General features: G+C 69.9%; 89 protein-coding genes and 2 pseudogenes (1 of these 91 running past the window's edge). 46 read left to right on the top strand and 45 right to left on the bottom strand.

Going from position 1 to position 115,343, the window contains the following annotated elements:
• The 3 genes from ACWER9_RS01225 to ACWER9_RS01235 all read right to left on the bottom strand — a co-directional run.
• Window positions 1–923, bottom strand: a 923-nt coding sequence (locus ACWER9_RS01225) for a non-reducing end alpha-L-arabinofuranosidase family hydrolase (protein WP_452299873.1), incomplete at its 3' end; no start/stop codon positions are given.
• Between the two features lie 181 nt (window positions 924–1,104).
• Window positions 1,105–2,190, bottom strand: a complete 1,086-nt coding sequence (locus ACWER9_RS01230; protein WP_452299874.1) for a hypothetical protein — start codon at window positions 2,188–2,190, stop codon at window positions 1,105–1,107.
• 57 nt (window positions 2,191–2,247) lie between these two features.
• A complete protein-coding gene (locus ACWER9_RS01235) occupies window positions 2,248–2,691 on the bottom strand; it encodes an OsmC family protein (protein ID WP_452299875.1) in 444 nt (147 codons plus the stop codon).
• Window positions 2,692–2,898: 207 nt separating this feature from the next.
• Between ACWER9_RS01235 and ACWER9_RS01240 the strand changes: the two genes are divergently transcribed.
• Window positions 2,899–3,612, top strand: coding sequence for a hypothetical protein (locus tag ACWER9_RS01240; protein ID WP_452299876.1), 714 nt, complete (start codon window positions 2,899–2,901; stop codon window positions 3,610–3,612).
• A 544-nt stretch (window positions 3,613–4,156) separates the two neighbouring features.
• Here the strand turns inward: ACWER9_RS01240 and ACWER9_RS01245 are convergent.
• Window positions 4,157–7,156, bottom strand: coding sequence for a glycoside hydrolase family 95 protein (locus tag ACWER9_RS01245; RefSeq protein WP_452299877.1), 3,000 nt, complete (start codon window positions 7,154–7,156; stop codon window positions 4,157–4,159).
• A 473-nt stretch (window positions 7,157–7,629) separates the two neighbouring features.
• Between ACWER9_RS01245 and ACWER9_RS01250 the strand changes: the two genes are divergently transcribed.
• The 3 genes from ACWER9_RS01250 to ACWER9_RS01260 all read left to right on the top strand — a co-directional run bounded on the left by ACWER9_RS01250 (window position 7,630) and on the right by ACWER9_RS01260 (window position 10,133).
• Window positions 7,630–8,655: a DUF3800 domain-containing protein gene (locus ACWER9_RS01250; RefSeq protein ID WP_452299878.1), complete on the top strand. Its 1,026-nt coding sequence runs from the start codon at window positions 7,630–7,632 to the stop codon at window positions 8,653–8,655.
• A 97-nt stretch (window positions 8,656–8,752) separates the two neighbouring features.
• Window positions 8,753–9,628, top strand: a complete 876-nt coding sequence (locus tag ACWER9_RS01255; protein WP_452299879.1) for an alpha/beta fold hydrolase — start codon at window positions 8,753–8,755, stop codon at window positions 9,626–9,628.
• A 109-nt stretch (window positions 9,629–9,737) separates the two neighbouring features.
• Window positions 9,738–10,133, top strand: coding sequence for a hypothetical protein (locus ACWER9_RS01260; protein ID WP_452299880.1), 396 nt, complete (start codon window positions 9,738–9,740; stop codon window positions 10,131–10,133).
• A 239-nt stretch (window positions 10,134–10,372) separates the two neighbouring features.
• On the opposite strand, the gene ACWER9_RS01265 is transcribed toward ACWER9_RS01260, so the two are convergent.
• The gene (locus ACWER9_RS01265) at window positions 10,373–12,916 is read right to left on the bottom strand and encodes a hypothetical protein (protein ID WP_452299881.1); all 2,544 of its coding nucleotides are present in this window, start codon (window positions 12,914–12,916) and stop codon (window positions 10,373–10,375) included.
• Window positions 12,916–14,241 carry an SWIM zinc finger family protein gene (locus ACWER9_RS01270; RefSeq protein ID WP_452299882.1) on the bottom strand — a complete coding sequence of 442 codons (1,326 nt, stop codon included), beginning with the start codon at window positions 14,239–14,241 and terminating at the stop codon, window positions 12,916–12,918. Before ACWER9_RS01270 ends, ACWER9_RS01265 begins: the two co-directional genes overlap by 1 nt.
• A gap of 47 nt (window positions 14,242–14,288) precedes the next feature.
• Here ACWER9_RS01270 and ACWER9_RS01275 point away from each other — a divergent pair, with 47 nt between their 5' ends.
• Complete coding sequence (locus tag ACWER9_RS01275; protein WP_452299883.1) at window positions 14,289–14,540, top strand: hypothetical protein; 252 nt, start codon at window positions 14,289–14,291, stop codon at window positions 14,538–14,540.
• On the top strand, window positions 14,537–15,583 hold the full coding sequence (locus ACWER9_RS01280; protein ID WP_452299884.1) for an SMP-30/gluconolactonase/LRE family protein: 1,047 nt from the start codon (window positions 14,537–14,539) through the stop codon (window positions 15,581–15,583). The genes ACWER9_RS01275 and ACWER9_RS01280 overlap by 4 nt, the downstream gene beginning before the upstream one ends.
• Window positions 15,584–15,657: 74 nt before the next feature.
• On the opposite strand, the gene ACWER9_RS01285 is transcribed toward ACWER9_RS01280, so the two are convergent.
• Both ACWER9_RS01285 and ACWER9_RS01290 read right to left on the bottom strand, forming a co-directional pair.
• Window positions 15,658–18,483, bottom strand: coding sequence for a M48 family metalloprotease (locus ACWER9_RS01285; protein ID WP_452299885.1), 2,826 nt, complete (start codon window positions 18,481–18,483; stop codon window positions 15,658–15,660).
• Window positions 18,480–18,995, bottom strand: a complete 516-nt coding sequence (locus ACWER9_RS01290) for a hypothetical protein (RefSeq protein ID WP_452299886.1) — start codon at window positions 18,993–18,995, stop codon at window positions 18,480–18,482. The genes ACWER9_RS01285 and ACWER9_RS01290 overlap by 4 nt, the downstream gene beginning before the upstream one ends.
• Before the next feature lie 249 nt (window positions 18,996–19,244).
• Between ACWER9_RS01290 and ACWER9_RS01295 the strand changes: the two genes are divergently transcribed.
• The 5 genes from ACWER9_RS01295 to ACWER9_RS01315 all read left to right on the top strand — a co-directional run bounded on the left by ACWER9_RS01295 (window position 19,245) and on the right by ACWER9_RS01315 (window position 23,515).
• The gene (locus ACWER9_RS01295) at window positions 19,245–19,949 is read left to right on the top strand and encodes a haloacid dehalogenase-like hydrolase (protein ID WP_452299887.1); all 705 of its coding nucleotides are present in this window, start codon (window positions 19,245–19,247) and stop codon (window positions 19,947–19,949) included.
• 381 nt (window positions 19,950–20,330) lie between these two features.
• On the top strand, window positions 20,331–20,849 hold the full coding sequence (locus tag ACWER9_RS01300) for a hypothetical protein (RefSeq protein WP_452299888.1): 519 nt from the start codon (window positions 20,331–20,333) through the stop codon (window positions 20,847–20,849).
• Between the two features lie 2 nt (window positions 20,850–20,851).
• A complete protein-coding gene (locus tag ACWER9_RS01305; RefSeq protein WP_452299889.1) occupies window positions 20,852–21,424 on the top strand; it encodes a hypothetical protein in 573 nt (190 codons plus the stop codon).
• Window positions 21,425–21,431: 7 nt separating this feature from the next.
• On the top strand, window positions 21,432–22,670 hold the full coding sequence (locus ACWER9_RS01310; RefSeq protein ID WP_452299890.1) for an MAB_1171c family putative transporter: 1,239 nt from the start codon (window positions 21,432–21,434) through the stop codon (window positions 22,668–22,670).
• Window positions 22,667–23,515: an oxygenase MpaB family protein gene (locus ACWER9_RS01315; protein ID WP_452299891.1), complete on the top strand. Its 849-nt coding sequence runs from the start codon at window positions 22,667–22,669 to the stop codon at window positions 23,513–23,515. The genes ACWER9_RS01310 and ACWER9_RS01315 overlap by 4 nt, the downstream gene beginning before the upstream one ends.
• A gap of 60 nt (window positions 23,516–23,575) precedes the next feature.
• Here the strand turns inward: ACWER9_RS01315 and ACWER9_RS01320 are convergent, their stop codons facing one another.
• The 4 genes from ACWER9_RS01320 to ACWER9_RS01335 all read right to left on the bottom strand — a co-directional run bounded on the left by ACWER9_RS01320 (window position 23,576) and on the right by ACWER9_RS01335 (window position 29,104).
• Window positions 23,576–25,786, bottom strand: coding sequence for a beta-xylosidase/alpha-l-arabinosidase (locus tag ACWER9_RS01320; protein ID WP_452299892.1), 2,211 nt, complete (start codon window positions 25,784–25,786; stop codon window positions 23,576–23,578).
• A 152-nt stretch (window positions 25,787–25,938) separates the two neighbouring features.
• Window positions 25,939–26,799 (bottom strand): carbohydrate ABC transporter permease, encoded by an 861-nt coding sequence (locus tag ACWER9_RS01325; RefSeq protein ID WP_452299893.1) that lies wholly within the window; start codon window positions 26,797–26,799, stop codon window positions 25,939–25,941.
• A gap of 2 nt (window positions 26,800–26,801) precedes the next feature.
• Window positions 26,802–27,800 (bottom strand): carbohydrate ABC transporter permease, encoded by a 999-nt coding sequence (locus tag ACWER9_RS01330; RefSeq protein ID WP_452299894.1) that lies wholly within the window; start codon window positions 27,798–27,800, stop codon window positions 26,802–26,804.
• Window positions 27,797–29,104 (bottom strand): ABC transporter substrate-binding protein, encoded by a 1,308-nt coding sequence (locus tag ACWER9_RS01335; protein WP_452299895.1) that lies wholly within the window; start codon window positions 29,102–29,104, stop codon window positions 27,797–27,799. Before ACWER9_RS01335 ends, ACWER9_RS01330 begins: the two co-directional genes overlap by 4 nt.
• Window positions 29,105–29,242: 138 nt before the next feature.
• Here ACWER9_RS01335 and ACWER9_RS01340 point away from each other — a divergent pair, with 138 nt between their 5' ends.
• From ACWER9_RS01340 to ACWER9_RS01360, 5 genes are all read left to right on the top strand, one after another.
• Window positions 29,243–30,247, top strand: a complete 1,005-nt coding sequence (locus ACWER9_RS01340) for a LacI family DNA-binding transcriptional regulator (RefSeq protein WP_452299896.1) — start codon at window positions 29,243–29,245, stop codon at window positions 30,245–30,247.
• 167 nt (window positions 30,248–30,414) lie between these two features.
• Window positions 30,415–32,262 (top strand): glycoside hydrolase family 15 protein, encoded by a 1,848-nt coding sequence (locus ACWER9_RS01345; RefSeq protein ID WP_452299897.1) that lies wholly within the window; start codon window positions 30,415–30,417, stop codon window positions 32,260–32,262.
• Window positions 32,263–32,380: 118 nt separating this feature from the next.
• On the top strand, window positions 32,381–32,650 hold the full coding sequence (locus tag ACWER9_RS01350; protein ID WP_452299898.1) for a GlsB/YeaQ/YmgE family stress response membrane protein: 270 nt from the start codon (window positions 32,381–32,383) through the stop codon (window positions 32,648–32,650).
• Between the two features lie 145 nt (window positions 32,651–32,795).
• A complete protein-coding gene (locus ACWER9_RS01355; RefSeq protein ID WP_452299899.1) occupies window positions 32,796–33,350 on the top strand; it encodes a hypothetical protein in 555 nt (184 codons plus the stop codon).
• A 313-nt stretch (window positions 33,351–33,663) separates the two neighbouring features.
• A complete protein-coding gene (locus tag ACWER9_RS01360) occupies window positions 33,664–35,904 on the top strand; it encodes a HelD family protein (RefSeq protein WP_452299900.1) in 2,241 nt (746 codons plus the stop codon).
• A 529-nt stretch (window positions 35,905–36,433) separates the two neighbouring features.
• Here the strand turns inward: ACWER9_RS01360 and ACWER9_RS01365 are convergent.
• Window positions 36,434–37,672: a low temperature requirement protein A gene (locus tag ACWER9_RS01365; RefSeq protein WP_452299901.1), complete on the bottom strand. Its 1,239-nt coding sequence runs from the start codon at window positions 37,670–37,672 to the stop codon at window positions 36,434–36,436.
• 165 nt (window positions 37,673–37,837) lie between these two features.
• Between ACWER9_RS01365 and ACWER9_RS01370 the strand changes: the two genes are divergently transcribed.
• On the top strand, window positions 37,838–39,082 hold the full coding sequence (locus tag ACWER9_RS01370) for a PQQ-dependent sugar dehydrogenase (protein WP_452299902.1): 1,245 nt from the start codon (window positions 37,838–37,840) through the stop codon (window positions 39,080–39,082).
• Between the two features lie 143 nt (window positions 39,083–39,225).
• On the opposite strand, the gene ACWER9_RS01375 is transcribed toward ACWER9_RS01370, so the two are convergent.
• The 5 genes from ACWER9_RS01375 to ACWER9_RS01395 all read right to left on the bottom strand — a co-directional run bounded on the left by ACWER9_RS01375 (window position 39,226) and on the right by ACWER9_RS01395 (window position 45,477).
• Window positions 39,226–41,121, bottom strand: coding sequence for a CocE/NonD family hydrolase (locus tag ACWER9_RS01375; RefSeq protein WP_452299903.1), 1,896 nt, complete (start codon window positions 41,119–41,121; stop codon window positions 39,226–39,228).
• Between the two features lie 122 nt (window positions 41,122–41,243).
• The gene (locus tag ACWER9_RS01380) at window positions 41,244–41,822 is read right to left on the bottom strand and encodes a TlpA family protein disulfide reductase (RefSeq protein ID WP_452299904.1); all 579 of its coding nucleotides are present in this window, start codon (window positions 41,820–41,822) and stop codon (window positions 41,244–41,246) included.
• Window positions 41,819–42,253, bottom strand: a complete 435-nt coding sequence (locus ACWER9_RS01385; protein WP_452299905.1) for a hypothetical protein — start codon at window positions 42,251–42,253, stop codon at window positions 41,819–41,821. The genes ACWER9_RS01380 and ACWER9_RS01385 overlap by 4 nt, the downstream gene beginning before the upstream one ends.
• A gap of 84 nt (window positions 42,254–42,337) precedes the next feature.
• Window positions 42,338–44,380 (bottom strand): M6 family metalloprotease domain-containing protein, encoded by a 2,043-nt coding sequence (locus tag ACWER9_RS01390; RefSeq protein WP_452299906.1) that lies wholly within the window; start codon window positions 44,378–44,380, stop codon window positions 42,338–42,340.
• A gap of 179 nt (window positions 44,381–44,559) precedes the next feature.
• Window positions 44,560–45,477, bottom strand: coding sequence for a dihydrodipicolinate synthase family protein (locus ACWER9_RS01395; protein ID WP_452299907.1), 918 nt, complete (start codon window positions 45,475–45,477; stop codon window positions 44,560–44,562).
• Window positions 45,478–45,723: 246 nt separating this feature from the next.
• On the opposite strand from ACWER9_RS01395, the gene ACWER9_RS01400 reads away from it, so the two are divergent.
• Window positions 45,724–46,953, top strand: coding sequence for a PucR family transcriptional regulator (locus ACWER9_RS01400; protein ID WP_452299908.1), 1,230 nt, complete (start codon window positions 45,724–45,726; stop codon window positions 46,951–46,953).
• A gap of 51 nt (window positions 46,954–47,004) precedes the next feature.
• Here ACWER9_RS01400 and ACWER9_RS01405 read toward each other — a convergent pair whose 3' ends face one another.
• A complete protein-coding gene (locus ACWER9_RS01405) occupies window positions 47,005–48,090 on the bottom strand; it encodes a branched-chain amino acid aminotransferase (RefSeq protein ID WP_452299909.1) in 1,086 nt (361 codons plus the stop codon).
• A gap of 151 nt (window positions 48,091–48,241) precedes the next feature.
• Here ACWER9_RS01405 and acpS point away from each other — a divergent pair, with 151 nt between their 5' ends.
• The 16 genes from acpS to ACWER9_RS01485 all read left to right on the top strand — a co-directional run bounded on the left by acpS (window position 48,242) and on the right by ACWER9_RS01485 (window position 64,307).
• Complete coding sequence (gene acpS, locus ACWER9_RS01410; protein ID WP_452299910.1) at window positions 48,242–48,688, top strand: holo-ACP synthase; 447 nt, start codon at window positions 48,242–48,244, stop codon at window positions 48,686–48,688.
• 343 nt (window positions 48,689–49,031) lie between these two features.
• A complete protein-coding gene (locus tag ACWER9_RS01415; protein WP_452299911.1) occupies window positions 49,032–50,237 on the top strand; it encodes a DUF6421 family protein in 1,206 nt (401 codons plus the stop codon).
• Complete coding sequence (locus tag ACWER9_RS01420) at window positions 50,230–51,348, top strand: branched-chain amino acid aminotransferase (protein WP_452299912.1); 1,119 nt, start codon at window positions 50,230–50,232, stop codon at window positions 51,346–51,348. The genes ACWER9_RS01415 and ACWER9_RS01420 overlap by 8 nt, the downstream gene beginning before the upstream one ends.
• Before the next feature lie 12 nt (window positions 51,349–51,360).
• Window positions 51,361–51,936 carry a hypothetical protein gene (locus tag ACWER9_RS01425; protein WP_452299913.1) on the top strand — a complete coding sequence of 192 codons (576 nt, stop codon included), beginning with the start codon at window positions 51,361–51,363 and terminating at the stop codon, window positions 51,934–51,936.
• Complete coding sequence (locus tag ACWER9_RS01430; RefSeq protein WP_452299914.1) at window positions 51,930–53,153, top strand: ATP-grasp domain-containing protein; 1,224 nt, start codon at window positions 51,930–51,932, stop codon at window positions 53,151–53,153. Before ACWER9_RS01425 ends, ACWER9_RS01430 begins: the two co-directional genes overlap by 7 nt.
• Window positions 53,150–54,244 (top strand): aminotransferase class IV, encoded by a 1,095-nt coding sequence (locus ACWER9_RS01435; protein ID WP_452299915.1) that lies wholly within the window; start codon window positions 53,150–53,152, stop codon window positions 54,242–54,244. Before ACWER9_RS01430 ends, ACWER9_RS01435 begins: the two co-directional genes overlap by 4 nt.
• A gap of 33 nt (window positions 54,245–54,277) precedes the next feature.
• On the top strand, window positions 54,278–54,568 hold the full coding sequence (locus ACWER9_RS01440; protein ID WP_452299916.1) for a 4Fe-4S dicluster domain-containing protein: 291 nt from the start codon (window positions 54,278–54,280) through the stop codon (window positions 54,566–54,568).
• 18 nt (window positions 54,569–54,586) lie between these two features.
• Window positions 54,587–56,107, top strand: a complete 1,521-nt coding sequence (locus ACWER9_RS01445) for a coproporphyrinogen-III oxidase family protein (RefSeq protein ID WP_452299917.1) — start codon at window positions 54,587–54,589, stop codon at window positions 56,105–56,107.
• 3 nt (window positions 56,108–56,110) lie between these two features.
• Window positions 56,111–56,395 (top strand): acyl carrier protein, encoded by a 285-nt coding sequence (locus ACWER9_RS01450; RefSeq protein ID WP_452299918.1) that lies wholly within the window; start codon window positions 56,111–56,113, stop codon window positions 56,393–56,395.
• Entirely contained in the window at window positions 56,388–56,960 is a 573-nt protein-coding gene (locus ACWER9_RS01455) for an RBBP9/YdeN family alpha/beta hydrolase (protein WP_452299919.1), read from the top strand. Before ACWER9_RS01450 ends, ACWER9_RS01455 begins: the two co-directional genes overlap by 8 nt.
• Window positions 56,930–58,498 carry an amino acid adenylation domain-containing protein gene (locus tag ACWER9_RS01460; RefSeq protein WP_452299920.1) on the top strand — a complete coding sequence of 523 codons (1,569 nt, stop codon included), beginning with the start codon at window positions 56,930–56,932 and terminating at the stop codon, window positions 58,496–58,498. The genes ACWER9_RS01455 and ACWER9_RS01460 overlap by 31 nt, the downstream gene beginning before the upstream one ends.
• The gene (locus ACWER9_RS01465) at window positions 58,488–59,912 is read left to right on the top strand and encodes a S8 family serine peptidase (RefSeq protein WP_452299921.1); all 1,425 of its coding nucleotides are present in this window, start codon (window positions 58,488–58,490) and stop codon (window positions 59,910–59,912) included. The genes ACWER9_RS01460 and ACWER9_RS01465 overlap by 11 nt, the downstream gene beginning before the upstream one ends.
• A complete protein-coding gene (locus ACWER9_RS01470; RefSeq protein ID WP_452299922.1) occupies window positions 59,909–61,192 on the top strand; it encodes an MFS transporter in 1,284 nt (427 codons plus the stop codon). Before ACWER9_RS01465 ends, ACWER9_RS01470 begins: the two co-directional genes overlap by 4 nt.
• Window positions 61,158–62,381, top strand: coding sequence for an ATP-grasp domain-containing protein (locus tag ACWER9_RS01475; protein WP_452299923.1), 1,224 nt, complete (start codon window positions 61,158–61,160; stop codon window positions 62,379–62,381). The genes ACWER9_RS01470 and ACWER9_RS01475 overlap by 35 nt, the downstream gene beginning before the upstream one ends.
• A complete protein-coding gene (locus ACWER9_RS01480) occupies window positions 62,374–63,561 on the top strand; it encodes an ATP-grasp domain-containing protein (protein WP_452299924.1) in 1,188 nt (395 codons plus the stop codon). The genes ACWER9_RS01475 and ACWER9_RS01480 overlap by 8 nt, the downstream gene beginning before the upstream one ends.
• A complete protein-coding gene (locus ACWER9_RS01485) occupies window positions 63,561–64,307 on the top strand; it encodes a hypothetical protein (protein WP_452299925.1) in 747 nt (248 codons plus the stop codon). The genes ACWER9_RS01480 and ACWER9_RS01485 overlap by 1 nt, the downstream gene beginning before the upstream one ends.
• 216 nt (window positions 64,308–64,523) lie before the next feature.
• Here the strand turns inward: ACWER9_RS01485 and ACWER9_RS01490 are convergent, their stop codons facing one another.
• On the bottom strand, window positions 64,524–65,069 hold the full coding sequence (locus tag ACWER9_RS01490) for a GNAT family N-acetyltransferase (protein ID WP_452299926.1): 546 nt from the start codon (window positions 65,067–65,069) through the stop codon (window positions 64,524–64,526).
• 417 nt (window positions 65,070–65,486) lie between these two features.
• Between ACWER9_RS01490 and zwf the strand changes: the two genes are divergently transcribed.
• From zwf to ACWER9_RS01505, 3 genes are all read left to right on the top strand, one after another.
• Window positions 65,487–66,980 carry a glucose-6-phosphate dehydrogenase gene (gene zwf, locus ACWER9_RS01495; RefSeq protein ID WP_452299927.1) on the top strand — a complete coding sequence of 498 codons (1,494 nt, stop codon included), beginning with the start codon at window positions 65,487–65,489 and terminating at the stop codon, window positions 66,978–66,980.
• Between the two features lie 249 nt (window positions 66,981–67,229).
• Window positions 67,230–70,061 carry an immunoglobulin-like domain-containing protein gene (locus ACWER9_RS01500; protein WP_452299928.1) on the top strand — a complete coding sequence of 944 codons (2,832 nt, stop codon included), beginning with the start codon at window positions 67,230–67,232 and terminating at the stop codon, window positions 70,059–70,061.
• Between the two features lie 102 nt (window positions 70,062–70,163).
• Window positions 70,164–70,412 (top strand): sigma factor, encoded by a 249-nt coding sequence (locus tag ACWER9_RS01505; protein WP_452300026.1) that lies wholly within the window; start codon window positions 70,164–70,166, stop codon window positions 70,410–70,412.
• Between the two features lie 889 nt (window positions 70,413–71,301).
• Here the strand turns inward: ACWER9_RS01505 and ACWER9_RS01510 are convergent.
• From ACWER9_RS01510 to ACWER9_RS01520, 3 genes are all read right to left on the bottom strand, one after another.
• The gene (locus tag ACWER9_RS01510) at window positions 71,302–72,351 is read right to left on the bottom strand and encodes an enediyne biosynthesis protein (protein WP_452299929.1); all 1,050 of its coding nucleotides are present in this window, start codon (window positions 72,349–72,351) and stop codon (window positions 71,302–71,304) included.
• On the bottom strand, window positions 72,348–74,300 hold the full coding sequence (locus tag ACWER9_RS01515) for a CRTAC1 family protein (protein ID WP_452300027.1): 1,953 nt from the start codon (window positions 74,298–74,300) through the stop codon (window positions 72,348–72,350). The genes ACWER9_RS01510 and ACWER9_RS01515 overlap by 4 nt, the downstream gene beginning before the upstream one ends.
• A 548-nt stretch (window positions 74,301–74,848) precedes the next feature.
• Window positions 74,849–75,496, bottom strand: coding sequence for a MerR family transcriptional regulator (locus ACWER9_RS01520; RefSeq protein ID WP_452299930.1), 648 nt, complete (start codon window positions 75,494–75,496; stop codon window positions 74,849–74,851).
• Window positions 75,497–75,951: 455 nt separating this feature from the next.
• Between ACWER9_RS01520 and ACWER9_RS01525 the strand changes: the two genes are divergently transcribed.
• On the top strand, window positions 75,952–76,710 hold the full coding sequence (locus tag ACWER9_RS01525) for a helix-turn-helix domain-containing protein (RefSeq protein WP_452300028.1): 759 nt from the start codon (window positions 75,952–75,954) through the stop codon (window positions 76,708–76,710).
• A 9-nt stretch (window positions 76,711–76,719) separates the two neighbouring features.
• On the opposite strand, the gene ACWER9_RS01530 is transcribed toward ACWER9_RS01525, so the two are convergent.
• The 9 genes from ACWER9_RS01530 to ACWER9_RS01570 form a co-directional block, all read right to left on the bottom strand.
• Entirely contained in the window at window positions 76,720–77,664 is a 945-nt protein-coding gene (locus tag ACWER9_RS01530) for a hypothetical protein (protein WP_452299931.1), read from the bottom strand.
• Window positions 77,665–77,763: 99 nt separating this feature from the next.
• Window positions 77,764–79,122, bottom strand: a complete 1,359-nt coding sequence (locus tag ACWER9_RS01535) for a cytochrome P450 (RefSeq protein ID WP_452299932.1) — start codon at window positions 79,120–79,122, stop codon at window positions 77,764–77,766.
• Entirely contained in the window at window positions 79,119–79,619 is a 501-nt protein-coding gene (locus ACWER9_RS01540) for a flavin reductase family protein (protein ID WP_452299933.1), read from the bottom strand. Before ACWER9_RS01540 ends, ACWER9_RS01535 begins: the two co-directional genes overlap by 4 nt.
• A 46-nt stretch (window positions 79,620–79,665) precedes the next feature.
• Entirely contained in the window at window positions 79,666–80,106 is a 441-nt protein-coding gene (locus tag ACWER9_RS01545) for an acyl-CoA thioesterase (RefSeq protein ID WP_452299934.1), read from the bottom strand.
• A 4-nt stretch (window positions 80,107–80,110) separates the two neighbouring features.
• Entirely contained in the window at window positions 80,111–85,927 is a 5,817-nt protein-coding gene (locus ACWER9_RS01550; RefSeq protein ID WP_452299935.1) for a type I polyketide synthase, read from the bottom strand.
• Between the two features lie 152 nt (window positions 85,928–86,079).
• The gene (locus ACWER9_RS01555) at window positions 86,080–87,048 is read right to left on the bottom strand and encodes a DUF1702 family protein (RefSeq protein WP_452299936.1); all 969 of its coding nucleotides are present in this window, start codon (window positions 87,046–87,048) and stop codon (window positions 86,080–86,082) included.
• A gap of 63 nt (window positions 87,049–87,111) precedes the next feature.
• Entirely contained in the window at window positions 87,112–88,113 is a 1,002-nt protein-coding gene (locus ACWER9_RS01560; protein WP_452299937.1) for a DUF1702 family protein, read from the bottom strand.
• A gap of 128 nt (window positions 88,114–88,241) precedes the next feature.
• A complete protein-coding gene (locus ACWER9_RS01565) occupies window positions 88,242–88,841 on the bottom strand; it encodes a copper resistance CopC family protein (RefSeq protein WP_452299938.1) in 600 nt (199 codons plus the stop codon).
• Window positions 88,838–89,401: a hypothetical protein gene (locus tag ACWER9_RS01570; RefSeq protein ID WP_452300029.1), complete on the bottom strand. Its 564-nt coding sequence runs from the start codon at window positions 89,399–89,401 to the stop codon at window positions 88,838–88,840. Before ACWER9_RS01570 ends, ACWER9_RS01565 begins: the two co-directional genes overlap by 4 nt.
• A gap of 441 nt (window positions 89,402–89,842) precedes the next feature.
• On the opposite strand from ACWER9_RS01570, the gene ACWER9_RS01575 reads away from it, so the two are divergent.
• The 4 genes from ACWER9_RS01575 (at window position 89,843) to ACWER9_RS01590 (ending at window position 93,999) form a co-directional block, all read left to right on the top strand.
• Window positions 89,843–90,373 carry a DUF5987 family protein gene (locus ACWER9_RS01575; RefSeq protein WP_452300030.1) on the top strand — a complete coding sequence of 177 codons (531 nt, stop codon included), beginning with the start codon at window positions 89,843–89,845 and terminating at the stop codon, window positions 90,371–90,373.
• Entirely contained in the window at window positions 90,370–92,010 is a 1,641-nt protein-coding gene (locus tag ACWER9_RS01580) for a GMC family oxidoreductase N-terminal domain-containing protein (RefSeq protein WP_452299939.1), read from the top strand. The genes ACWER9_RS01575 and ACWER9_RS01580 overlap by 4 nt, the downstream gene beginning before the upstream one ends.
• An 82-nt stretch (window positions 92,011–92,092) precedes the next feature.
• Window positions 92,093–93,163, top strand: a complete 1,071-nt coding sequence (locus tag ACWER9_RS01585; protein WP_452299940.1) for a carboxymuconolactone decarboxylase family protein — start codon at window positions 92,093–92,095, stop codon at window positions 93,161–93,163.
• A 32-nt stretch (window positions 93,164–93,195) separates the two neighbouring features.
• Entirely contained in the window at window positions 93,196–93,999 is an 804-nt protein-coding gene (locus tag ACWER9_RS01590) for a TIGR03084 family metal-binding protein (protein WP_452299941.1), read from the top strand.
• 172 nt (window positions 94,000–94,171) lie between these two features.
• Here ACWER9_RS01590 and ACWER9_RS01595 read toward each other — a convergent pair whose 3' ends face one another.
• From ACWER9_RS01595 to ACWER9_RS01630, 8 genes and pseudogenes are all read right to left on the bottom strand, one after another.
• Window positions 94,172–94,594: an SgcJ/EcaC family oxidoreductase gene (locus ACWER9_RS01595; RefSeq protein WP_452299942.1), complete on the bottom strand. Its 423-nt coding sequence runs from the start codon at window positions 94,592–94,594 to the stop codon at window positions 94,172–94,174.
• Between the two features lie 58 nt (window positions 94,595–94,652).
• On the bottom strand, window positions 94,653–95,831 hold the full coding sequence (locus tag ACWER9_RS01600; RefSeq protein ID WP_452300031.1) for an acyl-CoA dehydrogenase family protein: 1,179 nt from the start codon (window positions 95,829–95,831) through the stop codon (window positions 94,653–94,655).
• A gap of 224 nt (window positions 95,832–96,055) precedes the next feature.
• On the bottom strand, window positions 96,056–97,207 hold the full coding sequence (locus tag ACWER9_RS01605; RefSeq protein WP_452299943.1) for an epoxide hydrolase family protein: 1,152 nt from the start codon (window positions 97,205–97,207) through the stop codon (window positions 96,056–96,058).
• Between the two features lie 311 nt (window positions 97,208–97,518).
• Window positions 97,519–98,817: pseudogene (locus ACWER9_RS01610) on the bottom strand (FAD-dependent oxidoreductase); the annotation flags it as partial.
• A gap of 384 nt (window positions 98,818–99,201) precedes the next feature.
• Window positions 99,202–100,179 (bottom strand): annotated as a pseudogene (locus ACWER9_RS01615) (FAD-dependent oxidoreductase); the annotation flags it as partial.
• A 166-nt stretch (window positions 100,180–100,345) separates the two neighbouring features.
• Entirely contained in the window at window positions 100,346–101,983 is a 1,638-nt protein-coding gene (locus ACWER9_RS01620) for a GMC family oxidoreductase (protein WP_452299944.1), read from the bottom strand.
• A 130-nt stretch (window positions 101,984–102,113) separates the two neighbouring features.
• Entirely contained in the window at window positions 102,114–103,310 is a 1,197-nt protein-coding gene (locus tag ACWER9_RS01625; RefSeq protein WP_452300032.1) for an epoxide hydrolase family protein, read from the bottom strand.
• Window positions 103,311–103,330: 20 nt separating this feature from the next.
• Window positions 103,331–104,713: an aminotransferase family protein gene (locus ACWER9_RS01630; RefSeq protein WP_452299945.1), complete on the bottom strand. Its 1,383-nt coding sequence runs from the start codon at window positions 104,711–104,713 to the stop codon at window positions 103,331–103,333.
• Between the two features lie 351 nt (window positions 104,714–105,064).
• Between ACWER9_RS01630 and ACWER9_RS01635 the strand changes: the two genes are divergently transcribed.
• Complete coding sequence (locus ACWER9_RS01635) at window positions 105,065–105,964, top strand: glycosyltransferase (protein WP_452299946.1); 900 nt, start codon at window positions 105,065–105,067, stop codon at window positions 105,962–105,964.
• Between the two features lie 70 nt (window positions 105,965–106,034).
• On the opposite strand, the gene ACWER9_RS01640 is transcribed toward ACWER9_RS01635, so the two are convergent.
• On the bottom strand, window positions 106,035–106,505 hold the full coding sequence (locus tag ACWER9_RS01640) for a hypothetical protein (protein WP_452299947.1): 471 nt from the start codon (window positions 106,503–106,505) through the stop codon (window positions 106,035–106,037).
• A gap of 94 nt (window positions 106,506–106,599) precedes the next feature.
• Between ACWER9_RS01640 and ACWER9_RS01645 the strand changes: the two genes are divergently transcribed.
• Window positions 106,600–106,995, top strand: coding sequence for a galactosyltransferase-related protein (locus ACWER9_RS01645; protein WP_452299948.1), 396 nt, complete (start codon window positions 106,600–106,602; stop codon window positions 106,993–106,995).
• A gap of 58 nt (window positions 106,996–107,053) precedes the next feature.
• Here ACWER9_RS01645 and ACWER9_RS01650 read toward each other — a convergent pair whose 3' ends face one another.
• From ACWER9_RS01650 to ACWER9_RS01665, 4 genes are all read right to left on the bottom strand, one after another.
• On the bottom strand, window positions 107,054–108,568 hold the full coding sequence (locus ACWER9_RS01650) for an alpha/beta fold hydrolase (protein WP_452299949.1): 1,515 nt from the start codon (window positions 108,566–108,568) through the stop codon (window positions 107,054–107,056).
• 88 nt (window positions 108,569–108,656) lie between these two features.
• Window positions 108,657–110,432, bottom strand: coding sequence for an ABC transporter ATP-binding protein (locus ACWER9_RS01655; protein WP_452299950.1), 1,776 nt, complete (start codon window positions 110,430–110,432; stop codon window positions 108,657–108,659).
• Window positions 110,429–112,357: an ABC transporter ATP-binding protein gene (locus ACWER9_RS01660; protein WP_452299951.1), complete on the bottom strand. Its 1,929-nt coding sequence runs from the start codon at window positions 112,355–112,357 to the stop codon at window positions 110,429–110,431. The genes ACWER9_RS01655 and ACWER9_RS01660 overlap by 4 nt, the downstream gene beginning before the upstream one ends.
• 270 nt (window positions 112,358–112,627) lie before the next feature.
• Window positions 112,628–113,404 (bottom strand): phosphotransferase, encoded by a 777-nt coding sequence (locus ACWER9_RS01665; RefSeq protein WP_452299952.1) that lies wholly within the window; start codon window positions 113,402–113,404, stop codon window positions 112,628–112,630.
• A gap of 167 nt (window positions 113,405–113,571) precedes the next feature.
• Here ACWER9_RS01665 and ACWER9_RS01670 point away from each other — a divergent pair, with 167 nt between their 5' ends.
• Together ACWER9_RS01670 and ACWER9_RS01675 are read left to right on the top strand one after the other, a co-directional pair.
• Window positions 113,572–114,528 carry a class I SAM-dependent methyltransferase gene (locus ACWER9_RS01670; protein WP_452299953.1) on the top strand — a complete coding sequence of 319 codons (957 nt, stop codon included), beginning with the start codon at window positions 113,572–113,574 and terminating at the stop codon, window positions 114,526–114,528.
• Window positions 114,506–115,343: the 5' portion of a hypothetical protein gene (locus ACWER9_RS01675; protein ID WP_452299954.1), read on the top strand. It continues 65 nt past the right edge of the window; the window shows 838 of its 903 coding nt (coding positions 1–838); it begins with the start codon at window positions 114,506–114,508; the stop codon falls past the right edge of the window. The genes ACWER9_RS01670 and ACWER9_RS01675 overlap by 23 nt, the downstream gene beginning before the upstream one ends.

The raw sequence follows: 115,343 nt of genomic DNA on the forward strand, positions 1-115,343 counted from the left end.
TCACCGATGACCGCCTGGTCGATCGGGCCGGTGCCCGAGCCGGTGATGCTTCCGCTGAACAACGTCTGCGGCGACGACCAGCCGTTCGGGTTGGTAGGGTCGGACGAGGTCCGGTACGAGAACGCCGGCCCACCCCACTGATAGGCGAGCACCCAGATGTTGCGCGGGGCGAAGTAGAACAACGACGGCGCGACCGTCGCGTTGTTCATCGCGTTCTGGCTGGCCGAGGCCATCTGCGAGTAGTTGGTGAAGAGGCTGAAGTTCATCGAACCCCACCTGGTCCCGGTGTCGTGGGTGGTGGCGTAGACCAACTGCTGGCCGTTGTACGGGGCGACGGTGAAGTCCTTCAACGACACCCAACCCGACCGCGGCTGCGCCAACACCCCCGTGGAGGACCAGCGGTACGTCGACGGGAGGTCACACGTCTGGGTCGGCGGCGGAGTCGTGGGCGGCGGGTCGGTCGGTGGCGGGGTGGTGGGCGGCGGAGTCGTGGGCGGGTTCGTCGTGCCGCCGGTGCACGTCACACCGTTCAGGGCGAAGCTCGTCGGCGCCGGGTTGCTGCCGGTCCAGGACCCGTTGAACCCGAACGACACCGTGCCGTTGGTCGGGATCGAACCGTTGTAAGCCACGTTCTTCGCCGTCACCGCGGACCCGCTCTGGGTCAGCGACGTGTTCCATGCCTGCGTCACCGTCTGCCCGGCGCCGTATGACCAGGTCAACGTCCAGCTGCTCAACGGGTCGCCCAGGTTCGTGATCGCCACGTTGGCACCGAAGCCGCCCTGCCACTGCGACGACACGGCGTAGCTCACCGAACAACCCTCAGCCGCAGCGCCGGCCGGCAGCGCCGCGACAACTGTCGACGACAGCAGTAGGCCGACGCCGGCCGCAACCACACCGACATTCGTGGCTCTGGATCTGCCCATATAGCACCCTCCTCGCGGGACGGCGGCCCTGACATTGGTGGTGGTCGTCGCTCAGTGACTGATTGTGAGCGTTAACAGGCCGCGACAGGTATGTTACGGGAGCGCTCCCACACCATCAACATGCATCGATTCCCTGCTTGCGGTTTCGGCTACCTCCCCCGATGTGGCGGAGCGACACAGCTCAGGCGATCGTGAGGGTGATGGCACCGAACTGGTCGCCCCGCTCCACGTAGTGCGGCAGGTAGAACTTCCAGGTCACCGTCAGCTCGCGCCCGGCACGCATCGAGGCCGGCACCTCGGCGACCATCTCGAACACCGCGCTGCCGCCGGCGGGTAGCCGCGTGAGCGGTCGACAGTTCAACCGGTACAGCTGGGCCGAGTTCACCGCGTCGTTGGTGGCGTCGCCGAGCGAGAACAGCTCCACCAGATAACCCGGGCAGGGGTCGAGCGCGAGAGGACCGTCGGTCGGGTTGCCGAGCGTCACCCGGTAGGTGAGCCGCGAACCGGCGGCGGCGGTCGACGGCCCCCGGACGGCGACGGTGAGCTGGTCCAACGGCGAGGACGGAGGCCTCGACAGCACCGCCGGCTCGGTGAATCCGCTCGCGGAGAGCGTCGCCCGGGCGCGGGGGTTCACCCCCTCCCCCTGCGGGCAGGTCGGACGATCGTCGGCGGTGACCGGCGCGCGCAGGGTGCCGCCGTCGTGCGGCAACTCGATCGCGAGCTCCAACGGCCCGACGGTCGGCCGACAGAACGGTCCGGACCAGTCCAGGCGCAGGCTGGCGTTGCCACCGGCCGGCACGGCGACCACCCGGCTGCGGCCCTCTTCGTCGATGTCGTGGGTGTAGAGCATCGGGATCTCGCGGCCACCGGCGAGCATGGTGGTGGGCACCTCGCCCCGCAGGGTGCACTCCACCGTCGACACGTTCCGTACGTCAACTGCGCCGATGAGCTTGCCGAGGGCGGCGTCCGCACCGCGAGGCTCCTCGCCGCCGTTGCCCGGCCGCGTCCAGCGGGTGAGCCGGCCGGAGAGCTGCTCCGCACGGCACGGCTGACTGCCGGTGGCCGGCTTCCTCGGCGCGGCCGGCGGGCCGTTGAGGTCCTCGTCCGTGATCTTCAGGTCGGCCCACGGGACGCTGCCGTCGGCGAGCAGTTCGGTGGGCGCCGGCTGCGCGACCGTCGGGTTCGGGCGAGTCGGCTGAGTGTTCGGCTCGGCGCACGCCACCGCCACGGCGAGGACGGCCAGCAGTGGCACCAGTAGTCGACGCATGCCGTCATCCTCACCCGACGGGCCGCACGGAACCTGAGTAGCCGTGCTCAGCAACGATCAGTCTTCGCCGGACCCGGACGCCTCGACCATCGCGACGGGAGTGCCGAGCTCGACGGTACGGGAGACGGTGCACAACCGATCGTGCGACTGCTGCAGCGACCGGGGAAGCGCCGCACGGGCCTGGTCGCCGTCCGCGCCGTCGGGGAACGTCACGGTGAACTCGACCCGCAGGTTGCGCATGCGGTTCCCGCCGGCCTCGTCCCGGGTCTTGTCGCCGGTGACGGCGACGGTGAACCCGGTCGGCTCGGCACGGCGGCTGGTGATGTGGTCCACGTCCACCGCGGTGCAGCCGCCGATGGCCGCCAGCAGCAACTCCACCGGCGTGAAACTGCCGTCCTCACCCGTGCCCAACGACACCGAGCCGCCACGGACGTTCCGCACGACGTAGTTGCCCAGGCTGGTGCGCTCGATCTCCACCGAGCGGAAGGTGTCCTCAGTCATGACAGAAAAGTACCGGCACCAGCGATCACGAGTACATCAGATGCAGTGTCATCCCGGCGTCGGCGTGCGCCAGGTTGTGGCAGTGGTTGGCCATCGGTGACCGCCGGCCGCGAGTGCGGATTGGATCGACCCCCCTTGGGAACATGAGCGAGGGCCGACGCACTAGCATTGCCGCCGTCCGCGACGGCTCTGCTGAATCGAGGCGACATGCGTTGGCTCCGTCGGTTGCTGGGCGGGAGGCGGGTCCAGCTCGACCCGGGACGCCAGCAGGCGCTACTGCATGACGTCCAGTCCCGCTACGGTCCGCACGCGCGGGTCCGGTTCAACGACCAGGTCGACGCGCTCACCGGTTCACTCGATAGCGACGACGGCCTGGTGGTGGCGACCCGGATCGTGAGTCAGGTCGCCGACGAGGCTCACGTGGACCTTCAGGCCCAGGCTCAGGAGATCCACCGACGGACCGGCCGACGACTGCTGGTGCACCGCCGCAACTACCGGCCGCTGTGGAAGGAGGCGGGCCCGGCCCTGCGCTGGCCGCTGTTCGCGTTGCCCTGCGGCTTCCACCCGTACGCGCAGGTGGCCGCCGCTGTCACGGTGGTCGGCGCCCGGGCCCCTCGGCTCGACAAGGTGACCGACCCGAACCCCCTGCTGACCCGCGTGTTCGAGGTGCTCGACCTCACCACCGCGGGCTGGGAGTACGGCCGGGTGCGGGTGGACACCGACGCCGCAACCCTGGCCGATCGACTGATCATCAGCGCCGGGCAGGTCCTCGTGGCCATGGACGACCCGCCGCGACTGCCGCCCGCCGTCCGCGAGCTGATGCGTCGCAACAACACCGTCGCCGTGCACGATCCGGCCGGCCCCCGGGCTGTCGGTGGAATCAACCTGGGCGCGCGGATGCGGGAAGAGTTCCTGGTCTGACCGTGGCCGCTGGCGCTACTGACCATCGAGCGATCGACCCATGCGGGGGATGCCCGCCGATACGACTTGAGCCGTCACGCGAGAACCGGACCGCCTCGGTTGCACACCCACCGGATCGGACCGCCCGCAACAGGCACGGCGAAGGCTGCCGCCACCCACGGACTTACGGCAAGGGCCGACTCAAGATTCGTGAGCCCCACGATGCACGTCTCCTCGCGCCAGACCGAGCGAGGCACGCAGGATTCAGCTCGGCCAATGATCAGAGCCAAAGGCTGAGGTCCTGCACCGACTGACCAAGATCGGGTACAGCTACACGGCCTACTACTCCAGCGACGGGAGCGTCTACCGCTACCTCGGCTCGCAGACGCTGACCGCCGACGTCACGAAGGCCGGGTTGCTGGTGAACGAGGGCTCGCGGCTGCCCTGACCGCCGACGTGCTGTGGCCGGCCAGGCCGGGAGGCACCCGGCACCGACAACCGCGACCGGGCCCGTCCCCAGGTAGGACGGGCCCGGTCGTGCTCCCCCGAGCAGGATCGGTTGTCGTCAGCCCCCGATCGCCATGGCGAAGATGTGCATGGTCGGCACGTTCGTCGCCGGCCGGGCACTGATGTTGGGCAGCACGACCGACGTGACCGCCTTGCTCTGCAACCCGACACCGACGTAGTAGATGCAGGCGGCGGTGGCCTGGCGGCCGTTGTTGGGCCGGTTCTGGTACGCGGACACGATCGCCGCGGTCCCCCCGGAGTGCGGCCCGCCGTACCAGTCGGGGCTGCTCAGCGTGAACGTCTGCCGGGTGCCGTCGGCGTAGACCACCGTGCCGGTGCCGGACACCGCGCCGTACGTGCCGGTCAGCAGGAAGCCAAGCGTGCTGCCGGTGCCGGTGATGCCGATGGTCTGGCCGGAGGCGATGGCGTTGTCGGCGACCCCGGAGCTGACGTTGGGCCACCGGAAGGTCACCCCGTTGCGGCTGATCGTGGCGCCCGGGCTGGCGCCGGCCGACGTCAGGGCCTGCGCGGAGAGGGTGGCCCCGTTGCCGTCGAAGTTCCCGACGTTGGTGTTGCTGTCGTTGGTGATGCCGACGTTGGTGAAGCTCTGGTCCAACGTCGGTGTGGTGGCACCGGAACTGGTGACCCGGTAGGTGCGCCCGGCCTGCACGGTGACCTCGATCAGGTCGGACTCGATCCGGGTGACCCGGGCCGCCGTACCGTCGGCGGTGTCGACCACGGTGACGGTGCCGGTCAGGATCCGGGAACGCAGGCGGACGGTGCCGGCCCGGTCCGGTCGGACGAGGATCTCGGTGGCCACACCGCTCGCCCAGGTGATGCTTACCGTGTGCCCACCACGACCACGGAGGCCGGTCACCCGCCCGCTCGGCCAGGCCGGCGGCAGCGCGGGTAGGACGTGCAGCTCACCGATGTGGCTCTGCAACAGCATCTCGGCGATGCCGGCGGTGGCACCGAAGTTGCCGTCGATCTGGAACGGTGGGTGCAGGTCGAACATGTTGGGCGCGAGTCGCGCGGTGGTGGCAAGGTAACGGATCAGGTCGTGCGCCCGCTTGCCCTCCTCCATCCGCGCCCAGAAGTTGATTTTCCAGGCCAGCGACCAGCCCGTGCCGTCGTCGCCGCGCAGCGCCAGGGTCCGCCGGGCCGCCTCGAACAACTGCGGGGTGCCGCGCTTGGTGATCTGGTTGCTGGGCGCCAGCCCGTACAGGTGCGAGATGTGCCGGTGGTACTGCTCGGTCTCCGTCCAGTCGTAGAGCCACTCCATGATGTTGCCGCGCGAGCCGACCTTCATCGGGGGGAGTCGGTCCCGGGTGGCCCGCACCTGGGCCCGGAAGGTGCTGTCCACGTTGAGGATCTCGCTGGCCCGGGCGACGCCGTCGAACAGGTCCCGCAGGATCTGGTTGTCCATCGTGGGGCCGGCGCACACGCTGGCGTTCGAGTGGTGGCTCAGCTCTGGCGAGTTCGACGGGTTGGTCACCAGGTAACCGAGGGTCGGCTCGGTCACCAGGGTGTTGAGGAAGAACTGGGCCGCACCCTTCATGGCCGGGTAGTTCGTCCGCAGGAACTCGATGTCGCCGTTGAACAGGTAGTGGTCCCAGATCAACGTGGACAGCCAGGCGCCGCCGGTCTGCCACATCCCCCAGAACGCGCCGTCCACCACGGCGGTGGCCCGCCATGCGTCGGTGTTGTGGTGGGTGACCCAGCCACTGGCGGAGCCGTACTGCACCTGGGCGGTCCGCGCCCCGGCGACGGCGAGGTCTCGGACCATGTCGAAGACCGGGTTGTGGCACTCGGCCAGGTTCGTCGTGTTGGCCGGCCAGTAGTTCATCGGCAGGTTGGCGTTGATCGTGTACTTCGAGTCCCACGCCGGAGCCAGCGAGTCGTTCCAGATGCCCTGGAGGTTGGCCGGTTGGGTGCCGGGCCGCGAGGACGAGATCAGCAGGTAGCGGCCGTACTGGAACAGCAGCGTGGAGAACTGCGGGTCGTTCACGCTGTTGTGCTGGGCGATCCGGACGTCCGTCGTCTGGTCGGCTGCCGACGTGCGGCCCAGGTCGAGAGTGACCCGACCGAACAGCGCCTGGTAGTCGGCGACGTGCCGGCTGCGCAACTGGTCGTAGCTGCTGGCCCGGGCGGCGGTGAGGCGCTGTCGGGCGATGCCCTGGTAGTCGCCGCCGACGTTGCGGTAGTTGACGTAGCTCGACCCGATGGAGATCAGCAGGACCACGCTGTTGGCGTTGGTCACCCGCAGGGTGCCGCCGGAGCTGGACACGCTGCCGCCGCTGACGGTGGCGTTGGCCAGGGCGAGGAAACGCACCTGGCCGTTGACGCCCTCCATGTTGCCGGAGATGCCGTCCAGGCCGATCGTGCTGCCGTCCGGGCTGGACACCGACGTGCGCTGCGGGCTGTCGAACGTGCCGGTGAAGCTGATCGCGCCGGAACGGTCAGCGGTCAGCCGCACCGCGATGACCTGGTCCGGTGCGCTGGCGAACACCTCCCGCTGGTACCGCACACCGTTGAGCACGTACGACGTCGTGACGGTGGCGGTGGTCAGGTCGAGGGTCCGGTCGTACTGCGAGGCGCCGCTTGCGGAGCCGAAGGCGAGCCGGAGGTTGCCGACGGTCTGGTAGGCGAGCTGACCGCCGGGATTGCCCATCATGGTCTGGTTGATCAGATCCTGGGCCTGGGTCCACTGGTTCGCGTTGACGAGCCGCCGGATCTCCGGCAACGCCGCCGCGCCCCGGGTGTTGCTGGGGTCGTGCGGGCCGCCGGCCCAGACGGTGTCCTCGTTGAGCTGGAGTCGCTCGGTGTCGACGTTGCCGAAGACCATGGCGCCGAGCCGGCCGTTGCCGATCGGAAGCGCCCGCAGCCAGTCGGTGCCGGCCCCCTCGTCGTACCAGAGGGCGAGGTCCCCGGCGGCCAACACCTGCGGCGGCGCCGCCGCGTCCGCCTTGGCCACGGCCGTCCAGGGCACCGGCAGGAGAGCGCCACCCGCACCGGCTGCGCCGATCTTGAGGGCTTGCCGACGGGTCAGGTCTGACATCGATCCTCCAAACGGTGACCAGTCCGGCCACCCCGAAGCGGGACAACTATGGGACTCGACATGGGGATCCGCTTGGCGGGGCCAACCGGGACCCTGCCGGAGCAGGCCGACGCCGGGCCTTGACGCGCCAGACATCTGATGTGTTTCGGGAAGGTTACTCCGGGCCCACAGAATAGGCAACGGTCGATCGACAGGTGCACGTCACGCCCCTCTGGCCGGTCAGCAAGATGAATGGGCGGTTGGGCAGCGGTGGGCTGGCGCTCCTCCGCAGGGCGATCCGGCAGAACGACGCCGGCAACGACCACACCGGGTGGACATACATCAGATGTACGGCCACAGGCAGCCGACCTCCCCGTGCATCAGCTCCGCGTGCGCCCTCAAGGCCATCGGAAGCAAGCACAGCTCCCGTACGCAATCGGGTTGTCCTCTGCCGACACACGGGTGACCATGGGCGGCATGGCGGGAGCCCGGCGGTGAGGTCACCTCTTCAGGGTGGGCTGCCGCCGGGCGGCGCGGTGGTCGTCGGGGCCGTCGTCGAGATCGCCTGCGACGAGTCGGGGTTCTCCGGCACGAACCTGCTGCACTCGACCGCCCCGGTGATCACGCACGCGAGCGTCGACCTGGCCCCCGACGAGGCGGTAGCGCTCATCACCGCCCTGCGGTCCGGGTTCCGGTTCGCACCGCACGAGCTGAAGTCGGGGCGGTTCCTGCGCGGCTCCGGTGCCGACCAGGCGCTGGAGTGGTTCCTGGCGGCGCTGTCCGGCCGGGCACACGTCCACCTCATCGACAAGGAGTTCTTCCTCGTCACCCGGATCGTCGACTTCCTGCTGACCGAGCCGTCGTACGCGGCGGGCACCCGCCTCGCCCGCGAGCACCATCCGGCCGCTCTCGCCCTGCACGACGCCGGACGCCCGGCCGGAGGTGACTGGGCCGCCTTCCTGTCGGCGTTCGTCGACCTGGTCCGGATGAAGCGGCGGCAGCCGGTCGACCAGACCGTGCGCCGGTTCTTCCAGGCCCGGGACGCGCTGCGCCGACACGGGCTCGGCGCGGCGGCCGACGCCGTCCTCGACGGGCTCAGCCCGAGCCACGTGCGAGCCGTGGTGGCCCGGCTCGACGCCGACGACCGCACGGTCCCTCCCCCGCTGGAACCGCTGCTGCCGGCGCTTGCCGAGACGGTCCTGTCCTGGAGCCGAGGTCGGCGGCAGGTGCTGGTGACGCACGACGAGCAGAGCGCCCTGACGGCCGACCGGCTGACCCGCCTGCAACGGGCGTTGGCCGACAACGGCGACGCTTCGGCGACCGGCGTCGACCGGGCCGGGGCGCTGCCGAACGGGGTGTCACCACTGGCCGGGCTGGTGATGGTCGACTCCCGCGACGATCCACGGGTGCAGGTCGCGGATCTGCTCGCGGGGGTGGCCCGGCGGATGCCCGGCATCATCGGCGACGCGCTCCGTCAGCCGCCGCCCGTCCCCCGGGGTGACGGGCAGCCGCGCCACTGATCCCGCCATGGTCGGCACAGAGACGCCGTGTCGAAGAATCGTGGCTCGCCGCTGTCGGGACACCCCGACACCGGCCAGCCGGTCGTAGTCTCGTCCGATGCAGGACATCCAGACGCACACCCTGGTCATACCCGGCGTCGAGCTGGTCTACGACGTCCGCGGCCCGCTACCTCCCGTCGGCGCCCACCGTGCGCTGCTCATGATCGGCCAGCCGATGGCGGCGGAGGGCTTCAGGGCGCTCGCCCCGCTCTTCACGGACCGCACGGTCCTCACCTACGACCCCCGGGGTCTGGGCCGCAGCGTCCGCACGGACGGTCGGTCCGACCACACGCCACAGCAGCAGGCCGCCGACCTGCACACGCTCATCGAGACGCTCGACGTCGGCCCGGTCGACCTGTTCGCGAGCAGCGGCGGTGCGGTCACCGCGCTCGAACTGGTCGCCACCCACCCCGGCGACGTCGCCACCCTGGTGGCGCACGAACCGCCGATCAACGCCGTGCTCCCCGACGCCACGGCCGCCGAGCGTGCCCGGGCCGGCTTCTACGAGGCGTACCAGGCGAAGGGCGCGGGTGCGGGGATGGCCGCGTTCATCGCGATGACGTCCTGGCAGGGCGAGTTCACTGACGCCTACTTCGCCCAGCCAACCCCCGACCCGGCGATGTTCGGCATGCCCGCCGACGACGACGGCAGCCGCGACGATCCGCTGCTGTCGAAGAACTCGTGGGCGGTCACCGACTACCGCCCCGACGCGGGTGTGCTGACCGCCGCGCCCACCCGCATCGTGGTCGCGGTCGGCGAGGAGTCGGCCGGCACGTACACCGCCCGCACCGCGCTGGGTCTCGCGGCGCTGCTCGGCCAGGAGGCCGTGGTGTTCCCGAGCCACCACGGCGGGTTCCTCGGCGGTGAGTTCGGCTACGCGGGCAAGCCCGAGGAGTTCGCCGCGCGGCTGCGGGAGGTGCTGGACGCCGACTGAGACCTGCCTGGCCAGTTGTGCTGGAGGACGAGCCGTATCGTGGGACGCGGAGACGGCGATCCGCCGTCTTCGATCGAACGCCTTGGCCCGGCCGTCGAGGAGGGCATGTATGACCGGTCTGGCGACCGTCGGCGCAAGCGTGGGCGTCCTGCTCGTCGGTCTCGTGATCCTGCTCCGCAAGCCGCCCGACACCCGGTCGGTGCTCAGATGGTCGGCCCTGGCGATCACCGTGCTGGTGGCCGCCGCGCTGATCCCCTTCACTGTGGCGGACTCGGGCGCCGCAGCCGGCTACCTGCTCGGTGTTCCCGTCGTCGCCGCGTCGCTGCCCGTCCTCGCACAGCGGGCCGGTCGGCTGACCCTGGTCGCCGATCTGGCGGCCGCCCTCGTCCTCACCGGATGGGGTTTGCTGCTCGGGCTGGGCATCGGTGTCGCCTTCCTACCGGCGGTCATACTCCTGATCGCCAGCGCCGTGGGCACCAGGGCGCCGCGACCGTCGACCACGTGAGCCGGTGACCCTCAGCCGTCCGGGGTGAACGGCCCCTGCACGCCGACGACGAACGCGATGAGGCCGAAGGTCGCGAGCAACAGCCGGACGCCGGTGGCAGAGTCCGGCCGCTCGGCACGCGGCGCCGGCCGACCGGTCAGTCGGCCCCACAGCAGGGCGTACCCACGGATCAGGTTCGTTGAAACGATCCGGACGGCACGCTCCCGGCAACCCCGCTGCGGTACGGATGACCCGGCGGGTCAGGTGGCCAGTGCGGTGGCGAGTCTGCGCGCTTCGGTCGCCAACCGGCTTGTGCCGCCGCGTGCCACCACGTCCGCCAGCCCCGGCACCTCGATGCGCACGCCGGTGGCCCGGGCCGTCTCGGCGCCCAGAGCCAGCAGGTCAGGCGTGCCGCGAGGCGGGTTCGGCGCGGCCAGCATCGGTGGCAGCGCGGCGGCGAGCAACCGCCAGACGGTCAGCCGGGCACCGGCGGCGATCGCGTCGCGAAGCGGGGTGACCACCCGGGTCGGTGTCACCTGCCCGTCGGCGGCCAGCGCGCCCAACTGGCCGCCGACGCCCTGCGGATCGAGGTCGCCCGCGGCCGCCAGCATCAGCAGCGCGTCGAGGGTGGCGACTCGGTCCACCTCGTGCCGGGCGCACAGCCCGTACGCCAGCGCGAGGTCGAGCGCCGGGCCGCCCGCTCCGGCGCACTCGGCCACTGCCGGCAGAATAGTGGCGGCGTCCTTGGCGTTCTCCTGCGCGGCGCTTGCGAACTCGGACAACAGGTGGGCGGCGACCAATCCCCGGTGCCCCGGCAGCAGCGCCGGCCACAGGTTGCTCGAGTCGCTCAGCCCTCGGCCGATCGGGTGCGCCGGCACGGTGAGCAGCCCGAGCGGGTCCGCCACACCCTCGGGAGGGGTACCGGTGACGAGGGTGCGCCGAGCAGGGAGCCCTTCGTAGCCGAAGTCGTACGTGTGTCTGCGCTCGCGTCGGCCGACAGTGACCACCTGCTGGACCGTTGCCGGTAGGGTGTCGCCGCGCAGCCAGCGCGCCAGTTCGTCACCGGCCATGCTGCCCAGCGCGGCGGCGCGATCGGCAAGCGCCTCGTCCACACCGGCGGGCAGGCGCAGCAGGGCCTGGGTCAGGTCCCAGCGCCACACCGGGCGGTCGCCGAGCGCGGCCAGCCGTTCGTAGAGGGCGATCGGGTCGAGGGCCCCGGTGGCGCCTGTCGGTGCGGCCAGCAGCCCCGGGTCGTCTCGGCCGTCGAGGCGCTGCCCGATCTCCGCGAGCCGGCCGCAGTAGACGAGTGTGAGCGCGGACTGGTGCGGCGGCTTGACGGCCGATCGACCCCGAAACGGGCGTAGCGTTCGGGTCAGTAACTGGCTGAGGATGCTTGACCACTGGTCGCGGCGGCTGGCCGCCTCGGGCTGCGCGGCGGCCAGCAGGACGCCGTTGAGTTGAACCTGCACGTTGAACTGGGACCACATGTGGTCCCAGGCACCGACCTCACCCCGCCGCAGCACCGGCAGCAGGGCGGTAGCCAGCCGGTCCCGGTCGGTGGTGGCCAGCCGGACCAGCCCGTCGAGGACCCGCTCCAGGGTTGCCGCGGGCCGGCGCGGAGTGAGGAGCCCGAAGACCTCTTCGACCAGCTCGTCCACCTCGGTGATCGGCGACGCCGCGGGCGCGGGTGACACCGGCGGGGGCAGTTCGTCGCCGGCCACCGCCACGGTGACCGTGGCCGCCAGCCGGTGATGACCGTGGCGCTGCGCCAAGGCCGCCGCGCGGTCGCGCAGGTCGGCGGCCGGGTGTTCGGTGCCCGACGCGAGGACCTCGGCGATTTCGGCGCGGCGCTCGGGGCGGTGCCGGGCCACCCGGTCCAACCAGGACAGCTGTGCGCGCACCAGCGCCTTCTCCGGTCGACCCAACACGATCCGGGCGGTGTCCAGCAGCGAGTCGACATCCACCTGACTGGCCGCGTCGCGCAGCGCCCGCTGTGCGACGCCCGCCACCGGCCCCGGCCCGTCGGCGAGCAACCGCAGGTACCCGCTCACCCGCGTGGCCACCTCGTCCGGGCCGGGACGGAGCTGTTCGTGCAGGGCGAGGAACGGACGTAGCGCGCCCGGTCGGTCGCCGCGCAGCAACCGGCCGAGGACCCCGTCCAGGAGCACGGCGCGGTCGAGGCGCCCCTCCGTCGCCAGCGCGGCCAACGCTGCGGGCACCGGCTGCCCGGCACCGCTGAACCCCAGGTCGACGCCGATCCCGTCGACCTCGAACAGGCGCGGCACCAGCACGTCCAGGAACGGGTCGGCGCGTAGCTCATCGAGCAGCGGCGCCCGGCGGTGCCCGTCGGAGGACCGCTGCCACCACAGTGACTGCGCCCAGCCGGCGACGAACGCGTCCCCGGTCGGCGGCGGCACCTTCTCCGCGAGCAGGAGCGCGGCGATGAAGTGCCAACCGTCCCACGTGCGGCGGCGGGGCAGCCGCTCGGCCAGCCGGTACGCCACGTCGGCGAGCCAGGGCACGCCCCGCTGCCGCGCCGCGGCGACCACCGGCTCGGGATCGACATCCGTCAACAGGACCAACCTCCGGCCGAGCAGGGCGGCGACCTTCGTCGCGGTGCTCAGTGTGCCCACGGCGGCCACCGCCAGCGCGGTCGTTCTGCGGCCCAGCCAGATGTCGTCCTCCTGCCGGACGTGGACGACCAGGTCGTCCCCGAGGGCTCGTCGTGCCGGCTCGTCCAGGGCGTGCAGTGCCGACCCGACGGTCGTCACCTCACCGCGATCGAGTGCCTCGAAGAGGTCCATCACGCCGTCACCTGGGCGACCATGGACACCGCGAGGGCATGCCGGCACGGGCCGCGCTGACCCCGGTACTTTCCCCACCAACGGCAGGTGCAGGTGAGGTTGCCGTCCGGGAGCCGGCGGACCCGGTACTCGTCGTCGCCGCTGCGTACCGTGGCATGATCGCCGTCGCGGCGGACAGCGCCCTGCTCGACAAGCGTGCGGGCGCCGACCAGCCGGGGGTTGTCCCGCTCGGCCCGGCCGGCGTCGTGCGGCATCACCCGGTGGAAGTACCCGGCGTCGGCGACGTCGTAGCCGACCCGTCCGGCGGTGCCGAGCTGGGCCAGGGCCGCGCGGACCCGGTCGTCGGACAGGCCGGCGGCGTCGGCGAGCGCGGCGACGTCGATCGTCGGGTCCCAGGAGAGCAGGGCGCCGACCAGCTCCGCGTCGTCGATCACCTCGTCTCCGGCGAGCGCGAGCAGCGCCGCGCCCTCGCCGGAGAAGCCCCGGTACGGTTCGGGCGACAGGGTCAGCGACAGCCGCAGCGAGCCGGTGTCCAGTTCCCACGTGCTCGGCACGGCCGGTGAGCCGGCGCGCACCGCCGGGCCGTACACCCGCAGGGTGCGGGCGTGCCGGAGCAGCCCGCGCAGGGCCGCGAGCCGCCCCGCGCCGGCCAGACAGACCGCCCCCGGCGTCGGGCGGGAGGTCAGCCGGAGGGTACGCCCGGCCGGCACCGCCCAGAGCACCGAGCGGTCGCTGGCTCCGGGGAGCCGGCGCAGGAACGCCGTGGCCTCCGCGGCGGGGATCTCGGCGCGTGGCTCGAAGCCGGCGGTGAGGACGTGCACCTCGGCGAAGCCCCGCATCCACCGTGCCGGCAGCGGGACCTTCCGCTCGACCACCGCTCCCTCCACAGTAGAGACGGTGAGGTCGTCCGGGCCGACGGCCAGGTGCAGCGGGTCGATGCCACCCACCCGGGCGAGGGCCTCACGCAGCGGCGGGTTGACGTCGACGTTCGTGGTGCCGTGCCCGGCGATCTCACCATCGAAGCCGGCGGGGACCACGTCCATCCGGGCGTAGACCCCGCAGCAGCCGGAGAAGGACTCGAATCGGAGCCGCTCCCTGCTGCCGGTCACCACCGGATCAAGGCTCGCTGGGCTGACCGGCTGGTGGTAGCGGGTGCGGGCCACCTCGGCCACGGCGAGCAGCCCGGCCGCCGCGGCCGCGGGGGTGGTGAGGAAGCCGGAGAAGAAGCGCGGGTTGGCCGCCGGGCCGCCGCTGGTCTGGAGGTCGAGACCGTCGGCACGCAGAGCGGACGGCGCAAGGTATCGGTACGTCTGGACGGCGTTCACCGGCACACCGTAGAGCGGACGACCGACATCCGTGTCGGTCTCAGTCGATGGCGCTGGCGGAGCTGGTCGAGGGTGAGCTGGCGGAGGTAGGACCGAAAACGTTTCGGGACATTTCTTCGGCATTGACCAGCGTCTTTGTCGATTGTTCCGGAAACAGCGCCGAAAACCCGCTGCGGCTCGCCGGTTCGTCACTTAGGCTCCCGGATACCCACATCGACGGCCCGCCCTCACGCCGTGCCAGCCACCGACCTCGCACGCCGGCCATCGCCACCCTCGACGCCGATTGGAGTATTCGATGACCTGGCGTCCCACGATTGCCGCACTGGCCGGCCTGTGCCTCGCGGTCAGCGCCGCCACACCACCCGCCGGTGCCGCCCCCAACGCCGCGCACGTCAGCGCTCGCGTCGCGCTCGCCGGCCCGCCCGGCGCCCCTCCCAGGGTCTGCCCGACAGGGGTCAGCTACGGGCAACCGCTGCCGGCCAGCACCCCGACCGCCTCGCGCATCCAGGGCGGGTTCACCTTCCTCGAGGGGCCGGTCTGGGTCGCCGACGGCGGCTACCTGCTCTTTTCCGACATGACCGCAGGCACCGGACCGTACAACGTCCAGCCGTCGACGATCCGCCGGTTCACCCCTCCGGCGACCTTCGACACGTTCATCGCCAACGCCGGCAGCAACGGCCTGGCACTCAGCGCCGACGCGCAGCAGCTCGTCGCGGCCACCCACGACCAGCGGAACGTGTCCTCGTACCGACTCAGCGACCGGGCGCGCACCACCGTCGCAGCGAACTACCAGGGCCGGGCGTTCAACTCGCCCAACGACGTGGCGGTCCGCTCGGACGGCGTCGTCTACTTCACCGACCCGAACTTCCAGCGCGGCAACCGCCCGGACCAGATGAGCGGGCGGACCAGCGTCTTCCGCGTCGCCAACGGGCAGGTGTCGCTCGTCGACGACCAGTTGCGCCAACCCAACGGCATCTCGCTCTCGCCGGACGGGACGGCACTGTACGTGGGCGCCTACTCCGAAAACAAGATCTACAAGTACGCCGTCCAGCCCGACGGCAGCATCGGCGCCCGCAGCGTCTTCGTGAACTACATCGCCGGCCCGGACGGCGGCACGATCGACTGCGCCGGCAACGTCTACTGGACCTCGGGCGGGGACTCCCTGGTCCACGTCTACTCCCCTACCGGCACCCAGCTCGGCACGATCCGGTCCGGCAACTCCGGCACGACGAATGTGGCGTTCGGCGGCACCGACCGGCAGACCCTCTTCGTCACCTCGGGTCGATGGGGCGACTCCGGGCTCTACAGCGTGCGACTCAACATCCCCGGCTACCCGTACTGACCGACGGCCAGATGGCGCGCCGCCTCCGTCGCAGCCCGACGTGGCGGCGCGCTATGTTGCGACGCACGGCCGGTTCAGTCGGCGACGGCGATCCGGTGCAGGGTGACGAGGTGTCCGGGCGCGGCGGTCGTCAGGGTGTCCCCGGTGCAGGTGTACCCCGAGGGCAGGGCGTAGTCACCGACGTTGTCGACGTCCAGCGCGATGGTGTTACGCCGCACGCCGCCGATGCTGCCGCTCAGGGTGGCGGCGACCCGGTCGGCGGTGAAGGTGAGCCGACCGTTGGTCGCGGCATAACGCCACTGGATGGTGCCGGCACTGTGATAGGCGATGTGCTGCTGCGGCGCGGTCTCGGATCGGGCCGTGTTGTCGCCGAGATGCAGCGTCGCGGTGCCCTGCCGAGTGAACGACCAGACCGCACCGGAGCTGCCGAAAGCGGCGACGTCGGTGGTGCTGATCGGCTGTAGCTGCCGCCGGGACCGTTCCACCCAGTAGCCCGGTAGGCATTCGTCGGTGACAGGTGGACTCCTGCCGTCTGGGGCCGCCGGCAGGAGCAGACCGGTGAGCCTGGGTAGCTCGGTCGCCGCGAAGACGACACCGACGACAAGTACGACCACCACCGGCACGAGCCGGCGGGCACGGGCAGCGGTGCTCTGCTGCCCGGCGGCGGGTGGCGCCGCTCTCGGTGCCGGTGGTCGGGGCCGACGCGCCCGCCACACTGCGCCGGCCGCCGCGGCGAGCAGCGCGACCGGCACCGCCACGATCGCGGCCCAGGCCAGCACGGTGTCCAGGAACAGGGTGTGCTCCTTGACCGGGGCACCGCTCACACCGCACGCCAGGCCGTCGGCGTAGATGTCCAGGCAGCGAGCAGCGGTCTTGAGCAGGTAGAGACCCGGTGCCGCGACGGTCACCGTGACGAGCGCGGTCAGCGTGACGAGGGCGGGCCGCATCCGTTCGGCGCGGAAGGCCACCGTCGCTGTCGCCAGCAGCACCGCTGCGGCGGTGGCCAGGCCGTAGCTGGAGATCAGGACAAAGGTGAACGGGGGTGCCCCGCCGAGTCGGAAGCTCTCGGCGGGGTGCCGGACAGCCTCGGGCAGCGACCACTGCGCGGCGAACGGAAGCGCCACGGCGACCAGCAGCGCTCCCGCTCCCGCGGCGACTCCGGCGGTGAGGGCGGGTCGCAGCCGCTCCTGGGCGACCCGTGCGGCCAGCAACGGCGCACCCGCGAGGGCGACGACGGCGAGACCGAGGGGCAGATTGCTGAGGGTGACCACGGGCAGGTAGGTCGTCGAGACCACTCGGGCCAGGTCGCGGTACCAGGCTATGTCCGCCCCGTAGCGGGGCGGCGGGCCAAGCCGAGCGGCTGTCAACTGGTCGCTGCTCACCAGCCAGAAGAAGAGGAACACCGCGCCGACCAGCACGAAGAGCACGGTCAGGACGGGTGTCGACCGGGTGGGCCGGTCCGGTCGCCACGCAGCCCGGTGGGCAGACGTGAACCAGACGTGCAACAGACACGCGCCCAGGCACAACAGGGCGACAGCGGTGAGGGACCCGTCCACGTCGGCCATCCCCGCCCCGCCGGTGAAAGCGGACAGCGCGGAGACCGCGGATCCGGCGCTCACGCTGAGCCCGAGCAGGACCGGCACACCCCAGAGCTGCCCACCTGTGGAATTCGCCGGGTACGCGCGCGCGACGGCCCGACGCGCACAGGCCGCGAGGAACAGGGCCAGGGCGGCAGCCACCAGAGCGCACACGAGTACGGAGCCAAGCGTCGCACCCACCGCGGCGGGCACGGAGTACAGGAGGTTGGTCAGCGCGACGCCGACGGCGAGACCGAAGACCACCACGTCGGTGCCGCTGGTCCGCACCAACCGCCACGGATCGTCGACGGCGGCCCGCCGCAGCCCCGGGGCCGGGTGCGTGCCGTACCAGAAGAACTGGCGGGGCCGAGACGGCAGCGCGTCGATCGCCACCAGCATGGCCGGACGGCTCCCGGCAGCGGCGGCAGCCACGTCGGCATAGTGCTCCCGGGTTCGCAACACGGAGTTGCGGGCCAGGAAGACCATCACGGTCAGCAGGGCGACGGACGCGAGGACAGCGACCAGTTGCCACCTGCTGTTCAGCCTCGTGCCGATGCCCGTTCCGGGCAGCAGGGGCGCGAGCATGACCAGCAGGAGGGCCGGCAGGGCCGTGCCGACGAAGACCAACCACACGGCGATGGTCAGGTAAGTGATACCGACGTCGCGGTTGCGCAGGTGCGCCAGTTCGTGCAGGACGACGGCGCGGAAGCGCGGCCGATCGGTCGCCAGGAGCAGCCGCAGCCCGACATCGAGCTTGATCCGAGGGCGCCACGGTAGGCCGTACGCCTGCCCGCTCTGCCCGTACGAGTAGGGCGCCAGCAGCCACTGTGGCCGCCGCCGCAGCGGGATCCGGGCGAGGAGGTCGGCCAGTTCGTCGCGGAGCACCGGATCGGCGTCCGCGTCGAGCCGTTCCAGCCGGCCCCGACGCCGCACCCACCAGGGGTGCAGCCCGTAGACCGCCAGGACGAGCCCGACCTGTGCCGCCAGCGCCCAGCCCACCCAGGTCGTCTGGGCCAGGGTGGCGGGTGCGGTGCACTCGACGAACGCCTCGATTGTCGCGGTGTCCCGGTCCAGGTTGTCCACAAGCGTCGGCGGCGGCGCGCCGGCCGGGCCGCGTAGGACTGGCTCGCACTGACCGAACACGGTGCGGTGCGCCTGCAGGTGCGGTGGGATCGACAGGTAGACAATCGCGAGAATGACCGCGCTGGTTGTCAGTGCGGCGGTAATGAGCAGCAGGAACCGCAGGTGCGTCCCGGACGGTGCGGCGAGGACCTTGTCGGAGTCGTCGTGGCGGTGCTGGGGCGGATCGAGGGTGGTGGTCACGCCGGTGGTCCGTCGCCGAGTCGGCCCCGGCCCACGACCGCGTCCGCCAGCAGGGCCGCCCGGCCGGCCGGGATCTTGCCAGGGCCGGTCAGCACCTGCGTGACGAGGTGGTGCACGTGGTTCCACTGCTCGGCTGTCAGCGCCGACGGTGTCGATCCACCGGGCTGCTCCGCATCCGGCGACGCCGACTGGTCGCCGAACACCTGGCGCGCCGCCGCGCCCGACCAGATGATCCCCCGCCGAACGGCGTCCTCGACGAGGTACGCCCACACCACCCGGGCCGTTTCGAGCATGATGGGGGTCAACAGCATGACCGCCTCGGCCGCCCCGAACTCGAGTGCGCCGGTCGAACGCGTGCCGGTGAGCGCCCGGTGCCGATCTCGGAAGAAGGCGGCGGTCAGCACCGGGAACAGCGCCCTCTCGGCGTCGATCGTGGGATCGACCGCAGTGGCGCGCTCCATCATCAGCCGAGCGATGTCGGTGACGGCTCGTTCGTCGTCGGCAGAGCGCACCGATCCCCCAACTCGTCCGGGCGTCATCGACATCGGCGGCATGCCATTCGCAACTCGCCGGCTACCGTGCTGATTATCGCGCCGCGGGCCCGATCTGGAAGTGTCAGGTTGTCGGCTCGGCGCGGAAACAGCGGCGAAACAATTGATGCGGGCGACGGGTTCCGCTTTGTCGCGGGTAATCAGAGCAACTCGGCCGCCAGTACACTCGGCTCATGGCGAGCTGCCAGTGGCACCGGGTTCGGTGAGCCGATGAGGGCGTCGGGCGCACAGGCCGTGATCTTCGATTTTGACGGTGTCCTGGTGCGCGGGGACGCATTCGGGCTGTTCCTGCGTCGCACCGCATTCGTGGGTGCACGGCTGCCGCTCGCCGTCGTCGCGCTCGTTCTCCTTGCGCCCATCGCCACCATTCCTGCCCTTCGGCCGTGGGTGGCGCGGTGGGTGAGCCGGATCGGCCTGTGGGGTCGCAACGCGGACCAGTTGCGGGCGGAGCTGGAACGCTTCGGTGCGGACCTCGCCGCGGAGCCAGGACGGGTCATCGGGCCCGGCCTGCGGATGATCCTCGACCACCTGGCCGCTGGTGACCGGGTCATCGTGGTGACCGCGTGCGAGCACACCCTGGCACGGGCGGTGCTCGACGCGCTCGGCCTCACCGGGGTCGAGCTCGTGGCATCGCACATTCACGGGCCGAGGTTGATCGTGCACAACCAGGGCCCGACCAAGGTGGCGCAGCTCGCCGCCGAGGGGGTGACGTCACCCTGGCGGGTGGCGTACAGCGACTCACTGTCGGATCTACCGGTCCTGCGGGCCGCCGAGCAGCCGGTGCTTGTCAACGCCAACGCGCGTCAGGTCTCCCGGGCGCGGCGGTCACTTGGCACCCGGCTGACCACCGTCACCTGGCTGGGCGGCCCCGGCCCGGGGGAACAGTCAGCCCCCGTGAGCCGCCGACCGCTGTGACGTCCGGGCCCACCGCCGCTGGGCCGCTGGCAGACGACGACCCTCTGCCGGAGCGGCCCAGCGACCCCCCACCAACAAGCGGCGACCGGGCAGCGGCGGTCTGCCGCCACCGACCAACGCGCCAGCCAATACCGCGGAAGGAACCCCCCCGTTCTGCCCCCTGCGGAGCTGACTCCTCCCGCCGATGGCTCCCCCGGTTCGGCCGGCCGGACCGCACGCTCGTCCGGCGCGCAACGTGTGTTGAGCCGATCGAGCTGACACTCAACACACGTTGCTCCAAACAGGAGCGAGCATACGCTCACGTTCCGTGCACGTGTCAACATCTGTTTTGCCGTCCCGGGCATCTGCGACACTGTCGTTTAGGCGGCTGGAGGGTGAAGAATGACTGTTGACGATCGGCACGCAGAGCAGGAGCTGCCGCCCCTCGACACGCTTGCCGCCAGGTTGGAGTACCTCTTCGACAAGATCCGCCCGACGGCCGAGGAGCTGAGCGACTCCGACGAGTCGGGGCGCAGGTACACCAACAGAGAGATCGCCGACAAGATCAACGAGATGTCGGCCGAGACGGGGGTAACGATCAGCGCCGCCTACATCGGAGAACTACGCCGCGGCGTGGCAAGCGATCCCCGTACCTCACACGTCCGCGCCCTGGCCACCGCCTTCGGAATCAACTCGGGCTACTTCGTCGACGACGCGGCGGCCCGACGGATCGAGGGTCAGCTCACGCTCCTCAACGAGCTGCGCCGGATGGATGTCAAGCGGGTGGCATTGCGCCAGGTCCTGGCCGACAACGGGCTCTCCGCGACGGACACACGGCTCGTCGAGCAGATGGTGGCCCGACTGCGAGCCGTCGCGGAGGGCAGCGGCACGACCGGTTCCGTGCCGACCAACCGCGACTAGCCGTGCAGATCCTTCGGTGGCAGTACACCGACGAGCGGGAGATCGTTGACGTGAAGTTGCACCGACTACGCAGGCGCTGCGAGCAGCTCGTTGCCGAGCTTGAGGTGCCCGAGCCGTTCGACATCCAGAAGCTGTGCAATGCGCTCGCCGAACGACGGGGCCGTCCGATCCATCTGGTACCGATCAAGCTGCCGGCACACACCGTGTGCGGCATGTGCGTCCCGACCGGCGACTTCGACGCCATCTTCTTCGAGCAGGACACCTCGCCACTGCACCAATTGTTGATCATCGGTCACGAGCTGGGTCACCTGCTCGCCGGCCACCAGGCGACCGAAGTACTCGACGCGGACGCCTCCCGCCTGTTGCTACCGGACCTCGACCCGCAACTCGTCCAGCGCAGTCTCGGCCGCAGCACCTACGCCGCGACCGAGGAACGCGAAGCCGAAATGATCGGTTCACTGCTCCTTCGACGCGTTCGCGGCAACCGCAGCGACGTCGACGACGTGCCGCTGAACGGCGCGGACGTCGAGCTGTACGGCCGGCTGCGGCACTCACTCGAACACCCCCACTGGTAACGCCGGAATGGACACCGTCCTCTACGCCGTCTGCGCCGTAGCCGGTTGGATCGCTCTCGGCTACATGGTGCGGTTGCAGCGCCGGCACCCGAGCCACGCCCGCCGGGCGATCTGCGGCGGTCTCGGAGCGTTCGCCGCCGGAATCACCGTCGCCATCCCGCCCATCGCGACCGCGATCGACCAGACGTCGGGGCTACCCAACCTGGCCAAGGTGATGGCCCACGCCGGCGCGCTGACCATCTCGGCGAACGCCGAGATCATGCTCCTGCACTTCGCGCTCCCTGCGGCGACGGCCGCCGCCCGCGCCCGCCGATGGATCTGGGTCACCGCGTGCGCGTTCCTCGTCATGGTCGGCCTGTTCGCCTACACCCTCACCTACGACGACCCGGTGCTCCTGACCGTCGAGTACGCCACCGACCCCGTCGTGACCGCCTACCTGCTGATCTTCCTGTTGCTCGGTTTCTTCGCCTACTGCTTCGACATCACCCGGCTGTGCTGGAGCTTCGCGAAGATCTGCGGACGGCCCTGGCTGCGCCGAGGGCTGCGCATCACCGCGGTCGGTGCCGCCTTCGCCCTGCTCTACAGCACCAACAAGATCGGGTATCTCGTCGCCTACTGGGCCGGCTACCAACCGGCCGGCGAGCGACAGATCGCCGCCGTCCTGGTGACCATCGGCGCTCTGCTCATCACGATCGGCCTCACCATGCCGGCGTGGGGGCCCACCCTCAGGATCACCCGGCGGTGGGAGGACTACCACTCCTACCGCCGGCTCGCACCACTCTGGCGTGACCTCATCGCGGCCCTCCCCGACCTGGAACTCGACCCCACCCTGCGTCGACGCTGGGCAGCCGTGCGGGACACCGACTACGCACTGACCCGCCGGGTGGCGGAGATCCGCGACGGCCGTCTGGCCCTGCGCCCGTACCTGGACATCGGTGTGACGGCGCTGGCCGCGCACTTCGCCGAGCAGGCCGGGCTGACCGCCGAGGAGCGCGAGGCGACGATCGAGGCCGCCCACCTGGCCTGCGCTCTGCGTCGCCATCACGCCGGTCTGGTGGCCGCGGTCCCGCAGCCCGCCGACGAGCTGCACCGCCCGGACGGCGGCTACGCCGGTGAGGTCGCCTGGCTGACCCTGGTCACCGAGTTCTACGCCTCCTCGCCGGTGGTGGCGCAGACTGTCGCCGCGACCCGAGACCTGACCGCCCCGGGCACCCCGCATCCGACAGTTGGAGACGCCCGCCGATGAGAGACCGCTACGCCAACCTCGCCCGCATCCGTGCCCTCGACCCGGAGCGCGACTACCTCGACATCTACCAGACCATGCTGCGTTACGAGTTTCCGTGGGACCTGAAGCTCGGCCTCAACCTCGCCTTCAACCGGTCCTTCTCCATCCCCGCCATCGCCGCCGTGCACACCGCCACGGGCGAGCTGACCGAACGCACCCAGAAGCGGCTCGACGACACCGGCCTGCTGATGTACGAGATGGTGCTCAACGGTTTCGATCAGCCTCGGGGCCGCGACGCGTTGCGGCGCGTGAACCAGATCCACCGCCGGTACGACATCGGCAACGACGACTTCCGCTACGTCCTCGGCTGCCTGGTCGTGATCCCCACCCGGTGGTTGCAGGAGTACGGCTGGCGCCGACCCTGCTGCCACGAGCGGCACGCCACGTACCTGTTCTACCGGGAACTCGGCCGCCGGATGGGCATCACCGACATCCCCGGGTCGTACGCCGAGTTCGAGACCTGGTTCGACGCGCACGACGCGGCGCACCTGCGGCCCAACGACGACGCGGCGGCCATCGAACGCGCCACCCGCATGCTGATGCTCACCCGGATCCCCCGGGTGTTCGCGCCGCTGGGAAACGCACTTGTCAGCGCCCTGTACGACGCGCCGCTGCGGCGCGCCATGCGGGTCGACACGCCGGCCTGGCCGGTCCGGGCGGGGTTGCACCTGGCCTTGACGACGCGCTCGCGGTTGCAGCGGTGGTTCGGAGCACCACCGACGACGGCGTTGTTCGCCGACGGGATCAAGACCAAGAGCTACCCCGACGGGTACGAGATCAGCCGCCTCGGCCCGGACCAGGAGTAGCACTCGGCCCTGCTGAGGCCGGTCCGCCGTCGCCCGTTGGGGACGACGGCGGACCGACTGTCAACGGACGTCGATGGTGGTCCAGCGTGGGGAGGCGGTGGTGACCGCGACGGTGTCACCGACCAGCTCGGTCGTCGCCTGGGTGTCCCGCCGCACGCTGGTGCCGACCCAGAGTTCGACCTCACCCGGCTCCACGACGCGGGTGTACGTGCGGTCGGAGAAGGCCAGGCGGCTGGTGGGCACGGTCAGCTCGACCGTCACGGACCGGCCCGGTTCCAGGTGCACCCGCCGATAGCCGAGCAGCTGCGCCACCGGCCGGGTGACCGAGGCCACCAGGTCGCGACCGTAGAGCTGGACCACGTCGTCGCCGGCGACCGTGCCGGTGTTCGTCACCCGCACGGTCACCGCCACCGCCCCGTCGGTGGCGACAGTGGTGGGCACGACGATGTCGCTGTACGCGAACGTCGTGTAGGACAGGCCGTGGCCGAACGGCGCCACGGGCGTCGTTGACAGGTTCGTCACCTCGTTGCCCTCGCCCAGGGTGGGGTGCAGGTAGGAGTACGGCTGCGCGCCGGCCGACCCGGGCAGGGTGACCGGCAGCCGGCCCGACGGGTTGACCCGACCGGAGAGCACCCCGGCGATCGCCCCGGCGCCCTCCTCCCCGGGGAAGAACGCCTGCACCACGGCGGCGCAGCGCGCAAGCGCCCAGCCGACCCCGTACGGCCGGCCGGTCAGCAGCACGAGGACGACGGGCGTGCCCGTCTCCAGCACCGCCTCGACCAGTTCGCGTTGGACGCCGGGCAGCTCCAGGTCGTCCCGGTCGCAGCCTTCGCCGACCGTGCCGCGCCCGAAGAGGCCGGCGTGGTCGCCGACGACCAGGACGGCGACGTCCGCGTCGGAGGCCGTGCCGACAGCCTCGTCGAAGCCGGACCGGTCGTCGGTGTCCACGTCACAGCCGCGCGCCCAGGTCACGAGGTCGCTGCCGAACTCGGCCCGTGCGGCGTCGAGCACGGTCGGCACCTCGATGCCGGTCTCCACACCGGGGTGTTGGACGAGGACGTGGTTGAGGAACGAGTAGCACCCGAAGAGCGCGCCCTGCCGGTCGGCGTTCGGGCCGATGAGGGCCACCCGTCGCCCCGCCGGCAGCGGCAGCACGTCCTGGTTGGCGACCAGCACGATCGACTCCTCGGCGAGCCGGCGGGCGATCGACCGGTGCTCGGGTGAGTCGAGGTCGATCGCCTGGGGCGGCTCGTCGCTGAACGTCGCGTCGAGCAGGCCCAGGTCCTGCTTCTGACGCAGCACCCGCAGCACCGCGCGGTCGACGAGCGCCTCGTCGAGCGTGCCCGCCCGCACCGACTCCCGCAGGGTCAGGTAGGCGTCGCCGGTCGGCAGCTCGACGTCGACACCGGCCGTCAACGCCTGCCGGGCCGCGTCCGCGTGGTCTCCCGCCACGTGGTGCAGCAGGTTCAGGAACGCGACCCCGTAGTAGTCGGCCACCACGGTGCCGTCGAAACCCCACTGGTCACGCAGGATGCCGGTCAGCATCGTCGGGTCGGCGGCGACGGGAACCCCGTCGATCTCGGTGTACGAGTGCATGACGCTGCGGGCGTCGCCGTCGAGGATCGCCATCTCGAACGGGAGGAGCAGCACGTCGGCCAGTTCCCGGCGGCCGACGTGCACCGGGGCGAAGTTACGCCCGGCGCGCGAAGCGGAGTAGCCGGCGAAGTGCTTGAGGGTGGCGTGCACCCCCTGCGACTGCAGACCCCGCACGTACGACGTGCCGATGGTGCCGACCAGGTACGGGTCTTCCGCGATGCACTCGTCCACCCGACCCCAGCGGGGGTCCCGGATCACGTCGAGCACAGGCGAGAGCCCCTGGTGGATGCCGAGGGCCCGCATCGAGGCGCCGATCGCCGTGGCCATCTCGGTGACCAGATCGGGGTCGAACGCCGCACCCCAGGCCAGCGGGGTGGGAAACGTCGCCGCCTTCCACGCGGACAGCCCGGTGAGGCACTCCTCGTGGACGATCGCGGGGATGCCGAGCCGGGTCCCGGAGACGAGGTCCCGTTGGAACTTCCAGAGCCAGGACGCGCGTTCCGCCGCGTCCAGGGGGCGGGTGCCGTAGGCGCGGGTGAGGTGACCGAGCCCGTGCCGGGAGAAGTCCTCGAGCTTGACGACGTCGCCGAACTCCCCCTGCAACGGCGCGACCGCCTCGCCGTCCTCCTTCTCCCAGAAGCCGACGAGCTGGGCGATCTTCTCATCGATCGTCATGCGGCCGAGAAGATCGCGTAGCCGGGCCTCGCCGTCGTGCCCGTCCGGTCGGCCGTGCCCCGGACCTCTCTGAGCCGGCGTCGGCCCGTCCACCACCGCGTGGACCTCTGTCATGCTGTGCCTTTCTCTGGTTGTGCTCGTACCGCTGCCGCTCAGCCCTTGACCGCACCCTGCAGGCCGCCGACGATCTGCTTCTCCGCGAGCGTGAAGAAGAGCAGCGCCGGCAGCATCGCCAGCGAGGTGAAGGCGAGTACGCCTGCCGTGTCGGTGGTGTACTGGCTGGAGAAGTTCTGCACGCCCAGCGGCAGGGTGTGCAGGTTGACGTCGCTGAGGACGAGCAGTGGCAGCAGGAACGAGTTCCAGCTCGCCACGAACGCCAGGACGCCGACGGTGACGAGCGCGGGCCGCGACAGCGGCATCGCGACGCGCCACAGGAAGCCGAGCCGACTCGCGCCATCGATGGCGGCGGCGTCCTCCAGCTCTCTCGGGATGGCGGACAGGAAGGGACGCAGGATCACGATCGTCAGTGGTAGTGAGAAGGCAACCTGCGGGAGGATCACCGCGTAGTAGGAGTTGATCAGGTTCAGGTCGCGCAGCATGAGGTAGAGGGGCAGGATCGCCGCCCCGGCCGGAAACAGCAGGCCGAGGGTGAAGAACGTGTAGAGCCCCTCCCGCCCGCGGAAGCTGTAGCGGGCGAGGACGAACGCGGCGGCCATCCCGAGCACGACCACGGCGAGCGTGGTGCCGAGCGCGATGACGGCGCTGTTGAACGCCTGCTGCCAGAAGTTGCTCTGGGTCAGCACCCTGGAGTAGTTGTCCCAGACGAACGGGTCGGGCAGGCCGGCCGGGTCCGCGACGATCTGCGGGGTGGTGCGGAAACCGCCGATGACCACGTAGATGACCGGGGCGATCGACACGGCCGCGATCGCGAGGGCGAGCGCGTAGGTGAGCGGGGTGCCCCAGGAGACCTGACGGCGCCCGGGGGACGGCGGGACTACGGAGTTCACGGCCATCGTCACTTCGCCCTTCCGGTGATGGCGCCCTGGATGTCGCGGCGGAGCAGGAACCGCTGGAACAGCAGCGCCGCCACGAAGGAGATGACGAACAGGATCACCGCCACGGCGTTGCCGTAACCCCACAGCCGGGCGAAGAACCCGTTGTCCACCATGTAGGTCGCCATCGTGGCCGACGCACCGAGGGACCGCACCGCGGGCACCGAGGTCACCCAGATCATGTCGAAGATCTGCAGTGAGCCGATCATGGACAGGAACATCCAGATGCGGATCGTCGGGCCGAGCAGCGGGATCGTGACGTGTCGTTGGATCTGCCACCAACTCGCGCCGTCGATGGCCGCAGCCTCGGTCAGCTCGTCGGGCACATTGGACAGCCCGGCGAGGAGCAGGATGATCGCGAAGCCGACGTACTTCCAGGTGAGGACGGCCAGCAGGGTCCAGATGACCACATCCAGGTCGGCGAGCCAGGCCTGCACCAGGCCGCCCATTCCCAGTGCCCGCAGCAGCGCGTCGACAGTGCCGTCGCCGGTCAGGAGCAGCTTCCACATGATGCCGACGGTGACCTCGGCCAGCACGTAGGGCACGAACACCAGCAGGCGGAACACCGCCCGCCCACGGAAGCGGCGGTTGAGCAGCAGGGCGACGCCCAGGGCGATCGGACCCTGAATCAGCAGCGACCCGAACACGATGATGGCGTTGTTGCGCAGCGCGTCCAGGAAGATCGGGTCCTGGAAGGCGAGGGTGTAGTTGCGCAGGCCGACGAACTCGGTGGGGGGCCCGACCCCGCGCCACCGGAACAGGCTGTAGTAGACCGCGAAGCCCATCGGCACCAGTACGAACATCACGTAGATGACGATGGCCGGCGTGGTGAGCCCGATGATCTCGTACCACTTGCGGCGGTTGTCGGCTCGGCGCGCGGACGCGCGCTCGGCCCGGTCGGGGCCCGCCGGCGACGCGGAAGCGCCGCCGGCGGGCATACGGATCTGGTTGGCGGAGGTCACTTGCTTGCGGCCGCCTTCATTGCCGAGACGACCTTCTCAGGCGTCCCGTTGCCGGCGAAGATGGTGACGATCGCGTCGTTCATCGCGGTGCCGATGGTGCTGCCGTAGGCCGTGTCCAGCCAGAGCTGGACGTAGCTCGCCCCGGAGGTGGCCTCCAGGATGGACTTCAGCGCGGGGTCCTTGACGGCGTCCGCCGCACCCTTGGCCACCGGCAGGCCGGTGCCGGTCTCGGCGTAGCCCTTCTGCACCTCGGGGCTCACGATGTACTTGAGGAACTCGACGCACTCGGCCGGGGCGTTCTTGGCGCAGGAGAACCCGTCACCACCGCCGAGGGCCGCCTTCGGGTCACCCGGGGAGCCGCTGATCGCCGGCACCGGGAACCAGCCGAGGAACGACGCGAGCTTCGTCTTGTCCGTGGCGACGGTGTCCAGCGTGCCGCGGTTCCAGTCACCCATCAGCTCCATCGCGGCCTTGCCGTTGGCGAGCATGCCGTTGGCGCTGGTCGGGTCGTTCTGGCCCGGCGTGGCGATGAAGTTGGGCTGGAACGGCTTGGTGTCGATGAACGTCTTCAGGTCCTGGCCGGCCTTCACGAAGCACGGATCGTCGAAGGTCTTCTCCGTGGACGCCTTCTTGAGGGTGTCGACCGAGCAGGCGCGCAGCGCCATGTTGTACCACCAGTGCGCGGCCGGCCACTTGTCACCGGCACCCACGGCGATCGGAATGACGTTCGTCGCCTTGAGCTTGGTGACCGCGGCGTTGAGCTCCTCGAAGTTGGTCGGGGGCGCCGCGATGCCCGCCGCGGCGAACATGTCCTTGTTGTACCAGATGCCCTCGATGCCCATCCGGAACGGCAGGCCGTACTGCTTGCCCTTGACCTGCCAGATCTCCGAGGCACTGCCGATGTCGCCAACCTCGGTCTTGACCTGGTCGGTGATCTCCTTGAGGTAGTCGGCCTCCACCTGCTCGGCCATCTCGCCGCCACCCCAGGCCTGGAAGATGTCCGGCGGGTCGCTGCTCAGCAGCGCGGCGGGGAGCCGGGTGCGCTGGAGCTGATTCGTCTCGATCGCCTCGATCTCGACCTTGACGGTGGGGTGGAGTGCGGAGAAGTCCTTGGCGACCTTCTCCCAGTAGGTCTTGCCGGGCCCATCCTGTGACGCGTTGTGCCACCAGGTCAGGGTCACCGGGTTCTTGTACAGCTCGCCCTCGGGGGCCGCCTCTTCGCCGCCGCCGCTGCATCCGGCGGCAACGAGAACACTTGTCGTCAACAGTGCCAGGACGGCACTCATACGGCGCTTAGTTGCCATCGATTCTCCTCGACTAGTCAGTCGCGGTACTCGGCCTGCGGCGAAGTTTTACAGTCACGTAACTTGATGTCAATCGGTATCGATAACGTTTTCGAATCGCCGACGACGCACCCCCCTCGGGGCCCTATCATCATCGGCGTGGTGTTTCAGCAGCGCGTCAAGATGTCGGATGTGGCACGTACTGCCGGCGTCTCCGTCGCGACCGTGTCGAAGGTTGTCAATGGCCGTTACGGCGTGGCCCAGGCCACGGTCGAGCGCGTCCAGCAGGTCATCCACGAGCTCGGCTACGAGGCCAGCCTCGGCGCGCAGAGCCTGCGCAGCCATCGCACCAACGTGCTCGGCATCCTGGTCGCCGAGTTCGAGCCGTTCTCGACCGAACTGCTCAAGGGGGCGTCCCAGGAGGTCGCCGGCAGCGGATACCAACTGCTCGCCTACTCCAGCGGGGACGGCGAGGGTGCCGCCGTCGGGTGGGAGCGGCGCTCGCTGGCCCGCCTCTCCGGCACCCTCATCGACGGCGCGGTGATCGTCACGCCCACCGTGGTCGAGACCGAACACAGCTTCCACGTGGTGGCCGTCGACCCGCACACCGGGCCGTCCGACCTGCCCACCGTCGACTCGGACAACTTCGCCGGCGGCGTACTCGCCACCAACTACCTACTGTCCCTCGGCCACACGCGCATCGGGCACATCAGCGGGCGCACCGACCTGATGTCGGCGCAGCTGCGCGAGGCCGGCTTCCGCAGTGCGATGGCCGACGCCGGCGTGCCGGTGGACGAGCGGCTCGTCCGCGTCGGCGGGTTCCGGGTCGAGAGCGCTGCCGGCACCGCCGCGGAGCTCCTCTCCCTCACCGACCGGCCGAGCGCGATCTTCGCGGGTAACGACCTCTCCGCGATCTCCACGATGACCGTGGCCCGGGACATGGGCCTGTCGGTGCCCGATGACCTGTCGGTGATCGGCTTCGACAACGTGCCGGAGTCGGCGCTGGTCAACCCGCCGTTGACGACCATCATGCAGCCGCTGCAACGGATGGGCGCCGAGGCGCTGCGCCTGCTCGTCGACCTGATCGCCGGCGTGGAGCGGGACACCCACATCCGGCTCCCGACCGAGCTGGTCATCCGCTCCTCCTGCCGCCCGCTCCACTGACCCACCGGCCGGGTGGCGCCGGGCCCCGGCCCGACCTACGGGGTGCGTGCGGCCGGCACCGCGACACGTGGGGGCACGCGACAGGGTGGCGAAACGTGAATCTCACCTAAGTCCACAAATCTCCCCCTAGGTTCGATGCGCAGGACGTAGCCGAACCGGGGAGAGACGTGGACAGCTATCCGGCGATCGAAGACCACGGACTCATCGGCGACCTGCAGACCGCCGCGCTGGTCACGTGCGACGGGACGGTCGACTGGTTCTGCGCGCCGCGGTTCGACTCGCCGAGCATCTTCGCCGCGCTGCTGGACAAGGACAAGGGCGGCTACTTCCAGATCGCCCCGCACGACGTCCGGTACGTGACCAAACAGCTCTACCTCCCGGGCACACCCATCCTGATCACCCGGTTCATCAGCGCCGACGGGGTGGCCGAGGTGATGGACTTCATGCCGGTCACCGGCGAGCGGGCCACCGACACGCACCGGCTGGTCCGCACCGTCACCATGGTCCGGGGCAGCATGCGCTTCCGGGTGGAGTGCCGACCGCGGTTCGACTACGCCCGCGAGGAGCACCAGCTCGAGCGCCACCACAACGGTTACGTCTTCCGCAGCAGGTCGGCGACGCTGACATTCAACCCGGTCGACCCCGTGCGCCGGTTGATCTCCGAACAGGGCGACGTCCACATCGAGGGTGGCGACCTGATCGCGTACGGCACGCTGAACGAGGGCGACACCGGCGGAGTGGTCCTGGAGACGGGCGGCAGCGAGCCACGCATCATCGGGCCGGAAGAGATCCAGGGCATGTTCGAGTGGACCCGGGACTACTGGCGGCGCTGGGTCGAGCGGTCCCGCTACACCGGCCGCTGGCGGGAGATGGTCGAGCGCTCCGCCATCACGCTCAAACTCATGACGTACGCTCCGACCGGTGCGATGATCGCCGCCCCGACCACCGCGCTGCCGGAACTGGTCGGCGGAACCCGCAACTGGGACTACCGCTACACCTGGGTACGCGACACGTCGTTCTCGGTGCACGCGCTGCTCGGCCTCGGCTTCACCGAGGAGGTCAGCCGGTACATGAACTGGCTTGACGAGCGGATCCGCGAGGCCGGCGACCACCAGGACCCCCTGAAGATCATGTATCGGGTGGACGGCTCCTCCGACCTGCACGAGGAGGTGCTGGAGCACCTGGAGGGCTACCGCGGCTCCCGGCCCGTGCGGATCGGCAACGGCGCCGCCGACCAACTCCAGCTCGACATCCACGGCGAGGCGCTCTACGCCATGCACCTCGCCGACGAGCAGGGCATCCGCGTCTCGCACCAGGTGTGGAAGAGCACCGTCCGGCTTGTCGACTGGCTCTGCCACAACTGGGACAAGGCCGACGCCGGCATCTGGGAGAGCCGCCACCACCCTCGCAACTACACCTTCGGCCGGGTGATGTCCTGGGTCGCGCTGGACCGGGCCATCCGGCTGGCCACCCGTACCGGTCGCCCCGGGGACATGACCTGCTGGACCGAGCAACGCAACCGCATCTACGACCAGGTCATGGCCCGCGGGTACGACCGGATCCGCGGCACGTTCGTGCAGGCGTACGACGAGACCGTGCTGGACGCGGCGCTGCTCGCCATGCCGGCGGTCGGTTTCGTGACGCCGAGCGACCCGCTGTGGCAGTCCACCCTGCACGCGATCGAGCGGGAACTGGTCTCCGACAGCCTGGTTCACCGCTACGATCCGGTCCACTCCCCCGACGGCCTCCCCGGCCACGAGGGCACCTTCAACATGTGCACCTTCTGGTACGTCGAGGCGCTGGCCCGTTCCGGTCGGCTCGACGACGCCCGGCTCACCTTCGAGAAGATGTTCACCTTCAGCAACCACCTCGGTCTCTACGCCGAGGAGATCGCGGCGACCGGGGAGCAGATCGGCAACTATCCCCAGGCGTTCAGCCACCTGTCACTGATCAACTCCGCGCTGACGCTCAACGACCTACTCGATGCCGAGGCCGATGCCCATCGCCGTCGGTAGCGCGTGCGCGCCACGGCCAGCCGCCGCCGCTGCGGACCACACGGTCGCCTCGGGTTTGCCGGCGTCCGGGCCGGGGCAGTGATCATCCCGACGGAAGGTCGACGGGAGGACGGAACTCATGGAAATCGCTGGCTTCTTCAGCGCGATCATCATCGGTCTGGTCATTGGTGCGCTGGGGCGACTGATCCTGCCGGGCAAGCAGAACCTGTCGTTCGTGGTGACTCTCGCCGTCGGCGTCGTCGCCGCGATCCTCGGCACTCTGCTCGCCGGCGCCCTCGGCGTCGACGACACCAGCGGCCCCGACTGGATCGAGCTGGGCCTGCAGCTCGCCTTCGCCGTGGCCGGCGTCGCCATCCTCGACCGCACCTACGGCCGCCGCCGGCACTGACCGGCGCCCCGTGCGGGTCTGCCCCGGCTCCCACCGCTGCCGAGCCGGGGCCGACCGACGGCGAGAAGTGCTTGACGGGCCCCAGTCCATCACGCATCGTCGATATGCATCGACCATTGTGAATGCATAGACGCGGGGAGAACTGATGAGGGCCTTTGTCACCACCGCCTCGGCTGCCGCCCTGCTGCTCCTGGGCACGGGCAGCGCATCCCACGGCCAGCAGGCGGCCGACCCACCATGCAGCGGGCAGATCCACGCGAATCCGGGGTTCGAGCGCGGCACGACCGACTGGACCGCCGGCCCCCGCATCGTCGTGTTCGGCGACGCGAACCGGCCGGCGCACACCGGCCGCGCGTACGCCAGCCTCGCGGGGCTGGACGTGACGCGCAGCGACCTGCTGCGCACCACCGTCACGGTGCCCGCCGGCTGCGACCTGACGGTCCGCTTCTGGGTGCGGACCACCACCACGGAGACCAGTCGCAGCGACTACCTGAACGTCGGGCTCGCGGTCACCGGCATACCCCCGAAGACGAGGTTCTCGCTGGCCTTCGACGGCGGGGCGCAGTGGCGGCAGTACAGCATGTCGACCGGGACGGCGACGACCGAGCGCACCGCGACGGCCAGCTTCCTGGCCAGCGAGACCGCCGGCAACGGCACCACGGCCTTCGACGTCGACGACGTGTCCTTCACGTTGAGCTGACCCACGCTGGCACACCTGCAGAGCCCCCGTCCTGCGGGGGCTCTCCACTGTTCTGCGGGGAACCATCGGTGACTCCGCTCCGGCGCCCGACACGGGCTGAAACTGCGACAGCGCAGAACAGACAAGGACTCACCTGTCAATACGCGAATCGCAAATGATTGGGGCCACCGAAGACCCGGAACCGCAAGGTATTGAGATGCCCATCTCTGCCGACGGATTTCCTGGTCGGTACGGAAAACCAACCCTATGCTTGCCGCCGAATGCACTGCGGCTCGGACGGGCCGCCGAGAAGCACCGACCCGAGGATTTGCGAATGCGGCGGAAGTCTGCCCTGTCCGACGGCGCTGCCGGCGTCGGCGACGCGACACCCGACGGCCCGCTGCCGGGCTCTGCCGCGGACAGCGCGGCACTCCGGTCCGCCGTCGCCGAGGAACAGGCGTTCCTGGACCTGGCCACGGCACGGCGCGACCGACTGGTCGACCACCTGGAGGTCGAGCTCTCGGCAGGGGCGCTGGACGCGCTGGAGCTGGCCCGGCAGCGGATGCTCCGCCAGCAGTACGAGGAGCTGCGGCGAGCACGGGACGGGTTGGTCTTCGGCCGCCTCGACGGAATTGACGGCACCGTGCGACACGTAGGCCGGATCGGCCTGCGCGACGACGGCGAGGGTGACGAGCCCCTGCTTGTGGACTGGCGCGCCGCCGCGGCTCGGCCCTTCTACACGGCGACGGCCGTCGACCCGCAGGGGCAGGCACGGCGCCGGCACATCCGCACCGAAGGGTCGACAGTCGTCGGCGTGGACGACGAGCCGCTGGATGGGAGCACAGCGGCGGAACTCGTCGGCGAAGGGGCACTCCTGGCCGCCCTCGACAAGCGACGCACCGGTCGCATGTCGACGGCGATCTCCACGCTGCAACGCGAGCAGGACGACATCATCCGGGCTGAGGCGACCGGCCCGCTGATCGTTCAGGGCGGGCCTGGCACCGGCAAGACCGTGGTCGCCCTGCACCGTGTGGCGTACCTGCTGTTCACCCACCGGAAGATGGCCGAGCAGGCGGTCCTGGTCCTCGGCCCCTCGCCGCGCTTCCTTCGATACATCGCCCAGGTGCTTCCCGCGCTCGGTGAGACCGCCGTCGTCGCGGCGACCTGCGACACCCTGCTGGCCGACGTTCAGGTGGGCCGCGACGAGAGCCGCCGTCTCGCCGAAATCAAGGGCCGCGCCGGCTGGCAGACCACACTGGAGAGTTACGTCGCGTCGCTGCTCCCCCGGCCCCGCGAGTTGAGGCTGCGCTGGGAGGACGAGTTCTTCGTCATCCCCGCCGCAACGGTGACGCAGGCGCTCGCCTCGGCGGTGCAGGGACGCCCGTACCACCGCGCCCGCGCGGCGTTCGCCGAGCAGGTGCACCACCTCCTCGCCGATGCCGTCGCCGAACAGCGCGAGGCGTTGATGGACGAGATGGAGGAGGGCTTCGAGGACATCCTCGCCCGGGTCGACAGCAGCATGGCGCAGGACCACGGTTCCGTCCGGACGTCCACGGGCAGCGACGTGGACGGACTGCTCTCCGAGGAGGAGATCGAACACCTCCGGTGCCGTATCGCCGAGAACGCCACCATCGCCCGGTTCGTCGAGGCGTGGTGGCCCACCCTCGACGCCGAAACCGCGCTTGGTGAACTCCTGACCGACCGCACCCTGCTGGCCCGGTTCGCCCCGCACCTGTCCCCCGAGGAGGTCGCCGCCGTCGCGGCCGAGCCCGCTCCGTGGGCGTCGAGCGACATCGCGCTGCTCGACGCCCTCGCCGACCTGCTCGGCGAGGGCGACGCCCCGCAACCACAGGGTGAGTTCGTCGCCGATCGTGCTCGCCGCCAGCGCGGCTGGGTGTACGGCCACGTGGTCGTCGACGAGGCACAAGAACTGTCCGAGATGCAGTGGCAGATGATTCTGCGGCGCTGTCCCAGTCGCTCCATCACCGCGGTCGGCGACATCGACCAGGCGGAGGCGGCACACCGGCACAGCACCTGGGCGCAGGCGGTGCAGGCTGCTTTCGGAGACCGCTGGGCCGCCGCGGAACTGACCATCTGCTACCGGACCCCGCGCGAGGTGATGGCACTCACCGCACCCGTCCTGACGGAGGCTGGCAGCCACAACACGCCCCCGCGAGCGGTCCGCGCCTCGGGCATCGCCCCGTGGGAGCTCACGATCTCGCCCGACGAGCTACCCGGAGCCGCCGTCGAAGCGGTACGGCAGTTGCAGCGACGGTGGCACGGCGGCACGGTCGGGGTCATCGCCCCGGCGGCCCGCGTCGTCGACCTCTCCGCCGTACTGAGCGGTGTGCCGGTGCTCACCGCAACACAGTCCAAGGGGTTGGAGTGGGACGCCACGCTCCTCATCGACCCCCAGGGCATCGCCGCTGAACCGCGCGGTTGGAACGGCCTCTATGTCGCGCTCACCCGATGCACCCAGGAACTCGGACAGTTGCGCCTCACCCGAACAAGCCCGAACACGTCCGTGAACAGCCCGGACACCGGCACGCGTGTTCGGGACAACCACCGGCCGTAGCGACCGCCCGTCCGGCATCCATACGGTGAGCGTCGTTCACCCGTGACGCCGGCGAATCCACAACGGACGCCGTAAGCCCAGAAGAAGGTGAGGCTCGGCCTTGAGGAGATCACTGCTAGCGCTCGCCACAGCCATCGTGCTCCCGTTGAGCGCACTGGCTGTGCCGACTCCCGCTCTCGCCGCGGGTTGTGTGAGTACCGGGTACATACAGATGCGGTTCGCGTCGGCCCCGTGGCGCTACGGCTACAGCAGCTCGGCCAAAGTCGCAGGCTACGCTTCGCCCGACTACACCTACACCATGGATGGGCGCTGCACCAGCGCAGCCGGACTCCTGTGGTACCGCAGGGCTGCGGATCCGGTCGTGGTCTACATCTACAGCGCACACCGCATCGACTAGCTTCGCGCGTCCAGTGGCAGCTGCCGAGGATGGTGAAGCGCCCTCCGTACCGGATGACCGGCCGGGTCGCGCAGGACGCGAGGCGTTCCGGCGCGACCCGGCCGAGGCGGCCTCGCGGCTGGAGCCGCGCGGTCATGCCTCGACGTCGCGAGCCCCGGACGACTCCTCCCGCACGACCGGCGAGGCGGCACCCTCCAACGGCCGCCCCCAGTTCCGCAGCCCGTCGACCAGCGCGACCAGGGCCAGCACTCCGGCCACCACGCTCAGCCCGACCATCGGCGCCCAGAGGAGTGACGCCGGCGTGGACAGCAGCAGGGCCGCCAGTCCGATCAGGTGGGAAGGGGAGAGCCGGCCGAAGATCTCGTACTCCAGGCGCATCCGGGCGACGAGGAAGAGCATCGGGCCGCCGACCACGAACAGCAGCCAGTTCGGTCGCGGCTCGCCGAACGGGTCATCGATCACCAACTCGTAGCCGACCGACGTGACGAGCACGCTGAGCACGATCAGCAGATGCGTCCGCTCCGATGCCGCCCCCAACCGTCCGGGTAGGCCCACCCGTTCCAACGCGTCGGTCAGCAGCAGACCGGCGCGATGGAAGTAGATCCGCCAGAGCAGCGCGCTGGTGGTGAACGCGACCGCGAAGGCCGCCGCCCGCAGGTCGGAGTAGTCCCTGCCGCTGAAGACCACGCCGATGACCAGAATCGACTCGCCGAGTGCGATGAGAAACATCTGCTGGTATCGGTCGGCAAGGTGGGTTCCCGCGATCCGCCAGCGGCCCACCTGCGTGGCTCCGAGCCGGGGCAGCGGCCACCCCAGGGCCCAGGCGAGGTAGTCGACGGCGAGGGCGGCCGCCCACAGCGGCAGGCGAAGGCGGTCCGGACCGAACGCGCCGGCCAGCCACAGCGGCGTGCTCGCCAGCGCCCACACGGCAAGCCGGAACGGCACCAGTCGCCGCGGGTGGCCGCGCAGCGCGGCGGCGATCACCAGTGGCCGCACCACCATCACCAACAGGTACGCGATCGCGAACGGCAGTGCTCGCTCCTGCATGGCGCGTGGCAGCGCCACCGCCATGATCAGACCGGCGAACATGGTGCCGACCACGACGGCCTGGATGATGGGCTGCTCCGGCTCGTAGCGACTGGTGATCCAGGCGGTGTGCGACCAGATCAACCAGAGCGCCAGGAAGAGCAGCAGGGTGCGTCCGAACCCGGTGACGAGCGCCCAGCCCGTGTCGTCGCCCAGTTCGGCGAACGACTGCGAGACCCGGGTGAGGGCCACGACGAAGGCCAGGTCGAAGAACAGCTCCAGGAACGTCGCGCGTCCGGAGCTGGTGGGAGGACGCAGCAGTTCGGCACCCCGCCCCGCCGCCATTGTCCGCCTCCGTCCGTCCCCCATGACCAACGAGGGGCGGCCGGAGGAGTTGCGTCCGCCCACACCTGCCGCGTCGTCGGAAAGGTTGGAGATTGACCTAGCTCAATGTAGGTTGGGAACGCTCCCAGACCGCATCCACCACCCCACTTACTCGAGGAGCCGAACATGTCACGACGGCGTTATCGCCCGGCCACCCTGCTGGCCGGGCTGCTCGTCCTGGTCCTGTCCACGGTGCTGTTATCGCCGGCGTCGGGGGCCGGCACCGCCACGGCCGGCCCGTCCCGCGCCCGCGCCGTACCACTCACCGACTTCACAGTCGTGTCCGAACGGGTGGCCTTCGGTCTGCAGCGTCCGATCGCGATCACCGGACTGCCGGACGGCCGGATGCTGATCGCCGAGAAGAACGGCACCGTCCGCGCCTACCACCCCGACACCGGCCTGGCTGCCGATCCGGTGCTCGACCTGAGCGCCCGGATCGACCCGTCGGACAACGAGCGCGGCCTCCTGGGCATCACGCCCGCGCCGAACTTCGCGCGGACCGGGATGCTCTACGTCGCCTACACCAGCCTGCCGTCCGGTGCGCTGACCCTGGCGCGGGTGCCCCTCGGCGCCCCGAACCGGTTGCAGGTGCTGCTCACCCAGGAGCACGCCGAGTTCGGCAACCACAACGGCGGCCAGGTGGCGTTCGGCCGCGACGGTTACCTCTACTGGTCGACCGGCGACGGCGGCGGCGCGAACGACCCGTTCAAGAGTGGCCAGAACCTCGGCACCCTGCTCGGCAAGATCGTGCGGATCGACGTCAACCGTAGCTGCTCGGGCAAGCCCTACTGCGTACCCTCGGACAACCCGTTCGTCCGCACGCCGGGCGCCCGCCCGGAGATCTGGCTGTACGGGCTGCGCAACCCGTGGAAGTTCTCCATCGACCCGGTGGACAACTCGCTGTGGATCGGCGACGTCGGCCAGGGCCTGATCGAGGAGATCAACCACATCCGCCCGTCCCAGCGGGGCGCGAACCTGGGCTGGTCCTGCAAGGAGGGCACGCCGGTCTTCGACCAGACGCAGTGCCGGCCGGGCGTGCGGCTCACCGACCCGATCGTCGAGTACGACCACTACCTGACGGAGAACTGCTCCATCATCGGCGGCCTGGTGTACCGGGGATCGGTCACCCCGGAGGCGCGCGGCACCTACATCGCTAGCGACTACTGCTCGACCCGTGCGTTCGCCGTGCGTCAGCGGTCCACCGGCGGCTACGACTCCGCGGAGATCGGCACCTTCCCCACCCAGCCGACGGCGTTCGGCGCCGACGTCAACGGTGAGCTGTACGTGCTCAGCGACCTCCCGGGCTGGCTGAGCAAGGTGCGCTTCGAGAAGGTTCAGCCCACTCCGACCGCTGCGGCGGCGACCCGCTGACCCGGTAGCACCCTGGGGGCGGCCGCGTCCGGCGGCCGTCCCCGGTCCGACGCGTAGCCGGCGGCGGCCCGGCAACCGACCGTCCTGTGCGGAGAGCCGGTCGCCGGGCCGCCGGGTGTTGGGCCAGGCCGGTGATCAGCCGGTCAGAGGCCGGCGGCGTGCGCGGCGGCGGTGCCGCCGACCACGGGTAGGACGATGTTGCTGCTCTTCAGCGCGACCCGCAGGTTCGCGGCGGTGGTGTCCGCCTGGCTGGAGTACTGCGGGTAGCTGGCCACGATGATCACACCGACCCGGTGGCCGGGCTTGAAGACGTAGTCCTCCGGCAGCAGCGGGAAGCTGAAGTTGTACGACTCCCCCGGCACCAGCGGCACGCCGACGCGGATCGACTGCCGGTTCTGGGCGTCCATGATCCCCTTGGTGACCAGCTCGTAGTCGGCCGTGGCCACCCGCTTCGCCGTCTGCTTGTAGCAGCCGTCGTCGGTCGGGCTGCTCTGGCCCCAGCAGTCCTCGGTGGTCAGGGTGATGATCCCCTCGCCGGAGGCCCGGTGCGCGACCCGCTCGTCGGTGCCGTAGTCGACAAGGATCGCGCCGAGGTTGGTGTCGGCCTGGTCGGCGGAGGCGCGCAGCTGCACGGTCGGTGTGCCGGAGATGTGCAGCGGTGCGGTGAGTGGCGCGGAGAGGAAGGCCAGCCGGTTGGGCTGCACCACGTCCGGGTTGAGGACCATGGTGTTCTGGCTCTGCGTACGGCTGTCCTGGAACGCCCCGGTCGCCGGCTTCGCGGTGGGCACCAGCCCGAGACCGCCCGCGCCGGTGGTGGCGGGCTGGAGGAACACCTCGGTGTCCGCCTTACCCGGGATGGGCCAGTCGGCGTGGGTCTCCCACACGTCGGCCGAGCGCTCCAGGTCCACCCTCGGCTCGTCCATGATGCCGTTGGCGACGCCCTGCAGCCAGAAGTCGAACCACCGGTGCAGGGTCGACACCCACACCGCGCGGCGCGAGTCGAACGGGTCGACGTGGCCCTCCTGGGACAGCCACAGCTTGCGTGGCACGTTGTTCTCCGCCAGGGCGTACCAGAACTTGCTGAAGTGGTCCGGCCGGACGTTGTCGTCGTTGAGGCCGTGGTAGAGCAGCACGCTGGCGGTGACGTTGGGGACCTTCTTGACGTAGCTGCGTTCGTTCCAGAAGGCCGTGTAGTCGCCGTGCTCGTCGCCGTCGGCGGCGGCCAGCGCGTCGCGTACCGGCTTGCAGTAGTCCCGGCGTTCCGGGTTGGTGACCGTGTTGGCGAGCGACGCCACGTAGCTGTTGCCCCGGGTGATGACGCCGTTGCTGCGCACGTAGTCGTAGTACTCGGTCGGTCCGCTGATGGGCACGACGGTGGTCAGGCCCGGCACACCGGTCACCGCCGTGGCCATGGCCAGCGAGCCGTCGTACGACTTGCCGATCATCCCGGTCCTGCCGTTGTGCCAGTCCGCCTTGACGATCTGACCGGCGGCGTTGCGGGCGGTGGCCCGGCCGTTGAGCCAGTTGACGGCCTGCTTGGCGCTCAGGTTGTCCTGGTTGGCGTTGGTGGTCGGGCAGCCGGTGGAGTTGTTGGTGCCGACCATGTCCAGCAGGATGACCGCGTAGCCGCGCGGCACGAAGTAGTTGTCGTAGAACAGCGGCCACTTGTCCAGCAGACCGTCGCCGTCGAGGTCCGCCTTGCACTCGGACTCGTTGCCCCGGCAGACCGTCGAGTAGTAGGGGCTGGCGTCCATCACCACGGGAGCCTTGAGCCCCTGCGCGGTGGCCGCCGGCCGCATCAGGTCGAACGCGATGATGTCGCGCAGACCGTCGTTGTCACTGTCGAAGGTGGAGTCGATGAAGAGGCGTTCCCGGATGGCGTCGGCGTAGCCGAACACCGGCTGGGTGACGCCGTCCTGGACGACGATCGACGGCGGGCTGTCCGCCGCCAGCGCCTGCGGCGCCGCGCCGAGGGCGGCGAGCACCGTCGCGGACAGGACGGCCACGCCTCTGCGCCAGCGCGTTCCCACTGTAGCCATACATTCTCCTTGATGTGTCCGAGGCTGCGTACGCTACGAGCCGGTGCTCGGTGCCACCACCTGCACGTGTAGGAACTTCGCCGGGTGTGGTTCGACGGGGCCGAGGTGGCGGGGCCGCGGGACTACGGCTGTTCGGCCAGCACCAGCTCCCGCAGCCGCTTGTCGAGCGTCGGGGCGTCCAGGCCACCCGGCCAGCCCCGGAGCAGGGCGCCGCCCTTGGCCACCAGCACGACGGCCGGCGGCTCCCGCACGGCGTACGACCGCCAGACCGTCTGCTGGTCGTCCAGGACGACCGGATACTCCACCCGGTGGGTGCGGAGGTAGTCCTGGACCTCGTCGGCCTGGTCCGCGCCGGCCACGCCGACGAAGACCACCCGGTCGCGGTAGCTGCGGGCCAGCTCACTGAGCGCGGCCTGCTGGTTGGCGCAGGTGGTGCACCAGGAGCTGAAGAAGGTGAGCACGACGGGGCGCTGTGCCCACAGCTCGGCGGCGGCGAACGGTGTGCCGTCGGTGAGCGCGCCGGTGAACGCCGGGGCGGCCGGGGCGGTGCCGGGCGGCGGGCGCAACGCCAGGTCGGCGGGGACGGGCCCGGGCAACGTCGCCGCCCCTCCGGCGGGGGCCGGCGCGGGCGCGGGCTCGGGCGTGCGGCATCCGCCCAGCAGGGCCGCCGCCAACAGCAGCGGCAGGAGTGCCCTTCTCATGATGGCACCACCGCCACCAGGGCCGGGCCCTCGCTGCTGTCCGGGGTCAGGTCGAGCGTTTGTCGGCCGTCCACCTCCAGCCGGTAGGAGGCCCGCTGCGGCACGCGCACCGGGACGTTGAACTCGCAGTAGGTGGGCAGGCGCTCGACGCCCAGGTCCTCGGCGAAGGCGGCCACGGCGGTGCCCGCCGGCAGTTGCCCGCTGGCCAACGCCGCCCCGTCCGCGTCGAGCACGCGAAAGGGTGCCCGGTTGTGGAAGTGCTGGTACGGACCGGTGCCGGCGCAGTCCACGCCGGCGGCCCGGATGTTGATGTCGCGGACCAGGACCCGGACGGTCGTCGGGGAGACCGCCTCCTGGACGGCGCCGGCGGTGCCGCAGCCGGTCGCCCCGACCAGCAGCAGGGCCAGCAGCGTGATGGTGCTTCGCCGCACGTCATCCTCCTCTCGCCCGCCTGCCTGGTCCGTGGCGGACTGCGCCACGGACCAGGCAGGAGCGGGTTCAGCCTCGGGCGTCGGTCAGGACTTCTCGACCCGGCACTGCTTGGTCTCCGTCTTCGTCGGGTCGCTCTCCGAGGTCGCGGTGAGCTTCACGAAGCCGGTGTTCGCGGCGGCGGCGGTGGCACCCACCGACACCGTGACCGTGGTGGCCTTGCCGAACTGCGCGGTGGCGATCTGGTTGGGCAGCCAGGTCCGCCAGCCCTTGCCGGCCACCTCCGCCGACAGGCGGTAGACGTCCGACTTCAGGTACGCGGTGACGTTCTCCGGGTGCTGCTGTCCGCCGGCCGAGTAGGAGCCGGTGTTGGTCAGCTCGAACGAGCAGGTCACCCCACGGTTGGTGGGCTTACCCCCGCCGGTCACCTCGCCCTTGCCCAGCGTCACGCCGTGGGCGCTCGGCCCGCCGGTGCCGTCCAGCGAGCGCACCGCCACCGTGTACGAGAGCGAGCCGGCCGCGTCCCGCTTGAGGTCGATGACGTAGAAGTGCAGCCGGTTGGCCTCGTCGACGTACTCGTACTCGCTGCCGGTGTCCGCGCCGGCGTGGAACAGCGCGTCGGAGAGCTGCCGGTAGTCACCCATGGTGATCTTCTGCGGAGTGCCGTCCGGCCGATAGAAGTCGATCATGTCGATGTCCTGCGGGTTCGCGTCCACCACCCACTGGAACGGCGCACTGTCGGCGTTCTTCGTCTTGCTCAGCAGCACGCCGCTGTCCGGGGTGAAGGAGTCCGCACCCATCCGGTCGACGACCTCGACCGTGTAGTTGTTGAAACTGCCGCCGTCGCACAGCGGGTCGGTGCTGACCCCGCACGCCGGCGAGAGGTCCTTGTTCAGCGCGATGTTCACGCCGGTCAGGCCCTTCGGGCCGGCGTCGACCGCCCGCGCCGTGACCTGCGCTACCACCAGGCCAGAAGAGGCAAGCGCCTCCCGCGACAGCCGCAGCACGTGCTCCTCACCGAGCAGGCCGATCTTGAGTTTGTCCCGCACGGTGTGCAGTGAGCCCATCGAGCCGCCGTTGGTGGGCGGGATCTGCCAGCGGGTGTGCGGGCCGCCCGGGCCGTTGAACGACCCGCGCGACATCATGCTCCAGATCCCGGTGTACGCCCGGCGCAGCGGCTCGCCGTACGGGTTGTTGTAGTTGTCGCCGATGCCCAGCAGGTGGGTCAGCTCGTGGGCGTAGACGCCCATGCCGGAGCTCTCACCCTGCGTCGAGGAACCGCCGCCGGCGTTGGGCCACAGGGTCGCCGCAGCCTTCCACGAGGTCCAGTCCACGTAGCGGGTCTTCGCCCAGTTCGGCATGGTGGGGTCCGGCGGGCCCCAGGCGTCCGGCACGTCCTCCTTGTTCTGGAAGATCATCTGCCCGAACTCCTGCCAGGTCGACGACTCGTCCTGGCCGGCGCTGAGGATGAACACCAGCTCGTACTGGTTGGCGACCTCCTCGCCGACGGCGGCCCGCCAGGCGCCCAGGCCGTCGGTGCGGATGTTCTTGCCGCAGGTGTCCCCGCTCGGGCAGGCGCCCGGGTTGAACCCGTTGTCCAGCCCGTACTGGTAGGACTTGGCCGGCATCTGGTACGGCCCGAACCCGGCGAGGTCGACGCCGTAGCGGCCGTTGGAGTCCTGCATCCAGTACTCGTGCAGGGTGTGGCCCTTGTTGAGGGTGTTCGGGGTGTTCAGGAAGTCCTGGTAGAACTTCGGCACGTCGGCGCGGGGGATGTTGGTCGCGACGGACTGGGGGTTGCCGAAGACCGTCGAGCGGGCCCGCTGGGAGACCGCGAACGTCTCGTCGGGATAGTCGAGCGCCACCAGGGCGATCTTGAAGTTGCGGACCGAGCCGGAGACGCTCGGGTCGGCCCAGTTCTTGCCGGGCACGGCCTTGTAGTCGTTCCAGGTCATCGTGTCCGGGTTCTGCCAGGCCTGCGGGTCGAGGACCTGGAAGGGCGCGGTGCCGCCGGCCGGATTGGCCGGGGCCGCGGCGGCCTGCGCCGCCCCGGTCGCCACGAGTGTGGTCGCCACGGCGGCGGCCAGCACAGCCCGCCGCAGCCGGGTTCGATGGGGGGTACGGTGCACGAAATCACCTCTCGTCGGAGGAAACGCGGCGCCGGCGCTCCGGTTGGGGGTTTGGCGGGACGCCTGTCAGCAGGCCGCGCAGCGAATCTAGGAGGGCGGGCCGGTGTGGGTCACCGTGCAGATGTCGGCAGGTGGGCCGGCGACTTCCGACACCTGAAGGACCGGAACCCATCGGTGGATCAGCCGGGGCGGCCCCCGGACGCCGGTTCGGCGGCGGCCGTGAGCGCCCGCAGCACGTCCCGACGCACCCGGTCGACGGTCGGCGCGGGCAGGGGCCCGCGCGGAGGACGGCACCGACCACCGAACAGCCCGGCGCACTCCATGGCGAGTTTGACGGCCTGCACCGACTCGGGTCGGGAGGCCCAGCCGAGGATCGGGTGCAGCTCCGCGTAGAGCGGCAGCGCCCGGCTCAGGTCACGGGCGACGCACAGGTCGTAGAGGCGCACCGCCTGGCGGGGCAGCGCGTTGGGCAGGCTGGCGACCCATCCCGCCGCGCCACAGAGCACCAGTTCCAGCGCCACGTCGTCGGCGCCGACCAGCACGTCGACGTGTGGGCAGAGGTCCCGCAGGCGGTGCAGCCTGCGGACGTCGCCGGTGACCTCCTTGACCGCGGCGATCCCGTCGATCTCGGCGATCCTCGCCAGCAGGTCCGGTGTGAGGTCCAGTCGGGTGTCGTACGGCTCGTTGTGAGCGACCACCGGCAGGCCGACCGCCGCGACCTCCCGGTAGTGGGCGACCACGTCGGCGGGGCGGGCGGCGGGCCCGTCAGGTGGCCGCGCGAGCACGCCGTGGGCGCCGGCCTCGGCGGCCTGCTCCGCCCAGTGGCGGGCCTGCCTGCTGCCGTAGCCGCCGACGCCGGGCAGCACCGCGCAGCCGGACGGCGCGGCCTGCACCGTCGCCCGCACCACGGCGGCCCGCTCGTCGTCGGAGAGTGCCTTGTACTCCCCCATCGACGCGCACGGCGCGATCCCGTGGCACCCCTGGGCGGCGAGCCAGCGGACGTGCTCCTGGAGCTGGTCGTAGTCGACCGACAGGTCGGCGCGGAACGGCGTGGTGATCGCGACCAGCACGCCCCGCCAGGGCCTACCCGTTCCCACTCCGAGGTCCCCTCTCCGCACCGGCACCGCCTGCCATGCCATCCGCACGTGCTGGTGCGGTCCGTACCGGAACCCTAGGAACCGCCGGCACCTCCGGTCTTCGGACAGGTGCCGGAACCGTCGCGATACCGGCCGTCTTTTTGTCGCGACTTCGACAGTGGACCTTGCGCGATGCCCGGTCCGCACCGGAGGGTAAGGACTGGCGGTCGCGCGATCCCTGTCACGCAGCGCAACCTTGGGAGATAGATGCACGGTGAGCTCCAGCGAATCGTCGACGCCGTCGCCGCCCGGGTGGGGCGACCCGCACTCATCGAGGACCGGCGACAGCGGGTGGTCGCCTACAGCGAGCACGACGGCCCGATGGACGACGTTCGCCGGACGTCGATCCTGCGGCGGCAGACGACGCCGGAGGTGATCGCCTGGTTCCGGGGCAAGGGTGTGCTCACGGCACAGGCGCCGATCCGCACTCCCGCGTGCGCCGAGCTGGACCTGCTGGCGAGGGTCTGCGTGCCGATCCGGCACGACGACCTGCTGCTCGGGTTCGTCTGGTTCATCGACGCGGACGGTTCGATGACCGACGCCGACATCGCCACCGCGACCGGCCCCTTCACCGACCTGTCGTTGGCGCTGTACCGGGAGAACCTGCTCGGTGAGCTGGCCTCGCAGCGGGAGACCGAGGCCACCCGCGCTCTCCTGGTGGAGAGCCCGCAGGCGCGCGAGCACGCGGCGCGGGCACTGCTGGAGGAGGGCGTGGTGGCCGCGGACGGGTCGACCATCGCGCTCGTCGCCCAACTCGTCCCGGCCGGCGGGCGGCAGCCCGACGAGGTGGCCCGGATCGCCCTGGAACAGGCCCTGGTCACCACCCGCCGGTGGATCGGGGTACGGGAGACGCTGCATCTGGTCTGGCACGACCACGGGGTGCTGCTGGTGTGCGGCAACCGGGTCGCCGGCCGGCCCTCGCCGGAGGCCTCCGCCGGGCACCTGGACGAGGCGTTGGGCACCGCGACCCGGGGCCTGGCCTCGGTGGACCGGACCGTCACCGGGATCGGCCAGCCCCGCGCCGGGCTGTCCAGCGCGGTCGAGTCCTACCAGGAGGCCGCACACGCCGCCCGGGTCGGCACCCAACTGCCCGCGCTGGGCCGGGTGGTCTCCTGGGCCGGTCTGGGCATCTACCGGGTGCTGTCCCAGCTGGACAGTCAGCACCTCGATGTCGGGGGCGTCCACCCCGGGTTGGAGCGGTTGCTGCGCGACGATGCCCACCAGGTGCTGCTGGAGACCCTGGAGGCCTACCTGGACCTGGCGGGCAACGCGCACGCGACAGCCGAGAAGCTCCGGCTGCACCGGACCACCCTCTACTACCGGCTGCAACGGGTGGAGCAGCTCGCCGGGACCGACCTCAAGGACGGCAACGAGCGACTGTGCCTGCACCTGGCGATGAAGCTCGGTCGGCTGACCGGCCACTATCGCACCGCGTGACGCCGCCGCGCGGTTTCCGCCGGCCGAACGGTCGGTCCCGGGCGACCCTGGTCAGACCAGGCGGGTCATCCAGCCGTGCGGGTCGGCGACCCGGCCGTACTGGATGTCGAGCAGGTGACGGCGCAGCCGCATGGTCACCGAGTCCTCGGCGCCGGCCTGCGGGGCTGTCACCTCGCCACCCTCCCAAACCAGTCGCCCGACGGGCGTGACCACAGCGCCGGTGCCGCAGGCGAAGACTTCGGTGATCGCGCCGGACGCCACGCCCTCCTGCCACTCCCGGATCTCCACCGGACGCTCCTCGACCTCCAGGCCCAGGTCCTTGGCGAGGATGAGGATCGACCCCCGGGTGACGCCCTCGAGGATCGTGCCGAGTTCCGGGGTGATGATCCTGCCGTCCGCCGCGATGAAGTAGAGGTTCATGCCGCCGAGTTCCTCCACGTAGCGGCCCTCGGCGGCGTCCAGGAAACAGACCTGCTCACAGCCGTGCTGGGCAGCCTCGACCATCGGCGCCAGGCTGGAGGCGTAGTTGCCGCCGCACTTCGCCTCGCCCGTGCCGCCCCGGGCCGCCCGGGTGTACGTGGAGGAGAGCCAGATGGAGACCGGCCTGACGCCACCGGAGAAGTACGCGCCGACCGGGCAGGCGATCACCATGTAGGTGATCTCCTTCGCCGGGCGGACTCCCAGGAACGGCTCGGACGCGAACATGAACGGCCGCAGGTACACGCTGTACTCGTCCTCGTCCGGCACCCACACCTGATCGGCCCGGACCAGCCCCTCGACGGAGGCCATGAAGTCCGGTACCGGCAGTTCGGGCAGGGCCAGCCGCCGGGCGGACCGGGCGAAGCGTTCGCCGTTGGCTTGCGGCCGGAACGACCAGATCGAGCCGTCTCGGTGCCGGTACGCCTTCATCCCCTCGAAGATCTCCTGGGCGTAGTGCAGCACCGCCGCCGCCGGGTGCATGAGGATCGGGCCGAACGGGATGATCTCCGAATCCTGCCAGCCGCCTTCCGGCTTCCACACCGCCCGTGCCATGTGGTCGGTGAAGTACGTGCCGAACCCCGGATTCGCCATGATCTCGGCTCGCCGCTGCGCGCTCGCCGGGCTCGGATTCTGGTGCAACGGGAACGACAGGCTCATCGCCGGGTCCTCTCAATGGCCGCAGCCCTGGCGCTCAGGTCACCAACAGCGAACACGCAGGGGGAGGTTTGTCTGATGACAGGTGCAGAATACCGACCGTATTGTCGCCGATCGTAGACAGCGGGCAGCGACGCGGAGGGGCGGTACGGCCGTGAGCCGGGGTGACGAGCGGATCAGCGCGGCCGCGGACGGCGTCGCCGGTCAGGTGGTGGGCCGGGTGGTCGTGTGTGCGGGCGCCGATCTCGTCGACATCGACGACATCCGGGGGCTGTTGGCCCGGCAGCCCCGGTTCGCGGACCGGTACTTCACCGCTGACGAGCGGGCCTACTGCCTGCTGCGGCGCGACCCGGCGGAACGTTTCGCCGTCCGCTTCGCCGCCAAGGAGGCGGTGGTGAAGGCCCTCGGCACCGGCTTGACCGGGGTGGCCCTTCGGGAGATCGAGGTGCTCCGCCACCACTCGGGGCAGCCGGCACTGGCCCTCGCCGGGCGCGCGGCGGCGCTCGCCGAAGCGGCAGGTGTCCACTCCTGGCTTGTCACTCTGACGCACAGCCGACAGTTGGCCTATGCCTTCGTCGCGGGCGTCGGCCAAGCGCCCTGAGCCGTTCCTCACCATTACTCCAAGTAGGACATAGGACCCATATCCTTCGTTTGACGATGGATGTCACATTGATGGATTTTGGCGGATTAGCGCGGGGGTCCGGAGCGGACCGGGAACAGATAATCGCGGCGCAATGGGGCAAAGCGAGAGGTAGTCAGGGCCACGAATCCCTGCTAGGCATTCACGTCAATATCCCAGATACCGAGAGCTGTTTGACGGAGCCAGGGCAGCGCCGCAGTATTCCGATCAAGGGGTTCCTCGGGGGATGGGCTGCTTTCGTGCATACTTCGAGGTGCATCACGGGTGGGATGCCGAACGGCGTCGATGCTGCCGAGAGGATAATGTGGAGCCACGTACGCTCTCTCAGGTCCTGGAATTCGAGCGTCGTATTGTGCCGGCCGCCGGCCTGATCCGCGCGGCCCAGGTCCGCGGCGACGGCGACCAGGCAACCGCGCAGCTCGATCGGCTCTGCCAGGACGTCGAGCAGCTCGACGCACTGATGCCGGCGAGCCAGATCGAGGCGACCGTCCACGACCTGCGCGCCTGGTCAGACGCCGGCTTCCTGGAGAAGCCGGCCTTCGACGCGACCCGTGACACCGTCCCCGCGCCAGCGGACGGAGAGGTCGCCGCCTTCGTCGGCCCGGTCACCCTCCCGAACGGCGACGGCTCCCGCGGCGCCTTCCTCGAGGCCTTCACCGTCGTTCGCCAAGATCCGGCCTGCACCGCCGAGCTACAGGTCGACTATCCGCACGACAAAGCGGTGTTCCAATCGACGCGCCTCCTCTCCGCGTCTCCTGGACTACGCGACGGAAACTGCGTCGTCTTCTTTCCGGAAAACATTCCGACAGTGACGCCGACAATAAATCAGACGTTCGCCTGGTTCTTCTTCAACCGGCACACGACGATCTACGCCCGCACTCTGGAAATCGTGGATAGGCTCTGTGGTGTCGGTTCCCCGTTCGCCGGCACCAAAGTCCTCTCGTCCGCAGACGTCGACCCGGAGAGCGTCTATCAGGCTCGCTGCGTCTGGGGCTACCTGCACGACTACTTCCACCACACCGGGCCGCGGCCGCTGGATCAGCACCTGGCCTTGAAGACGAAGTGGCGCCCCGGTCTCGCCGAAGAGTTGAAGGTCGACCTGAAATCGGCGATAGCCTGCTATGAGGAGTCGGTGCCGTACGGCGACATCATCTTCGAGTACATCATCCTGGAACGGCTCTTTCGCTACCCGGCCGAACCGCGCCCGTTGCGCAACTTCGACTCCGGCACCGGCTTCGCCCTCGGCACCTGGCTCGCCGAGCACGGCCTGTTCACCATCGGCGACGACGGCCGACGCCGGCTGGCCGGCAAGGCCGAGATCGTCGCGTCGGCCAAGGACCTCGTCCGGACGATCGAGGAGTTCGAGGCGATCACCGACGACGAGACCTACCGCGAGACGGTCACCACCTTCCTGTACGAGAGATTGCTGCGGGAGCCCGAGAGCAAGGCGGACAGGTACGGCGGCCCCCGGGCACCTCTGGACCTCTGGGGCAGTGAGGTCCATGTCTGACGGGACCCTCACCATCGCCGACCGTGACGCCGCCCTTCGCGATCCGGGGTTCTGCCGTTTCCACACCGACACCACGGCAGTCGTCGACTGGTCGGCCGAGCACGGCTGGTCCGGTTTCTCCCTTGAGCCGTACGCGCCGATGACCATGGATCCCGGCAGCCTCGTGCTGCACTATGGACAGAGCGTCTTCGAGGGGCTGAAGGCGTTCCGCCAGCCCGACGGCTCGGCCGCGCTGTTCCGTCCCGCGGACCATGCCGGTAGGTTGGCCCGATCGGCCCGGCGGCTGGCGATGGCCGAGATGCCGACCTCCCTGTTCCTGGACGCCTGCGCGCACCTCGTCGCGGCCGACGACGGCTGGCTTCCCGGGGAGCCAGGCCAGGGCCTCTACCTGCGCCCGTTGATGATCGCAACCGAGTCGGAGCTCGGGCTGCGCGACTCCCGGCGCTACCGGTGCACCTTCCTGGCCTATCCGGCCGACCCGTGTTTCGGGCGGGCCTTCACGCCCATCTCCGTGCTGACCTCGGGAGAGGCCGTCCGCGCGGTGCGCGGCGGCATGGGCGAGGCGAAGTGTTCCGGCAACTACGCCGCCAGCCTGCTGACCCGCAAGCAGGCCAACGCCCGTGGCTACGACGAGGTGCTGTGGCTCGACGGCCTCGAGTCCCGCTGGGTCGAGGAACTCAGCGGCATGAACGTCTTCTTCGTCTGGCGCGACGAGGGCGAACGTCACGGGGTACGGCTCACCACCCCGCCGTGCCAGGGCACGATCATGCGGGGCGTCACCCGCGACTGCGTCCTCGCCCTGGCCGGTGACCTCGGCATTCCGGTCACGGAGGAGCCGACCCCGATCGACGCCATCATGACCGGCGCCCGGTCCGGACGGCTCGTCGAGATGTTCGCGTGCGGGACCGCCGCCGTGGTCGTGCCGGTCGGCCGGGTCGCCGACGACGACGTCGACGCGACCATCGGCGACGGACAGGAAGGCGTGCTGACCGCCCGGGTGCGGCACACGCTCATGGAGATCCAGCACGGCACCCGTCCGGACACCCACGGATGGCTGCGGAGCGTACGCAAAGACCTTGCATCCGTTTCCAGCTCGACCGACCGACAGTAAGGGAGATGGCGGATGCCTGACGCCAACGGCCGTTCCGCACCGGGTATCGGCTCGACCACACTGCCGCACGTCACCACCATCCACACCCTCGGGCCGACCGGCACCAACCTGGAGAAGGCCGCTCACCGCTGGTTCGCCGACCGGCAGCGCCCGGGGCGGGTGGTCCTGCACGCCGAGGTCGAGGATGGGCTCGACGTCATGGCGTTCGACGGCACCGAGGCGATCCTCGCCTGCGCGGTCTACCCGCGCCTGCACGACCTGGTCTTCGGCAACCTGCATCGGCTCACCATGGCCGACAGTTTCATCCTGGACACCTACGACATGGTGCTCGCCGCGCGTCCGGACCGGGAGTCCGTCACCACCATCGTCACCCATCCCGCCCCGAGTTGCCTGGTCACTAATCGCGGCACGATCTCGTACGCGAGCAGCAATTCCGTGGCCGCCGCCGTCTGCGCCGCCGGGGACTACGACGCCTGCGTGACCACCGACCGGGCCGCGCGGGCCGAAGGGCTGCGGACGCTCGAGAACTTCGGTCCGGTGCCGATGGTGTTCACCCTGCACGTGGGGAAGGCCGGCTCCGCGTGTTGATAATCGTCCAGCCCCTGTCGGCCGGGGTCCAGCTGGCGAGCCGGCTGGTGGCGACAGGTGTCCCCTGCCTGATCCCGACGCAGTTTCCCGACCTGCTGCCGGCCGAGGTCCACGCCGGTGCACGCGTCGTCGACTGGCACCCCGACCACGGCGTGCCCGCTCTGCTGGACCTCGTCGACCGCTCAGGGGTGACGCCGACCGGCGTCATCGCGGGCTTCGAGTACGCCGTCGGCGCAGCGGCCGAACTGGCCCACGCCCTCGGGCTTGTGGCGCTGAGCCCGGACACCGCGGAGGCCGTCCGGCAGAAGGACGTCATGCGGGAGCGCTGCCTCAAGCACGGCATCGCCGTTCCGGCGTCGATGACGATCCGGGCCGATGACGTGGGTGAGTGTCCGTTCGCGTTCCCCGCGGTCGTCAAGCCCGTCGACTGGGGCGGGAGCCTGGGGGTGCGCCTCGTCCGGGACACCGACGAGTACCAGCGCGCCTGCGCGGAGATCCACAGCTACGGTGAGGTCAAGTTCCACCACGATCCCCGGCGGGTCGCCCTGGTCGAGGAGTACGTCGACGGTCCCGAGTTCTCCCTGGAGGGCTGGGTGGACACGGCCGGACTGCACCTGGTCAGCATCACCACGAAACTCGTCAGCGCACCGCCGCAGTTCTTCGAGATGGGCCACGTCGCCACACCGCCGCACGGCTCACCGCACGGGCGGCTGTTGCACGAGTTCGCCGCGCAGGTGGTCGCCGCCTTCGACATCACCGTCGGGCCGTTCCACATCGAGACCCGCATCGCCGCGGACGGCCACCCGGCGCTGATCGAGGTGGGCGCCCGCCTGGCTGGCGACTGCATCCCCGAACTGATCATGGCGGGGCCCGGAGTGGACCTCTACCTGGCGACGGCCGAGGCGGCTCGCGGCGGCAGCTACGTGCACCAGCCGGTGTCGTCGGTGAGCGCCGGGCTGGCCTTCGTCACCACCGATCGGCCGGGCGCCTTCGCCGGCAGCGTGTCCGGCCTCGAGCCGTTCCTCGAGGCCGACGAATTCGAACGGATCGTCTTCGAGGCCGAACCCGGTGCCGCGCTCGACCCCGACGACATCTTCCACAACCGGGTCGCCCAGGTCTATTTCCGAGGCGAACCCGACCGGGTCGAGGCCCTGGTCGGCGCGGTACTCCGCGACGTGCGGGTCGACATCTCCGACAAGGAAGGCAATCGATCGTGAGCAAGGACAACGATCTGGTCGTCGAGGCGACGACCGCACCTCGCTTGAAGCCGGAGGCCGACGCGCCGACGCGCCCGGGCGGCACCCTCACCGATCACGCGTACTCGATGCGGTGGACCAAGCGGCGGTCCTGGCAGGGCATGACCATCGCCGACCGCGACGCCCTGCCACCGGTCCGACCGACATCGTCGGCCCTGAACCATGGGCAGGGGGTGTTCGACGACCTCGCCGCCTACCGGATGACCGACGGGTCCGTGGCGGTGTACCGCCCGGACAGCCACGTCAAACGACTCAACAACGGGGCCCGGCGGATGGCCCTCCCGCAACTCGACTTCGACCGCGTCTGGCTCGCGATCCGCCGGCTCGTGGAGCTGGACGAGGCGTGGGTCCCGGCGCAGCCCGGGTCGGCGCTGCTGCTGCGGTGCGTCCTGGCCGGCAACGGTCCGACGCTCGAGGTCGCCCCGGCCGAGGAGTGCCTGTTCACGATCGTGGCGAGCCCGCTGACCCGGCCGGCTCCGACGGAGCTGCCGGTACGGGCGATGGTGGTGAACGACTACGTCCGGGCGTGGCCGGGCGGCACGGGCGACATCAACGCCATCGGGAACTACGGGCCGGGGCTGGTCCCACGGGAGATCGCCGCCAACTACGACTACCACCACGTGCTGTGGGTCGGCGGTGACCCGGAGCGCAGGGTCCAGCAGGTCGGCGCGATGAACGCGTTCTTCGTCATCGACGGCGTCCTGACCACGCCGTCCCTGGACGGCACCATCCGGCCGGGGATAACCCGCGACTCGATCATCAAGCTGGCGCGTGACGCGGGGACCACCGTCGTCGAACGGCCGGTTCCGCTGGCGGAGGTGCTGCGGGGCATCAGCGACGGCCGGATCACCGAGTGCTTCGGCACCGGGACGGTGGAGGGCGTGGTGTCCATCAACGGCGTCGGCTACCAGGGGGAGGAGTACCGGCTGGCCGGCAGCGTCGCCGTGGCGTCGCACCTGCGCGAGGTGCTCGAGGGCGTCCACCGCGGTGACGCGATCGACAGGTTCGGGTGGATGCGACGGCTCACCGAAGTCTCGACCGTCCACGCCTGACAACCGCAGCGCAACCCACCAGGAGATCCAGCCATGGCCTACGTCGTCACCGATGCCTGCATCGGCTGCAAGTACACCGACTGCGTGGACGTCTGCCCGGTCAACTGCTTCCACGAAGGCCCGGAGATGCTCTACATCAACCCGGAGGAGTGCATCGACTGCAACGCCTGCGTTGCCGAATGCCCCCCGGAGGCGATCTGGGCCGATGTCGAACTGCCCGAGGACAAGTTCGAGTGGATCCAGGTCAACGGTGAGATGAGCCAGCAGTACCCGGTCATCTACCAGAGCGACGCCAATTCCGTCAGCAAGAAGTCCGCCTCATAAGGGATGGGATCGACAGACATGACCACCATCGAGAACTCGTTCATGCTCGGTCTCGACTCGAACTTCTACCTCAAGGACGACTTCGAGAGCCCGGAGAAGCGCACCAACGTCACCTGGTTCTACCCGAAGATCTGCGGCTTCCAGGACGCGCTGCGCACCGAGCAGGAGAAGGCGGAGTACTTCTCCTTCCTCGACCGTCAGACGCACCCCCAGCAGACGGACATCCTGCTGTACTTCCACATTCCCTTCTGCGAGGCGTTCTGCAACTTCTGCGCCTGCTTCAAGGAGTCCTCGGCGAAGTACCAGGGCGAGCAGCGGGTGCGGTTCGTCAAGGCCATGGTGAAGGAGATCGAGCGCAACGCGCGCTCGGCGTACTTCCAGGGCACGAAGATCAAGTACGTGCAGTTCGGCGGGGGTACGCCGTCGGCACTCGACCAGGAGTCGATGGCGACGATCATCCAGGCGGTGCACCGCGAGTTCGACCTGAGCGAGGTCGACGGGATCTCGCTGGAGGGCAGCCCGCTCGGCCTGTCCACGGACGGCTACATCGAGATGCTCAAGTCTCTGGGCATCACCCGCATCTCGTTCGGCGTGCAGACGCTCAACGAGGAGATCCGGCGCAAGCTGACCATCAAGGCCACCGTCGAGCAGGTCTACCAAACGGCGGAGAACATCCGCAAAGCCGGGATCAGGACCTTCGCCCTGGACCTCATGTACAACCTCGCGGGCCAGACCGACGAGATCCTCGCCTCCGACATCCACGGCATCTGCGCCGAGCTGCGCCCCAGCTTCGTTCAGACCTACCGGTTCAACCAGTGGGAGGGCACCCGGCTGGACAAGCAGATCCGGGCCGGCAAGGTGAGCGACGTGCTGCCCTCCGGCAGCATCGAGCGGGTCCAGTACCGCCAGATCAAGGACAGCCTGGCCGACTACGGGTACGACAAGCAGCTCTTGATCAACTTCTTCACCCACCTCGACGAGACCGGCCCCATCGGGCTCGACCACGCCTGCGGGGGCAACGGCTACCGGGCGAGTTACACCCTGGGCATCGGTCCGGCCGCCGAGAACTACATGGGTGAGCGCAGCTACCGCAACCACACGAACGTGGACCGCTGGATCAAGGATGTCGAGGACGGCATCATCCCCATCGAGCAGGGCCGGATCTGCAGTGAGGACGAGGTCGAGAACCGCGTCATGGTGTTCTTCCCGGTCTTCGGCACCGTCCGCAAGGCCGACGTCGCAAACCTGGAGAAGTACCGCCGGGAGATCGACTGGATGGTCGCCGGCGGGTACGCCGTCGAGACCGACGAGGCGATCACGCTCACCGAGGTAGGCCGGGAGAACGCCGGCAACATCGCCTTCCTGTTCTACTCCGACGAGGAGAAGGCGCGGGCCCGTCGCACCATGTACCTCTCCCTGAAGAACAAGCGCAACCCGTTCCACCAGGACGAGATGAACATCCCCCGGACTCCGGTCTTCCTGCAGTCCAAGCTGGCGACCCGGCCGGCCGACTCCAGCACCGCACCCAAGGCGGGCTGACGCGTGACCGCCGCCGACCAGAAGACCCGCGCGGACATCGAGGACGACCTGCGGAAGATCGCCGCCGAGGTCTTCCCCCACCACGACGTCGAGCTGACCTCGACCACTCCCCTGTTCAACGGGGGGCTCTCCCTGAACTCCACCCAGATGATCGAGCTGACGCTGGCCTTCGAGTCGTTCTACGACATCGAACTCGAACCGGAACTGCTGACGGTGGAACACTTCGCCACCCTCGGCTCGCTCGCGACGATGCTCGAGGACCAGCTCAACGACGACTCCTATGTCTGATGCCGTGCGGGTCGTCCTGGTGCACGGCAACGCCGGAGCAACCATCGACGGCATCTGGTTCCCGTACCTCAAACGGGAACTCACGGCTCGTGGCCACAACGTGGTGGCCCAGACGTTCCCCGACCCGATCAAGGGTCGGATGCGGTACTGGCTGCCCTACCTGACCGAGGTCATCCGACCCGACGACCAGACGGTCATCGTCGGGCACTCCTCAGGAGCCCTGACCGCACTGCGGTACGCCGAGTCGGCGCCGCTGCTGGGCACCTTCGTGGTGGCCGGGCACCACACCGACTGCGGTTTCGAACTCGAACGACGCAGCGGGTTCTTCGACGAGCCGTGGGACTGGGAGGCGATCAAGCGGAACCAACGCTTCATCGTCCAGTTCCACTCGACGGACGACCCGTGGGTCCCCGTCGAGGTGGCCCGGGAGCTGCACCGGCTGACCGGCAGCCAGCTGACACTGATGGAGGGGATGGGCCACTTCGGGTCCTACGACCAGAAGATGGACACCTTCCCGGAACTGCTGGAGGCGGTGTGCCGGCAACTCGAGACGGTCAGCAGGTGACAGGTGGCCCGCTGCGCTTCGTCGACGAGGTCCTCGACCGCCGCCACGACGACGACGCCGTGGCGGTGGTCGACCTGGCCACCGGCGTCCAGGTCTCCTATCGCACACTGGCCCGGCGTACCCAGGCACTGACCGACCTGCTGGCCCCCCTGGTCGGCAGACACGACACCGTCGCGATGGTCATGGACAAGTCCATCGACTCGGTGGTCTGCATGGTGGCGGCGCTTCGGCTCGGCGCGCGGTACGTCCCCGTCGACGAGTCGTTGCCGCCGGCCCGGACCGCCCTGCTGTTCGCCAGGTGTCGCCCGACGGTGACGGTGGCGCACCCTCAGCACCTCGGGCTGCTCGCCGAGGCGGCGGCCGGCACCCTGGTGGTCGCCGGTGACTCCTGGGACGTACGGGCCGAAGCCGACTACCGGCCCTGCTCGTACGAGGGCAGGGCGCCGGATGACCAGGCGTACGTCATCTTCACGTCGGGATCGACCGGCGGCCCGAAGGGTGTCATGATCAGCCACCGCAGTGTGTGCGCGCTGCTCGCCGGCGTGCAGGAGGTGGTCGGTTTTCCAGAGCGCATGCGGTACCTGAACGTGGCGCCGCTGTTCTTCGACGCGTCGGTGGTCGACCTGTACTCCACCTTCCTGGTCGGCGGCAGCGTGCACCTGCTGCCCCGGCTGTCGATGGCCGGCCAGGTCACCCAGGCGTGCGAGCGGTGGCGCATCACCGACGTGCTGCTGGTGCCCTCGGTCCTCCGGATGCTCCTCGGGCGGTTCAGCGACATCGACCGCCGCGACCTGGGTTCCCTTCGGCGGCTGTGGTTCGGCGGTGAGTCCTGCCCGACCTCGCTGCTGCGGGCGATGGACAAGAAGCTCCCGGGTCTGACCTACGTGCACGGCTACGGTCCGACCGAGACCACGCACAGCGCCACCCTCTACGTGACCGACGACATCGCCAGCCACGACGACGAGTACCTGCCGATCGGGACCCCGCTGCCCGCCGTCGACGTCCTGATCGTCGACGACGACCTGCGACCGGTGCCCGACGGCGATACCGGTGAGCTACTCATCGGCGGCCCGCAGGTCATGCTGGGCTACTGCGGGGAGGTGGCGAGGACCGAGCAGGTTCTTGTCACGCGCGGCTCGCCGGAGACCCGGTACTACCGGTCGGGCGACTTCGTCCGGCGTACCAGCGCGGGTCAGCTCGTCTTCGTCGGTCGCCGCGACGACGCCGTGAAGATCGCCGGGAACCTCGTGCACACCTCCGAGGTCGAAGCCGCCGCGCTCGCCGTGGACTGGGTGCTCGACTGTTGCGCGGTGGTGACCGAGCACCGGGTCGCCGGCCGGGCGATCACCCTCTTCGTCCTCGGCGCCGACCGGCCCGGAGCCGGGACGGAGCTGCGGGTCGAGCTGGCGCGGGTGTTGCCGCCGTACATGGTGCCGTCCGAGGTCGTCATGCTCGACGAGGGAACCGTCGGCCTGACGCCGACCGGCAAACTCGACCGGGGGCGCCTGCGCGAGATGGTGGCCTCCGATGATCGATGACGAGATCGCCGCGTTCACCCGGCGGGGTGTGCTGACGGTGGTCCCGCGGGCGGCGTCCGGGCGTAGCCTCGCCGACGACCCCGCCGCGCTGCTGCGCCACCCTGTCGAGGACTTCCTCCCCGCGCCGGTCACCGTCGACCGGGTCGCCGGGGCGCTGCTCCGGGAGGGCCTCGCGATCGAGGCGCGGACCGACGTGGGCCTGACGGTCAGCGGTGAGCAGAGCCTGCTCAGGGACGTCTTCGGCAGCGCCGTCGCCGTGGTGCGCAACAAGTACATCCGCGACTCCCCCCGCTACGAACTCGTGGCGGAGGGCCCACTGCACTCCCGGGTGTGCACCGACCTCATCAGTGCGGTCTCCGTGCCGCGGTCGGGGTTCGAGCTGACCGCGACCGCATCGCCGCCGGTGGTACGGGGAACCGGGCACCACCTCAGCCTCCCCGCCGACGCGGTCCGGGTGGCCGGAGCCGAGGGGCTGCACGCCGCCGGCGTACGCGGGGACGGCGTGCGGGTCGTCATGGTCGACACCGGCCTCTACGACCATCCGCACCACCGGCAGCACGGTTACCGGACCTCGGTCGTCGCCGCGCTGCCGCAGCTCGATCCCGCTGTCGACGAACGCGGTCACGGCACCGCGATGTCCGCGTTGCTGCTGGCGGTCGCGCCCGGCGTGTCCCTCACCATGGTCAAGATGGCCAGCGAGGGCTTCTCGTTCCCGGTGGCCGCGTTCCAGCGCGCGGTGCAGCTGCAACCCGACGTCATCTCCTGCAGCTGGGGCACGCTGCGCTCGGAACCCCACCTGCATCTCGAGGTCGCCAACGCGATCCGGCGCGGCTGCACCGTGCTGTTCGCCGCGGGCAACGGCTCGACCGACCGGCCGACGGCGATGTTCCAGTCCGTCGCCACCCCGGGCGCCATCACCGTCGGCGGGGTGCACATCGGCCCCGACGGAGCCTTGCGGGCCGCGGACCTCGCCTCCAGCTACCGCTCGGCGGTCTTCCCCGGGAGGGCCGTGCCGGACGTGTCCGGCCCGTGCGGCATGCTGCCCAACGGCAACTACATCCTGTTCCCCACCCAGCCCGGTTGCCTCTTCGACCGCCGCAACAGCGCGTACGACGGCACGGGCGCGGAGGACGGCTGGCTCGTGTCGAGCGGGACGTCGGGTGCGACGGCGTACGCCGCGGGCGTGGTGGCGTTGGCGCTCCAGCAGGGCCGCGACAGCACAGTGGAGTCGCTCGCGGCCGACTGCCGGCCGGTCACCACGGGCCGATCCATCACCGGCGACGAGTGCGGCGGAGCCAGCCCGAACCAGGCCACCGGCCACGGTCTGCTCACCGCGTACCGGGTTGACGGGGTTGTCGCTGCTGATCAGCCGCTGTTACCCTCCTCGATGGACGGACGGGGGCTCTCTGCGTGAACGGACCACTGCGTGCCCCCGCCAGGGAATCCCCGACAACCGACATCCGGCCGCACCAGATCGTGCGGTTCGTCGGCGGCCGTGGTGTCGCGGCGTTGGCCGACCAGTTCCTGTTGTTCGCCATTCCGCTGCTGGTCTTCAAGACCACCGGCAGTGTCGCCGCGAGCGGGCTCGTCTTCCTGGTCGAGTGGCTCCCCCGGGTCATCTTCGTCCCCGTTGCCGGGGTGCTCGCCGACCGGGTCGACGGCTACCGGCTCTACCTGATCGCCGACGGTGTCCGGGCGTTCCTCGCCGCAGCCGCCTTCGCCGCCGTCCTGGCCTGGCCGGACGCGACGGTGGTGACGCTGAGCGTTCTCGCCGCGTCCATGTCCCTGGCCAGCGCCCAGGCGTACATCGCGATGGAGACCACCCTCCCCCGGTTCGTGCCCCCCGAGCACATGGTGCGGGCCCAGTCCGTCATCCAGGGCACCGAACAGGCGAGCACGGTGCTCGGGCCGGCCATCGCGGTCCTGCTGGCCACACTGCTCGGCACGACCGATCTCCTGCTGGTGACCGGGGTGCTGTTCGCGCTCACCGCGATCAACGTGTTGACCCTGCGCGGCAGCCTGAGCACAGCGGTCACCAACCCCGAGCCCACGACGGTACGAGGTGTGCTGGCCTCGGTGGTCGAGGGCGCGCACACGCTGTTCAAGCTCCCCGCGATCGTGGGCCTGGTCGGGCTCACGATGATGGTGAACCTCATGGTCGGCATCGGCATGGCGACCAGCGCGGCCATCACCACCGGCACGTTCGGCAAACCCGACCGCTACTTCGGGGTGCTGTCCTTCGCCGAGGGCGTGCTCTCCCTACTGATCTTCTTCATCATCCCGCGACTGTCCCGGCGAATCAGCTCGCTGGTCGCCATCCTGGGCACGTTCGTGATCATCTGCCTGGGCGGGCTCACGATCAGCCAAGCGAACTCGTTCACCCAGTTCGCCATCGGTTACACATTGCTGATCGGCACGGTCGGCATCCTGAACGTCTTCATCCGCGCCGAACGAATCCGCCGCATCCCCCGCGAACACCTCGGCAAGACGATCGGTCTCATCGTCCTGTTGAACCAGGTCTCCCTGCCCGTCTCGGGCTTCGTCGTCGCCGTCTTCGCCACCGCCCACGGCCCGCAGGCCGTCCTGCTCGGCGCGGTTCTCGGCTCCGCCCTCATCGCCGTTCTGTTGCTCCCACTGGTCCTTCAACTGAGGTATCCCCATGCGCATCCTGATCCTGCACCGAATCACCGATGACATCATTCGCTACGCGAACGGCCTCGACTTCGACGCCCACGAGGTGACGTTCATCGGTACGGCCGAGCGCATGGCCACACTTCCCGCACGACTGCCCGGCACCCGCATCGAACGGCCCGGGACCGACGCCACGGAGACCGAGGTGGTGGCGGCGCTCGCCGGCCAGCCGCGACCCGACCTGGTCATCGCCCAGTCCGAGTTCGACCTGATCGCCGCGGCCCGCATCCGGGAGGCGCTCGACGTGCCCGGTCCACGCGAGGCCGACGTGCTCCCCGTCCGCGACAAGGTCATGATGAAGGCCGCCGCCTCCCGGGCGGGCCTGCGCGTGCCGCGCTACCTCCCGCTGCCCGCCGCCCTCGCCGGGGCTCCCGTCGCGTGGGCGGGCAGAACGGTACTCAAACCGCTCGACGGCGCCTCCAGCCAGGGCGTACGCGTCTTCGACACCGCCGACGCAGCCCTCGAAGCGGTACGCCGGGACGGCCTGCCCGCCGACGCCGACCCGAGCGGCTTCGAGATCGAGGAGTTCGTCGACGGCCCGATCATCCACGTCGACGGTCTGGCCGTCGACGGCACGCCGGTCACGCTCCAAGCCAGCCGGTACGTCGGCACCTGCCTCGGGTTCGCCGAAGGCAGCCCGCTCGGCTCGGTGCAGACCGACACCCCACCTACCGTCGTGGAGTGGACCGCCGCCTGCCTGCGGGCCGTCGGCATCACCACCAGCCTGTTCCACCTCGAAGGCATCGAAACACCCGACGGCCTGGTCTTCCTGGAGGTGGCCAGCAGGTTCGGCGGAGCCGGCGTGGCCGACACATTCGAGCTGGCTACCGGCGTCCACATGCCGTCGGTGCAACTACGGGCTCTCTCGACGCCCGGCGCGTCCGCCCCCGAAGCGCGCGACGCCGGCCCGGACGCCCGGTACGGGTGGTTCATCTTCCCCGGTCACACCCTCGGCGCGACGTTCTGCACGGTCGACGGGGCCGACGATTTCCGGCGCAGCCCGCTGGCCTGGCGGTGGGTGCAGCGCACGAAGGACGAGCCGGTCAGTCAGGTGCTGAGCTACGCCGAGTACGACGTGCCCATCGCCGGTATCGTCGGCCCGGCACCCACGGCTGTGCTCGAACAGTTCCTGCGCGACGTGTTCGCCTCGGTCAAGGTCACCGCCGCCGACACGGCGGTCAGCCATGTCTGAGCTGCTGCTGGTCGGGGTCGGTTTCATGGGCAGGCCCTACCTCACCGCCGCGCGACGGCTGGGGCTGCGGGTAACGGCCGTCGAGGGCGCGTCTCGAGCCGCCGACACGGCCGAACTGGTGGACCACATCCGGGTGGCAGCCGGCAACCACGACGAGCAGTGGGCCGCCGGCACCTGGGCCGCTGCCGCAGACCGCAGACCGGCGGGAGTGGTGGCGTTCACCGAGAACAACGTGCTCGGCGCGGCCCTGCTGCAGGACCGGCTCGGCGTTCCCGGCCCCTCCCTGCACGCCGCGACCGTCTCCCGCAACAAGGCCCTGCAGCGGGGCCTGTTCGCCGCGGCGGGCATCCGCCAACCCGAGTACCTGATGACCGACGACCTGGAGTCGGCCCGCGACTGGGTGACAGCCCACCTGCCGGTTGTCGTGAAGCCACTGTCGGCGGCGGGCAGCGAGGGGGTGGAACTGGTCGCCGACCACCTCGCCTTCCAGGACGTGGTGGCACGCCGTAACCACGAGGGCCCGCTCCTGGTGGAGACGGCGGTGGACGGCCCGGAATTCAGCTGGGAGGCGCTGATCAGCGACGGGGAGGTGTGGTTGGCCAACCTCACCGCCAAGGAGACCGCCGAGCCGCCCCACTTCGTCGAGATAGCGCACCGCACCGGCATCCAGCTCGACCAGGAGACCGCCGCCGAGGTGACGGAGTTCTGCGCCGCGGTGATGGCCGCCCTCGGCATGCGCACCGGCATCGTGCACCTCGAGTTCCGGCTCGCCGCCGACGGGCCGACCCTGATGGAGGTCGCCGTCCGCACCCCCGGCGACTACCTCATGGACCTGCTCGGCCTCACCTACGGACTGGACTGGTTCGAGATGGTCGTCCGGCTCGCCACGGCGATGCCGCTGCCCGAACCACCGCCGGGCCCCGTCGCGTACGCAGCGAGCTATCTCCCCGTCGCGCCGCCGGGCATCCTGGTCGAGATGCGGGGCATGGACGAGATCGAGGCACACCCGGCCTTTGTCAGGTGCGGCTGGTGGAAGAACCCCGGTGACGTCGTGCCGGCGACCACCTGGAGCGCCCAGCGAGCTGGCTACCTCATCGTCTCGGCCGAAACCCCGGCGCTGCGCGACGAAGCACTGGACTTCGTCCGCAAGACGCTGACAATCGTCACCCGCCCCACCTGATGACTGATCACGTGCACGAGCAACTGGGCTGGGTGGACCGCTATATCGCCGGCGGACAGGACTGGGTGTGGCATGAGATGCGGCAGCTCGGCAGCCGCGTCCGCGAGCCTGCCTTCGCCTTGCAGGCGCAGGCGGTGTGCGACGAGATGGCCCGGCGGGCCCGCAGCAACATCGAGACCCTCGTCGAGCGGCTGCGCGCGCAGGGCTACCGGTTCCACCGCAACGACAACGACCAGACACCCACCGAGCCGCACACTCCACCCGGGGCCGAGGCGGACGAGCACCTGCACTGGCTGGAGCAGCGTCTCGGCCCGGTCCCGATGGTGGTGTCGTCGTGGATCCGGATCGTCGGAGACGTGTGGCTTGTCGGCACACACCCACAGTGGTCCAGCTCGGCGGCGGCCGACCCGCTCGTGCTGGAGTTCGCGGGCTCCCGCTACCCGACCAGCGACATCCGTACCTACTTTGCCGACGAGATCGCGGCGTGGCAGGAAGACCAGGACGCACCGTTCCTCCTGCCCGTCGCGCCCGACCGGTGCCACAAGGACAACGTCAGCGGCGGGGGCGCCTACGGCGTCGTCCTCCCCGACGCCGCGGCCGACGCGCACTTCGTCGGCGAGGCTGGCATGCCTCTGGTGTCGTACCTGAACTGGGCCTTCCAACACGGCGGCTTCCCCGCACCCACCGAAGACGACGCGCAGTGGCAGGTCACCCACGAGCTGAGCGAAGGCCTCCACCACCTCTGACCGGCGCAGGTGAACGGCGGGGATGCTGTGGATGACGCGGCCTTGATCTCCACGACCAGCCCTCGGGAGCCGCTACTTGTGTCCGACGGCAGTGGCGATCATGACGAGGTAGCCGACGCCGGACAGCGGAACGGCGTACGCCAGGGCCAGTGCCCGGTCCTCGACGAGGTCCGCGGTGCGGTAGCTAGGCTTGCCGATCCGGTCGGGCTGCCCGGGTCAGAGGATTCGCGCCATCTCGATCTCCGGGCCGAGAGATCCGTGGAAGCTCATCCCGGTAGCCGTGAACCCCGCCTTCTCGTACGCGCGTCGGGCACGGATGTTGTCCGCCTGCACGTAGAGGCGCACCCTCGTGAGGCTCCGCTGACGCATCCAATCCAGGGTTGCGTCGAGCAGGCTCCCGATCACGCCCTTGCCGCGGTGCTCCGGCTGCAGGAAGACGCCTACCACATGTCCGCCGGGCCGCTCGATCGTCTTGCCCTCGAAGTCCTGCTCGCCCGCCGTCTCGACAAGCGCGACAGACGTTCCCACCCAGGTGCCGTCACCGGCGATCGCGACGAACTGGCGTGCCCCCGCCTGGGGTCCCGCATCGTCGGACGAACCCTCGGCGCGCGCTTGCCAGAACTCGTCAGGCTGGGCGGCGCCCTCCTCGTAGGACTCGACGAAGGCTAACGGGGCGTCCTCGTCCTTCAACGCCTTCAGACGCAGTGCCCGAATCTCACGCCACTCACGGGCGCGGATCGGGCGGATCACGTAATCGCTCACGCAGAGACTATGCCAGCACTGCCTAGTGTTGGGGGGGCAGAGGGATCGGTGCGGGGCCGACGGCGCGGTGTCGCGCTGCTGCGGATCGCGCGTGCAGCGCTGCCGGCGCGCCTTCTCGACGCTGCCATTGACTCGGCTCTCCCAGCTCAGGCGGTCCGGGACGTCGACGCGGTGCGCGAGGATGCGCGGGCGTGCGTCGTCCACGCGTTGGGCGACCGGGACAGGGTGTTGATCCTTGATGACACCGTGACCTAGAAAGGGTGTGCACACCATCGGGGTGCAGCGGCAGTACGCCGGGACAGCGTGGGAGGAGTGGAAACGCCGGATAGCCCGGACACGACCGCCACAGCCGCACGATTGCCGGCATGACAGCACGCCCATCGACCCACGCCCCTTGTGCCCGGAGGAACGCAAACCATGGACCACGCATCTCAGCTCATCCAGGAGCGGAGTGCCCCGCCGGCCACGCTGGTCATCTTCGGTGCCTCCGGTGACCTGACCCGGCGTAAGCTGCTGCCCGCGATCGAGAGCCTGGCTCGGCACGAGCGCCTTCCGGACCAGTTCGCGCTGGTCGGTGTCGCGCGTACGCCGATGACCGACGAGCAGTTCGCCGAGAGCGCCCTCGGCGAGCGCACCCTCGCCAGCAAGCGCCAACTCCAGGGCGGCGTGCGGTACGTGGCCGGCGGCTACGACGACCCGGAGACCTACAAGCGGCTCGTGGGGACCCTCGACGAGCTGGACGCGCAGCGCGGCACGTCCGGCAACCGGCTCTTCTACCTGTCCACCCCGGCCGGAGCCTTCGAGCCGGTGATCAACGGGCTGGCCGGTGTCGGGCTCAACCAGCCCCGTGAGGGCTCCTTCTCCCGTCTGGTCATCGAGAAGCCGTACGGACGCGACCTGGTCACGGCCCGCGAGCTCGACGGCGTCGTGCACAGCGCGTTCGACGAGCACCAGGTCTTTCGTATCGATCACTATCTGGGCAAGGACACCGTCCAGAACGTGCTGGCGCTGCGCTTCGCGAATTCGATCTTCCAACCCATCTGGGATCGCTCCTGGGTCGACCACGTGCAGATCACCGTCGCCGAGACCCTCGGGGTCGGCAGCCGCGGCGGCTTCTACGAGGACGCCGGCGCGATGCGGGACATCGTGCAGAACCACGTGCTCCAGGTCCTCGCGCTGGCACTGATGGAGCCACCGGCCTCGTTCGAGGCTGAGGGCCTGCGCAACGAGAAGGTCAAGCTGCTGCAGGCGATCCGGCTCCCCACCGACCGGGACATCGCCGAGGCTGCGGTCCGGGGACAGTACACGCGGGGCGGCACCCGCGAGGAGCTGATGGCCGGCTACCGCGAGGAGGCCGGCGTCGACCCCCTGTCGCGGACCGAGACCTACGCCGCGATGCGGCTCAACGTGGACAACTGGCGGTGGGCGGGGGTGCCGTTCTACGTACGTACCGGCAAGCGCCTACCGGCCCGGCTCACCGAGGTGGCCCTGCAGTTCCAAAGGCCGCCGCACCTGCCGATCCCGACCGACCAGCTCACCGGCCTCGATGCCGACGCGCTGATCCTGCGGATCCAGCCGAACGAGGGGATCTCGCTGCGCTTCGGCGCCAAAGTGCCGGGCCACTCCTTCCGGGTCCGCACCGCCACCATGGAGTTCTCCTACGACCAGACGTTCGTCGAGGAGTCCCCGGAGGCGTACGAGCGTCTGCTCCTGGACGCGCTGATCGGTGACGCGTCGCTGTTCATCCGTAGCGACGAGGTGCAGCAGTGCTGGCGGATCGTCGACCCGATCATCGACAACTGGGAGAAGGACAACTCGCCGATCCCCACCTACGAGGCCGCCTCCTGGGGCCCGACCGACGCCCATCGGCTCATCGGCCGCAACGGCCGCAAGTGGCGCAACTCCGCGTGACCCTGCTGGCGGAGGCCGGACCCACACGCAACGCGCTGCGTTGACCTGACAGCACCGCGTAGTTAGCGTTAACAAGCCGTTTACTTTGGAGCGAGCCCACCGCCGGCCAAGGAGGATCAATTGAGACTGCGACAGCGAAGGCCACGTCTCAGGTCGAGTCGGAAGGGTAGAGGTGTCGCGGTCCTGGCACTGGGTGCGCTGCTCTCGGTCTCGTTCACGGCAACGCCCTCGCACGCTGCCGGGGAGCAGTTGGACGCGGGGCTGGTGCACCACTTCGCCCTCGACGAGACCAGCGGGACGACGCTTGTCAACTCGGGTAGCGCGGGCGCGGCGGCGAACGCCACGCTCGTGAATCCCGGGAAGGCGACCTTGACCGGCGAAGGGGTCAGGTTCAACCCCGGCTCGTACGAGAGCGCCCTCGACGGTGCCTACGTGGCGCTGCCGAACGACATCACCGCCGGCATGTCCAACCTCACCGTCGACTATGACGTGCGGGTCGACCCGGCGAACGTCGGCGAGCACCAGATGTGGAGTTTCGGCCGCAAGTCCGGCTCGTGCGACGTCGACACCGGCGCCGAGGGATCGATCTTCGCGTCGAACACGCAGCGGTTCCGCGTCGCGGTGGGTCCGACGAACATCCAACAGAACCGGGTCCGCATGCTCGAGGGAGCGTGGACGCATGTCACCTACACCCAGTCATTCAACTCGAACGGAACGAGCTGGACCGGCACGGTCTACCTCGACGGCGTGCTGCACGCGACGTCGACGAACCTGACCACGCCGCCGTCGGTGAACGCGGCGGGGACCAACTGCAACTTCCTCGGTCGCTCGCAGACGTCGGGCCACTACTCGTTCCGGGGAACGATCCGGGACTTCCGGGTGTACGACCGGGCAGTCAGCTCCGACGAGACACTCGCCCTGGCCGAACGGACCGTCTCCGACGGCGTCCGCGCCGACGCCGCGGCCATCGACCTCGGCCTGACCAGCGCCGTCGTACGCGATGTCGTCCTGCCCAAGGCCGGCGCCGTGGCGGGCTCGGCGATCAGCTGGACGAGTTCGGACCCGTCGGTTGTCGAGGTCTACACCCCGCCGGCCGTCGCCAGCGCCCGCAAGGTCGCGGTGACCGGCAAGATCAAACGGCCTGCGCAGGGGCAGCCCGACGCGACAGCCACGCTCACGGCGACTGTCCGTAAAGGCGCCCAGGAGGTCACCACACGGGAGATCCCCGTCGTGGTGAAGGCCGAGTTCGACGATGCCCGGGCGGTCGACCGCGACACCTCCGACCTGACCCTGCAGGCCACCGACGACGTACGCGGAAACCTCGACCTCGCCGCCAAGGGCGCGTTCGGCTCCACGATCACGTGGAGGTCGACCACCGACCTCGTCAGCCCGACGGGCGAGGTGACCCGCCCGGTCTTCGGCCACGACGATGTCGCCGCCACCCTGACGGCGACCATCACCAAGGGCGCGGCCTCGCGGACGAGGTCGTTCCCGGTGACCATCACCGCGATGCCGCGGTCCGAGGAGTACGAGCGGTACTTCATGGGGTACTTCAAGGGCGAGGGAATCGCCGACGGCGAACAGATCATGTTCGCCACGTCCAACGGGAACACCGCCCTGGACTGGACCGGCCTGACCGGGGGCCGGCCGTCACTCATCTCCCAACTGGGCGACCAGGGCCTTCGGGACCCGCACATCGTCCGCTCACCCGACGGCGACACGTTCTACATGATCGCCACCGACCTGAACTGGTACGACCAGGGCGGATACGCCATCAACGACACCCAGTACATCGAGGTGTTCGAGTCGCACGACCTTGTGCACTGGACCCCCCAACGGCACGTGAAGGTCGCGCCCGACAACGCGGGAAACGCCTTCGCACCCGAGTCGCTCTGGGTCGAGGAGATCGGTGCCTACGTCGTGTTCTGGGCGCAGTCGCTGTGGAGCGACCCGGTGAACCGCACCGGTCAGGGCAACGCGCAGATGTGGTACGCCACGACGAGGGACTTCCGGACGTTCTCCGCCCCGCAGGTCTGGCAGAACCCGGCCCCGCTGTCGCGGATCGACACGACCGCGATCCAGGTCGGCGACCAGTACTACCGGGTGACCAAGAACGAGGCCGGCAACCAGGGCTCGGACATCTTCTCCGAGAAGCACACCGACTTCCTGGACAGCAACATCAACAACTGGACGATGGTCGCGCCGGCTCTGGGGCGCACCACGTGGGTCGCCAACCAGGGGTACGAGGGACCGGTCATCTTCAAGGCCAACCCCGGGGACACCTCCTGCCCCGGCCAGTTCTACCTCTGGGGTGACCGGTACACGAACGGCGGCGGCTACCAGGCCGCGTGCCACGAGAACATCGAGGCCCCGACCTGGAACGCCAAGGCGATCACGATGACCAACGCGGGTGTCGTCCGCCCGCGTCACGGCACCGTGATCCCGTTGACCGTCCGCGAGTGGAACGACATCCGCGGGATTCCGAACAGCGACGTCACGACCACGACCGAGGTGGCTGTCGAGCCGTACGCGGGAGGGGCCCAGACGACCACGGCCACCGCGACGGTCACGGCAGCCGACGGGTTCGAGACCGGCGGCCAGGTGCGGTTCAGCATCGGCTCCTGGTCGAAGGTCGCCCACCTCAGCGACGGCATGGCCACGGTCACGCTGCCGACGGGTCTGCCCGCCGGTGCCCGCACGGTCAAGGCCGAGTACCTCGGCTTCGACTACCTGAAGCCGTCGCGGGGTACGACGTCGTTCGAGGTACCCTCCGGCCCGACCGCCGTCAAGGTCAAGGCGAAGGCGACGCCGGCGTCGGTCGTCCGTGGGGGCACGTTCAGATTGAACGTGACCGTCGGGCCGGCGGGCGGGCCGAAGCACCACGCTCCGACCCCGACCGGCGAGGTCACCGTCACCTTCGGCGGCACCGTGCAGGTGGTGCCACTGTCCGACGGTAAGGCCGTCGTCGAACTGCAGACCGTCGACCTGCGGCCCGGGGTCTACCAGGTCCACGTTGCCTACTCCGGCAATCCGACCTACCGGCCCGACGCGGCCAACTACCAGAAGTTGAGGGTGCGGTAGCCGGTACGGGCACCGCGACGTGCTCAAGTGCCCACCAGTAGCGGGCGGGCGAGATCGATGGATCTCGCCCGCCCGTTCTGGATGTTGGTCGGCCATGCGGCGATGTTGTTGGTGCGGTCGGTCGCGGCACAGCTCGGTCTGACCACGGGCCGGGCGCAGACCGCCGAGGACGTTGTCCAGGAGACGATGGTCCGGGTGTGGCGGGTTTCGACTCCATGCCGTCCGACCCGAGGGCGTCCGGCGCTGGTTGTTCACCGTCGCACGCCGGCTCGGTCGTTGACGGGCTTCGCAAGTGGCAGAGCCGCCCGGCGGAGGTCTCGGCCGCGCTGGCCGACTGAATTCCACCGGTGACGACATCGCCGCAGCCGCCGTTGTCAGGTGACCGCACCAACGCAACGCTCTCCACCAGCTCGGCCGGAGGACGGTTCGGCTACCGATGGTCTGCGCGCCCTTCGCCCTCGGGATTCGCTTCGCCGAGACGGCGTAATTGTCGGCGGAAGATGCCGATGATCGTCATGGCGGCTGGCTCGCGATGCGGCTCTGGTGCGAGTTCGCCAAGCTTCCAGCGGGATCACGTGACGGGGAACAGTCACGCGGATATGGCCGATCAGGTTCTGTCTCGCGGACCGTGAAGGTGGCTCGTTAGACCTGTCGTGGCGTGAGGCGAATTGACCAATCACGAGTGGGTTGCGCTGCGTAGCCGCCTTCCCCCTGCGCTCGTCACGCGAGGATGTGTGTATGGATTACGGTGCGTCGAGCGGCCGATTCGGGCTACTGCCACTCCGTTTGCGGTTCCGTTTGGCGACCTACGCGACGGCGGCGCGGACTTCACGAACGGATCGCGGAGTTGGAGTGAATAGTAGGTCTGCGCTCGACCTCACTGTCCAGTAGCGACCTGGATCGGATTCGTCGCTGCCGCAGTTTCGTTGTTGGCATCCGTCCGCGGTGGCCACAATACCGATCTGCGTCGACGGCGAGGCATGCGCCTAGATTGCTTGTCGGGTTATTGTGCGCAAAAGTGGCGGTCGGCGGATGGACAAACGTCCGAGACACAACTGATCTGAGGCGCTCGAGTGTCAGTCGGTGGGGCCGAATTCTGGGCGTGGACGGCACGGCGGCCATGCCTTCGGTGCGGGTCGAACCGGCCGGACCGACGGCCCCTGACCGGAGTCAGGGGCCGTCGACCACGCCGGGAAGCGCCGTTGGTTCCCTCGAGCGACAAGAACCGCCCGGTGTGTGGTCAGGCTGTTGCTGGTGCCAGCCTCTTGCCCGCACCGGACCGCCGCGCCCGCAGGTCCTTCGCCCACCACATCATGCCTCGGGCGAGGCAGACCAGGGTGACGGCGAAGAACAGCGTGTACACCACGTTGAAGAGCACCAGAACGCCGTACACCATGGCCACGCTGGCACCGAACATGAACTGGTTCCGGCCTGTCGACGGCGTCGTACCCGGATCGGTGATCATGTAGTTGGTGAAGAGAACGAACGCCACCCCGGTCATCGGCACCAACGCGCCCCAGAGCGAGACGTCCCAGATCCAATGCCGGATCAACGCCTGGATGACGAAGCCGCCGACCCATCCGACGATGAGCAGGACCTTCTTCGTCAGCATCGCGTTCAGCACCGTGCCAGCGGTGATGATGACCAGGGGTACCAGGAGTCGGACGTAATCGGGCACATTCTCGGTGAACTGGTAGGGCGGAGCGATGTTGACCCAGGAGAACGCCAGCAGGGTCACGGTGATGCCGAAGTTCGACGGGTTCATGAAGTGCCGCATCCGGCCCTGGATGGGCGCCTGCAGGATCGCCTTCTGCCCGATGGCCACCACGACGGCGAAGGCGATGGGCCAGAAGTTGTCGTTTGCGTACAGCAGCATGTTCGCGGCCAACGCGGTGATGTGGGTCGGCAGCAGGAAGGCCAACACGCCCCACCCGCCGTTGCCACGGAAGGATGGCGCGCGCCCCTGCGACCAGGCGGTGACCATCTCCACGAGGAACTCCGTGGCGTAGCCGATCGCCAGGGCGAACAGCGGCCAGGTCCAGGGTTGCTCGAACCCGAGCACGGTGTACCCGAGGATGTTGAAAACGCTCATCGAGATGGCGAAGTTGCGTAGAGCCAGGTACCGCGGGTCGCGGCGGTCGAGCCGTTGCGGACCGGGTCGGGCCTCTGCACTCGCACCGCGACGGTCTCCGGTGGGGGCGGAATCGGTGCGCTGCGTGATGGACGCCGGGGAAGTCCCGGTTGCCGCGGGGGCGGTAACGGGGGATGCGGCGTTGCGGACATCGGTCATCGCGGGTCCACCTCCTGGGCCTGCGTGGTGAGGTTGAAGCTGTGCCAGCCGGCCTTCAGATCGAGACGTTGGCTGTGTTGCTGGCCGTCGACATCCCGCCAGGTGATCTCAGCGGTGACCGGTGCGGAACCAGCGTCGCCCAGCCCGAAGAAGACTTCGAAGCTGCGCTTGCCAGAGTGCCCGCTGCCCCCGTCGACCTGGGCTACCTGGGTACGCCCGTCTGCGGTGCGGATGCGGACCTGGGCACCGTACGCGGGCGTCCCGGCAGTGTCGCCGGCCGCGCTGTCTCCGGTGGCCGGTCGGTGCAGACGCAGTCCGAGGAAGTTGTCGCGGCCGGCTCGCTCGTTGCGGTAGAACACCGGTGGCCCCCATTGGCGGGCGACCGCGAAATCCTGCCCGCCGTTGCCGTCGGTGTCAGCGACTGCCACTCCCCGGGACGGGGTGTCGTTGGTCATGCCGAGTTCGGCACTGATGTTGGCGTACCGGCCGTTGGATTCTCTGACCCAGAAGGCGAACGGCTCGGATCCGGAGATGTCGTCTCCCGGGTGCGCGTTGGGCCACATGTGGGGTTCACGAAGCATCAGGTCATTGGACATGGCGAGTTCCTGAAGCCAGGCCCATCGGTTCACGTCGCCCTTGATGAATCCTGCGGCTTGCACTACGGAGAGCTTGCCGCTGTTGTCGAAGTCGGCCATCTTCGCGTCCCAGCCCCAGCCGGTCCAGGCCATGTTGAGTTTGGACGCCTTGTTGTCGAAGATCGCGTCGCCGTCGGCGAGACGGCTGCGGGCTTCAGCGTGGCTGGCGGCGGTGTTGCGCCAGACGAAGTTGCTCTCCTCCAGCCCCCAGGATGTGGTGATGTTGCTGACGAACATGTCGAACCTGCCGGTGCCCCCGAGGTCACCGAACTCGATCGCCATGCCCTTGAAGGAGTCGTGCCCGACCACCAGCGACTTGGGTGTCAACGGACCCCGGCTGCCCTCGGCGATCTCAAACCGGATCTGCCCCGGTCGGGAGACGTTGTGGAAGAAGCGGTCCTTGCCGAAGTCGTTGGCGAGATACAGCTCGGGCAGCAGGTCACCGTCGAGGTCGGCCGAGCCCGCTCCCAGCGTCCAGCCCGTCGCCAACTGAGGGCTGATGGCGCGCTGTTCGGTGTAGGTCACCGACGGTGAGTCGCCACTGGTGGCGGCGGTCCAACGCATGACGTGCGCGCCGCCGGCGTTCTCGGCCCGGGAGAGTGAGTGGTTCATCTCGACGTTGGGCTGTGCCTGCGGGTTGAGGACCTCACTGTCCGGGAAGTAGTTGAAGATGCCGAGGTCGGGATGCCCGTCGCCGTCGAAGTCGGCCACGGCGACCGCGTTGGTGTTCCAGAGCTTGCCCTGGTAAGAGCCGTCGGCGGCAGCCTGGGTCGGGATCAGTTCGGTCGGCTGGAACGATGCCGGGGACAGCGGTCCGGCAGCCGTCGAGCGGTGCAGGAACAGGACTGGCGTCCGACCCCAGTAGTAGATCATCACGTCGGTCAGGCTGTCACCGTTGAAGTCGCCAGGCACGCAACCCATCGGTGCCATCGAAGTGCTGGTGGGCAGGGGCGCCGGATTCAGCACGAACGGGTTGTACCGGGCCGGCTCGCCGGGCGCTGGGGTAACGATGGCGGTATCGCTGCGGGTGTCGACAAGGCACAGATCGTTGGGCAACCCGTCCTGGTCCAGGTCGTTGAGGGCGACGGCGGCGCCGACGGCGGAGATCCAGGATCGGATGTTGTAGTAGGCCGGATTGACCTCCCGGAGGGTGCGCGTCGGAAGGCCCGGGGGCAGCGCGATGGGCAGTTCGGTGAAGCTGAACCGCGAGGCCAGCGCGGTTCGCTCGGACGCCGAGGCCGATGGCAGCCGGGCAACGACGAAGAGGCTGGCGATGATGGTCAGCACGAAGATGGCGGGAAGCAATCGGCGGATCCCACCGACGGGTTGCGGTGACAACGTGTCCCCTCCCAAGAGATGCGCCGCATCCGGGTCGGATCGCGGTCGTTTCGTCAGCCGGCAGCTCCGATCGACAGGGTTCGACGATCGATTGCGGCGGGCTGACGCACTGGCCGCTGACGCCGTCGCCAGCGGGTGTTCGCGCCAGACATCCGAAGGCGACGAATCGACGGTGGCCAACTTCGTCGAGCGTCTATCGTCCGGAACTGCCCGGTCGTCGAACGACAGGTCTCACCGCCCGTGATCGTTACCGGATGTGACCACGGGTCTGGGTGACCTGGCTTCGGGTGCATTCGGTGCAACCGACACGCATATCCTGACCGCTGGTCGACGGTGAAGTCTTCTCGAAAGTTGCTACATCAAGGGCGCCCGGCGGCAGACAGGGTTGTCGGCCACGCCACCGTCACGCGGATACGCGCAGGGGTGATGAGGCCGGACGTGAGACGTGTCGATCGGCGCGGAACGTCACCTGAACAGGCGACCGGGAGTCGGCTCGGAGCCGTGGTCGTGCCGCGCGATACCGATCAGCGGCGCGGGGAGCTGTCGGACAGGCCGGTTAGCACTTGGTGCTCGTGCGCCATCCGGCGCAGGGCGGCGAACACCGCGTCGAACAGCACGCTGCGGACCACCGCGGCGCCGCGCTCCTGCTTCAGCACCTCGGGCGGTAGCAGGTCAAGCTCCACTCTGGCCAGCAGTGCCGCGGCGGCGGCGAACGGTGCGAAGAAGTCGATGTCGGCGTCGCAGCCGAGACCGCGCAGGGCTGCGAGGACCCGTGCGAGGGCTGCCGGTCCGGTCGAGCCGGGGTTGTGCTGCCAGCCGAGGCCTTTCAGGAAGCCGTCTACCTCGGCCTGGGCGTTGGCCTGCTCGATCCCTGGCGGGGCGGATGGCTGCGGATCGGCGGGGGCGATGATGCGGTTGAGCACCTCGTAAAGATCAGCCATGGGAACCCGCTCGTCGTCGACCGCGACGAGCAGCTCTCGGACCGAGGACAGGTCCAGCCCTGCGAGGCCGGTGAAGGTGCGGATCAGACGAATCCGGCGCAAGTGGCGCTCATCGTAATCGGCCTGGTTGCGGGCCGTCGGCGTGCCCGGCGGAAGTAGGCCCTCACGTAGATAGAACTTGATCGTAGGAACGGATGCCCCGCTTCGCCGACTGAGCTCCGAAATGCGCACTGCACTCCCCTCGGCTGGCAAACGACGGCCTCATTTTGACACAGGCATCGATCTTCGACCATGCTCTCGCAGGCACCACTGTCCGTGATTAATGCCGGCCAGCTTGACCACATTGCAGGACATACCAGATCAGCAACTACGGAGCGCAGTGGGTGCGCCCAGTAACACCAGAGATCGTAGAGACCTCCGATCCAACCACACCCCACGACGGCGAGCCGGAGTGGATTCAAGATGGATACTAGTAAGTGTCGCTTCTCCGCAATTATCGATAACTGGGCAGCTCACCGGCGGGGTAACCTGCCATCTAGCCGCACATTGACTGTCCACCGAGCCGTGATTAGCATCAGGCGGCATCGACCCACCCGACGGAGCAGACATGGGCTAGCGTAAATAGAGCACTAGGGTACGTCATGCGTGGTACATCTCCTCCGACTACTCGAAGTTGGGTGATATTCGTGCAGAATAGTGCCGAAAAGGCAGTCGAACGCGTTATTGACACGATGCGCCAGAATTTATCCGAGCAATTAACAGTCGACGATATGGCTCGGGCGGCGATATTCAGTAAGTTCCACTTCACTCGAATCTTCCAGCGCATCACCGGGGTTTCGCCCGGCCGATTCCTGTCCGCGATCCGGCTGCAGGAGGCCAAGCGGCTGTTGATCACGACGCGGCTTAACGTCGCGGACATCAGCCTGCGCGTGGGATACAACAGCGTTGGGACTTTCAGCACCCGCTTCACCCGGAGCGTCGGGCTGTCGCCGACCAACTACCGTCGGCTCGGCGGCTTCGTCAGACACATCGAGGCGCAGAACCCCACCGCCGCCCGGAACACCGTCGTCGGAAAGGTCCACGCATCGCCGTCCGTCGCCGCCGACCTCGTCTTCATAGGACTGTTTCCCCATCGGATACCGGAGGGTCCGCCGGTCCGATGCGCCGTTCTCGAGCAGTCTGGCTCGTTCCGATTCGACGGCGTGCCCGACGGCACCTGGTACGTGCTTGCACACTCGGTCGTCGGCACGCCATTGGCCGTACACCAGCAGGGACTCGCGGTCGCCACCGTCGGCCCGCTCACCGTGCACAGCCGGGCCACGGTGAGCACGAACGTCCAGCTCAGGCCGGCCTCGAAGCTGGACCCACCGGTGCTGCTGGCTCTACTCGACGGTCGCAAGGCCGCGCTGGAGCGCATCCGTCACCAAGACGCTGCCGCCGCCTGACCACCACCGTCAGTTGTTGTACGGCATCGTCGGGAACCAACCGACCCCGAACATGGCGGGCACCCGGATGTCCCAGTAGATGACCGTAAACGCCCCCAGGCCGAGCAGCAGCGCGCCGCTGACGATCGCGGCACGGCGTGGACTGGCCGCCAACCAGCGCAGAAGAGCGCCCCGGGTAACCACCACCACGAGCACGAAGAGCGCCACCATGATCGCGACGTTGCCCAACGACTGAAGCACGAACGACATCGCCCCGTACAACGGGTTGCCCGTCTCGACCGCCCAGTGGAACAACTTGTTGAACAAGGGAAACGGCCGGCCGATGAGGAAACCGCCGACCAGGGCACCCAAGGTCACCACCCTAGCGGCGGGACGGTCACGGAAGACGTCCGGCAGCACCCCGATCGCCGCCAGGCCCAGGTACACCAGCGCCAGCCCGATGAGACCGAACACCACCGAAGCCTGGACCAGGCGTACCGGCACCTGCCCCACGGTCGCCGTGGAAAGCTGGGGCAGCCGGTCACCGAGCAGCACCCCGACGAAACCGTAGACCGCGGATACCGCCACCATGCCCGCCGTCAGCAGCGCCACGGGCCGTAGCAACTCACGCAGTGCCCGCCCGGTGCGCCCGACGCCGCTCGTACCGAGCTGGCTCATCGGGCCCACCGCGGCGGCCATGGCGATGTTGCACGCGGTGAACGTGCCTGCGAGCCCTGAGACGAACGCAAAAACCAGCCCGGCGGCGGTGCCAACCAGAGCGTCCTGCTTGGCGTCGTGCCCGAGCAGGCCGTTGGCGACGGTGTCGCCGATCACCGAGTCCACGAACTCGTAGGACCAGAGTAGGGCCAGTAGGAAGCCCCCCGCGACGCTGCCCGCGATGATCCGCCCGGCCGGCACCGGCTTCGCATGCTCCCGACGTGCGAGCCTCGTGGTGCTGTCAAAGGGCAGGGTCATTGTTCTCCTCCTCGAAAGTCGGTTACCTGATCGGACCGGCCAGACGTCGTCGTCGACGTCGGCCGGTCCATCTCCACAGCGATGATCGGGGTCGGGACGTCAGTTCGCGGTGTGCACCGTCATCGGCAGCCCACCGCGCACCCGCAGGGACAACATCGGCTCGGGAACCACCCGGCGGCCCGGAACGGTCATCAGGTCCAGGTCTCGGATCAGGGTGGCGAGCACGATCGTCGCCTCCATCATTCCGAGGTTGCTGCCGACACAGAACCGAGGGCCCGCGCCGAACGGAATGTAGGCGTAGCGGGGCCGTCCGCCGGCCCGCTCCGGATCGAACCGTTCAGGGTCGAAACGGTCCGGCTCCTCCCAGAACTGAGGATGCCGGTGCAGGGTGTACGGGCAAATGAGGACGTCTGCCCCCGCCGGCACGTGGTACCCGCCGATCTCGTCGTCGTCGGTGGCCCGGCGAGGCAGTATCCACACCGGAGGATAGAGGCGGATCGCCTCCTCAATCACCATGGCGGTGTAACGCAGCCGGTGCAGGTCCTCGAAGATCGGCGGCCGGTCGCCTAGCACCTCCCGGGCCTCGTCGCGAAGCCGCCGCTGGACCTGCGGGTGCCGGTCCACCAGATAGAGGCTCCACCCGAGCGTGCTCGCGGTGGTCTCGTGCCCGGCGAGCAGGAGGGTAACCAGTTCGTCGCGCAGCCGTTGCCGCCCCACCCGGCGATCGGTCTCCTCACCGGTGGAGAGGATCAGTCGGGACAGCACGTCATCGCGCCCCTGGGCGGTGGCGATACGCTGCGCGACCAGCTGGTCGACGACACCCTGCAGATGCTGGCGGGCCCTCCGAAACCGCATCTGCCGCGGCAGCGGAACCCACGCAGGCACCCCACTCAGGGTGACCAACTCGAACATGGCTTGGTCCTGCACGGCGGCGAACGACTCGTCCACCCCCGCAAAACCGGCCAGATCGGCGTCGAGCAGGGTCCGCCCCAGCACTCCGAGGGTCAGACCGGTCAGCTCCTGCAGTACGTCGACGGGTCCGCCGCCGGCCCGGGCGCGCAACCGCTGGACCAGTCCGGCGGCCTCGTCACTGACGATGCCGGCGTAATGACCGAGACGGCGGCTGTGGAAGGCTGGTTGGATCACCTTGCGCTGCTTGCGCCACAGCTCACCTTCGCTGGTCAGCAGTCCGTCGCCGAGCGCCCGCTTGGCGTGCACCAGGCCAATGCCCTTGCGGTAGTTGGCATTGTTGTCGGCCAGCACGTGCTTGGCATGCTCCGGATGGTTGAAGAAGTAGAGATTCTTCGGCCCGACCGGTAGGCGGACAGCATCCCCGTAGCCCGACGCCGCCGAGGCCATCATGCCGAGTCGGTCCCGCCCCATCGCCATCAGCAGCGACAGGCCGGCGCTTCGCGCGGGCCCCGGCAGGTTCCGCCGCGGCTCCGAGACGGTCGTCATGACACATCACTCCGTTCCCGCTCGGCCCGCCGGAACCGCCCCGACAGGAACAACAGCGCCTCACCGTCGGAGGGTTGGTCAAGCGACAGCAGTTGACCCAGGAAGATGGTGTGGTCGCCGCCGTCGTAGGTACGGCTGATCCGACACTCGAAGTGGGCCATGGCCCCCTCGATCAGTGGCGCACCGGTGAGTCGTCCCGGAGCCCAGTCGACCGCGTCGAACTGGGCGCCGCCCATCGGCCGGCTGCGGTCGGCGAAGTACCGAGCGACCTGCTCCTGTTCAGCGGCGAGCACCGAGATGGCGAAGTCGTCGGCTCGGGTGAGGCAGGCGTGCATCACCGCCTCCCGGTCGACGCAAACCAGCACCAGCGGCGGATCGAGGGAGACCGCGGTGAAGGAGTTGGCGGTCATGCCGTGCGGGGTGACCCCACCGACGGTCAGCACCGTGACACCTGTGGCGAACGTCCCGAAGGCCCGCCGCAGGGTCCTGCTGTCCATCGTCACCGGCGACGGTGTGTGCTGCGTATCCATCCGTGTGCCGCCGTCAGACATGGAGTGCGGACGCGTAGGGCTGCAGCGCGCGGGCCAGCCCGTCCGGCACCCGCACCGGGACGGTGCGGGTGTTCGGCCCGCGCATGCAGGCGACCCGCTGCCGACCACGCGCGACGAGCGTCTCACCGTCGTCACCGTCGAGACGGACGTAGTCGAAGCTGAACTCCAACTGGGTCTGCGCCAACTCGGCGAGCCGCATCCTGATGGAGAGCCGGTCGAACGCGGTGATCTCAGCGAAGAACTCGCAGTCAACCCGCAGTGTGAACAGCTTGAGATCCCGCCGTACTTCGGCCAGTACGTCCGGAGCCCGCTCCATCAGGAACATCTCCCGACACCGGCCCTGCCACCGGAGGTAGTTGACGTAGTACACGTTGCCCACGAGGTTGGTCTCCTCGAAGCTGACGACGTGCAGGTACTCGTAGTACTTGTCCATCTGCCTAACCACGTCCCTTCATCGCGATGGCGAACACCACCGGCTCAGGCCGGTCCCGTACGGTCGTGACCAGCGTCGCGATCCGCAGCTCCCCGGAGGCGAACACCGCCCAGCCGGCGCGCTCGGCCGGTTGCACCGTCAATGGCGCCCGGACGGTGTGGCCCGCCTTCTGCAGGCATTCCAGCGCCGTCCAGACCCGGGTGGCGGCAGTGTCGAACGACTCCCTGCCGTCACGTGCGACCAGCCGGGCCAACTCGGTGTGCGAACCCAGCAGGTCCTGCCACACCGCCCCATCCCGGGCGACAACCTCCTCCAGATCGCACCCGGCCGCACCCACGACCGCGAGGGTGAGCCCGACACCATGTGCGGCCGAGATCTCCGCCTCACCCACCAGCTCAGGCCGCCCGTCGGGGCGGTAGCCGACCTGGACGCCCCGTCCCAGGGCCCGGCTGAGCGCGAGGGCGGTCCGGGCGCGGCGCTGGCGAACGTGCCCTCCCGCGTTGTCCGTCGGAGCGGCGGCCACCTCGTGGTCGGGTTCGACCGCCACCGCCACCGGCACTCCGTCGCCGAAGTCGTCCAGAGCCCGCTCGAGGTAGGGGCCGAGCAGCGATGCCACCCATGGTCCCCGGCCGTCGGTGCGGCGTACGGCGCGAAGCCGCAGACCCTTCCAACGCTCCACGATCTCGCCCTGGTCTGTGCGCAGCGCGATGTCGTAGACGTAGGTGTCGCCGTCGCGGAAACGTTCGGTGGCGCAGAAGCGTAGAAGCTGGTCGCCGGAGAGCCGCCCCCCAGCCGGGTCCAGCCGTTCGATGCCGGCCGGTAGGAGCGTGGCGTCGGGTACGCACACCTGATTGCCGTGCATCAGCGCGTCGCGCACCCCGGGGTCGCCGAGCACCAGCCGGTCCGGTAGATAGGCGGCGAACCAGGCCGTCGTGGGCACGGCGGCCACCTCGACGTCGACATTCCTCGCTGCGATCCGGTGGTATTGGCGTAGCCGCTGGAAGCGTCGGCCCTGGAACAGCAACCCCGCGTACAGGTCAGTGGCTGGATCCACCGGCACCACGGGCAGCCCTTCCTCGGTCTGCTCGGGTGGACCATCAGGTGTGCCCGCGGTGTCGTAGCGCAGGCGGGCCCGGAAGTGTGCAGCGGCGAACGCCGTCTCTGCGCTGGAGATGACCACGTCGACCTGGTCGTCGGCAACGACCAGAGCTGCGATGCGGACGGCGGTGTTGCCGTCGGGCGGGACCACGATCGGTCGCAGGAACTCTGCGTCCTCGATCACGGGCGCCTCATCGCGCCCCGTGACCCCCATCGCCACCTGGGCCATCGCCTCCATCCCAAACACCGCGGGGAAGAGCAGGTTGCCGTCCAGCCGGTGGTCGGCGAGGTACAGGTCGGTGACCGGGTCCAGGGTGACCTCGGTGACCAGCTCGACCCCGTGGTAACGCAACAGTGGCCGCTCCACGAACCGCAGCAGCGGCAGCTCCGGTTCGTCTCGCCGGATGGTGTCGATGCCCTCGGTGCGGCCGGTAACCACCACCACCGGTGGGGCGTCGGCGTCGGCCAGCAGGCGACGCAGCAGCGCCACACCCTGGTCAGGGGTGATCGACGTGACGCCTTCGCGGGCGAGGGCCTCCACGACCGACAGCCGCTCCCCCATGCCCACGCCCGACCAGACCGACCACTCCAGGCAGAGGGTCCGGCATTGGGTGTGCTGGCGGCCGAACGCCTCGGTCTCCTCGGCCAGCCAGTCGTTGGCGGTGGCGTAGTGCGCCTCGCCGCGTAGACCGGCGCGGCCGATGATGCTGCCGAAGGTGACCAGAAGGCGCAGCCGGTCGGGCTCAACCGCGTCGAGCACCGCCCGCAGCCCGTCGATCTTCGGCGCAAGGGTACGGCGAAACGCCTCCGGGGTGAGGTTCGCCAACGCCGCCGGCTCGTTGCGCCCAGCGCCGTGCAGCACCGCCGTGATCGGCCCGAGGTGGCGTTGGACGTCGTCCACCGCCGCGCGTACCTGCGTCGGGTCCGTGACGTCGGCTCGCGCATATCGCACTCGCACACCGGCGTCGGCCATCCGCGCCAGGTTCGCGGCCAGTTCCTCGTCGCCTGCCGGGTCGGCGCGCCCGAGCACGGCCAGCGCGGCCCCGCTGTCGCGCGCCATGGTGAGTGCGCACTCGGCGGTGATGCCCTTACCGCCACCGGTCACGAGCAGCACATCGCCGGAGCCGAGCGGCGTCGTGGTCGACGCGGCCCGCACCGGCATGGCTCGAAGGGTAGGGACCCGGCGCTGCCCAGCCTGGTCGTAGTGCACCTCGGTGAAGTCGACGGTGGCCGACACCTCGGCGACCACCTGCTGCACCGCCGCAGGGGTCGGTGGCACGTGCACGATGGTGATGCGCAGGTGCGGCGCCTCCAAACGGAGCGTCCTGGTCAGTGCCGCCGCACCGCGGCCGGACTGCACCAGCACGAACCGGGTGCCGGCGGGTGCGCCCAGCGCGGCCCGTGCCGCGGACAGCGCCGACGCCAGATGCTCCTCCTGGCACTGCTCCGGCAGGCAGACCAGGATGCCGGCCCCGACGTTGCTCTGGCTCAGTGCGTCGCGCAGCGGTGCGGCCAGTGGGTGACTCCCGTCGGCGTACACCTGCCAGCTGCCGTTCGTCTCCGGCTCAACTCGCGGCGGGCAGGACACCTCATCGAGATCCACCCGCCACGCCCGGGCCCACTCGGCGACCCCTCGGACGGCGGGTACCTGGTTGGCGTCCTCCAGCCGACCGGTCCCGACGAGCTGCTCCAGTGCTTCTGCCAGCTGACCGACCGACGCGGTGGCGAAGTTCGTCGGGGTATTGGCCGGAGGAATCCGCAAGTGCTGGGCTGCCTGGTTGACCAGCTGCCCCACCGTGATCGAGCTCATGTGCAGGTCGTCCAGTAGGTGACTGTCGGCGTGCACCATGTCCAACGGCAACTCGGAGCGCTCGGCCGCCAGCCGACGCAGCAGCTGCAGGCTGCTCTCCTGCGCCGCGCCGTCATGCTCCGTCCCGGCGGCGGCCTCGATGGGCGTCAGCGGGGGAAGAGCCTGCGATGGCACCGCCCCCGCGGCCAGGCGCAGTGCCGGCGCGCTTTCGCAGGGGCTGGAGAAGAAGCTGAACGGCTGCCCCACCCGCAACGGTCGGGTCAGCCGGCCGTCGAACAAGGTCGGGTCAACCCGGGCGGCACCTACCACGTACGCCGCCGCGACCACCCGCAGCAGCCCCGTCAGCGACTCGTCGTCGGTGTTGAGCGCCACCGAGGGCACGTCGGTCGACGCGGCGGCCAGTCCGGCGAGGACCCGACCAGGGCCGACTTCGACGAAGAGGTCGACCTCCTTGGCGGCCAGGGCCACGGCCGGGGCGAACAGCACGGGGTCGGTGATCTGCCGGTGCAGCAGGGCGACGACGTCCAGCTCGGCCGGCAGCGCTTCACCGGTCACCGTCGACCACACACGTCCGACGAGCGGGGCGAAACGCTCGGTCGACATGGCTTCCCGGAAGGCACCCGCGGCCGGCGCCACCAACGGCGAGTGGAAGGCGTGCGAGACGGCCAGCTCGGTGGCCCTCAGTCCGGCGTCCGCGGCGCGCTGGCAGGCCTCGCGGACCGCGTCCGCCGCACCGGCTACCACCGTGTGCGCGGGGCTGTTGTAGCCGGCGATCACCACCGGCAGGTCTGCGGTGAGCGTCCGGACGGTTTCTGGTGCCGCACCGATGTTGGCCATCGTGCCGGACGAGCTGTGCTGGCCCATCGTTCGCCCCCGCAGGGCGGCGATCCGCAGCAACGACTCCTGGTCCATGCCGCCTGCCCAGTGCAGGGCGGTGATCTCGCCCAGACTGTGTCCGACCGCGACCACCGCCCGCAGGCCGAGCATCGACAGTGCCCGCAGCCCCGCGAGTGAGCCGGTGACGATGCGCGGCTGGGCCACCTCGGTCGCAACCATGTCACCGGTGCGGGGCAACGCCGCGCCGAGGTACACCTCCTCCACCTCGGGAAACCGACGGCGTAGCGCGCCACCGGAGGTCCCCCGACCGGAACCCTGGCCGGGGAAGAGGAAGCCGATGCGGCCCGGTCCGGTGACGTGGCCGAGGAAACACCGTCCGTCACCGCTGAGCAGCTGCACCTCGCCGGCATCCAGCGCGTCGCGGACGCGGGTCAACTGCCGCTCGGCGTCCTCCGGTGAGCGGACGACGACACCCGCGCGATAGGGCAGGTCCCGCAGTTCCCGGTGCAGCGTGGCGGCCAGGTCACCGAGCTGGGCGTAGGACAGCGCCGGCACGAAGTCGACCAGCCGGTCGACGCCGTCGCGCAACTCCTGGGCGGTGGCGCCGTCGAGCAGCAGGAGCTCGACATCCTGCCCGGACGACACGAGGGCGCGGGCACGGGCATCCCAGCGCGGCGCACGCTGCGGCGTGTCGTTAACCACCACCATGTGGGTGTTGATGCCACCGAAGCCCATCGCGGTCACCCCGGCGCGTACCGGCTGCCCGGCGGGCCACGGCTCGGCCCGGCGTAGTGGGCGCAGTGCCGCCCCGTCGGCGCTGAACAGCTCGTGCGGGTCGACACAACCGATCGTCGGTGGCAGCACCTCGTGGTGCACCGCGAGTACGGCCTTCATCAGACCGGCCACTCCAGCGGCGGCTTTGGTGTGACCGATCATGCCCTTGATCGAGCTGATCGCTGCCGGCGGGGCGGTGGGGTCGGCCGCCCGGCGCGCCTCGGACAGCGCCCTGAGTTCGGTGGCGTCGCCGACGGCGGTCCCGGTGCCGTGCCCCTCGAACAGCCCGACAGTCTCGATACCGAAGCCGGCGCGCTCGTACGCCCGGCGCAGCGCAAGTTGGTATCCGCTGACCTCAGGTCGGGTGATGCCGCCCTTACCGTCGGAGGAGATTCCCCAGCCGGCGAGCGAGGCGTAGATGCGGTGTCCGGCCTCGCGGGCCTCCGGCTCCCGCATCAACACGACCATCCCGCAGCCTTCACCCGGCCAGAAGCCGTTCGAGCCACGGTCGTACAGGCGCATCTCTGACCGGGCCAGGGCGCCGGTCCGGGCGAAGCCGATGATCTCGAATGGGTCGATCGAAAGGTCGACCCCACCGGCCACCGCGACGTCGATCTCGCGGTCGACCAGCGACTTACAGGCGGTGGCGACGGACAACAACGACGACGAGCAAGCGCCGTCCACGGTGTACCCGCCACCCTTGAGGTCGAAGTGGTTGCAGATGCGTCCGGCGATCGTGTTGGACAGACCGCCGGCGAGGGTATCCTCATCGACCTGCGGGAATGGGCTCTTGTAGGAGGACTCCAGCGTGGCGAGGAACCCGCCGAGCCGGTCGTCGTCCCAGCCCTGTTCGCGCAGTGCGGCCGCGACGGTGCGCCGCACGTACGGCCAGCGCAGCCGAAGCTGGTTGGCCCTGGAGAACTCGCCGGTGAGGGTGTTGCCCACCACCACTCCGGTACGTTCCCGGGGCAGACCCTCGGCCATCGGGAATCCCGCGTCGGCCAGGGCCCGTGCGGCGACGTCCAACGCCAGCCAGTGGGTCAGGTCGGTGGATCGGTAGGTGCTGCCAGCTACCTTGAAGGAGAGCCGGTCGAACTCGTATCCCTCGATCACCGCCGCGTTGCGCGAGTAGAAGCGGTCGGGGTCCTTGCCATCCGGGTCCCAGTAGTCGTCCAGCTTCATCCGCTCGTTCGGGAGTCGGCGGAACGCCCGGCGTCCTGCCACGGCGTTCTCCCACAGCTCTCTGGGCGATGCGGCGTCCGGATACTGGCACGCCATCCCCACGACAGCGATCCTGGTCACGAAGTCTCTCCTTTGGTACGTGCAGGCCCGACCCGGCGACGTCCCGGTGGGTGCGGGTGGTGTCCTCCCGGCGTCAACCGGGCCAGGACGGGAATACGCCGCGACGACGGTCGGGTCGGACCACCGACGGCGCCGACGTGACGGGGTGGCGGTCAGCCGCGGTCGCGAAGCTCCTCGGCGATGGCTCGCCGCCACGCCTCGTACGCCGGTGTGCTGCCGGAGTGTCGGCTGTCGGGGCGAGTCACGTCGGTGACCTTCGCCGCCTGACTCACGGACATGCCGCAGAGCACCTGGGTGGCGAGTTCGTTGTGCGGCATCACCAGCCCGGCGCGAGCCCGCGCGGCGGCCGCGAAGGCGCTGCCCTGCGCCAGCTCGGCCCGGTGCTCCCCGGCGTGCTGACGGAACCGGATCAGTTCCGCCTCGTCGGCGCCGCCGGCATAGGTGGCGGCCAGGCCCGCGCCGGCGTAGAGGTCGGCGTGCCGCTGAGGTGCGAAGGTGCTGATGAGGCGGGTCACCCGGTCCGCGTCGGTGCCGCCTACGAACCACATCGCCCGGCCGATGCCCTGGTCGATGACCCGGGCGGCGTACTCGACCGGTCCGTCGACCGGCCAGGGGAAGTGGTCCTCGCGGTGCTGAGCGCCGACGTAGCGGGCGGTGTGGAAGTAGGCCTGGTGGAAGCCGTAGCCGTCCAGGACCAGCCAGCGCAGTAGCGGATCCGGTGCGGTGAGCCGATTCCATCGAAGGCGGGGCAGCCGGGCCATCGCCCAGCCCACGCCGACGTACACCATGTAGACGTGCCGGTCACCGCGCCCGGCGAGCATTTCGGTGACCCGGCGACGCCGGGTGACGCCCAGGGCGTCGCGGATGGCGAAGCCCATCGCGGCGCCCTCGTAGGCGAATCCCCGGAACCGCTCCGGCACCTGTTCCAGACCGTGTTCTGCGGCCTGCGCCGTGGCCGCCTCGGCCGCATGACCGAAGCCGACCAGAAACGAGGACCCGACGGTTTCCAGCAGGTTCGCGCCGCTCTCGTTCTTGACGTGGAAGCCGCGCACGTCCATCTTGGTCTCCGAGATGTTCGGCGTCAGTATGCGGCGCCGCAGCAGACCGATCCCAGTTTGCATTACGCGATCCCCCAAACCTCGGTAGCTTTTCCAGGTTGGCAGAACCCGACCTCAAGGTCTTATTCACGCGTGCGGACCCGATGCTCGGTCCGCCGCCGCGAAGTGGGCACGGACGTTTCGCCGCCAGAGCTCGTAGGACGGCAGTCCGCCGGCCGATTCGGGCCGTACCGCCGAGTCGTCCGCCAGGGCTGCGGCGGCCTCGACGGTACGGTCGCCGAGCGCGGCCATCGCGATCCTGCTGTGTTCGGGTATGTGCCCGGCGTGCTGGCGCGCCTTCGCGGCGAACGCCGCACCCTGCGCCAGGTCCGGCGCGAAGTCCCCGGCTGACTGGCGCAGTCGGGCCAGCTCGTCGGGTCCGCTCCCGCCTGCGAAGGTGGCGGCCAACCCGACGCCACTCCACAGGTCGGCGTGCCGGGTGCTGGCCATCCGGGCGACGGCGTCAGCGACGGCCGACGCGTCGGCGCCGTGGACGAACCAGAGCGCCCGGCCGATGCCCTGGTCGACGGCGCGGGGGAAGTAGTCGGCGTGGCCCTGCCAGGGATAGGACTCCGGCCGGTGCTGTCCGTGCACCCACTTGTCGGTCTCGAAGTAGGCGCGGTCGAAGCCGTAGCCGTCCACCGCCAACCAGGTCATCGTCGGGTGGTAGGGCGACCCGGTCAGATCCGGCACCACCTTGCGCCACGTCATGCGGGGCAGCCGGGCCATGGCAAACCCGATGCCGATGTAGGCCAGGAACACGTGCCGCTCACCGGGTCCGACCAGCAACTCGCGGGTGCGGCTGCCCCGGCGGGGACCCATCACGTCGAGGATCGTGCACGCCATGGTGGCGCCTTCGTAGGCGAAGCCGCGCAGTTCCTCCTCAACGAGGTCGAGACGGCGCTCCAGCTCCCACTGGTCCTTGGCGTCCAGCCCCCACTCAAGGCCACAAATCACCGTCTGCGGCACCGCCTCGAGGCGACGGGTCGTAACTCCTGACCGGGCCGGGAAGCCCCTGCGGGCGAAGGTCACCTCGGTCAACGCGGGTACCAGTGCGAGTCGGCGCAGTGAGCCGAGAATCGTGGACATGATGCCTCCCTGCCGCGAGGTGCGGTCTGGTTGGGGTCGCGGATGTGCCGCCGTCGTCCGGTGTCTCGGACGACGGCGGCGAAACGTGCTGGGTGCGGGTGCTGCCCGCTTCCGTGCCGGGGCGCGGGTCAGGGCCGGGCGGCCCTCCGTCGGGGCAGCATCACCAGGAGGACGGCAAGGATGAGAACCACATCCACACCGAGCAGCGCCAGGTTCCAGCCTTCGGGGCTGGCGTGCTCGTGACCGTCGGTGTCGGAGGTCGGAGCTGCACCGGGCTGCTGCGCGGCCGCGGGATCCACGGTGAACCGGCTCAGCCCGGACAGCTCCCGACCGTCGGAGAGCCGAAGGTGGTAGGCGATGCTGTAGGCGCCGGTTGTGGTTGCGGTGAGCGGCAGCACGGCCCGTAAGCCGTCGAGCTGCGGCTCGCCGGAGGCCACCACTGCTCCGTCGGGACCGGCGACGGTGACGTGCCGCTCGACGAGCTTCGGCGACGCGGTGAAGGTCAGAGAGATCTCGGTCGGCGGGGACGGCAGGACCGCCGACGCGCCAGGCGTCACCGCCTCCAGCCGTACCGTTGGCCGCTCGCCCGCCCACAGCAGCCAGGCCACCGCCAGCACCACGACGAGGACGGTCCCGGCCGCGACGCGCGGCAGCCAACCGGACGTCGGCGGGTGGTTCGGGTCGGTGCCCGGCGGGACGGTCGCCCCGCCGGAGGCACCGGTGGTCACGAGTGCAACGCCAGGGGCGCCGACGGGCGGCAACTGCAGAACATCAGCTCACGTTCGCGGGCCGATGGCCGCAGGTGTAGGTACATCGCCACGACCATCGGCAGGAACACCACCGTGTTGTAGAACAGGTGAAGCTCTACCCGGGGCAGGACGAGTTGCAGCAGACTCGTCGGCACCGCCTGGCCCGGCAGGTTGACTCCGATCTGGGCCTGTAGGAGCAGCAGCAGGTGCTCGATGTGGTGCCAGAACTGGATGGCCAGTGCCACCGTCCACCAGGTGCGGGCACGCCCGACGAAGCCGGGCCGCAGCAGCCAGAGGCCGGCGAGCATCACCAGGGCGTAGCCGTAGTGCATCCACTCCGACTTGACCAGCCACGGGTACGCCAAGCCGAGCACTCCACCAGCCTGGGGGCGGGTCCAGCCCAACGCCCAGATCTGGTAGGCCTGGGCCAGGTGCTCGGCCCAGTGCGCGATCACGATCAGCATGAAGAGGTTCAACGCCAGGCGGTGGTGCGCACCGTTCATCCCGAATCGTCGGCCCACCGCCTGATCGACGTCCATCTGTCGAGTGGTCACCCCAGCTCCTCGTTTGTCTGCCCGGCATCGACGGTCTCGCCGCCCGGCGCAGTGCCGGGCTCGCCACTAGCTTGCCGATCCCACAACAGCCGCACGCCTCTCAGATTGCTCACTTTCTGTATTGCTGTTGACACGCAGCGGTGGCAGTGGGCGTCCGTACCGCTGCCGGCGCCGGACCGGGTCGCACCCCGGTGCCGCGGCTGCCGGACGCGACGATTCGTCGACCAGCGCAACGACGAAGATGCCCCGGAACGTGGCGGGTCGGCACGATGATGCGCAATCCCTGCACTCGATGGGCTAGGGCGCACGACCCGACCGGGCCGAAACGGCTCCGTCGTGGACGAGCGCACCACAGGTCACATTCTATGAGGAGGCTGGCGCGTGCACCCGGACACGGATGACGTCGACACCGACGACGTGCGGACAATGACGATGGAGGCCTTCGCCGACACCATCGTCCCCGGCGAGAAACGCTGGCCGCAGGACCGGGCAATCGCTGGGGCCGCGTCCGGCCCGGGAGCTGTCGCCGCCGGGGCACTGGAGCTGATGGGCGACCCCGCGAGTGGTTTCGCTCCGGCTCTGGAGTCGTTCGCGATGGCGCTGAACGCGCACGCGGGCGTCTACGCGCAGACCAACGGCCTGTCCCTGGATGCCTCGGTGCCAGCTTTCGTCGCGTTGTCCTATCCGGACCGCACCCGGCTTCTCCAGCAACTGCTGACCCCCGGGCATCCGGAGAAGGAGATGTGGGTGGGGCTGGCCCTGTTCAGCAACATGGCCTTCGACAGCGCAGCGCACCTGGACACCCACGAGGCATTCGCCGCGGACCACCCGGGACTGCTGACCATCGGCTACTTCCGGCCCGGCCCGGACGGGTTCTGGCGATTCCCCGAGTACTCCTACGGGCGCCCGCTGGCGGCGCTGCACCCGAACACGACCCCGACGGGGAGCCCGGCATGAGCGGTATCGAGAGCACCGACGTCCTGATCATCGGCAGTGGGTTCGGTGGGTCCATCCCCGCCTACCACCTCGCCGCCGGCGGGGCCCGGGTGGTGGTGCTGGAACGCGGCCCGTGGTTGAACAGCGAGGAGTTCGACCAGAACTTCAAGCTCGGCTCCTCGTACACCCGGGTCTTCGACTTCGTGGTCGGCGAGGGGATGAGCGTGCTGGGCGGCAACTGTGTCGGCGGTGGCAGCGTGGTGTACTTCGCCACCATGCCCCGGGCGCCCCGGTTCGTCTTCGAACGCCAGGGAAGCATCGGCCGGCGGATGTGGCCGTCCGCAATCGACCGGGACAGCCTCGACCCCTGGTACGACCGGGTCAGCCAGGCTCTACCAGTGACCAAACAGGGTTGGGACCGCGTGCCCTACGCAGGCGGGCTGTTCGCCGCGGCGTGCGCGCACGCCGGCCGGACCGCCAATCCGGCGCCTTCAGCAATCGACACCGACCTCTGCACCAACTGCAACTGGATGATGGCCGGCTGCCGCTTCGACGCCAAGCGCTCGCTGCTGCTCAACTATCTGCCGGCGGCGGTCGCCCACGGCGCCCAGATCCGGCCGCTGCACGAGGTCCAGCACATCGCGCGCGCCGACGACGGCGGCTACCGGGTGCACTACCGCATCGTCGACGACGAGGACTACCGGGTGCTGCACGACAGCGGCACCATCGACGCGAAGATCGTGATCGTTGCGGCCGGCGCGGGCGCGACACCGGTGATCCTCCAACGCTCGGAGTCGACTCTCGGCGCCATGCCAGCGGCCGTCGGTCGGTACTTCTCCGGCAACGGTGAGCGGCTCAACACCGCCGTCTTCGACGAGGAGCGGGTGCGCGAGGTGCTCGGTCTGAGCCGGCCCGACGGGTCCGCGTACGCGGCCAACCAGATCGGCCGGGGACCCACGGTCGCGAGCTGGGACCGTTTGGACGGCAACCTGCCCGAGTACGAGCGGTACTCCCTGGAACAGCTGTACTTCCCGCCTGGACTGGGCACCATCCTGGCCCAAGTGCCCGACGCCACTGGTCCGACCTGGTTCGGCGTCGAGAAGAAGGAGTTGCTGCGCCGCTGGCAGTCATGGCTGACCATCTTCACGATGTCTGAGGACGACAACGAGGGTGTGTTCGGGCCGCCACCGGCCACCGGCAACGCAGACCGGATCTCCCAGCAGATGCTCGGCCGGGGTCCGCTGCGCTACGACCCCACCCCGAACACGTTGCGGGGCTGGGCCGCCGCCGACGCCGACGTACGCGACATCCTCGAACGCGACGGGCTCGCCCGGGTCATGCCCTGGACCAATGACGTGGTGGGCGCTTACACCGTGCACCCTCTGTCGTCCTGCCGGATTGGCGACGACCCGGACACGTCGGCCCTGGACGACCGGCACGAGCTGCGCAACCACCCCGGCATCTTCGTCACCGACGGCTCCGCCGTGCCCGCCGGGCTGACCGTCAACCCGGCGCTGACCATCGCTGCCCTCGCCGAGCGCGCCATCCCCGGCATCGTCGAGGCAGCCCGTGCACGCGGTGTGGCGGTCACCTACCGCGGCTCGTTGCCGGACGGCTCCGCTGGGCCGTTGCGCCGGCGTGAGGTGCTGCCCGCCTGATCGGCGCCCGCTTACCACCGTGACGGCGGCCGCGGGGGCGCTGACCCTCGACGGCCGCCGGCGAGCAGACAGGGAGGAACCGATGGGTCGGTTGCTGGCCCGGGCGACGCGACGCACCACATTCAGCCACATCCGCTACGTCCGACCGGTGGCACCCTCCGCCGCCCGAGGAGTGGTGGCACAGGTCTACCGGCAGCTCGCCGCGGAATTCGGCATGCTCGCCCCGCCAGTGGTCCTGCACTCACCCGTACCCGATCTGCTGGCCGCGAGCTGGGTGCTGCTGCGGGAGACCCTGCTCGCGCGGGGCACCGTGCCCCGTCGGGCCAGGGAGGTGGTGGCGGCGGCGGTATCAGCTGGCAACCGCTGCCCGTACTGCGTCGACGTGCACGGTGCCACGGTGGCAGGGCTGGGCGGGCCCGGCGAGGGCGCCCGCATCGCCGGCCTGGGCATCGACGGGGTCACCGATCCGCACCTACGCGCGCTGGGCAGGTGGGCACGCGGGGACAGCGTGCTGCCCACGTGCAGCCCGGCCGAGCGGTCCGAGCTCGTCGGCGTTGCGGTGGCGTTCCACTATCTGAACCGGATGGTCAACGTGTTTCTCCGGGACTCGCCGCTGCCGCCGACACCTCCACCCGCCCGGGGTGTGACGTGGTGGGTCGCCTCCCACCTGATGGGTGCCCTGGCCGCCGGTGACGGTGGCCGACCGGGCGATTCACTGCTGTTGCTTCCGGCGACGTCGGTGCCCGTGGACCTCGCCTGGGCGCGGGGCCAACCAGCGGTGGCACAGGCGCTGGCCAGAGCGGGTCAGGTTGTCGACGACCTCGGCGCCGAGGTCGTTCCCGACCAGGTACGGCAGTTGGTGCGGCAGGAGTTGGCAGCTCGACCGGGGTTCACCGCACCGCTGCACGACCATGGATGGCTGGAGGACGCGGTCCGGTCCCTGCCGGCCGCCGAGCGGACCATCGGACGTCTCGCCCTTCTCACCGCGATCGCCTCCTACCGGGTCAGCGGGTCCCTGATGGACCAGGCCCGGTCGGAGGGCCACGACGATCGGGCCCTGCTTGCGGTGACCGCCTGGGCCAGCCTCACCGCTGCCCGGCATGCCGGCAGTGCTCTCAACGCCGGCGCGGGTCCGCCTGGCGTGAACAGGTGAACAGGTGAACACCAACGGAGAGGAACAGTCACGTGCCCGAAGCACAGGATGTCATCACCGACCTCGTCCGCGACGGCGACGAGGTCGACCGCATGCTGACCAGTCTGACCGATGAGCAGTGGCGGTTGGCAACCCCCGCGCCCGGCTGGACGGTCGCGCATCAGGTCGCGCACCTTGCCGCCACCTTCCGGATGGCGGCGACCGCCGCAGCCGAACCGGACCGGTTCATCGCGATGATGCAGCAGCTCAGTGGGGGCTTCGATGCTAACGTCGCCGGTGCGATGGCCCCCTATCTGGCCGCCGAGCCGCAGGAATTGCTGGCCCTCTGGCGCCGGGAGCGCGCCGCCGCTGAGCAGGCCCTCGCCGCTGTGCCCGCCGGGCAGCCGGTGCCGTGGCTGGTACGACCGCTGCCCGCGCCGGTGCTGGCGGCTGCCGGCATGATGGAGCTGTTCGGCCACGGCCAGGACATCGCCGACGCGCTCGGCCTCCGACCTGAGCGCACCGACCGCATCGGGCACCTGGTCGGGTTCGCCGTCCGCACCTGGGACTTCGGCTACCTGTCCCGTGGGCTGACCCCGCCGGAGCAGGAGTTCCGATTCGAGTTGGTCGCACCGTCGGGACAGCTGTGGCAGTTCGGTCCCACCGACGCCACCGACCTGGTCAGCGGTCCCGCCGAGGACTTCTGCCTGCTGGTGACCCGCCGCCGCCACCGCGACGATCTGCGCGTGCGGGCCACCGGCGAGCAGGCGGAGTACTGGCTCGACATCGCCCAGGCCTACCGGGGACCGGCTGGACCGGGCCGGATGCCGGGGCAGTTCGCCACCGCCGCCGGATAGGCGTCAAGGACCGGCTGGCCATCCCTCACCGCGGCGGGACGAGGTGGGGGGTGGCCAGCCTCCTCGTGTTCTATGTGTGTCTTCTCGGGCGGCGGCCCGCCGCGCGTCGACGCGCGCACGGCGACGGCCGGCACCATCCGGTGCCGACCGTCGGAGGCCATGCGGAGGGCCGTCAGTGCGCGGGAGTGTTCTGGTACGCCGCGAGCAGCCAACGACCGTCGCGCTTGGCGAGCAGCCAGGAGGCCCGGATCTGCCGCTCCTCGGCGACGGTGTCCTCACCTGGTACCAGCACACCGCCCTTGGTCAGCAGCAGTGCCGTGTCCGGGCCGAGGAAGGTCACGTGGAAGGGCTCGCCGGTCACCTGGGTGCCCCGGTAGGGGCCGGCGAACGCGGTGGACATGAAGTCCCGGATCTCGTCGCGTCCCTGGCGATAGAGGCCCGGCAGGATCATGGTGCCGTCCGGAGTGAACACGTCGGCGAACGCGTCGGCGTCGTGCCGCTGCCACGCCGCGACGATCTGTAGGGGGACGGCGGCCGCGGCCGCCTGATCCTCGGCGGTGGGCGCGGCAGCGGCCGAGGTGCTGGGCGAGGTCATACGGGTGCTCCTTCTGCAACGGCGGGCGCCCGGTCGGACGACCCGAGGGCGGGGCGGGTCAGAGGTAGAGCGTGTTGGGGGCGAGCCCGGCCAGCACCCGCCCGTACAGTTCGGCGTTGGTGTCCGGGTTCATCAGCGCGTGCAGGCTGACCGACTGCGCGTCGTGCAGGATCCGCCGCATCGGCACCGAGCTGTAGATCGACGATCCACCGGAAGCGCCGGCGAGGATCTCCACCGACTCCCGGGCCCGGCGGCCGGCGGCGCCGAGGTCGGCGCGGGCCCGGGTGCGTTCCAGCAGGGTCCAGTCGCTGCCGTCGGCCGCCTTCGTGTCGACCAGATCGGCAAGTCGCAGGGCGTGGAACTCCGCCTCGTCGGCGCGCACGGTGGCGTCGGCCAGTTGCAGGTGGGTCAGCGGTGCCTCGGCCTGGCTGGTGTAGTCGGTGTAGGTGATCTTCCGCTCGGGCAGCCGCTGCAGGAAGGTCTCCTGGCCGGCCCGGGCCAGACCGAGCACGGTGCCCACCGACGAGGCGGAGGCCACCGGCAGCAGCGGCGGCCGGTAGATGACCGAGTCGGCGTTACGCTGCGACGCGGACTCCCCCTGCAGGATGGCGCCCAGGGGCATCACCCGCGCGGCGGGGACGAACACCTGCTCGGCGACGGTGCTGACGCTGCCTGTTCCCCGCAGGCCCGAGGTGTGCCAGTCGTCCACCACCTGTAGGTCCGACATCGGCACCAGCGCCATGATCGGCATCGGCTCTTTGTCACCGTCGATGAGCACGGCGATGATTTCCTGCCAGTGGCTGTGCAGCGCGCCGCTGATGAAGCCCCACTTGCCGTTGACCACGATTCCGCCTGACGTGGGGGTGGCCATCGCGCTCGGGCTGAGCGTGCCGCAGATCCGTACGTCGGGGGTGGAGAAGACCTCGTCCTGCACCTCGTCGGGGAACTGGCAGGCCATCCAGGTGGGGATCCAGTACACCGATGTGGTCCAGGAGGTGGCGCCGTCGCCGCGGCCCAGCTCGGCGGCCACCTCCACCAGGGTCCGGGTGTCGGCCTCGTACCCGCCGTACCGCAGCGGGGTCCTCAGCTTGAAGAAGCCGGCTTCGGCCAGCGCCTCGATCGTCTCGTCGGGCAGCCGCCGGTGCTGCTCTGCCCACTCCGCGTTGCGGCGCAGCACCGGCACCAGATCGGCTGCCCGCTGGACGAGTTGTTCCCGAGTGGGAACGGCGGTCTGCAACACGTTGTCTCCTCAGGATTGGTCGGACCGCAGCCGCGACCTGGGTCTGTCGTGCCGGTTGGGCACGGGCGTCGGCGACTGCGGAGGTGCTCAGGGGCGATCGGGTGGCCGCACCTCGGGAGGGGCGGTCACCGCGCCCATCGACGATCGCAGCCACCCTCGCGGCGGCGCATCTTCGGGATTGCGGCGCTGGCGCAGACCCCGGTGACCCGGGACCTGTGCGATCAGCCGACGACGCGAGCGAAGGCCCGTACGTCGGTGGTGTAGAGATCCGGCTCCTCCAACGCGGCGAAGTGCCCGCCCCGGTCGAACTCGTTCCAGTGGACGATGGTCGGCAGGTCCCGGTCGGCGAGGCGGCGCAGCGGCAGGAAGATGTCCTGTGGGAAGACCGCAACCCCTATCGGCACCGTCACCGGCGCCGGTGCGACGCCGGTGGTGATGTCACGCAGACCAGCGGCGTCCTCGTAGTACAGCGCCGCCGAGGTGCCGGCCGTGGCGGTGAGCCAGTAGATCGAGACCAGCGTCAGTAGCCGGTCCCGCGACACGGCGTCCTCGGGCACCTTGGTGGCGTCGGTCCACTCCTTGAACTTCTCCACGATCCAGGCGAGCTGCCCGACGGGAGAGTCGGTGAGCCCGTAGGCGAGCGTCTGTGGCCGTGTCGCCTGCAACTTCATGTAGCCGGAGAGTTCGGCGTCGAAGCGGGCCATCCGAGCAAGCCTCTCCTGGTCGGACTCGCTGAGCCCGGTCAGCTCGTCCGGATCGCCGGAGGGGAACGTCATGAGCATGTTGACGTGCACGCCGGCGACGTGCTCGGGGGCGACCCGGCCGAGTTCCATCGAGACGACGGCGCCAGCGTCGCCCCCTTGGACCAGGTAACGGTCGTAACCCAGCCGGCTCATCAACTCCGCCCAGGCGCGGGCGATCCGGGCAGGCCGCCAACCGGGGGCGGCTGGCCCGGAGAATCCGAAGCCTGGCAGGCTCGGGATGACCAGGTGGAAGGCGTCGGCCGGATCACCACCGTGCGCGCGAGGATCGGTCAGCGGGCCGATGACGTCCAGGAACTCGACGACCGAACCGGGCCAACCGTGCGAGATGATCATGGGACGCGCGTTCGGCTCTGGAGACCGCACGTGCAGGAAGTGCACTGTGGCGCCGTCGATCTCGGTGACGAACTGCGGGTACTGGTTGAGGTGGGCCTCGGCGGCGCGCCAGTCGTACGTCGTGCGCCAGTACTCGGCCAGCTCGCGCAGGTAGCCCACCGGCACGCCGCGGTCCCACCCGTCGTCGCCGAGCACGGCGGGCCAACGAGTCTCGGCCAGGCGGCGTGCCAGGTCGTCGAGATCGGCCTGGGGGATGTCGATTCGGTACGGTCGCATGGGCAAGCCCTTTCCGGACTGGGATGTCGGACTCGGGATGGTTCGCAGCCTCACCGCTCGAAGCGGTCGGCCTGTCGGGCGGCCCGGCACCTGCGGCGCCGGGCCTCCCGCTTGGATCAGGCGCCGTCGCGGCCTGCCGTTTTGCGACGGGACCGAGGCCCCGCCGGAGCCGGGGTCGGCGCGGTCGCGACCGGCGTCGAGGGGGGAACGGTGTCGGCCGGAGCTGGCCGCGCGTCGGCAGCGGGTACGTCCATCGGCGCCTTGGCCACGACAGGCGCCAGCGGTCGGGCCGAGTTGCGATCCCGGGAAAGTCGCAGCACCCGACGCACCATGCTCGGGCGCATCAGTGCGCTCGGCGGTTCGATGAGGCCGGCGACCCGCATGAACGCCGAGGTCACCGACGCGTCCTTGGTCGCCGCGTACTGCACCCGGTTGAGGTAGGCGTTGCCCAGGCGTACCTTCGCCGGTCGGTCACCCGGCACGTCGGGGAAATCGAGGTCACCGCCGGTGGAGATCTGCCAGGGTGTGTCCACCACCCTCGAGATGTCGCGCAGGAACACCTTGGCGTCGGGCGGAGTGCCGCGCAGCAACAAGCGACGCAGCGCCATCACCTCGATCGCGGCGACCGACATCCCCTGGCCGTAGACCGGGTTGAAGCTGCACACCGCGTCACCGAGCACCAACAGCCGTTCCGGGAACCGGGCCAGCCGTTCGTAGTGGCGGCGCACGCTGGCGGGGAAGGTGAAGGCCACCGGGTCGGTGAGAGGCTCGGCGTCACGGATGCCGTCGTAGACGTCCGGCACCGGCAACGAGCGGACGAAGTCGAGGAAGCCGTCCGGGTCGGTCGGTGGTTGGTCCCCGAGTATGCCGGTCAGCGAGACGATGCACTCGTCGGGCCCGACCTGACCGAAGAACGCACCACGGGGGTGTGCGGGTGAGGCCACCGGGTTGATCGACTGCACGCCGTCGAACATCTCCGGTCGGCTGCGGTACATCCTGGTGGTGTAGGTCAGGCCGATCGTCATCTTCTCTTCGACCGGGCGGTCGTACCCCATCTGTTGCAGCCAGACCGGGGTGCGGGAGCCACGGCCGGTGACGTCGACCACGAGGTCGGCGTCGAGGACACCTTCCTGGCCCGACGCCACGTCGCGCAGCGACACCCCGGTCACCCGGCTGTTGTCGGGTACGGCGCGCAACCCGGTCAGTTCGGTGAGCTGCCGGTAAGTGACGTTTGGCAGCGCCGCGACCCGAGTACGCAGGTAGTCCTCCAGCACCGGGCGGGGTGCGGTGATCGACAGCAGGCCGGTACGTGCCGGTTGGAGTCGACGGCCGTCGAAGAACCAGCGCATCTCCCCCATGTCGCCCACCGGAAACCCCCGGGCCTGGAGGTCACCGCGCAGCCCGGGGAAGAGTTCGGCGAGGATGAGGTAGCCGCGACCGTGCAGACCGTGGGCGTGCGCCGTGTGCGGGGCGCCTCGGCGCGGTCGGTCGACGCCGAGCACCTCATCCCGCTCCACCACGACGACCTCGCGGTAGTGGTCGGCGAGGACCCGGGCCGCGAGCGTGCCCGCCAAGCTGCCGCCGAGGACGACCGCGCGTTGACCGACCACCGGGCCGGCGGCGGTCGCCGGCACCGCGTCGGCGTCGGCCTTACGGGCGGTGCGCAGGGCACCGAGGATGATGGCGGGTTTCATGAGCGCGGTCGGCGGGTCAACCAGTCCGGCCACGCGGAAGAACGCGCTGGTGAAGCGGCCGTCGCGCTGGGCCGCCGTGTGCAGGCGACCCATGAAGGCGCCGCCGAGTCGGTCCTTGAGGGTCCTCGGCCCCTGAACGCCGGGGAAGGCCAGGTCGGCGCCGACGGAGGTTTCCCAGGGACCGTCGATGATGGGACGGATCGCCTTGAAGTACTCGATCGGTCGCGCCGCGCCGGCGTCGAGGTGTTCGCCGAGGGCGGCGGCCTCCATCGCGGCCACCGTCATGCCCTGGCCGTAGACCGGGTTGAAGGAGCAGACGCCGTCGCCGACGACCAGCAGCCCGTCGGGGAACCGGGTCAGCTTGTCGTAGCGACGACGGACGCTCGCCGGGATCTTGAACCCGTTGATCTCTCCCAGCGGCTCGGCGATGCTGACCGCCTGGTAGATCTCCGGCGCGTCCAGCGTCCGGGCGTACTCGAGGAAGCCCTCCGGGTCCCGGGGTGGGTGATCGCCGAGCATGCCGGTGAGCGAGAGCAGGGCGATGTTGTCCGGGAACCGGCCGAAGAACGCGCCCCGGGGATTGGCCGGCGAGGCGACCGAGTTGATGGCCAGGTCAGTGCCGAAGGGGTCGCTGTTGAGCCGGAAGTAGCGGGACACGTAGGCCAGGTCGATCTTGACCCGCTCCTCCTCCGGTCGCTGGTATCCCAGCTCCGCCAACCAGACCGGGGTGCGGCTTCCGCGCCCGGTGGCGTCGACGACCAGGTCGGCGGTGAGCTGTTCCGGTTGCGACTGCCCCTCCGCACCGCTGAGTTGCACTCCGGTGACCCGGCCGCGGTCCGGAGTGGCGACGAGGCTCTGGACGGCCGTTCCCTCGCGCAACCGCACGTTCGGCAGAGCCAGGACGCGGGCGCGGACGTGCGCCTCCAGCGTCGGCCGGTTCGCGTTGACGCTGAACAGGCCGGAGTACGCCTGTTGGAGCGGCCGCCCGTTGAAGTACCACCGCAGGTCACCGGAGAGGTCACAGGTCTGCACCCCGTGCGCGGTCAACTCGGCCTGGAGTCCGGGCAGGAGGTCCTCGATCACCTCGTGCCCACGCGCCAGGAGCGCGTGGGCGTGATGGGCCTGGGGAACTCCCCGCCGCGCTTCGGTGACATCGACGATCGTGTCGCGCTCGATCAAGACGACCTCGTCGTACCGGTCCGCCAACACCCGAGCCGCGAGCAGCCCGGCCATTCCACCACCGAGCACGACGGCTCGCGTGCCTAGGTGTTCATGCATCCGGGGATACCTCCACTGGGCAGCAGGAATGACTGTCCGATCGGACAGTGCAGCAATGACGCAGAGTGCGAGAAACCGCTCGAATCGCGGTTCGGCGTATGTCTTCTATGGTCGGTAACGGCTTCGGGGGCCGCACCTCCTGTCGTGCGCTCCGCGCCGCAAGCACCTATCGAGCGCCGGCCGCCATGGCCGGCTCCACCTCGACGCCGCGGCCGCTGATCAGGTCGGCCGCGCGCTCCGCTACGGCGATGACCGGCGCGTTCGTGTTGCCCCGGGGAATCAGTGGCAGCACCGACGCGTCCACGACCCGCAGGCGGTCGACTCCCCGCACCCGCAGCTCCGAGTCGAGGACCGTCCCGATGGCACAGGTGCCCGCCGGATGGAAGATCGACTGGGTGGTCGCCCGGACGAAGGCGCGCAGGTCGGCATCGGAGTCCGACGCCGGGTGGGTGAAGCGCCCCTGGGTATACGGGCGCAGAGCGGCCTGCTCGGCGATGGTGAGCGCGATCCGTAGCCCGGCCACCATGTCCCGGACGTCGTTGGCGTCGTCGTAGTAGCGATGCCGGATCCGGGGCTTGGCGGTGGGGTCGTCGGAGGCCAGACTGACCTCACCGCGGCTGGCCGGCCGCAGCACACAAGGCCCGAAGGAGATGCCGTGCCCCGGCGGTACGCCGAGCGCGCCGTCGACGAACGTCACCGGCAAAGCGTGGAACTGCACGTCCGGCGCGGCCAAACCGTGGCGGGTACGGACGAAGCCGCCCACCTCGGGCACATTCGAGCTGAGCGGCCCGGCACCCTGTTCCTCGAACTGCCGTACGTACCGTTCCTCCCCGGAACTGAGCAGGCTCACCGGCTGGTCGTGGGTGAACACCAGGTAGGTCGACGGGTGGTCCTGGAGGTTCCGGCCGACCTCGGGCTGGTCGACCAGCACCGGAATCCCGAGACCGCTGAGCTGGTTGGCGGGTCCGATGCCGGAGAGCATCAACAGCTGCGGGGAGTTGTACGCGCCGGCCGCGACAACCACCTCCCGTGTGGCGCGCAGCTCGACGCTCCGGTCCAGCTGCTGGCAGAGCACGCCGCTGGCCGTCCCACGATCCACCATGATCCGGTGCACCTGCAGATGGGTCCGAACGGTCAGGTTCGCCCGCTCCCGCACCGGGTGCAGGTACGCTGCCGCCGAACTGCATCGCCGGCCGTCGCGCTGGTTGACCTGGTAGTAGCCAAACCCGTCCTGATCGGCGCCGTTGAAGTCGTCGTTGGCGGCGTAACCCGCCTCGATCGCGGCCTGGACGAACGCGGTCGACATCGGATTGCGCGACCTGTTCTCCGATACCGGCAGCGGACCACCGACACCGTGGAACCGCGACACGCCGCGCTCGTTGTCCTCGCACCGTAGGAAGTACGGCAGCATCTGCGGATAGGTCCAGCCGGGCTGGTTCCAGTCGTCGAAGTCGGTCCGGTGGCCCCGGATATGCACCATGCCGTTCATCGCACTGGTACCCCCGAGCACCCGGCCGCGCGGTAGGTAGAGCCGCCGACCGTTGAGTTGCGGCTCATCGTGGCTGTCGTAGTCCCAGTCGTACCGGGTGCGGCACAACTTGCCGCCCCGGGCCGGGATCCGGATGCTGTCCACGCCGTCATCGGTGGGACCGGCTTCGATCAGACAGACCGTGACGTCGGGATCCTCGGTGAGCCGCGCCGCGAGGACGCACCCGGCCGTGCCGGCACCGACGATGACGTAGTCGAAGGTCTCGCGATCGGGGCCGCCCTGCCCCGCCGTGCGCAGGTGCTCGTCGGCGCTCATCTGCTTCCTCTCTGCGATGTGCCGCGGCGAGGCGCCGTCGCCGCAGCAGCGTTCGCCGCCGGTGTATCGGGCGCCCACCGATGACTGGCGGGTGGTGTGGCGCGGCGCCCGGCGACGCCGCGGGTGGCGGTCAGCCCCGGATGGCGGCGTCGGGCACCCGGTCGGCCACTGGCCGGGTCCGGCTGCCCCGGCAGAACCGACGGATGTCGGCCACCAGCAGGTCCGGCTGTTCCATGGCCGGGAAGTGGCCGCCACGGTCGTACTCGGTCCACTGCTGGATGTTCGGGAAGTCGCGGTCGGCGAATTGGCGGATCGGCAGGAACATGTCGTGTCCGAACGTCGCGACAGCCAGCGGCACCGGGTTCGGACGCGGCCGGGCGCCGACCACCGTGCAGGGCAACAACTCGACCACCTCCCGGTAGAGCTGGGCGGAGGAACCCGCCGTCGCCGTGAACCAGTAAATGGTCACCGTGGTCAGTAACTGGTCGCGGTCGACCGCGTCCTCGGGCACGTCAGTCGAGTCGGTCCACTCGCGGTACTTCTCCACGATCCAGGCGAGTTGGCCGACTGGCGAGTCGGTCAGCGAGTACGCCAGTGTCTGTGGCCGGGTGGCCTGTACCGCCATGTAGCCGACGAGGTCGGAGTTGAAGCGCGACACCAGCGCCATCCGGGCTTGATCCACCTCATCCAGTCCGGTCAGGTCATCCGGCTTCGACGGGCCGGTGAGCAGCATGTTGACGTGTACGCCCAGCACGTGTTCCGGGTCGACCTCACCGAGGTCGAGAGAAACGGCAGAGCCGAAGTCACCGCCCTGAGCGACGTACCGGTCGTAGCCGAGGCGGCGCATCAGCTCGGCCCAGGCTCGGGCGATACGCAGAATGTCCCACCCGGTTCCGGGCAGCGGCGTGGAGAATCCGTACCCGGGCAGCGACGGGATGACGAGGTGGAAGGCGTCGGCGGGGTCGCCGCCGTGCGCGCGGGGATCGGTCAACGGCCCGATGACCTTGAGGAACTCCGCCACCGACCCGGGCCAGCCGTGCGTCACGACCAACGGAAGCGCGTCGGGTTCCGGCGAACGTACGTGCAGGAAATGCACTGTCGCCCCGTCGATCGTGGTGGTGAACTGCGGGTACCGGTTGAGCCGGGCCTCAGCGGCCCGCCAGTCGAAGTCGGTCCGCCAGTAGTCGGCCATTTCTCGCAGATACGCCCCCGGCACACCGCGCGCCCATCCGCCCCCGTACGGCTCGGCCGGCCAGCGGGTGGCCGCGATCCGGCGGTGCAGATCGTCGAGGCTCTGCTGGGGGATGTCGATGCGGAACGGCCGGATCGCCTCGTCCGCCGGCCGGCTCACCGGGGCCGCCCGGCCAACGCGCCGTCCGCGCCGAGGCGGGAGACCACCTCGAACAGCGCATGGGCCGCCCGGGCCACCTGCTCCTCACTGATGACCAGGGGCGGCGCCATCACCAGGTTGTTGCCGTAGTCACGGGCGACCACCCGGTGCGCGTGGCGCAGCTCGGCGGCGACCGCCCCGGCCATCAGCGGTGCCCGGGTGTACCGGTCGGCGACAAGCTCCACGCCGACGGTGGCGCCCGCTACCCGCACCTCACCGACGCGGGGTAGCACGGAGATCGGGGCCAGCGCGGCAGTGAACCACTGTTCGATCGCCCCGGCACGGGACACCAGCTCCTCCTGCTCGATCAGGTCGAGGTTGGCCAGCGCGACCGCGCATGCAGTGGGATGACCCGAGTACGTGTGCCCGTGGAAGAGGTAGTTGTCGCCGCCGGCGACCGTCTCGCCGATGTCGTCGCGCAGCAGGACCGCGCCCAGCGGCGCGTACCCGCTGGTGAGCCCCTTCGCGGTGACCACCAGGTCGGCTGCCATCCCCCGTGCCGCCGAATCGAACCACGCGCCGGTACGACCGAACGCGGTCACCACCTCGTCGGCTATCAGCAAGATGCCGTGTCGGTTCAGCAGCTCGCGTACCCGGGGCCAATAGTCGTCGGGCGGGACGAGAATGCCGGCCCCGCCCATCACCGGCTCACCGATCATCGCCGCGATGTTGCCCGCGCCGATCCGGTCGATCGTTTCGGCGAGTTCCCGCAGCAGGAAGTCGGTGGTTTCCGCACCGCCGTACAGCTCTGCGGCCCGGTACGGATACGGCGGCGACACCTTCTCCACGTGCGGCAACCCCAGTCCGATCCCCACGTGCATGCCCGGGATGCCGGTGGCGGTGCCGCTGCCGTAGGTGCTGCCGTGGTAGGCGTAGTGCCGGGAGAGGACCCAGGTGCGGTTCGGTTCGCCGCGGTTGTGGTGGAAGAGCCGGGCGAACTTGATCGCGCTTTCGACACCTTCGGAGCCGCCGTTGGTGAAGAAGACCCGGTCCAGGCCGTCAGGCGCACGCCGGACGAGCCTCTCGGCCAGTTCCAGGGCTTGGTCGTTGGAGAAGATGTCGAAGCCGGTGAAGTACTCCAGCCTGCCGATCTGGCGAGCCGCGGCGTCGGCCAGTTCGGTGCGGCTGTGTCCTACCTGTGCGACCCAGTTCCCGCCACCCATGACGTCGAGCAGTTCGATGCCCTGGGCGTCCCACACCGTGCAGCCAGAACCCCGCACGATGACGCAGCGCTCCCCGCGTGCCCCGCTCTGATGCGGGTGCAGGAGCACTCGACGATCGAGCTCCTCAAGCTCCTGGGCGGGCCGGGTCACCGCCGGGACATCGTTGACGATCGGCATGCAGCTCTCCTTCGGGACGGGCGGCCACGGGCACGGGTTCGCCACTCGTCGCCGGGGCGACGGGGCGCGGACCACCTCGGGGACGTCGCGTCACACCCGGTCGGACAGGACGTGGACGGGTGTGCGCGTACCGCTGGGTCCATCCTTGGCCGCGCCGGGCATCGGTCGCACCTCTCACGTTGCGGTGCGGGTGAGCGCATTCCACGAGATGCCGCGGAGGTCGTGCCGATGCCACGATGCCCTGGTGGGGTCGGCCGCCTCGCCCGGCCTCTCGGGCGGCGCCGGCGCGGCGTGACGTCGCGCGGCCGGGCTGCGCGGCCGGCCGCACCCTGAGCCTATGAGGGGGAATGCGTGTCCAACACGCCGGGATGCACAGTTGTCATACCGACCTACAACCGTTCCGCGTTGCTGAGGCACAGCCTGGAGTCACTGACCCGGCAACGGATGCCCGCCGACCGGTTCGAGGTGATCGTCGTCGACGACGGCTCCACCGACGACACCTCCGACCTCGTCGCACGCTTCCAGGACCGCCTGAACCTGCGCTACCACCACCAGCCCGACGAAGGATTCCGGGTCGCCGCAGCCCGCAACATCGGCATCGCCGACGCCCGCTCCCCCATCTGCGTCTTCGTCGACGCCGGAGTGATGCTGCACGCCGACAACCTCGACCAGCACGTCGCCAGCCACACAGCAACACCGGGCCCGGCCGCTGTGGTGGCCTACGTATATGGCCTCTCGGACACGGGAGAGAGCAACACACTGGTCACCGAGCGCCTCGACGTGGATGACCTCGACGGCAGCATCGAGCGGATGCAGGCCAAACGGGAGTGCCGCGACGTCCGTGAGCTCTTCTACGACCGCTACGGCGAGGACCTCACCCGTATCCCAGCCCCCTGGCAGATCTTCTGGACCGCCAACGTCTCCGCCGACACCGCCCAGCTACGCGCCGTCGGCGGCTTCGACGAACAGTTCCGCACCTGGGGCGCCGAGGACATCGATCTGGGCTACCGGCTGCACCGCGGCGGCGCCCACTTCACCTTCAACCGACGAGCCAAGGCACTGCACATTCCACACGCGAAGGTGTTGCAGGCCGCGATTGAAAGCGACAAGGCGAACCACCGCTATATGGCCGGAAAGTATCGGACGCCCGCCATGGATGTGCTCGCCGACCTACCGATGGAACGGTACTTCGACTACAACGAACTCGTCGCCGGCCTGTCAGCGCGGCCAGCGCCCGTAGGCGGTCTGTAGCGCCGCGCCCGGCTCGTCGGGGCGGACGGACGGACTGAGAAAGTCTCCGCCCGCCCCTGGGTGCGGCCGCCTACTTGACGACGAACGCTACATCCATCACTAGGTCATCCGGACCGGCCGCGACGAAGTCGGTGAAGTACACCTCGCGCGCCGCGTCCGCCTCCACCAGACCGTGCTGCTCCAGGTAGTCCGCCACCGCCGCGAAGGCCTCGCCAACCTGCGGTGGCACCGCCTGCGACTTCGTCAACCGCACGAACACCTCATTGTGTGCTGGCTCGCGACGCACGGCCGCGGCCAACGGCTCCGCCGGCTGCTGATGGATCGGCATGCACGTCTCGACCGTGATGTTCTCCGGGTCGAACTCCTCGTCCCGGTAGATGGTAAATGTCGGGCCCGCCGCCCCACCGTGCTGTTCGGCCAGCTCCCCCAGCCGTTCCATTGTCGCGCGTAGGTGGTCGGCCAATTCGGCCTGGCCTATCCCTTCATGACGTTCGCAGAGCACCAGCTGCTCCGGCACCTCACGCCGCTCGATCAGGAACATCCGAACCTCCGATGGGTTAACACGAGTCTGCCGGCACCGGAAGACCGGGCCGAATCGACACATAGCATATAGTCGATTGGTTCGGATTCGGCGGATGAGCAGACCAGGGGCGCCCAGTTGCGCAAGTCGCCGCGGCCCGCAACGTCGGCATCGCCGACGCCCGCTCTTCTTCTGGACCGCCAACGTCTTCGCCGACACCGCCCAGCTACGCGCCGTTGGCGGCTTCGACGGACAGTTCCGCGCCTGGGGCGCCGAGGACGTCGATCTGGGCTACCGGCTGTACCGCGGCGGCGCCCACTTCACCTTCAACCGGCGGGCCAAGGCACTGCACATTCCACACGCGGAGCCCTTCGAGGCGTTGTTGGAGGAGGCCGCGAGCAACTACCGCTACATGACTGAGAAGTGCAGCACTCCGCTGATGCGGGTCCTGGCCGAACTGCCGCCGAGGCGGTTTCTCGACTTCACCGAGTTGGCCGCCGCGGCGCTCTGAGCGGTCGGTCCGTCGCCACCGCAGCGCCCGTGGGCACTGCGGTGGCGACGGGGTGTGCTCAGCTCACCGGTGCCGGTGCCGGTGCCGGTGCCGGGCACCGCACGTTGCCGTGCGGCAGTTGGCCGCTGATCAGGTAGTGGCTCGCCCGGTCCTTGAGGCAGTCGCTGCCGTAGAACGGGTAGAGCTCGTGGCCACGCAGGTCGTCGATGACGAGTCGGGATCCGCGCAGAGCGGCGGCGACCGCCCGGGCGTTTGACAGCGGGACGATGGAGTTACCGGTTGCGCCGAGGACCAGTGCCGGCGGGGTGTGCCGGCCACCGATCGTCACCCGGTTGTCCTTCCGCGACGACCAGAACGCGCACGGGAAGATGTTGGCGGCAGCGACGCCGAAGTTCGGGTACTGCGCCGTGTACCTCTGCAGGTCCCGCCAGTACGTCTCGATGTTGGTCGGCCAGGGGCTTTCGGCGCACTGGTACGAGGTGCTCACGGCGGTGTGGTTGTCGACCGGTACGCCCGCCACGCCGGGGCGCGCCGAGGGGTAGAGCGGCCACGGCGCGGGTGGCGCCTCACCGCGGCGGATCGCGGACAGGTTGCCCGCCATCCATTCTGCGAAAGCATCGAAGAACACGCCCAGCAGCGTGTAGTAGACCAGCTCGTCGGCCGTCCACTGGCGACCACCGGCGGTCAACGGGGCCGTGTTCCACATGTTCGACACCGTCTGCTCGACCTCTGCGGTCGTACTGCCCAGCCCGAACTGGTCGTTGCGTTCGGCCATCCAGGCGGAGAACTTGGTGAAGCCGCTCTCCATCAGCGTGACCCGCTCAAGCCTGGACGCTCGCCACAGCTTGTCCGGGTCGAGGGGGTTGTCGAGGATGAACCGGTCGGTCCGGTGCGGGAAGAGGGTGCCGTAGATGGCACCGACGGTGCCCAGGGCGTCCGCACCCAAGAAGTTGATCCGCCGTTCCCCGAGGACGGTCCGGATGACGTCCATGTCTCGGGCGATGTTCTCCAGGGTGGCGTGTGGCAGGGCCCAACCGGCGTGCTTACGGCAGTCCTGGGCGTACTTGCGCGCCTCATCCACGTGCAGCTCGAACTCCGGCCGGGACTGCGCGCCCCGGTTCCAGAACCCCTCCGGCTCCTCCTTCGGATAACCGCAGGTGATCGGGGTGCTCTGCTCCAGGAAGCGCACGTCGAAGCCGATCAGGTCGTAGCGCGCCCGCACCTCGGGCGTCATCAGGCGCGAGTAGTCGTCGGGCAGGTACACCCCGCCGTGCTGGCCGGGTCCGCCGCGGGCGCTCAGCAACACGCCGCGCCGCTGGCCCGGGTCGGTTGCCGGCAGCCGCGAGATCATCACCTCGATCTTCCGGCCCCGCGGGTTACGGTAGTCCAGCGGTACCTTCACGCGAGCGCAGCGCAGGGCGGGGTTGTCAACGCCGGCGCAGGCGCCCCAGTTGAGTCGCTGCGTGGGCACCTGGGCGGCGGCGCCCGGGTCGGCCGACGCGGGTGCTGTCAGGGACGCGCCCAGCAACACCGCAGTCAACGCGGCGCCGAGCACGGATCTCCAACGGGTCATGTGGTTCCTCCTGTCGGGTCCACGGGGCGGTACGCGGCGGCGCCGCGACGCTCCGTGGGGTCATGTGGATGGGACCCTCGGCGACCGGTCACTGGTACGCCCGGGCGTTGATGGCGACGAGTTCGGCATAGGGACCGGATCCGGTGCTGAGAGTTGTGTGGTCGCCCGCCTCGACCACCCGTCCGTCACGGACCACGATGATGAGGTCGGCCGTACGGACAGTCGAGAATCGGTGGGACACCAGTACGGTGATCGCCCCGGTCTGCCGGCCCACCCTGGCCGCCTGCTGCGCGTAGTGCGCGAACATGGCCAGCTCCGCCTCCGGGTCCAGTGCGGTCGTCGGCTCGTCGAGCACCAGCAGCATCGGTGCCGGGCGCACCAGCGCGCGGGCCAGGGCCACCTTCTGCCACTGCCCGCCGGACAGCTCGGCGCCGCTGCCACCCTTGCCGAGTACCGTGTCGAGGCCGTCGGGCAGTTGACGCAGCACGTCGTCGGCTCGGGCCAGCCGCAACGCGTCTCGTACCGGCTGGTCGGCGAAACTGCTAGCGAGGTCGCCCATACCGACGGCGTGGCGGGTCCGGAACTCGTAGCGCAGCGCGTCCTGGAAGGCGACGGAGGTGCGTGCGCGCCATCGGTCGGGCCGAAACCGGTGCAGGTCCTCGTGGTCGAGCAGGATGCGACCGCGGCTCGGGCGGTACAGGCCGCAGAGCAGCTTCACCAACGTCGACTTGCCGGCGCCGTTCTCGCCTACCACCGCCACCGTGCTGCCTGCTGGCAGCGTCACCGTGACATCGCGCAGCACAGGCGTGTCGGTCCCCGGATAGCTGAACGAAACGTCCCGCAGCGCGATGCCGTGCCGCAGCCGGGTTGGTGGGTCCAGGTCCCCGGCATCGTCGTCCGTGACGGCTTCGCGCAACGTCGCCATCCGCGCATAGAGCGCGGCCATCCGTTGCAGGTCCCGCAGGAGAGCGACGGTGGCGGTCACCTGCGCGCTGATCTGGGCGGCCAGGACCACGACCAGGATGACGTCGCCGACGCCGCGCCGGCCGTCGACGGCCGCCCGGACCAGCAGCAGCACCGAGGCGACGTAGGCCAGGGCGAACGTCACCTGACCGGCGGTGCGCAGCACTGCCGCTCGTAGGTCGGCCCGGAACAGCCGACCCGTCACGTCCGACCAGAGGCCGGCATGCCGGCGGCGCATCTCGTCGGCCAACCCGAACACCCGCAGCTCGCTCGCCGCAGGTAACTGGGTGGTCAGATCGAACAGGTGCAACGCCGTACGGGTCGTCTCGGCGGTGTCCGTCTTGGCGGTGTCCACGAGGTGCTCGGCCCGCCGACCGAGATACAGCGACGGCACCGCCGCCAGGGGCAGCAGGAGCAGAAACGGGTGCAGCCGCACGAGCAGCACCACGGTGATGCCTACGGCGATCACCAGACCGAGGCCGTTGAGCAACGCCTCCAGCCCTCGACCGAACTGCCGGATCTCGCGTTGCAGGACGGTCACCGTGTCACTGGTGGCCGCCTGCTCGTGGTGGGCGATCCCGACCGAGCCGTTGGAGAGCCCGATGAGCTGCTCGTCGAAGTCGAGTTCGGCCAACTCGGCCAACTCGAAGTAGGCGAGATGGGCGAAGTGCCCGAAGGTGACGGTGGCAAACGCGAGGACCCCGGCGAGGACCCCACCCAGCAACACCACGCCCCTGTTCCCGGCGACCACCGCGTCGGTCATCCAGCCCAGCACCAGGGCCAGCAACGGCGCCGCCGCCGCTCCCGCTACGACGAAGAAGAGCGCGGTGACCGTCTTGCCGCGATGCACCCGCCACGCCGTGCCCAGCATCCTCAGGGAACCGGCGAAGGTCGCGCTCACGTGAGCACCTCACGGGGGTCGACCTCGTCCGGGCGGACCTCTTCCGGGCCCAGCACCCGATCGGCCTGCATCCGGAACAGGCGCGCGTATCGACCGTTAGCCGCCATCAGCTCCTCGTGGCTGCCCCGCTCGACGACCCGGCCCTGTTCCAGAACGACGATCACGTCGGCATGCCGGACGGTGGAGAACCGATGGGAGATCAGCACACTGGTGACACCGCGAGTCAGCTCGGCGAACTGGTCGAAGAAGCGGGCCTCGGCGCGCACGTCGAGGTTGGCGGTCGGCTCGTCGAGGACCACGATCGGCGCGCCATGCTGCACCGCGAACAGCGCTCGGGCCAGGGCGACCCGCTGCCACTGACCCCCGGACAGCTCGGCTCCACCGGTGAGGTGGCGCGCCAGTGGGGTGTCGATGCCGGCGGGAAGCCGGTCCACGGGCTCGGTCAACCCCACGGAGGCCACCGCCGTCCGCACCCCTTCCCTATCGTCGAGGTGATCGACCGCGCCGAAGGCGATGTTGTCGGCGACCGAGGTCTCGTAACGCAGGAAATCCTGGAAGATGATGCCGATCGCGGCGCGCCACTCGGCCACGGGAAAGGAGCGGATGTCCACCCCGTCGACCCGGATCACGCCACGGGTCGGCTCGTAGAGCCGAGCCAGGAGCTTGACCAGGGTCGTCTTGCCGGCACCATTGACGCCGACGATCGCTGTGCACCTGCCGACCGGGAACCGCAGGTCGAGTTCGTCGAGCACGTTGTGCTCCTGGCCGGGGTAGCGGAAGCTCACGCGGTCGAAGTGCAGTTCTGTGCACAGCGGCGGCAGCGGGCGCGTACCCACCGACCCGGTCGCCGGCGCGGGCGCCGCCAGTCGACCGACGAAACGGCGTACGTCGTCGTAGGCCCCGATGCCCACAGCGGTCTGCACGTCGGCCTCCGGGTAGTAGCCGCCGAGCGCGATCGCCCCCACCGTCGCCTGCACCACCAGGGCGAACTGCGTCAACGTCAGCGTTGCCGGGGCTGCCACGCCCACCGCCGCAAAGACCGCGACGGCCGCCACCAGGCTCGGCCCGGCGAAGATCAGGTACCGCCAGAGCAGGATCCGTCGGCGGTAGGCCCACATCGGCCGCAGCCACAGCAGATACACCCGGCGGTACGTTGCGGTCAGCCAACCGGCGAGGCCGAACACCCGGATCTCCTTGCCGGCGGCGGGTTCCACGGCGAGCGCCCGCAGGTAGTGCACCCGCCGCTCGGCCCGGCTCAGCCGCTGCCGCGCCTCGGCGTAGCGGCTCAGCCCGCCCCGGGTGCTGTGCCGCACCAGCAGCACCGACACGATCAGGCCGGCCGCCGCGAACCAGGAGAACGCCACACCGATCAGCACGGCGTACGCGAGGAGCTGGGTGTACCGGGCGAGCAGGGCGAGCAGACCGGCGCAGGCGTCACCTGGGGTCTGCACGGCGAACTGCAGCTTCAGCGCCGCCACCCGCAGCCGGTCCTGATTCTCCTCGTCCTCGAGGGGCGCGATGCCCACCGGGGACAGCGACGCCGCCATCAGCTCGTCGTGTACCTGCTGATCGACCCGGCGGCTGAGAAAGTCGCCAAGCGAGGTCCGCAGGGGCGTGATCACCTGTTGCGCGACGAAGGCCAGGGCGGCCCCGACGAAGACACTCACCAGTGAGTCCCAGGCCCGGGAATCCAGACCGCCACTGACCGCGGCCGGAACCCTTCCGAGCAGGACGCTTGTGGCCACGATGAACAGCACTGGCAGCACACCCAGGAGCAGGTTGGCCAGCACCAGCGTGGTGACCAGGCCGGCACCGCCCCGCCGGAGCAGGCGCACGGTCTGCCAGCGGGCGCGCAGCAGGTTGGCCGGGTTGCTGGCCATGACGTCGGGGCTCTCGTTCAGCGGCACCTCGACCGGGAGATCCATCCGGTGATCGCTCACCACACCTCCAGCGTCGATCTTGGTCACTTCCTGCGCCGACGGCGCGGGTGCGGTTACCGGCCGGACGGCGACGGGACACGGCCGGACGCGGATCCGGTCGACCTTCGTCGCTGGGTCGGCTTGCCATCGAGCCCGGCGACCCTGGTCGTCGGTGACGGCGTTCGGAGTGGGTGGGATCGGGCTTCGCGTCCATGCTGGACGCGGGAGGACTGGGTACGCATCTTCGAGCGTGCGCTGGCCCGGCCGACCCGACCGTCAGGCGCTGGTGTGCCGCCGGTGACGGTGCAGCTCGACCAGCCGACGGCGGGCGTACACCGGCTCGGCCGCCCAGCAGGTCGCTGTCTCCCAGGCGAGGCCGGCGGCGCGCAGTTGCGCCCGTTCCCCCGGCCACGGCGTCGCCACCTCGTCGGGAAGGAATGCGTAGTCGAACCAGGGCACGTCCACTCGCGCCTCGTCCCAGTCCAGCAGGGTGATCCGGGATCCGTCGACCAGCACGTTGGTGGGGCCGATGTCGCCGTGCACCACGCAGCGCGGCCCCTGCTGTACCGGCAGCCAGGCTGATCGCACCATCCGGGCCGCCGAGGCGGGCATCGCGTCCAGCCGCACGTCCCCGCCCCGCTCGGCGTCGAGCAGCACACCGCTGGCGCTGAACCCCGGGCGCTGCGGCCAGTCGGTCGTCGCCGTGTGGAGCACCGCGAGCTGGTCTGCGACCCGCCGCCAGTCGGCGGGATCGGCCGGGTACCGGCCGGGGATGAAGCCGCTGACCAGCACCCCGTCCACGTGCCGGCGACCGTCGTCGGTGGGCACTGGCTCCGGTGCCGCCACACCACAGCCGCGCAGATGCTCAAGCAGATCCAGCTCCCACTCCAGAGCGGCGCGGGGTCGGATCGAGCGGCGGACCACCAGCGGCATCCCGGCCCGCTCGGCGAGCATTACCTCGTTGCGGTGTCCGCCGGGCAGCGGTCGGACCAGCTTCACACCGCCCCACGCCGCGAGCGCGGTCCATCCCTCGCCGCGAGCAGAGCCGTCCACACCGCCACCCCCGTCGTCGCCGGTCGTAGCGGCCCAGGCTAACCCGCTACTACCGACCGGCGGCCACGGCGCGACCCCTCCGGTCGGGGCGACGCTGGTGCTGGCCGCATGGGTACGCCCGCACGGACATCTGTCCCTCGCCTGCTTGGATGGAAACACTGAGGGGCATGAGTATCGAGGTGGCTGCTTCGGACACCGACCTGTCCGGCGTCGCCCGGACCGCCCGGTGGACTGCCGCAGCACGGGCGCGAGAGACGGCGCGGCCAGACCGGCTCTTCGACGACGCGTTCGCCGTCCTGCTCGCCGGCGCGGACGGGGACGCCCTGCTGCGACACTTCCACACCGAGCGGGCTGCCCCTGACGGAAATCCGGTGCTGCCCATCCGCACCCGGTGGTTCGACGACTTCTTGCGCAGCACTGTCACCGAGGGCTGCCAGGTCGTCGGGCTGGGTGCCGGACTGGACACCCGGGCGTACCGGCTGGACTGGCCGTCGGGAGTCGTGTTGTTCGAGGTGGACCAGGCCAGTGTGCTGGCGTACAAGCGGCAGCGGCTCTCCCAGGTCGCCAACGTGCCGCGCTGCGAGTGCCGGACCGTGGCAACGGACCTGACCGGTGACTGGGAGCAGACGCTTCTCGACGCAGGTTTCGACCCGGCAGCGCGGACCGTGTGGTTCGCCGAGGGGTTGCTGTTCTACCTTCCTGCGCCGGTGGCCGCCGCGGTGACACGCCAGGCTGCCCGGCTCTCCGCGCTGGGCAGCAGGATCGCAGTGGATCTCATCGGCACGGGGATCTTCCGGCTGCGCTACATGCGACCGTTTCTCGACAAACTGGCGACCGCCGGCAGTCCGTGGCGATTCGGCACGGACACCCCTGCCGAGTTTCTTCGGCAGGCTGGCTGGGAGGTCGAGCAGGTCACGGAGCCCGGCGCGGCCGGGGCCGACTACGGGCGCTGGCCGCAGGGTGTAGCGCCGGTGAACTTCCCGCATCTCCCCCGCAGCTATCTCGTCACCGCCGGCCTGAGCGCCGGTGATCAAGGCCCCACGCCCGACGGCGCACCTGCGGCGCCGGGCGCCCCCGTTCCTGAGACAGGAGTTGGCCCCGATGCCCGTTCAGTTCTCCGGTGAGACCCATGGCTGCTTCTCCGACTCCCTGCAGATGGCCTTCGGTGACGAGGGCCCCGGCGAGACCGTGGTGGAGGTGCTGACCGGGTCGGCCTTCGGCATGTACCTGCATCACGACGGACGCCCGTTCTTCGCCCCGGCCGGTTGGAACCCGGAGAAGGGCATCAACAGCATGCTGGACCTGCTCGGCTGGACGTGTGAGCAGACTGGCGGCTCGCCCGACGAGGTAGTCCGGGCGCTGGAAAAGGTGGACGACCAGCACCGGGCGGTGGCCGGCCCGGTGGAGATGGGACTGTTGCCGCACCACCCCGGGCTGGGTCAGCCCATCGGCGCCGACCACTATCTGGTGATCGTCGGCTTCGACGGGAAGAATGTGGTGGTCCATGATCCGCGTGCTCACCCGTACACCGTGCTGCCGGTGGAGAAACTGCTCGCCGCCTGGCGCACCGAGACGCTGTCCTACACCGTACCGGACTTCAACCTGCGAACCTCTTTCCGGCGGGTACGCGAGGTCGGCACGGCCGAGGCGGTGCGCCGGCTGCTGCCGATCGCCGCCGACATGGTCGCACCGGAGGCGTCCGCGGAGGCGGCCGAGGGCGCAGCGAAGGTGCTCGACGGCGGACTGAGCACCTTTCTGTTCTTCCATCTGGCCGACTTCATGGTCTGCGTGGGCGCACGACGCCGCAACGACGCGGCCGTCGTGCTTGCCCGGCACGGCTACACCCGGGTGGCGGAGGTGCTGGACCAGCAGGCCCGGCTGATTGGGTCGATGGAGTACCCGCTGGTGGCCGGGGACTACGCCGCCGCTGCGGCGACGA

The sequence above is a fragment of the Micromonospora sp. NPDC003944 genome (assembly GCF_053605225.1).

Coding starts and splice junctions, on each gene's coding strand:
- ACWER9_RS01230 (WP_452299874.1), bottom strand. CDS start 2,190: ATGCGTCGACTACTGGTGCCACTGCTGGCCGTCCTCGCCGTGGCGGTG.
- ACWER9_RS01235 (WP_452299875.1), bottom strand. CDS start 2,691: ATGACTGAGGACACCTTCCGCTCGGTGGAGATCGAGCGCACCAGCCTG.
- ACWER9_RS01240 (WP_452299876.1), top strand. CDS start 2,899: ATGCGTTGGCTCCGTCGGTTGCTGGGCGGGAGGCGGGTCCAGCTCGAC.
- ACWER9_RS01245 (WP_452299877.1), bottom strand. CDS start 7,156: ATGTCAGACCTGACCCGTCGGCAAGCCCTCAAGATCGGCGCAGCCGGT.
- ACWER9_RS01255 (WP_452299879.1), top strand. CDS start 8,753: ATGCAGGACATCCAGACGCACACCCTGGTCATACCCGGCGTCGAGCTG.
- ACWER9_RS01260 (WP_452299880.1), top strand. CDS start 9,738: ATGACCGGTCTGGCGACCGTCGGCGCAAGCGTGGGCGTCCTGCTCGTC.
- ACWER9_RS01265 (WP_452299881.1), bottom strand. CDS start 12,916: ATGGACCTCTTCGAGGCACTCGATCGCGGTGAGGTGACGACCGTCGGG.
- ACWER9_RS01275 (WP_452299883.1), top strand. CDS start 14,289: ATGGCGCTGGCGGAGCTGGTCGAGGGTGAGCTGGCGGAGGTAGGACCG.
- ACWER9_RS01280 (WP_452299884.1), top strand. CDS start 14,537: ATGACCTGGCGTCCCACGATTGCCGCACTGGCCGGCCTGTGCCTCGCG.
- ACWER9_RS01295 (WP_452299887.1), top strand. CDS start 19,245: ATGAGGGCGTCGGGCGCACAGGCCGTGATCTTCGATTTTGACGGTGTC.
- ACWER9_RS01300 (WP_452299888.1), top strand. CDS start 20,331: ATGACTGTTGACGATCGGCACGCAGAGCAGGAGCTGCCGCCCCTCGAC.
- ACWER9_RS01310 (WP_452299890.1), top strand. CDS start 21,432: ATGGACACCGTCCTCTACGCCGTCTGCGCCGTAGCCGGTTGGATCGCT.
- ACWER9_RS01315 (WP_452299891.1), top strand. CDS start 22,667: ATGAGAGACCGCTACGCCAACCTCGCCCGCATCCGTGCCCTCGACCCG.
- ACWER9_RS01320 (WP_452299892.1), bottom strand. CDS start 25,786: ATGACGATCGATGAGAAGATCGCCCAGCTCGTCGGCTTCTGGGAGAAG.
- ACWER9_RS01325 (WP_452299893.1), bottom strand. CDS start 26,799: ATGGCCGTGAACTCCGTAGTCCCGCCGTCCCCCGGGCGCCGTCAGGTC.
- ACWER9_RS01335 (WP_452299895.1), bottom strand. CDS start 29,104: ATGGCAACTAAGCGCCGTATGAGTGCCGTCCTGGCACTGTTGACGACA.
- ACWER9_RS01350 (WP_452299898.1), top strand. CDS start 32,381: ATGGAAATCGCTGGCTTCTTCAGCGCGATCATCATCGGTCTGGTCATT.
- ACWER9_RS01355 (WP_452299899.1), top strand. CDS start 32,796: ATGAGGGCCTTTGTCACCACCGCCTCGGCTGCCGCCCTGCTGCTCCTG.
- ACWER9_RS01360 (WP_452299900.1), top strand. CDS start 33,664: ATGCGGCGGAAGTCTGCCCTGTCCGACGGCGCTGCCGGCGTCGGCGAC.
- ACWER9_RS01365 (WP_452299901.1), bottom strand. CDS start 37,672: ATGGCGGCGGGGCGGGGTGCCGAACTGCTGCGTCCTCCCACCAGCTCC.
- ACWER9_RS01370 (WP_452299902.1), top strand. CDS start 37,838: ATGTCACGACGGCGTTATCGCCCGGCCACCCTGCTGGCCGGGCTGCTC.
- ACWER9_RS01375 (WP_452299903.1), bottom strand. CDS start 41,121: ATGGCTACAGTGGGAACGCGCTGGCGCAGAGGCGTGGCCGTCCTGTCC.
- ACWER9_RS01380 (WP_452299904.1), bottom strand. CDS start 41,822: ATGAGAAGGGCACTCCTGCCGCTGCTGTTGGCGGCGGCCCTGCTGGGC.
- ACWER9_RS01400 (WP_452299908.1), top strand. CDS start 45,724: ATGCACGGTGAGCTCCAGCGAATCGTCGACGCCGTCGCCGCCCGGGTG.
- ACWER9_RS01405 (WP_452299909.1), bottom strand. CDS start 48,090: ATGAGCCTGTCGTTCCCGTTGCACCAGAATCCGAGCCCGGCGAGCGCG.
- ACWER9_RS01420 (WP_452299912.1), top strand. CDS start 50,230: ATGTCTGACGGGACCCTCACCATCGCCGACCGTGACGCCGCCCTTCGC.
- ACWER9_RS01425 (WP_452299913.1), top strand. CDS start 51,361: ATGCCTGACGCCAACGGCCGTTCCGCACCGGGTATCGGCTCGACCACA.
- ACWER9_RS01440 (WP_452299916.1), top strand. CDS start 54,278: ATGGCCTACGTCGTCACCGATGCCTGCATCGGCTGCAAGTACACCGAC.
- ACWER9_RS01445 (WP_452299917.1), top strand. CDS start 54,587: ATGACCACCATCGAGAACTCGTTCATGCTCGGTCTCGACTCGAACTTC.
- ACWER9_RS01455 (WP_452299919.1), top strand. CDS start 56,388: ATGTCTGATGCCGTGCGGGTCGTCCTGGTGCACGGCAACGCCGGAGCA.
- ACWER9_RS01465 (WP_452299921.1), top strand. CDS start 58,488: ATGATCGATGACGAGATCGCCGCGTTCACCCGGCGGGGTGTGCTGACG.
- ACWER9_RS01475 (WP_452299923.1), top strand. CDS start 61,158: ATGCGCATCCTGATCCTGCACCGAATCACCGATGACATCATTCGCTAC.
- ACWER9_RS01480 (WP_452299924.1), top strand. CDS start 62,374: ATGTCTGAGCTGCTGCTGGTCGGGGTCGGTTTCATGGGCAGGCCCTAC.
- ACWER9_RS01485 (WP_452299925.1), top strand. CDS start 63,561: ATGACTGATCACGTGCACGAGCAACTGGGCTGGGTGGACCGCTATATC.
- zwf (WP_452299927.1), top strand. CDS start 65,487: ATGGACCACGCATCTCAGCTCATCCAGGAGCGGAGTGCCCCGCCGGCC.
- ACWER9_RS01505 (WP_452300026.1), top strand. CDS start 70,164: ATGTTGTTGGTGCGGTCGGTCGCGGCACAGCTCGGTCTGACCACGGGC.
- ACWER9_RS01510 (WP_452299929.1), bottom strand. CDS start 72,351: ATGACCGATGTCCGCAACGCCGCATCCCCCGTTACCGCCCCCGCGGCA.
- ACWER9_RS01530 (WP_452299931.1), bottom strand. CDS start 77,664: ATGACCCTGCCCTTTGACAGCACCACGAGGCTCGCACGTCGGGAGCAT.
- ACWER9_RS01535 (WP_452299932.1), bottom strand. CDS start 79,122: ATGACGACCGTCTCGGAGCCGCGGCGGAACCTGCCGGGGCCCGCGCGA.
- ACWER9_RS01540 (WP_452299933.1), bottom strand. CDS start 79,619: ATGGACAGCAGGACCCTGCGGCGGGCCTTCGGGACGTTCGCCACAGGT.
- ACWER9_RS01545 (WP_452299934.1), bottom strand. CDS start 80,106: ATGGACAAGTACTACGAGTACCTGCACGTCGTCAGCTTCGAGGAGACC.
- ACWER9_RS01555 (WP_452299936.1), bottom strand. CDS start 87,048: ATGCAAACTGGGATCGGTCTGCTGCGGCGCCGCATACTGACGCCGAAC.
- ACWER9_RS01560 (WP_452299937.1), bottom strand. CDS start 88,113: ATGTCCACGATTCTCGGCTCACTGCGCCGACTCGCACTGGTACCCGCG.
- ACWER9_RS01570 (WP_452300029.1), bottom strand. CDS start 89,401: ATGGACGTCGATCAGGCGGTGGGCCGACGATTCGGGATGAACGGTGCG.
- ACWER9_RS01575 (WP_452300030.1), top strand. CDS start 89,843: ATGACGATGGAGGCCTTCGCCGACACCATCGTCCCCGGCGAGAAACGC.
- ACWER9_RS01580 (WP_452299939.1), top strand. CDS start 90,370: ATGAGCGGTATCGAGAGCACCGACGTCCTGATCATCGGCAGTGGGTTC.
- ACWER9_RS01585 (WP_452299940.1), top strand. CDS start 92,093: ATGGGTCGGTTGCTGGCCCGGGCGACGCGACGCACCACATTCAGCCAC.
- ACWER9_RS01595 (WP_452299942.1), bottom strand. CDS start 94,594: ATGACCTCGCCCAGCACCTCGGCCGCTGCCGCGCCCACCGCCGAGGAT.
- ACWER9_RS01605 (WP_452299943.1), bottom strand. CDS start 97,207: ATGCGACCGTACCGAATCGACATCCCCCAGGCCGATCTCGACGACCTG.
- ACWER9_RS01620 (WP_452299944.1), bottom strand. CDS start 101,983: ATGAGCGCCGACGAGCACCTGCGCACGGCGGGGCAGGGCGGCCCCGAT.
- ACWER9_RS01630 (WP_452299945.1), bottom strand. CDS start 104,713: ATGCCGATCGTCAACGATGTCCCGGCGGTGACCCGGCCCGCCCAGGAG.
- ACWER9_RS01640 (WP_452299947.1), bottom strand. CDS start 106,505: ATGTTCCTGATCGAGCGGCGTGAGGTGCCGGAGCAGCTGGTGCTCTGC.
- ACWER9_RS01645 (WP_452299948.1), top strand. CDS start 106,600: ATGAGCAGACCAGGGGCGCCCAGTTGCGCAAGTCGCCGCGGCCCGCAA.
- ACWER9_RS01650 (WP_452299949.1), bottom strand. CDS start 108,568: ATGACCCGTTGGAGATCCGTGCTCGGCGCCGCGTTGACTGCGGTGTTG.
- ACWER9_RS01660 (WP_452299951.1), bottom strand. CDS start 112,357: ATGGATCTCCCGGTCGAGGTGCCGCTGAACGAGAGCCCCGACGTCATG.
- ACWER9_RS01670 (WP_452299953.1), top strand. CDS start 113,572: ATGAGTATCGAGGTGGCTGCTTCGGACACCGACCTGTCCGGCGTCGCC.